Consider the following 112,243-nt stretch of genomic DNA (forward strand, 5'->3'; position numbering starts at 1 on the left):
CTGGTACATCTTGCGGGCCACGTGGAAGAGGCTCGCGCCGCGCATCAGCGTGTTGTCCACGTCGAAGAAGGCTGCTTCGCCCGCGACGGTCGCCGGAGGCTGGAGGGTGGGGTGCGTGACCCGGGCGGCGTCCGGCATGCTCCGAGTCTAGTTCTTCGACTCCTCCCCCCGGCGTGATCTCCCGCCGGTGCTGCTTCCCGCCGCCCGCGCCGCACGGGCGCAGTACCGTGGAGGGATGGAATCCCCCGCGGAGGCGCCCGGTGCCGGCGTCGTACTCCTCACCCGCCCCGGGTGTCATCTCTGCGAGGACGCCCGCGCCGTCGTGCGGCGGGTGACCGCCGACCTGGGTCTGGGCTGGCGCGAGGTGAACGCGGCCGAGGTTCCCGCGCTCGGCGCCCGGTTCGCGGAGGAGCTGCCCGTCCTGTTCATCGACGGGGTGCAGCGGGACTTCTGGTCGATCGACGAGTCGAGGCTGAGGCGGCTGCTGGCCGGCACCTGACAGCCCCGACGGGCGACGGCCGGCCCAGCCCTGCAGCCGCGCTGACGGCCGCCCGCCGTCCGGCTTGGAGGCCCCGCGCCGTCGGCATACAGTGGTGGTACTTCCGCCCCCGACGCCGAGGGACCCCGGAACCGCGGCTCCCGCACCGGGCGCGGCGGTGCTAGCAACGGAGCCGATGACAGTGACACCGCCGGACATGCCAGGCCTTCACCCCGTGGACGATGCGGCGCGCCATATCCCTCCGGCGTCGGTCGCCCGTCTCACCATCTACCTGCGGGCGCTGAATTCCCTGCTCGCCGAGGGCATCGAACGGGTGTCCTCCGAGGAGCTCGCGGATGCCGCCGGAGTGAATTCCCCCAAGCTCCGCAAGGACCTCTCCTACCTCGGGTCCTACGGCACCCGGGGCGTCGGGTACGACGTGCAGTTCCTCAACCGGCAGATCTCGGTGGCCCTCGGGCTGACGCTCGACTGGCGCGTCGCCATCCTCGGCGTGGGCAACCTCGGACGAGCCCTCGCCGGCTATTCGGGGTTCGGCTCGCGGGGCTTCGAGATCGTGGCGCTCTTCGATGCCGACCAGCTGGTCGTCGGCTCCGAGGTGGGCTACCTCCGGGTCAGCGCCGTCGACGACCTCGAGGCGGTGCTGGAACGCACCCGCACCAACATGGCGGTGCTCGCGGTTCCTGCGGGGGTCGCCCAGGAACTGTGTGACCGCCTCGTCGCGGCCGGGATCTCCAGCATCCTCAGCTTCGCGCCCGTGGTGCTGCAGGTGCCACCGCATGTCCAGCTGCGCAAGGTGGACCTGTCCACGGAGCTGCAGATCCTGGCCTACCACGCGCAAAGGGCGCAGGAGCCGGACCTCGGTCCGATCTCCCGCGCCCAGTAGGCAGGGTTACGCGCGACTGCGCGTTCAGTACCCGAGCTTCTGCGGTGCGAAGTACGGCCGCGCGGGCTTGAGGTAGGTCAGGACGACGCCGGCCACGCCCAGCAGCATGACCAGCACGCTGGACACCGTCGAGATCGCGGACGTTTCGGCCACGGGCTGTCCGGCCGATTCCGCGGCGGCGGTGAGTACGGGCGTCAGGAAGAGGATGCCGAGTGTGCCCACCACGTTGAGTGCGGCGAGGACCGTCGCGGTGATGCGCGCCCAGTTCCGGCCCCTGCGGATGAAGACGGCCAGGACCACGTACAGGGCCGCGATGATCACCGAGACGACGAGTCCGACGCCCACCCCGACCGCGGCTCCGGCCATGTCCGGCACATCGGTCGTCAGCAGGGAGACGACGGAGGACAGCAGGTAGACGATGCCCGCGGCGAGGATGAGGTAGTAGGCCCGGTGGACCTCCTTGGGGGCCGGCCCCTTCTCGGCGGGACCCGGTGCGGCCGACGTCGGGTAGGCGTACCCCGGGGGCTGGGCAGCCCGGTTCCCGTCGTCCTGCCCGCCGTACGACGGCTGGCCCTGCGGGGGATAGGGGTTCTGGCCGCTGCTGCCCGATCCCGGAGGATTCCAGGCGGGCCCGTTGTCCTGCCCGTTCGGGTTGTCCTGTGGTGTGCTCATCATCGCGTCCTTCGCTGATCAGTGGTGGTCATCCGCCCGGTGGTGCCCCCATGGACGCGCCCCTCGTGGATGTGGTCACCGTCAGCCTAGATCGTCGGCTCCCGGTGGGGGCGGGACGAAACGCCGACGGCCGGCGTCATCGGGAGGACGACGCCGGCCGTCGGGGCCTGCGGGCGGGCGGTGGCCCCGGGTGGCGGATCAGACCGTGGCGACCGCGGGAGCCACGAAAGCGGCTTCGATGGTGATGGTCACCTTGTCGCCCACGAGGACACCGCCGGCTTCGAGTGCGGCGTTCCAGGTGAGGCCGAAGTCCTTGCGCGAGATGCTCGTGGAGGCGGAGACCCCGGCGCGGGTGGCGCCGAAGGGGTCCACGGCCACGCCGTTGAACTCGGCGTCGAGGACCACGGACTTGGTGATGCCGCGGATGGTCAGGTCACCGTTGATCCTGTACGTCTCGCCGGAGCCCTCGTGGGAGGTGGACACGAAGGTCATCTCGGGGAACTGCTCGACGTCGAAGAAGTCGGCGCCCTTGACGTGGCCGTCGCGGTTCTCGTCACCGGAGGTGAAGGAGGCGGTCCTGATGGTCGCCGAGATGCTCGAGTCCTCGAGGGACGAGCCGACGGTAAGCGCGGCGTCGACGTCCTGGAACGAGCCGCGGACCTTGCTGATGCCGGCGTGGCGGACGCTGAAGCCCACCTCGCTGTGGGAGGGGTCGAAGGACCAGGTGCCGGAGGTGAGGCCTGAGGGGACAGTCATGAAGAGCTCCTGAGAAAGGTGGCGTGCGGATGCTTACAGGGATTAGAAGCATGCATATGCATGTTTTATTCCACAGATCGGTAAAATGTTCAACCAACCCTTGCCCGGATGCCGATTGGCCGTCGCACGCAGCATGCGCGAAACTGGAAGGATGCAGCGATCAACCGTCCACCTGGTGCGCCACGGTGAGGTCCACAACCCCGAGGGAGTCCTCTACGGGCGGCTCCCCGAGTTCCACCTTTCGGATCTGGGCCGTCAGATGGCCGTCCAGATGGCCCGGCACTTCCAGGAGCGGCGCGACGAAGGTGCCGATATCGTGCATCTCGTGGCCTCGCCGCTGGACCGTGCGCAGGAGACCGCCCGGCCGCTGGCGGAGACCCTCGGGCTTCCCGTCTCCACCGACGAGCGCATCATCGAGGCGGAGAACCGCTTCGAAGGGATGTCGGGGATCAAGAGCAGGCTCCGGCAGCCCCGCAACTGGCCCCTCCTCGTCAACCCCCTCCGCCCCTCCTGGGGCGAGCCCTACCGTCGGCAGGTCGAACGCATGATGGCCGGAGTCCATGACGCACGGCGTCTGGCCCTCGAGCTCAGCGCCGACGAAGGTCGGGGCCGCCCCGCGGAGGTCATCCTGGTCAGCCACCAGCTCCCGATCTGGGTGACGAGGCTCGCCGCCGAACACCGCCGGCTCTGGCACGACCCGCGCCAGCGCGAGTGCACGCTCACGTCCGTCACCTCCCTCGACTTCGACGGCGAGACCATCCGGCGCGTGCGCTATGCCGAGCCGTGTGCCGACCTGCTGCCCGAGGCGGCGAATGTCCCCGGCGCATAATAGGATTACTACACGTCGTAGAAATCAACGGAAGAAGCCGTGACCACACCTGCCCGTCCCGCACCGCGCCGTCGCCTGCTCACGCTACGCCTGGCGCTGGCGTTCGCCGTGCCGGTCTCGCTCGCGATGACGTCCTGCGCGGCGGATGACCCCCTGGCGCAGCAGGCCGCCGCGGGAGACGGCAAGAACTACATCGCGGGAGACGGCTCGGTCACCGAATACGCGGCGAGCGACCGGGGAGAGCCCGTCGAGGTCTCCGGCACCCTGTTCGACGGCACCTCCGTTGCGAGTTCCGACTGGGTGGGCCAGGTCACCGTGCTCAACTTCTGGTACGCCTCGTGTGCACCCTGCCGCGAGGAAGCCCCCGATCTCGTCTCGCTGCACGACGACTACGCGCCGCAGGGGGCCGCTTTCTACGGCGTGAACATCCGCGACGAGCAGGCCACGGCAGAAGCCTTCGAACGCAGCTTCGGCATCCCGTACCAGAGCTTCGACGACAAGGACGGCGGCGTCCTGCTGGACATGACGCAGTACGTCCCGCCGCAGGCGGTTCCCACCACGATCGTGCTGGACCGCGAGGGGCGCGTCTCGGCGCGGATCCTCGGACTCGCGGACCGCAGCACGCTCAAGGCCCTGATCTCCGATGCCCTCGCCGAATAGCGCGCCGCGCCGGGCATGCCGATGATGGGGCCGCCGGCCGCGTCGATGCCCCTCGCCGTCGGCAACGCCTTCGCCGACGCCGTCCTGAACGGCTCCATGCTCCTGGCGCTGCCGGTCGCCCTCCTGGCGGGTCTCGTCTCCTTCGTCTCTCCCTGCGTCCTGCCCCTGGTTCCCGGCTATCTCGGGTACGTGACGGGCCTGACCGGCGTCGACCTCGAGCAGCAGAAGAAGGGCCGCATGCTCGCGGGGATCGGCCTGTTCGTCGTCGGGTTCTCGGTGGTCTTCATGGCGTACGGGACACTCTTCGGCCAGCTGGGGGCCTTCCTGCGGGTCTCGCAGGGGTGGCTCCTCCAGGGCCTCGGCGTCGTCGTGATCCTCCTGGGCATCATCTTCATGGGCGGTCTCTCCTGGTTCCAGCGGGAGAGCCGCCTCCATGCGAGGGTCCCGGCCGGGCTCCTCGGTGCACCTCTGCTCGGGGTGACCTTCGGGCTCGGCTGGGCTCCGTGCATCGGGCCCACCCTGGGCGCGGTGCAGCTGCTCGCCATCTCCGGCAACGACGCCACGGCCCTGAAGGGTGCCGTCCTCACGTTCGTCTATTGCCTCGGGCTCGGGCTGCCGTTCCTGCTGATCGCACTCGGCGTGCGGCGCGGTATGGGCGCGCTCGCGTTCTTCCGGAAGCACCGGCTCCTGCTGCAGCGTTCCGGGGGAGGGCTCCTCGTGCTCGTGGGCGTCCTCATGGTCACGGGCGTCTGGAACCTCTGGATCACCCAGCTGCAGGATCTCCTGATCGGCAACGTCGTCCTCCCGATCTGATCGGCGGGCGCGCACGGCACGGAATCGAATCGACTTGATGGAAGGCCCACAGTGAAGCAGGACGTCACACAGGACACGAGGGACAGGCCGGGAGCCTCGACGGCCCGGTCCGACGTCGTCCTGCCCTCCCTCGGGTTCCTCGGAACCCTCCGGTGGGCCTGGACGCAGCTCACGAGCATGCGCACCGCGCTGTTCCTGCTCCTGCTGCTCGCCGTCGCCGCGGTTCCCGGGTCGCTGTTCCCGCAGCGCCCCGCCAACCCTGCCGTCGTCACGCAGTACATCGAGGACAACCCGGACACGGGGCCCGTCCTCGACTGGTTCCAGCTCTTCGACGTCTACTCGTCGGTCTGGTTCTCCGCCATCTACCTCCTGCTCTTCGTCTCGCTCATCGGCTGTGTGATCCCGCGCGCTATCGCCCACTTCAGGGCGGTGCGCTCCACGCCGCCGCGCACACCGAAGCGGCTCTCGCGCCTGCCCGTCCACGGCACGTTCGACGTGCCGGCGGACCAGGCGCACCGGTCGGGGCTCACCCCGACCGCCGCCGCCGAGCAGGCCGCGGCCGTCCTCCGGAAGCGCGGCTACCGCGTGGATGTGCGGGACGCCGACACCGACCATCCCTCGGTCGGTGCCGAACGCGGACTCGCCAAGGAACTCGGCAACCTCGTGTTCCACACCTCCCTCATCGGGGTCCTGGTCTCGGTCGCCGTCGGAGGGCTGTTCGGCTACAACGGCCAGAAGGTCGTCGTCGAGGGTGACAGCTTCGTCAACACCCTGATCGGCTACGACTCCTTCAACCCGGGCTCCAACTTCTCCGACGACCGGCTCGAGCCGTACTCCCTCCGGCTGGACTCCTTCGACGTCCGCTTCGACCGCGACCAGGAGAGCCACTACGGTCAGCCGCTGGACTTCACCGCCGAGGTGACCACGCAGGACGGTCCGGGCGCGGCCGAGGAGTCCCAGGTCCTCAAGGTCAATGCGCCGATCACGATCGGCGGGACGAACGTGTACCTCGTCGGCAACGGCTACGCGCCGGTGGTGACGGTCCGCGACGGCGAGGGCAACATCGCCTCGCAGGGGCCGGTCGTCTCGGTCCCGTCGGACGGCCTCTACACGTCGCTCATCGTCATCAAGGCCCCGGACGCCAAGCCGGACCAGCTCGGGTTCGTGGGATTCTTCCTCCCCACGGCGTTCGTCGACGAGCAGGGGGTGTCCTTCTCGCGGGACCCCGACCCCTTCAACCCCCAGCTCAACCTCAACTCCTACTACGGTGACCTGGGGCTCGACGACGGCACCCCCGAGAACGTGTACGTCCTGGACACCGAGAACCTGACGGAGCTGAACAGCCGCACCAGCGACGACGGCGGGATCGTGCTCGGCGTGGGCCAGAGCTACGACCTGCCCGAGGGCAAGGGCTCGGTCACGTTCGACGGGCTGAAGCGGTACGTGGCCCTCGACATCCACCACGACCCGGGGGAGGTCGGCGCGCTCGTCTTCTCGACCCTCGCGCTGCTCGGCCTGACGGCGTCGCTGTTCATCGGACGCCGCAGGCTCTGGGTCCGCACGGCGGAGCACCCCGACGGCCGCCTCATGGTCGAGTACGGCCTGCTCGCACGCGGCGAGGACCACCGTCTGCCCGCCGAGGGCCAGGCCGTCGAGAAGCTGCTCATGGACCGCTGGTTGGTGCCGGACAGCGGCGCAGGGGAAAATAAGGTGCCGGAGGCCGCGTCGTCGGCAGCGGGCACGGGGCAGTCGCACCACAACTCAAAGGACAACTGATGCCACAACCAGTCAACGCAGAGCTCGGGCAGGTCAGTGAGCTCTTCATGCTGCTGGCCTCCATCGCCTACGTGGCGGCCCTGATCTTCTTCGTGCTCGACCTCGTGCGATCGAGCACGACCATCGGCTCGCTCGAGACCCGGCTCGCCCGGGAGAAGGCCACGCCCGCCCTCGCCGGCATCGGTGCGCGCGGGGGTTCGACGTCGACCGCTGCGCCGACCGGTCCCGCCACCGCCGACGACTCGATGGACTACGGCTCCGGACCGCGGCGGGGCGCGGCGCGCATCGCCGTTGCGCTGACCGTGCTCGCCGCGGTCATCCACGGTGCCGCCGTCATCACCCGCGGCGTCGCCGCGAACCGCGTGCCGTGGGGCAACATGTACGAGTTCTGCACCACGGGTGCGTTCCTGGTCGCAGCCATCTTCCTGGTCACGCTCACCCGCAAGGACCTCCGCTTCGTCGGGTCCTTCGTGGTCGGCCTCGTCGTCGTCATGCTGTGCGCGGCCACCGTCGGTTTCCCCACGCCCGTGGCCCGGCTGATCCCGGCGCTGCAGAGCTACTGGCTGATCGTGCATGTCTCCATCGCGGTGGCCTCCTCCGCGCTGTTCACCATCACCTTCGCGATGTCGGTGCTGCAGCTCCTCCAGTCCTCCCGTGAGGCCAAGCTGCTCGCGGGCAAGGCGGACTCGGCCCGGTTCCTGCGCCTGGTACCGTCCGCGCTGAGCCTCGAGAACCTCGCCTACCGCCTCAACGCCATCGCGTTCGTGGGCTGGACCTTCACCCTCATGGCCGGTGCCATCTGGGCCGAGCAGGCCTGGGGCAGGTACTGGGGCTGGGACACCAAGGAGGTCTGGACCTTCGTGATCTGGACCGTGTACGCCGGCTACCTGCACGCCCGTGCGACGCGCGGCTGGACGGGGACGCGCGCCGCGTGGCTCTCGATCGTCGGCTACCTCTGCATCGTCTTCAACTTCACGATCGTCAACATCTACTTCTCGGGCCTCCACAGCTACTCGGGGGTCTGACGGCCGCTGCTCCGGGGCCTCGGGGCCCGGACACACGAGAGCCCCGCAGCTCCTGCTGCGGGGCTCTCGTGTGTCCGGACGCCGGTCCGTACCCTGGCACTCCGTGCCACCGGTGGGCAGGGCCGGCGGACGGCCGTGCCCGATCATCGCGAGTGCACGGCACTGCGGGTCAGGGCCGGTGTGCTCCCGTGGTGCCCGGTCCGGCGTCGTCGTTGCCGTTGCCGTCGTGCTTGTCGTCCTGTGCCGGCTTGTTCTTCCCGGCGTCGCGGGCCTTCGCCTCGCGCTCCTTCTCCTCCTGCTCGCGGCGTCGCCGCTCCTGCTCGCGGGCCTGCTGCCATCGCTGGGTCTCGAGGTTCTGCAGGAAGGCGGGATCGTCGTCGGGGGCCGTCGGCTGGCGGGGTGCCGGGCGGCGCGGGCCCGGGGGCCGTTCGCTGCGCGGACGGCCGAACAGGAACCACATGCCCGCTCCGATGAGCGGCAGGAGCAGGATGGTGATGAACCACGCGGTCTTCGAGATGCTCCGCACTTCGTGTTTTCGGCTCAGGACGCAGTCGATGAGCGCGTAGATGATGACGGCGACTCCGAGGATCGCGGCGAACAGCAGGAGGCGGGGCATGCGCCAATTGTAGGCGAGTAAACTCGGAGAGTGGCCTTCCTCAAATTCACCGCCCTCCGACTGCTCCTGATCGTCGTCTTCTATGTGGCGTGCGTCCTGCTGGGGCTCGGGCTCTTCCTCTCGGCGGTCGTGGCCGCCGTCCTCGCGTGGTGCGTGACCTACCTGTTCGCCCGGGATCTCAGGGATGCCGCCGCGGCCACCCTGCAGCGCCGCATGGCACCGGGCGCCCCTCCGGTCCGGACGGCCGTCGAGCTCGACGACGCCGCCGCCGAGGACGCACTGGACCCCAATACGCCCGTCAACGCCGATCGAAAGCCCCGCCGCGACGCCGCCTGAGCGAACACGCCCGTCGAGCCGACCGCCCGCCGCACCCTGATGCCGTGTGACCCGCGTGATGCCGAGGGTCGTGGTGGCGCCGTCGTGATCGGGACGACTGCTAGGCGAGGGCCCGCGTGATCACGATGCCCGCCGCGAACAGGATGCTGAACGCCAGGCTGATCAGCCCCGTCTGCTTGAGGACGGGGATCAGGCTCATGCGCTGGGTGCCCGTGAGCATCAGGCGGCTCGGCACGAGGCAGGCCGGGACGAGCAGCAGGACCAGCAGCATCCACGGGTACTCGCCGCTCAGCAACAGCGGCAGCAGGACGGCGGCGGCGAGCATCACCACGTAGCCGACCCGCGCGGCCTTGTCGCCGAGCCTCACGGCCAGGGTCTTCTTCCCCACGGCGGTGTCGGTCGGGATGTCCCGGACGTTGTTGGCCATCAGCAGGGCCGTGGCGATCAGTCCCGTGCTCACTGAGCCGATCCACGCAGCCGCACTGAGCCCACCCGCCTGCGTGAACGTGGTGCCGAGGGTCGCCACCAGTCCGAAGAACACGAAGACGAACACGTCGCCCAGCCCGAGATAGCCGTACGGGTTCTTGCCGCCCGTGTAGCCCCACGCGGCGGCGATGCAGCCCGCGCCGACGAGCAGCAGGAACCACGCCTGCGACAGCACGATCAGGACCAGCCCGGCGAGCACGGCGAGACCGAAGCAGGCGAACGCGGCGAGCTTCACCTGCCGGGGCCGGGCCGCGCCCGACCCCGTCAGGCGCAGCGGACCCACCCGGACGTCGTCCGTGCCGCGGATGCCGTCCGAGTAGTCGTTGGCATAGTTCACGCCGACCTGCAGCAGTACCGAGACGATCAACGCGAGCGTCGCATGGAGGGGCTTGAAGGAACCGAGCCCGACGGCGGCAGCGCTTCCGACGATCACGGGGGCGAAGGCCATCGGCAGGGTGCGGGGGCGGGCTCCTTCGAGCCACTGGGCGGCAGTCGCCACGGGTCAGTCCTTCAGGTCGGGTAGGTGGTGCGGGGTGTCCGTCGAACGCCTAGGCGCGTTCGAGGAGCGTATGGATGGTCCGGCGATCGGGCTTCCCGCCCGGGAGCAGGGGAAGGGCGTCGAGCGTCACGATGGCCTTGGGAACGGCGTGCGCCCCCAGTTCGACGTGGACGGCCTGCCGGATGACGTCGGCGTCGACATCGCCGACGATCGCCGCGGCGACAGCCGTGCCCCACTCCTCGCTGCGGATCCCGAGCACCATGGCCTGTTCGACGCCGGGCAGGGCCTGGATGACGTCGGAGACCCTCGTCGCCGAGACCTTCAGGGCACCGGTGATGATGACGTCGTCGAGCCGGCCGTGCACCGTCACGGAGCCGTCCGTCGCCACTTCTCCGGCGTCGTCGGTCACGAACCAGCGCTGACCGGAATTGAAGACGAACTTCTCCTCGGTGGTCCCTGGTGCGTCGAGATATCCGTCGGCGAGGACCGGGCCGCCGATGCGCAGGCGGCCCTCCACCGAGCGGAGCTCGACGCCGTCCAGCGGCGTCCCGTCGTAGACGCACCCGCCGCAGGTCTCGCTCATGCCGTAGGTCTCGACGATCTTCAGGTCCTGGCTGCGGGCGAGGGACCGCAGGGACGCCCCGGCCGGCGCTCCGCCGAGCAGAATGGCGTCGAAGCGCCGCAGGAGGCGGAGCGTCTCGGCCGACGGGCCGGCCAGCAATCGGTGGAGCTGCGTGGGAACCAGGGAGGTGAACCGTACGCGGTCGGTCAGCTCGGCTGCGGCGTCGGTGAAGGCCTGCGGCGTGAACCCCGCGGAGGTGTCCATGACCCAGGGCTGCGTCCCGGCATACAGGGAGCGTACGAGGACCTGGAAGCCCGCGACGTAGTGCACCGGCAGCGTGAGGAGCCACTGGCCCTCCGCCTTCAGGGCGAACGCGGTGCCCATGGCCGAGGCCGCGAGCGCGTCGACACTGAGCATGGTCTGCTTGGGGGTCCCGGTCGATCCCGAGGTGCTGATGACCGCCGCGATGTCGTCGTTGGGCAGTTCCCCGGAGAACACCTGATCGGGCATCACATGCGGGGCGACGGCTGGACCTTCACCGGCGAGGGCAGCGGCGAGGGGCTTGAGCAGTCCGAGGGCGTCGAAGCCCTCGGGGGTGTGCACGGGGAGGAGTTCCACGCCGCTCCTAAAAGTAGTAGGGGAAGGAGGACCAGTCCGGAGAGCGCTTCTCGAGGAACGCCTCCTTGCCCTCCACCGCCTCATCCGTCATGTAGGCGAGGCGGGTCGCCTCACCTGCGAAGACCTGCTGGCCGGCGAGGCCGTCGTCCGCGAGGTTGAAGGCGAACTTGAGCATTCTGAGGGCCTGCGGGCTCTGGCGGGCGATGTCCGCGGCGTACGCGAGGGCGGTCACCTCGAGTTCCGCATGGTCGACGGCCTCGTTGACCGCGCCCATCTCCACCATGTCCCGCGCGGAATATTCGCGGGCGAGGAAGAAGATCTCCCGCGCCTTCTTCTGGCCGATCTGCCGGGCCAGGAGGGCGGAGCCGTAGCCGGCGTCGAAGCTGCCCACGGTGGCGTCCGTCTGCTTGAACCTGCCGTGCTGCGCCGAGGCGATGGTCAGGTCCGCGACGACGTGCAGGCTGTGCCCACCGCCGGCGGCCCACCCGTTGACGACGGCGATGACCACCTTCGGCATGGTGCGGATCAGCCGTTGCACCTCGAGGATGTGGAGCCGCCCGGCCCGCGCCGGGTCGATCGTCTCCCTCGTCTCGCCCTCCGCGTACCGATAGCCGTCGCGGCCACGGATCCGTTGGTCGCCGCCCGAACAGAACGAGTGGCCGCCGTCGCGCGGGCTGGGCCCGTTGCCCGTGAGCAGGACGGTGGCGACGTCGGGCGTCATGCGGGCGTGGTCGAGGGCCCGGTAGAGCTCGTCGACGGTCCCGGGCCGGAACGCGTTGCGTACCTCGGGGCGGTCGAAGGCGATCCTCACGGTGGGCAGGTCGCGGACGATCCCGCCGTCGGCGTCGCGCTCCACCTGGCGGTGGTACGTGAGGTCCGTGAACTCCTCGAAGCCCGTGACGACCCGCCAGCGGGTGGGGTCGAAGATGTCGGATACCTTGGCGGGGAGCTCTGAAGTCACCCGTCGAGTCTAGCGGCGCGGGCCCGGCCGGGTGCCGCGGCCCTCGCCCGTCAGGCGATGCAGAACTCGTTGCCCTCGGGATCGAGCATGACGTACCAGGCGTGCGGGCCCTGGGAGTGCTGCTCCACGTACCGCGCACCCCGCGCCTCGAGCCGCGCCCGCTGGGCATCGCGGTCGGCGCCGGCCAGGTTGACGTCGAGATGTACGCGATTCTTGGTGATCTTCGGTTCGGGCACCGGCTGGAAGAGGATGCGCTCGCGGCCCGGGCGGCCGACGTCGTCCGCCCGGCAGATGGCGGTGCCGTCCTTCCAGACGCGCGTGCCGTTGTGCGTGATGACGTCCGACTCCCGCGCGTAACCCTCCGCGATCATCCGGTCGAGGAACGCCTCGTCGGTCGGTTCGACGACCCAGTCGAGCGTCTCCGCCCACCAGTCCGCCTGGGCGTGGGGATCCCTGCAGTCGATCGAGACCTGGATGGAGAAAGGCATGACGGAAGGCTAGGACCTCCGGCGCAGGATGGGAAGGGTCGTGGGATCGCACCGCCTCGCGTCGGCGGCCCGGCCTGCGTGCCGGGGGATTGCTACGCTTTCGGCCATGGACGCCGTTCCGCTCTCCGGAAACGACCTCACGGTCGATGCCCCTGCCCCCGGACCGGCGGCACCAGACGCCCCGTGGGAGGGCGCGGTGAACGCACGGGACCTCGGGGGTATCGAAGGATCCATCCAGCCGGGCAGGCTCTACCGGATGGGCCGGAGCGAGTGGCTCACGGAGGCGGGGTGGCGTCAGGCCTGGGAGCAGGGCGTCCGGACCGTCGTCGATCTGCGGCACCCTTCCGAGCTCGGCCGCCGGGGAACGGACCCGCTCGTCGGCCCGCGCGCCGTCGAGCGGTTCGTTCTCCTCAACCTCCCGACGGAGGACCCGTCGGACGAGGAATACATGGCGCTCTGCGGGCCGTATCTCAGCTCGCCGGAGCACTACGACGAGAACCTCAGGCGATGGCCGGAGAAGTTCGCCCGCGTGGCCCGCGCGTTCGTGACGGCTCCCGCCGGGGGAGTGGTGATCCATTGCGCCGCCGGGAGGGACCGTACGGGACTCGTGGTCGCCCTGCTGCTCAGCGCGGCGGGAATAGGGCCCGCGGCGATCAGCGCCGACTACGCGCGGGCCGTCACCGCCATGAATGAGCGGTACCGCGGCCAGGAGACGCCGCGCGAGACGCCGAGGACGGAGGACGAACTCGCGGTGTGGCTCACGCGCGCAGGGAGGCAGCTCGAGGACCTGCTGTCATCGTTCGACGCCGTGCGCTACCTCCGCGACGCCGGCCTGACGGCGACGGAACTCGCCGCCCTGAAGGCACGCCTGACGCACCCGTCCTGGCCCGGCTAGCGCTGGAGCTGCGAGAAGTTCACGGAGCTGCGCACGGCGGGGAAGTAGCCGGACCGGTAGCCCTCGGCAGTAGGGTGCAGGTTGTCGGCGGCGCCGGGCTCGAAGGTGATCCAGGGGTCCGTGGAGCCGAGCCCGTGCCCTTCGAACTTCTGCACCAGGTCCACGAACGTGAAGCCGTGCGCCTCGGCCCGGCTCCTGATCACGGTGTTCACGGCGTCCGTGCCCTCGTTGAATGCGGTCTGCGAGGCGACGGGCAGGAGGACGGGCGTCTCCTCCTCGGGGGAGAAAAGATGCGGATAGCCGGTAACCACCACGGTTGCACAGGGTGCCGCGGAACCGATGGTGCCGTACAGCGCGTCGAGGGCGCGATCGAGCGCCGGCAGGGCCGTGGCGTTCTGGACGGCGATGAACTGCTCGCACTCCGCGGTGGGACGGGTGGCACACACTCCGGCGACCTGCCCGAAGCCCGCATCGTTGCCGCCCGCGGAGACGGTGACGAGGTCCGTGGACGGGGAGAGGGCGCCCGAGGCGACGGCGCGTGCCACCTGCTCCGGCAGGTCCAGGGCGCCGCCGGGCTCCACGGCCACCGTGGCGCCGGCGCAGGTGGCGTCGGCCACCAGATCCACCTGCTTCTTCGTGTCGAGGATCCCGGGCAGCCCGAGGGGCGTCTGGCCGCACGCATTCACGTACGACCCGGCGCCGAACCCCGAGGCGTACGAGTCCCCGAGCGCCACATAGGACAGCGGTGTTGGCGGGGCGGCCGCCACGGGGCCGGCGGTGCCCCCGATCAGGGCTGCCGCGGCAGCCGCGGCGAGGGCGACGAGCCTGGGCCGGATCCCGGTGGAGTGCTGTGCGAGGTTCATGGGCTCACGGTACCGGGGATCGGGCGGTCCAGCAGCAGGTTCGTGATGCGCAGCGTGCACAGGCGCCGACCGGCGTCGTCGGTGATCAGCACCTCGTGCGTGGTGAGGGTCCGGCCGAGGTGGATCGGCGTCGCGGTGACGGTGACGGTGCCGTCCCTCACGCTCCGGTGGTGGGTCGCGGACACATCGACGCCTACCGCCGTCCTGCCGAGGGTGGACGCGTGGATCACGGCAGCCCAGGACCCCACGGCCTCACCCACGGCGAGGGACGCACCGCCGTGGAGGAGCCCGAAGGACTGGCGGTTCCCCTCGACGGGCATGGTCGCGACCACCCGCTCGACCGACTGTTCGACGATGGCGACTCCCATCCGCTCGTCCAGCTCTCCGAGGGTGATGGTCCAGGGCGGTAGGGGTTCATGCGTCACGGCGTGCTGCTCCTGGGTCCGGGTTCGTGGGTCGTCCGCCACTCTAGCGCCGCGCGGCCCCGCCTCCAGCAGCGCTCCCGTTCGACAGCCTCCCCATCATCCTCATCGGCCGGCCGTGGGACACGGCGCCGACACCCCTCACCACGATCACGCAGCCCATGGTCGGGATGGCCGTCCGGGCGGGGACGATGCTCCCCGAGGAGATCGAGGCCCCGGGCTCGCACCCGGAGCCCGTCATCTACTCGACGGAGCTCGTCGAGCGGGCCGGCACCGCCGTCGCGCCCACCGCGTCCGCGGCGAACGCGTAGTCCCAGGCGATGTCGCGCCAGCGCGAATAGCGGCCGCTGGCGCCGCCGTGGCCGCCGTCCATCTCGGTCTTCAGCACGATCGGTTCGGTGCCCGTGGTGGTCTCGCGCAGCTGGGCCACCCACTTCGCGGGCTCCACGTAGAGCACCCGCGTGTCGTTGAAGCTCGTCACCGCGGCGATGCGCGGATAGGGCACGGGGCGCACGCTCTCGTAGGGCGTGTACTCCTTCATGTACCGGTACACCGCCGGGTCCGTGATCGGGTTGCCCCATTCCTCCCACTCGAGCGCGGAGAGCGGCAACTCCGGGTCGAGGATCGTCGTGAGGGCGTCCACGAAGGGCACCTGCGCCACGATCGCCCGGTACTTCTCCGGGGCGAGGTTCGCGACGGCGCCCATGAGCAGCCCTCCCGCGGACCCGCCCATCGCCGCGACCCGGCCGGCGTCCACCCATCCAGAGGTGCCGAGGTAGGTCGTGGCGTCCACGAAGTCCGTGAACGTGTTCTTTTTGGCGAGCTTCTTGCCCTGCTCGTACCAGCTGCGGCCCATCTCGCCGCCGCCGCGGATGTGCGCGACGACGAAGACGATGCCCCGGTCCAGCAGGGAGAGCCGGGCGATGGAGAACGCCGGGTCCATGCTGACCTCGTAGCTGCCGTACGCGTAGATCAGGGCCGGGTTGGACCCGTCCCGGGCGAGGTCCGCGCGGCGGATCACGGACAGCGGGATCAGCGTGCCGTCCGCGGCCGGCGCCCAGTGCCGTTCGGCGACGTAGTCGGCGGGGTCGTAGCCGCCGCGCACCTCGGTCTCCTTCCGCAGCTCCAGCGCGCCGTCCTCCAGCATGTAGTCGTAGACGCGCGGCGGCGTGAGGTAGGAGGTGTAGGAGAGGCGGATGATCGGGGAGTCGAACTCGGCGTTGGCGAGGTTGCTCGTGAACAGCTCCTCGTCGAAGCCGGGTTCCGCCGGCACGCCCTGCGCCGGCGTCCCGAGACCCGCCAGGGGCAGGACCTGCACGCGCTCGATGGTGTCCTTGCGCACCGACAGGACGAGGTGGGTGCGGGTGACGGTGGCACCCTCGACGCGGACGGCGTCGTCGTGCGCGACGACCGTCGTCCACGCCTGCTCGGCGAGCGGTTTGGCGAACTCGCCAGCCGCCACCAGGCTCACCATCGAGTTCTTCGCGTCGCGGTCGTGCGTGAGCAGGTAGTACGGTGCGCCGTCGACGGTCACGGGCTCGGCGTCGTACAGGATGCGCTCGTCGCGGGAGAGCAGCGTGGTCAGCCCCCGCTCCGGCGTGGCGAGGTCCAGGACGCGGTACTCGCTGTACTCGGAGCACCCGATGCTGATGAGCAGCTGCGTGCGGTCCGCGGACACCTCGAAGCCGGTCCACAGGGCCACGTCGTCCTCCTGGAACACGACGTCGTCCTCCTCGACGGGCGTGCCCAGCGTGTGCGCGCGCACCTGGTAGGGGCGCCAGGAGTCGTCGACGACGGTGTAGTAGACCCGCGCGCCGTCCGGGGAGAAGGCCAGGCCGTAGAAGACGTTCGGCACGGCGTCCGGCAGCAGTTCCCCGGTCCCGAGGTTTTTGATGCGCAGCGTGAAGCGCTCGTCGCCGGCGTTGTCCTCGCTGTAGGCGAGCAGCGTGCCGTCCTCGGTGACGGACAGGCCGCCGAGGGAGAAGAACGGCTTGCCCTCGGCGAGTTCGTTGCCGTCGAGCATGATCTGCTCGCCGGGGACAGGCTGCCCGGGGACCACCACGGGCGGCGTCCAGTCGCGGCTGAGATCGCCGGTGTCCTCGGCGGCCACCCGGCACTGGATGCCGTACTGCTTGCCCTCCTCGGTGCGCGAGTAGTACCACCACCCCTTCTTCCGGGCAGGGACGGACAGGTCCGTCTCCTGCGTCCGGTCCCTGATCTCGCCGAAGATGGCCTCGCGCAGCGGCTCCTGGCTGCGGGTGACGGCCTCGGTGTAGGCGTTCTCGCGCTTCAGGTGCTCGATCAGCTCCGGGCTCTCCTTGTCGCGCATCCACTCGTAGTGGTCGACGAACGTGTCCCCGTGGTGGGTGCGCTCGGAGGGCACTTTCCGGGCGGGCGAGGGGAGGGGGATCTCGGTCACGGTGGCGTCAGCGGTCATGGCTTCCATCTTGCCACTGCCGGTCCGCCGCCCCGCCGCCCCGGCCGGTTGACCGTGCTGGGCGGCCGTGCAATTCTGGAGCAGGCCTTTACAGAACGAACGTTCGGTAATTCGTTCGACCGGAGCGGGCCCACCACGACGACGAGGGAGACGAACATGGCCGAGGCTTTCCTGGTGGGTGGTGTCCGCACCCCCGTGGGGCGGTACGGCGGGGCCCTCTCGAGCATCCGCCCGGACGACCTCGCGGCGCTCGTGCTCTCCGCCGTCGTGCAGCGCGCCGGCCTCGACCCGGCCACTGTGGACGAGGTGATCCTCGGCAACGCCAACGGTGCGGGGGAGGAGAACCGCAACGTCGCACGGCTCGCGTCCCTCCTCGCGGGGTTCCCCGACAGCGTGCCCGGCATCACCGTCAACCGGCTCTGCGCCTCGGGTCTGTCGGCCATCATCATGGCGTCCCACATGGTCAGGGCCGGGGCCGCGGACGTCGTCATCGCCGGCGGGGTCGAGTCCATGAGCCGTGCGCCGTGGGTCATGGAGAAGCCCGCGAAGGCGTTCGCGAAGCCCGGCGCCGTCGTGGACACCTCCATCGGATGGCGCTTCACCAACCCGCTGCTCGCCGCCCGCGACAAGGTCACCTACTCGATGCCCGAGACGGCGGAGGAACTGGCGACGCTGGACCGCATCACGCGCGACGACGCCGACGCCTTCGCGCTCCGGTCCCACCAGCGGGCCCTCGCGGCCATCGACGCCGGGCGCTTCTCGGACGAGATCGTCCCCGTGCAGGTGAACCGCGGCAGGACGTCCTTCTCCGTGGACACCGACGAGGGCCCGCGGGCCGACACGACCCTCGAGGTCCTCGCAGGACTCCGTCCCGTGGTCCGCCCGGACGGCATCGTCACCGCCGGCAACTCGAGCTCCCTGAACGACGGCGCCTCCGCCGTCATCGTCGCCTCGGAGGCGGCGATCGAGCGGTACGGGCTGACGCCGCGTGCCCGGATCCTCGACGGCGCCTCCGCGGGCGTCCCGCCGGAGATCATGGGCATCGGCCCGGTGCCGGCCACGCAGAAGGTGCTCGAGCGCACCGGCCTCACCGTCGCGGAGCTCGGCGCCGTCGAGCTCAACGAGGCGTTCGCGACCCAGTCGCTCGCGTGTATCCGCCGACTCGGGCTCGACGAGGAGATCGTGAACCGCGACGGCGGGGCGATCGCGCTCGGCCACCCCCTCGGGTCCTCGGGCGCCCGGATCGCCGTCACCCTGCTCGGCAGGCTCGAGCGCGAACTCGCCGGCCCGTCCCGGCGCCTGGGCCTCGCGACCATGTGCGTCGGCGTCGGTCAGGGCACCGCCCTGCTCGTCGAGGCCGTCTGATGCCGTCGTCGCTGAAGCTCACCGACGCACCCGGCCGCCTCGTCGTCGAACTGCACCGGCCGGAGGCCCGCAACGCGATCGACCGCCGGATGGTCGACGAGCTGCACGCCGTGTGCCAGGACCTCGAGGGGTCCCCGCGCACGCTCATCCTCACCGGGTCCGACGGCGTCTTCGCCTCGGGCGCCGACATCGCCGAGCTGCGCGAGCGCCGCCGCGACGACGCCCTGGCCGGCATCAACTCGACGCTCTTCGCGCGCATCGCCTCACTGCCCGTGCCCGTCATCGCGGCGCTCGACGGGTTCGCGCTCGGCGGAGGCGCCGAACTCGCGTTCGCGGCGGACTTCCGCCTCGGGACGCCGCGCCTGAGGATCGGCAACCCGGAGACCGGCCTCGGGATCCTCCCCGCCGCCGGCGCCACGTGGCGGCTGAAGGAGCTGGTGGGGGAGCCCCTCGCCCTGGAGATCCTGCTCGCCGGGCGCATCCTCTCCGCCGAGGAGGCCCTTGCCGCGCGCCTCATCACGGAGATCCACGCACCCGAGGACCTCCTGCCGGCGGCCCACGCGCTCGCCGACCGCATCGCGCGGCAGGACCCGCTCGCCGTCCGCATCACCAAGAGCGTCTTCCACGCACCCCGGGACGCGCACCCGATGATCGACCAGCTGGCGCAGGCCGTCCTCTTCGAGTCCGACGCGAAGTTCGACCGCATGCAGCGATTCCTCGACCGGAAGAAGGGCTCATGAGCAGCGACCCCACCAGCGACCCCGGCACGCCCACGAGCAGGCCCACCGGCCTCCCCGTGCGGGTCGGCGTCCTCGGCGGCGGCCGGATGGGCGCGGGCATCGCCCACGCGTTCTGCCTCGCCGGGTCGAGCGTCGTCGTCGTCGAACGGGACGACGCCGCCGCGGAGGCCGGCCTCGGCCGCGTCACCCGGGCCCTCGCGAACAGCGTCGGACGAGGGACGACGACGGCCCCGCTCGCCGACCTCGGGGCCAGGATCGCCGTGTCCACGGACTACGCGGACTTCGCCGGATGCGGGCTCGTGGTGGAGGCCGTGCCGGAGGACCCCGCCCTGAAGCGGCAGGCGCTCCGCGCCGTCGAGGACGTGCTCGACGACGGCGCCTGGCTCGCCACGAACACCTCCTCCCTCTCCGTCGACGCACTGGCGGGCGCCCTCCAGCGACCCTTCCGTTTCTGCGGGCTCCACTTCTTCAACCCCGTCCCGGCGTCGGCCCTGATCGAGGTGGTCCTCGGCACGGAGACCTCCGCCGAGCTCGAGGAGGCCGCCCGGTCCTGGGTGGCAGCGCTCGGCAAGACGCCCGTCGTCGTCCGCGATTCCCCCGGGTTCGCGAGCTCGCGGCTCGGCGTGGCCATCGCCCTGGAGGCGATGCGCATGCTCGAGGAGGGCGTCGCGACGGCGGAGGACATCGACGCCGCGATGGTCCTCGGCTACCGGCACCCCGTGGGCCCGCTGCGCACCACGGATCTCGTGGGCCTCGACGTCCGCCTCGGCATCGCCGAGTACCTCGAAGCCACGCTCGGCCCCCGCTTCAGCCCGCCCGCGATCCTCCGCGAGAAGGTGGCACGCGGCGAACTCGGCCGCAAGAGCGGACGGGGCTTCTTCGCCTGGGACGACGCCCCGCCGTCGGCCGCCACCGACCAGAACCCATCCCGGCAGCACCAGTGAAAGGCGAGCGGACCATGACAACCGCCCCGGAACGAGTACAGATCGACGTCGTCCCCAGCTTCCTTGAGGACGGCTGGTGGACCCCCGACCGGACCGCTGCGGAGGGCGACGGCACCGTGGTGCGCGACGCCAGCACCGGCGAGGACCTCGCCCTCGTCAGCACGGCCGGAATCGACACCGCCGCCGCCGTCCGCTTCGCGCGCACCACGGGCCAGACGGCCCTCGGCCGGTTCACCTTCCACGAACGCGCGCTGAAGCTCAAGGAGCTCGCGCAGTACCTGAACGCGCAGCGCGAGCCGCTGTACGAGCTGTCGGCGAAGACCGGCGCCACGAGGGTCGACTCGATGGTGGACATCGACGGCGGGATCGGCGTGCTCTTCACGTTCGGGTCGAAGGGACGCCGCGAGCTGCCGAACTCGCACGTGATCGTGGACGGCCCACCCGAGGTGCTGTCGAAGGACGGATCCTTCCTCGGCACGCACATCCACACGCGCATCCCGGGTGTCGCGGTGCAGATCAACGCGTTCAACTTCCCGGTGTGGGGCATGCTCGAGAAGCTCGCCCCCGCGTTCCTCGCCGGCGTTCCCACGATCGTGAAGCCCGCGACGCCTACCGGGTTCCTGACGGCCGCCGTCGTGAAGCTCATCATCGGCTCCGCCATCCTCCCCGAAGGGTCCCTGCAACTCGTCTCGGGGCCGGCCCGCGACATCCTCGACCACCTCGACTACCGCGACCTCGTGTCCTTCACCGGCTCGGCGTCCACCGCCAATCACCTCAAGTCCCACCCGTCGGTCGAGCGCGGTGGCGTCCGCTTCACGTGCGAGACCGATTCCCTCAACGCCGCCATCCTCGGACCGGACGCCGTGCCGGGCACCCCGGAGTTCGAGGCCTTCATCAAGTCCCTCGTCACCGAGATGACGGTCAAGGCCGGCCAGAAGTGCACGAGCATCCGCCGGTCCATCGTGCCGGAGAACCTGGTCGACGACGTCGTGCGTGCCGCCGGCGACCGCATCCGCGAGCGGGTGACGCTGGGCGACCCACGGGCCGACGGCGTCACCATGGGCGCGCTCGCGTCCCTCGCACAGCTCGAGGGCGTGCAGGACGCCGTCCGCGAACTGCTCGACGGCGGGGCCTCCCTGGCGTTCGGCTCACTGGACGCGCCCGACGTCGTGCTCGCCGACAACACGTCCGGGAAAGCACCCGACGGCGCGTTCATGGCGCCGGTGCTGCTCACCTGGAAGGACGTCGAGGCCGGCGCCCTGCACTCCGTGGAGGCGTTCGGGCCGGTCGCGTCCGTCATCGGGTACGACGACCTCGCGCACGCCGTCCGCCTCGCCGCTCTCGGGTCCGGTTCCCTCGTCGCCACGGTGTGCACCAACGACCCCGCGGTGGCGCAGGAGCTCGTGCTCGGGATCGCCGCGCACCACGGCCGCGTCCTCATCCTCAACCGTGAGGACGCCCGCAGTTCCACGGGCCACGGGTCGCCCGTCCCGCACCTCGTGCACGGAGGGCCCGGGCGCGCGGGCGGCGGCGAGGAACTGGGGGGCATGCGTTCGGTGCTGCACCACATGCAGCGCACCGCCGTGCAGGGCTCGCCGAACATGCTCACGAGCATCACGGGGGAGTGGCACACCGGGGCGGACCGCCGGTTCGACGACACCCACCCGTTCCGGAAGGACCTGGCGACGCTCCGCATCGGGGACGCCGTGAAGTCCGGGCTGCGCCGGGTGGCGCTGGAGGACATCGAGGCCTTCGCGCAGACCACGGGGGACACCTTCTACGCGCACACCGACGAGGAGGCGGCGGCCGCGAACCCGTTCTTCCCCGGGATCGTGGCCCACGGGTACCTGCTGCTGTCCTGGGCCGCAGGCCTGTTCGTGGATGCCGCGCCCGGGCCGGTGCTCGCCAACTACGGCCTGGAGAACCTCCGGTTCATCACGCCGGTCGCCGCGGGGGACTCCATCCGCGTGACCCTGACGGCCAAGCGCATCACGCCGCGCGAGACGGACGAGTACGGGGAGGTCGCGTGGGACGCCGTCCTGCACAACCAGGACGACGAGATCGTGGCGACCTACGACGTCCTGACCCTCGTGCGGAAGTAGTCCGCCACTCGGACGCATTCGCTGCCGCCCACCGACCCGCAGGTCCCGGTGGGCAGCAGCATCCATGCCCACCGGGACCGCGCAGCCCCCGGGTTGTCGTGCCGATATTGCCGCGCGTACGAGCGTCAGGAAGTCGTCCGGTTGCCGCGTCAGCAGGGCATGGGTCACCCGAAGGACCGGGACGCCCCGGGTAGTGAGCAGATTTTAGCGGCGGCGGTCCTCCTCGAACTCCCGGCGGTCGCTGTGGTACTGCCGTCCGTCCGCCTCAATGCCCAGGATGCCGTCGACGTACAGATCGGGCAGGCGATACACGCCGCGGACCGGTCGCAGTACCTGCCCCCGATCCACCGCCTGCCCGAGCCGATAGGGGGTGACGCCGGCCGCGACGAGTGTCTTGCTGCGGGCTACTCCGCCGAGCGTTTCCAGTGCGGTGCGGGGGTCCATGAGGGGACCCTGCCCGCACCCGGACCTCGTGACCGTATGAGGACGGCCTATGTGGACGAGCACAGGGGACGGGACCCTCGCCGTCCTGCCCACCGGGCCCCGGGAGTGAGTGGGCATGACGCGTGATGCCCACCGAGCACCGCCCGTCAGTGGGCAGGACCGTCGCCGCGGAGCGGAACAGGGAGTGGACGCAGGAGCGGCCAGGCGGTCAGCGCCGGTGCAGGCCGTCGAACACCATGTGGATGACGTCGTCGGAGAGCTTCTCGGCGGTCAGGGGCCCGCCCGGTTTGTACCACTCGACGATCGAGTTGATGGTGCCGAAGATCAGGCGCGTGGTGGTCCTCGGGTCGATGTCCTTCCGGATGGACCCCTCGTGTCGCGCGGCATCGACGAGGGCCGCCACCTCCCGGTCGAAGGCCCGGCGGCGCTCCAGCGCCTCACGCTCGATCTCCGTGTTGCCGCGAAGCCGCAGCAGCAGCGTGACGAAGGGGAGCCGCTCGGTCAGGACGGCGACGGTCCCCCGCAGCACGAACTCGAGCCGGGCATCCGCGGGACCGGTGTGCGCCCGCGGATCCTGCAGCACGGCTTCCAGCCCACCCAGCGCATGATCGAGGGCCAGCCGCAGGAGATCCCCCTTGGACGGCACATGGTGGTAGATCGCGGACTTGCTGATGCCGAGTTCCTCCGCGAGCATCCCCATCGACGTCGCTTCGTAGCCGTGCCGGTTGAAGGCCGAGACCGCGACGGCGAGGACCGACTGCTGGTCGTAGCCGGGGCGTCCGCGCCGGGCAGTGGCGGCAGGGCGGGATCCATCGACGGTCATGCGCTCATTTTTGCACGGCGGTCCGGGCGGTCGAGTGGCAGGGGACGAGCGAGGCATCACTCTTAACGGGTGATAGTTAGCTTGCCTAGTAAGTAGTAGGCTTATTACTATCACCTGCTCCACTCTGAAAGGGCGCTCCCCGTGCTAACGACCTCCTGGGATCTCCGCCTGCGGGCACTCATCGCCTTCCGTGACAGCGAGGGCCGTGATCCATCATTCAGAGCATCCACTCCGGGCGAGCACCGCATGGCCATGTGGCTCGACGAACAGCGCAAGGCCGCCCGCGCCGGGCGCCTGACGGCCGCGCATCGTGCGAAACTCTGCGCCGCGGGGGTGCTCTCCGAGGAGCCCGTCGAGCGCGAGCGCACCGGGGCCGCCTGGCTGAAGGTCGAGAGCATCTCCGAGTTCCTCGAGGACGAGGGCCGGCTGCCATCGCTCTCGTCCCCCGCATCCGTCGGGGAGAAGCGGCTCGCCGCCTGGATGAACGCCCAGCTCTCCTCGCGGGCCGTGGAGAACGGACCCGTCCGCGCGCTGCGGGAGATCGTGGCCGGCAGCCAGGGCAGCCGGGACGCGCCGCTGGCCCGGGTCGGCTGACCGCCGCCCTCTGCTGCTCCCCGTCCACGAATCGTGGACCAGGAACACCTTCCGACACCTCGTCGTCCCGGGAACACCGTCCGCGCCGCACAGGCGGGCGCCGTCCCCGGCACGGCCCCGACCGTTGACGGTCCTCGCGCACCCTCCCTATACTGAACGAACGGTCGGTAATTAAACCGGACGTCCAGACGAGCGAGGCAGGCACCATGACGGCGACAGCGATCGACACCCGTGCGGACCACGACGCCGCCGGCGAGAAGGTCTTCAACGACATCATCGCCCGGGACTCCCGGATCGAACCGCGCGACTGGATGCCCGCCGACTACCGCAAGTCGCTGACCCGCCAGATCTCCCAGCATGCGCACTCCGAGATCATCGGCATGCAGCCGGAGGCGAACTGGATCACGCGCGCCCCGTCCCTCAAGCGCAAGGCCGTGCTCATGGCCAAGGTCCAGGATGAGGCCGGCCACGGACTCTACCTGTACTCCGCCGCGGAGACCCTCGGGACCCCGCGCGAGAAGATGACCGAGGACCTGATCGCCGGCAAGGCGCGCTACTCGAGCATCTTCAACTACCCCGTGCTGACCTGGGCGGACATCGGGGCCATCGGCTGGCTCGTGGACGGGGCAGCCATCTGCAACCAGGTGCCCCTCTGCCGTGCCTCCTACGGCCCGTACGGGCGTGCGATGGTCCGCATCTGCAAGGAGGAGTCGTTCCACCAGCGGCAGGGCTTCGAGATCCTGCTCGAACTGGCCAACGGCACCCCCGAGCAGCGCTCCATGGCCCAGGACGCCGTCAACCGCTGGTACGCGCCGTCGCTCATGATGTTCGGCCCGCCGGACGAGGATTCCCCCAATTCGCAGAAGTCCATGGAGTGGAACATCAAGCGCTTCTCCAACGACGAGCTGCGGTCCCGCTTCGTCGGCATGATGGTCGAACAGATCAAGGTCCTCGGACTCGACCTGCCGGACAAGGACGTCCGCTTCGACGAGGGGACCGGCCGGTGGCTGTACGGACCCCTCGACTGGAACGAGTTCAAGGAAGTACTCGCCGGCCGCGGTCCCTGCAACGCGCAGCGCCTGGAGCGACGCCGGGAGGCCCACGAGGAGGGCGCCTGGGTCCGCGACGCCGCCTCGGCCTACGCCGCACGGCAGGCCGCGAAGCCCACGACGACGAAGGCGGCCTAGGTGACCGGCGGATCGACGACGGGCGACGACGGCGCGACGGCGCCGTCGTCGGGCCTCCACGAGGAGCGCGCGGCCTGGCCGCTCTGGGAAGTCTTCGTGCGGTCCTCGCGCGGCCTCTCCCACGTGCATGCGGGGTCGCTCCATGCGCCCGACGCCGAGATGGCCGTCCGCAACGCGCGCGACCTCTACACGCGCCGCAACGAGGGCGTGAGCCTGTGGGTGGTCCCTGCGTCGGCGATCATCACGAGCGATCCCGACGCGAAGGACGCCTTCTTCGAGTCGCCGCAGGGCAAGGACTACCGCCACGCGACGTACTACACGAAGAGCGAGGGAGTGAAGCACCTGTGAGCGAGGCGAACGCCAGTGCCACGCGCATCACGCCGGGAAATGCGCTGCGGCCCGAGGACATCGCCCTCCAGGACGCGAAGCCCGCCGACGCCGTCGCCCGGTACGCACTGGGGCTGGGCGACGACGCCCTGATCCTCGCGCAGCGGCTCGGCTGGTGGATCTCCAGGGCGCCCGAACTCGAGGAGGACGTGGCGCTGGCGAACATCGCGCTCGATGAGATCGGGCATGCCCGGTCCTTCCTGACCTACGCCGGCCGCGCCTGGGACAAGACCGAGGACGACCTCGCCTACTTCCGCCGCGAGCCCGAGTTCCGCTCGGTGCACCTCGTGGAGCAGCCCAACGGGGACTTCGCCCGCACCATCGCCCGGCAGTTCGTCGTCGCGCTCTACCAGTGGGAGCTCTACTCCCGCCTCGTCCACTCGAGCGACCCGACCCTCGCCGCGATCGCCGCGAAGGCCGTCAAGGAGGTGGACTACCACCGGGACCACGCCACCCAGTGGGTCCTGCGCCTCGCGCTCGGGACCGAGGAGTCGCGCCGCAGGATGATCGCCGGCCTCCGGCTCAACTGGCCCTATGTGGAGGAACTGTTCACCGACTACCCGCTCATCGACGAGGTGGGCGATGCCGGGGTGCGCCCGAGCGAGCTCCGCGAGTCCTTCGACAGCGCGGTACGGACGGTCCTCACCGAGGCCGAGCTCGAGGTCCCCGCGGTGCCCGGCGCCGTCGGGGGCGGACGCCTCGGGCGCCACAGCGAGCACCTCGGGTACCTGCTCGCCGAGATGCAGGTCCTCGCCCGCGAGCATCCGGGTGCGTCCTGGTGAGCGTGTCCTGATGGGGTCCCCATGGTGACCGGAGCGGACCTGCGGCCCTCGGCGGCCCCCGACGCCGCGGCCTGGGACGTCGCGGCGACGGTCTGCGACCCGGAGATCCCGGTGCTCACCATCGAGGACCTCGGGGTGCTGCGCGCAGCCCACGTGGCGCCGTCGGGACGGGTCGAGGTCGCGATCACCCCCACCTACTCGGGCTGCCCGGCGATGGATGCCATCCGCGACGACGTCACCTCGGCGCTGCGCGCGGCGGGCTACGACGACGTCGCCGTCCGGCTCGTGCTCGCGCCCGCCTGGACCACCGACTGGCTGAGCGACGACGGCAAGGCGAAGCTCGCCCGGTACGGCATCGCGCCACCCACGGGCAAGGCCGCCGTCGGGCCGGTGCGCATCGGCCTGAGCGTCAAGTGCCCCCAGTGCTCGTCCCTGAACACCCGCGAACTGACCCGCTTCGGGTCCACCTCCTGCAAGGCGCTGTACGTGTGCAACGACTGCAGGGAACCCTTCGACTACTTCAAGGTGCACTGATGGCCGTTGTCCTCGCCCCCTCCACCAAACGGCGGAGTGCCTTCCACACGCTCACCGTGCGCGGCGTCCGCCGGCTGACGGAGGACGCCGTCGAGGTCACCCTCGACGTCCCTCCCCGCCTGCAGGACGCGTTCGGGTACCTCCCCGGGCAGTACGTGGCGCTGCGCACCACGCTCGACGTCGACGGCGTGCCGCGGGAGGTCCGCCGCAGCTACTCGATCTGCGCCGACCCGCGCCCCGGGGAGCTGCGCGTCGCCGTGAAACGCGACCTCGGCGGTGTCTTCTCCACCTGGGTCAACGAGTCCCTGACGGCGGGGGACACCCTCGAGGTCATGAGCCCGCTCGGGCAGTTCACCCCGCGCACGACGCCGGGGGAGCAGCCCGTCTCGTTCGTCGCCGTCGCCGCCGGGTCCGGCATCACCCCGGTGATCGCGATCGCCCGGTCCATGCTCGCCGGCGGCCCGAACGTACGCTTCGACCTCGTCTACGCCAACCGGGCCGCGATGGACGTGATGTTCCTCGAGGAACTCGCCGACCTCAAGGACCGCTACCCCGCCCGCTTCGCGGTGCACCACGTCCTGTCCCGCGAGCAGCGCATCTCGCCCCTGCTCTCGGGCAGGATCGACGCCGAGAAACTCGAGGGCCTGCTCGGCACGGTCATCGCCACCGACCGCGTGGACGAGTGGTTCCTCTGCGGACCGTTCGAGCTCGTCCAGCTCTGCCGGGACTTCCTCACCGAGCGCGGCGTGCCCGCGGAGAAGGTGCGCTTCGAGCTGTTCACGACCGGCGAACCCACCCGGCCGGAGGGCAGCCACGGACGCCCGGTGGTGGCGGCGGACAACGGGGAGAACTACACCATCTCCTTCAACCTGGACGGCCTGCAGGGCTCGGTGCAGAGCCCCACCCACGCCCGCGAGTCGATCCTCAACGCCGCCCTCAGGGTGCGCCCCGACGTGCCGTTCGCGTGCGCCGGCGGGGTGTGCGGGACGTGCCGGGCGAAGCTCGTCCAGGGGACCGTGGCGATGGAGGAGAACTACGCGCTCGAACCCGACGAGGTCGCCGCAGGGTTCGTCCTCACCTGCCAGGCCCACCCCACGAGCGACGCCGTCGCCGTCGACTACGACGCCTGAGAGGCAGCCATGACCATCCCCTCCACCGCGACGCCGTCGGGCAGTGAACCCTCCGCCGGCATGATCCGCCTCAGCATCGACGGCGGGGTCGCCGAGGTGGTGCTGGACGCGCCGTACCGGCTCAACGCCGTCGACGAGCAGGCGCTCGCCGAGCTCGCCGACGCCTACGACGACGCCGCCGCCGGCGTGCGCGACGGCACCGTCCGTGCGCTCGTGCTGCGCGGGGAGGGGCGCGCCTTCTGTGCGGGCCGGGACCTCGGGTCCATCGAACCCGGGGCCGACGACGCCTTCGGGTTCCTCGACGCCACGCTCACCCCGCTGCTGCGGAAGATGGCGGACTTCCCGGCTCCGACCTTCGCGGCGGCGCAGGGCGCGTGCCTCGGCGTCGGCCTGGGCCTGCTGCTCGCGACGGACGTCGTGTACGTCGCGGAGTCCGCGAAGATCGGTTCGCCGTTCGCCGCCCTCGGGCTGGCACTGGACTCCGGCGGGCACTGGCTGTTCACCGAGCGGCTCGGTCCGCACCGGGCCCTGGACCTGATGTACACGGGGGACCTCATGACCGGAGCGGAGGCGGTGGCCGGCGGACTCTTCAGCCGCGCCGTGCCTGCCGGGGAGCTGCTCGAGTTCACCCGGGCGAAGGCTGCGCGGGCGGCGACCGGTCCGCTGCAGGCGCTCGTCGCCTCGAAGCAGCTCGTCGCGCGGATCCGTGACGAGCGGCTCGGACTGTGGCAGGCCGTCAGCGGCGAGAACGACGTCCAGGGTGTGCTCGGGGCATCGGACGACTACCGCGAGGGCCTCGAGGCGTTCCGGGAGAAGCGGGCGCCGCGCTTCGGCGCCTGAGCCCCGGGGTGCGGCCGTCGGCGGCTACCGGGACCCGCGGCGTGTGAGGACCAGGTGCACGACCCCCGACGGGGAGGGGGTCGCCTCGATCCCGAAGCGCTCCTCGAGTCCTTCGAGGCCGTCCCACAGGCGTTCGCCCCTGCCCAGGACGATCGGTACGACGACGACGTGCAGGTGATCGATGAGGTCGGCCTCGAGGAACTGCCGGACCGTGATGGCGCCGCCGCCGATCCGGACGTCCAGGCCGCCGGCCAGGCCGCGGGCCTGTTCCAGTGCGGAGGCGGGCTCGGCGTCGACGAAGTGGAAGGTCGTCCCGCCATCCATCTCGAGGACCGGTCGGGGATGGTGCGTCAGGACCACGACGGGGGTGTGGAAGACAGGGTTCCCGCCCCACCAGCCCTTCCATTCCTCGTCCTCCCAGGGGCCGCGGTGGGGGCCGAACTTGTTCCGCCCCATGATCTCCACCCCGATCCCCGGTCCCCACGCGGCGGCGAAGGCATCGTCGACGCCGGAGGAACCCGGGCCCTCCCCGTGGAGGCCCATCGCGCGGAAGGTGCGGGTCCCGATCGCCCACTCCATGAGCCGTGAGCCCGCATGGCCGAACGGGGCCTCGAGGGTCTGGCCCTCGCCGGTGGCGAAGCCGTCGAGGGAGACGGAGAAGTTGTGGACACGGACGAGGGACATGGGATCTCCTTGTGCAGTGCACGGTCACCGGGTGATGACCATGCTCCACGGCGGGTCAGCGCGTGTCCAGATCCTCGAAGACGAGGAACGTCTGGGTGTCGAGGACGCCCGGCATCGACTGCAGCTGGTCGAAGATGACCCGTCGCAGCCCCACGTTGTCCTCCGCCCGCACCAGGAGGATGACGTCGAAGTCCCCGCCGACCAGTGCGATGTGGTGGATCTCCGGGACGCTGCGCAGCCTGTCGCGGAGCTCGCGCCAGGAGTGCTGCCGCACCTTGAGGGTCACGTAGGCGGAGGACCGGAGGCCGGCCTTGGCCGGGTCGATGATCGCCGTGAACCGCGTCAGCACGCCGTCCTCGGTCAGCTTCGCGATGCGGGAGTAGGCGTGTGCCCGCGAGATGTGCACACGCTCGGCCACCGAGGTCACGGACTGGCGCCCGTCCCGCGTGAGTTCGGCGAGGATCTTCCGATCGACGTCGTCGAGCACTCCGTCCACCACGTGTCCACGCTCCTTCGCGTAATCCAGCTCACACTGCCGATTCGTCCAAAGAATACCGCGCTCGTTGAACGAATATCCACACTTCGCCGACTTCGTGGATACAAAAGATGCCGGCTGGCCATACTGGTCTCACACAGCATCCAGTGCCGGAGCTACCGCTCCGCGCCGAGAATGGAAGGCCGCTGCGGCGGCTGATGATGGAGGCGGAATGAGTACGGCAACGAATGAGGGCCGCAACGGCATGCTGGGCGGTGCATCCGGGGGCGGAGCGCGCGACGGAGGCACGACGCCGGACAGCGCCCTGCTCCCGTCGGTGGAGCCCGTGCAGCTGGTGGACCCGGACGGTCATCACCACACCGACGAGCGTTACCCGCTCCCCGACGGGGAGCGGCTGCTCGACGCCTACGGCCGCCTCATCGCCGGCCGCCGCATCAACGACCAGGCCAACGCCCTCGTCCGCCAGGGCCGGATGGCCGTCTACCCCTCCTCCCACGGCCAGGAGGCCTGCCAGGTCGCCGCCGCCGTGGTCCTCGGTGCCGAGGACTGGCTCTTCCCGACCTATCGGGACACGGTCGCCGTCATCACGCGCGGCGTCGACCCGCTCCAGGTCCTCACGCTGCTCCGCGGCGACTGGCACGGCGGCTACGACCCGCACGAGCACCGCGTCGCCACCCAGGCCACGCCGCTGGCCACGCAACTCCTCCACGCCGTCGGCGTGGCCCATGCCGCCAAGCTGCGCGGCGAGTCGACCGTCGTCCTCGCCATGTGCGGTGACGGCGCGACCAGCGAGGGCGACTTCCACGAGGCCCTGAACTTCGCTGCCGTGTTCCACGTCCCCGTCGTGTTCTTCGTCCAGAACAACGAGTTCGCGATCTCGGTGCCGCTCAGGAGCCAGAGCGTCGCACCGTCCCTCGCCCACAAGGCCATCGGGTACGGCATGCCCGGTGAGCGCGTGGACGGCAACGACCTCGCCGCGCTCCTCGCCGTGCTCGGAAGCGCCGTGGACCGGGCGCGCGACGGTGGCGGCCCCACCCTCGTCGAAGCACACACCTACCGGATGCAGGCGCACACCAACGCGGACGACGCGACGCGCTACCGTTCCGCCGACGACGTCGAGCGCTGGGTGCCGAAGGATCCGATCACCCGCCTGCGCACCTACCTGCGCGCGCTGGACCTGCTGACGGTCGAGTTGGAGCGGGCCCTGGCCGACGAGGCGGACGCGATCGCCGCCGCCATCCGGAAGGGACTCAACACGGAGGTCACAGTGAACCCTGCGGAACTGTTCGAGTACGTGTACACGGAGAAGACGACGCAGCTGCGCGAGCAGGCAGAGCAGCTGCGCGAGGAACTGGCGCGCGACGCCGCCGGCACAGGAACCCCCACGTCAGACACGAAGGCGGACCGACCATGACGCAGACCACGGAGGCACCCACCGGGGGCGTGGCGGACCGGACCGGCGCCGTGCCGGGGGGACGCGTGACGTCCACCTTCGCCAGGGCCCTCAATGCCGCGCTCGCGGACTCGATGGCGGCCGATGCCTCCGTATTGATGTTCGGCGAGGACGTGGGACCGCTCGGCGGCGTCTTCCGCATCACGGACGGCCTGACGGCCCGCTTCGGCGAGGAGCGCTGCTTCGACACCCCCCTCGCGGAGGCCGGCATCATGGGCATGGCCATCGGCATGGCGATGAACGGCATGAGGCCCGTCGTCGAGATGCAGTTCGACGCCTTCGCCTATCCGGCCTTCGAGCAGGTGGTCAGCCACGTCGCGAAGATGCCGAACCGTACGAAGGGCAGGGTCCGCCTGCCCCTCGTCATCCGGATCCCGTACGCCGGCGGGATCGGCGGCGTGGAGCACCACTGTGATTCCTCGGAGGCCTACTACGCGCACACCCCCGGACTCACGGTCCTGGCCCCCGCGACCGTCCGCGACGCCTACTTCATGCTGCGCGAGGCGATCGCGTCCCCGGACCCCGTGGTGTTCCTGGAACCGAAGAAGCTGTACTGGTCCAAGGAGGAGGTGGACCTCGCCGAGCTGCGCAGGACCTTCGAGGCCGGCCAGGCGCCCCGACGCATCGGCAAGGCGGTCGTCGCCCGCCCCGGGACCGATGCGACCCTCATCAGCTACGGCCCGTCCGTGCCGACGGCGCTCGCCGCGGCCGCTGCGGCCGCCGAGGAGGGCCGGTCCATCGAGGTCATCGACCTCCGCTCCATCGTGCCGTTCGACGACGAGACCGTCTGCGCCAGCGTCCGACGGACCGGCCGCGCCGTCGTCGTCGCGGAGGCTCCGGGCTTCGTGTCGGTGGCGTCGGAGATCGTGGCCCGGGTGCAGGAGCGCTGCTTCCATTCCCTCGCCGCCCCCGTGCTCCGCGTGACCGGGTTCGACATCCCGTATCCCTCGCCGAAGCTCGAACATTTCTACCTGCCGAGCGTCGACCGCATCCTCGACGCCGTGGACGACCTGCAGTGGGAGGACTGACATGAGTGCACCCGCCGTCGATTCCGGGCTCCAGGTGTTCGCCCTCCCCGACCTCGGAGAGGGCCTGACCGAGGCCGAGCTGGTGTCCTGGCTCGTCGCCGAGGGCGACCCCGTGGCCGTCGACCAGCCCATCGCGGAGGTCGAGACCGCCAAGTCGGTCGTCGAGGTCCCCTCGCCCTTCGCGGGGACCGTCGCCGTGCTGCACGGCAGGCCCGGTGAAGTGCTCGACGTCGGTGCGCCGTTCCTCTCCGTCCGGCCCGACGGCGGCGGACCTGCGGCCACCTCACCGGCAGTCGCCACTGCAGGTGTCGAAGCCGCCGCGGCGGAGCTCCGCGAGGAGACCGGTGTCCCTGCTGCCGCCACCGGGGACGACGCCGCGGCGGCCGACGGCGGCTCGGGGAACGTGCTGATCGGCTACGGCACTCCGGGTGGTCTCACCGGTGGCCGCACCCGGCCGCGCAAGGGCACGACGGCGGGAGCCGCTACGTCGGCACCGGCGTCCGCTGCGTCCTCGGCTGCTACGGCGGCCGCGGCCCCCGCCGCTCAGACGACGCCGTCGCCCGCGGCCACCGGCACGGCAGCGTCCGACGCCGGCACGGCCCCGCTGTGTGTCTCGCCCCTGGTCCGGAAGCTCGCGCGCGACAACGGCGTGCGGCTCGCCGACCTCCGCGGGTCGGGGGAGAAGGGGCTGATCCTCCGTCGCGACGTGGAGCAGGCGATCGCGGCTCTGGCGTCGTCCGGCCCTGATGTCCCTGAGGGCGCCGTCCCTGCCGACGCCGTCCCCGGTGCCTCCCCCGTGACCCGCGACATGCCGGCCGCCACGGGAGCGGCGGACGCTCCGCTCGATCCGCGGTCCGGTCTCACGGTCCTCGAACGCACCCCCCTGAGGGGAGTCCGGCGGACGATCGCCGATGCGATGACCCGCAGCCGACGCGAGATCCCCGAGGCCACGGTCTGGGTGGACGTCGACGCCACCGCCCTCGTGGAACTGCGGGCGGAGATGAAGCGCAGGACGCCGGACGCGGTGCCCGGCCTGCTGGCCTTCGTGGCGCGGTTCGTCGTGGCGGGTCTGGCCCGCTACCCGGAGCTGAACAGCCGGATCGCGACGGGTGACGACGGCGCCCAGGAGATCGTGCGGGTCGACGGCGTGAACCTCGGGATCGCAGCACAGACGGACCGCGGCCTCGTGGTGCCGGGCATCCGACGGGCCGACACCCTGTCCGCCCGCGGGCTCGACACCGAGATCCGCCGCCTCGCCGCCCTGGCACGTGAGGGCAGGGCCACGCCGTCGGACCTGTCCTCCGGCACCTTCACCCTGAACAACTACGGGGTGTTCGGCGTGGACGGCAGCGCGGCCATCATCAACTACCCGGAATCGGCGATCCTCGGGATGGGCCGGATCATCGACCGCCCGTGGGTCGTGGACGGCGGGCTCGCGGTGCGCAAGGTGACCGAGCTGACGCTCGCCTTCGACCACCGCGTGTGCGACGGCGGAACCGCGGGAGGCTTCCTGCGGTTCGTCGCGGACGCGATGGAGAACCCGGGCGGGATGCTCGCCGACCTGTAGGCGTGGGAGCAGTCCGCCGGGGTCTCCGAGGACCCGGCGGAGTAGACTGAGGGTCCCACGATGAATCAGGTGCATGATGAAAATCCGCCGGAATCACAGGAAGCACGACCAGCAGTCCGCCCGACCGTCCCCGCTCGCGCCGACCGCTCCGGGTGGGCCCGTCCAGGAACCGCCGCACCCGGAGGCGCACGCCCACCGGTCCTTCTTCGACGGGCTCGACAACGCCGCGCGGACCTTCCTCGGCCCGGCGGCTCGCAGTGACGGGGGCACGCCGGTCGTGCACCGCCACGACGCCGCCGAGGATCTGTCCGACAGCGCCCTGCTCTCCATGGAGATCCACACGGACTCCCTCGGGCACCACTATGCGGTGCGGAAGCACCTGCCGGCACAGCCCGCGGCCGCAGAACCGGACGAGCGGGAGCAGCCGCACGAGCTGGAGGGACCCGAAAGGTCCTAGGCGTCTCCGGTCCCGCCCCGTTCGTAGGGCCATGGCCGGTAGCACGACCACGGCCCGGGCAATCCGGTCCCCTGCGCCTCCGGGAGAACCGTAGGGTTGGGGTGGTGATCGAGTCGCCGAACAACGCCCCTGCCCCCTCCGCCGTCGCCCCGTCCGCCATCGTCCGGGACGGCTTCGTCAGCGTCCGCGGCGCCGGCGAGAACAACCTGCGGGGCGTCGACGTCGATGTCCCGCGCGACGCCGTCGTCGCCTTCACCGGGGTCTCGGGGTCGGGCAAGTCCTCGCTGGCGTTCGGCACGATCTACGCCGAGGCGCAGCGCCGCTACCTGGAATCGGTCGCCCCCTACGCGCGGAGGCTCATCCAGCAGGGGCACTCCCCGCACGTCGGCTCGATCACCGGGCTCCCTCCCGCCGTCGCGCTCCAGCAGCGGCGCGGCACGCCGAGCGTGCGCTCGACCGTCGGGACGCTCACCACCCTCTCCAACTCGCTGCGGATGCTCTACTCGCGTGCGGGCACCTACCCGGCGGACGCCGTCGAACGCCTGGAATCCGATGCCTTCTCGCCCAACACCGCCGGCGGAGCGTGTCCGCGGTGCCACGGGCTGGGCATCGCACGGGACGTCACCGAGGACACACTCGTCCCCGACCCCTCCCTGACCATCCGCGAGGGTGCGATCGCCGCGTGGCCGGGCGCCTGGCAGGGCAAGAACCTCCGCGACGTCGTCGGCGAGCTCGGCCACGACATCGACGTCCCCTGGCGGGAGCTGCCGCAGCAGGCGCGGGACTGGCTGCTGTTCACCGAGGAGCAGCCCGTCGTCGAGGTCACGCCCCAGCGGGACCGCGTGGCCAAGCCGTACAAGGGCCGTTTCTGGAGTGCGAAGAGCTACGTCATGCACACCCTCCGCGACTCGAAGAGCCAGCAGATGCGCGATCGCGTGCTGCCCTTCATGGAGTCCGGCCCGTGCGGGGTGTGCGGCGGGAGCGGACTGCGTCCCGAGGCGCTCGCGGTGACCTTCGCCGGACTGTCGATCGCGGAGGCGAACGCCCTGCCCCTGGCGGACCTCGCCGCGCACCTCGAGCCGGCGGCCACGCTGGAGCACGCGGTCGCAGCGCACGGGTCGTGGACCTCGGGGGAGGGCACGGAAGTGTCCGTCACCATCAGTCGCGACCTCGTCCAGCGCCTCCGGGTCCTCGTGGACCTCGGGCTGGGCTACCTGAGCCTGAGCCGCGCCACCCCCACGCTCTCGCCCGGCGAGATGCAGCGACTGCGCATCGCCACGCAGCTCCGGTCCGGTCTGTTCGGCGTCGTCTACGTGCTCGACGAGCCGTCCGCCGGACTGCACCCCGCCGACGTCGAGCCGCTCCTCGCCGTCCTCGCAGCACTCAAGGACGCCGGGAACTCGGTGTTCGTCGTCGAACACAACATGGACGTCGTCCGACGCTCGGACTGGATCGTTGACGTCGGCCCGCTCGCCGGGGAGGGCGGGGGAGAAATCATCTACAGCGGCCCAGCCGGCGGGCTCGTGGACGTCCGGGCCTCCCTCACGGCGCCGTTCCTGGCCCGGACCGCGCCGGCGGCGGCGGTGGACGGCGCCGCCCGGGAACCCTCGGCCTGGCTGCGCCTCGAGGGCATCCGCCGCCACAACCTCCAGGGTCTCGACGCCGCCGTTCCCGTGGGCGTCCTGACCGCGGTGACGGGCGTGTCCGGATCGGGGAAGTCGACGCTCGTCAGCAAGGTCCTCGCCGAAGCGGTCGGGGCGCACGTCCGCGACGACACCCCCGCCGATTTCGAACCGGTCGACGACGGGACGGCCCCCGAGGCAGACACGGGCTCCACGGTGGCGGGCATCGGCGGACTGGAAGCCTTCGACCGCCTGGTCAGCGTGGACCAGAAGCCCATCGGGCGGACACCGCGCTCCAACCTCGCGACCTACACGGGACTGTTCGACGCCGTGCGGAAGGCGTTCGCCGCGACGCCCGCCGCGAGGTCGCGGGGCTTCGGGGCCGGCCGGTTCTCCTTCAACGTGCAGGGTGGACGCTGCGAGACCTGCCAGGGCGAGGGCTTCGTGGCGGTCGAACTCCTGTTCCTGCCCGGGAGCTACGGCCCCTGCCCGGCCTGCGCCGGGTCCCGCTACAACGAGGAGACCCTCGGAGTCACGCTGGACGGCCGCACCATCGCGGACGTCCTCGGGATGACCGTGGACGACGCCGCGTCCGCCCTCCGCGACATTCCGGCCGCGGCCCGCTCGCTCGCCACGCTGCAGGAGGTGGGCCTGGGGTATCTGCGGCTGGGGCAGCCGGCCACGGAGCTCTCCGGGGGAGAGGCCCAGCGCATCAAGCTGGCCACCGAGCTGCAGCGGGCCCGGCGCGGCCATACCCTCTACCTGCTGGACGAGCCGACCACCGGACTGCATCCCGCGGATGTCGTGCTGCTGCTCGCGCAGCTGCGGACACTGGTCGAGGCCGGCAACACGGTCGTCGTCGTCGAACACACGATGGCGGTCGTGGCGGCCGCCGACTGGGTGATCGACCTCGGTCCGGGCGGAGGTTCTGCCGGCGGCAGGATCGTCGCCTCCGGGACACCCGCGCACATCGCGGGGCTCGCGCCCGAGGTGAGCGCGACGGCGCCGTACCTCGCCGAGCACCTCGGAGCCCGGAGCGGGGCCTGACCGGCAACCCGGCCCGTGCTGCGCGGACCTACACCAGTGCCGGCGCGAAGTCGTTCTCGACGGGAGCCCGGGCATCCAGCGACCGCCAGGCCGAGGAGAGGATGCCCACCGCCCGGCGGGTGTCCTCGGGCGGGTAGCTGAAGGGGACGCGGAGGAACCGCTCGAACACCCCGTCCATGCCGAAGCGGGGACCCGCGCCGAGCAGCAGGCCCCGGTCCCGGGCAGCGAGGGCCAGTTGCGAGCTGACGGGCGCCCCCAGATTCACCCACGTGCACAGTCCGCCCGGGACGTGGGGGACGTCCCACGCAGGTAGCGCGTCGTGAAGGAGCCCCTCGAGGTGGCTGCGGCCCTCGGCCAGTTGCCTGGACCGGAGGAGCAGCAGCTCGTCGTACGTGCCCAGCATCTCGAGGGCGATGAGCTGCTCGAGGATCGGCGTCCCGAGGTCCTGCGCATACCGGGACTGGACGAGCCGGAGGATGAGGTCCTCCTCCGCCCGGATCCACCCGATACGCAGTCCGCCCCAGACGGTCTTGCCCATCGATCCGACCAGCACGGCGGGTCCGAAGGCCGCAAGGGGAGGCATGGGATCGGCGTCGATCCGCAGCTCCGCCATCGTCTCGTCCGCGATGACCACCGTGTTCTGCCGTGCCGCCGCCGTCATCAGCCGGTCGCGCTGCGCAGGAGGCATCACCGCTCCGGTGGGGTTGTGGAAGTCCGGCATGACGTAGGCCAGCGTCGGGCGCCCCCGCCGGAACGCCTGCTCGAGGCCGTCGTCGTCCCAGCCGTCGCGGGCATCGACGGCCACCGGCAGGAGGCGTCGGCCTGCGGCGCGCAGGGCCTCGTACGCGTGGGGGTAGCTCGGCGCCTCGACGAGGGCCGAGTCGCTGCGGCCGAGCAGTGCGCGTGCCAGGAGGGAGATGGCGTGCTGTGCTCCGAGGGTGACCATGATCTGCCCGGGTTCGGTGGGGACGCCCCGCGCCGCATACCGGTCGGCGAGGGCCTGCCGCAGGCGGGGCAGGCCGAGCGGATCGTAGCCGCTGCCGTTCAGGTAGGCGGGAAGCTCCTGCGCGGCTCTCGCCGCGGCCTCGCCGACCTGCGGGGCCGCGGGGAGTGCCGCCTTGCTGAGGTCGAGAACCACGCCGGGTCCGCCGTCGTCGTGCGCCGGTACCTCCCGTCCCGGCATGGCGACGACACTGCCCGAGCCGCGCGTGCTCTCCACGTACCCGGCCGACCGCAGCCGTGCATAGGCGGCCGCCACGAGGGTCCTGCTGACGCCGAGCTGCACGGCCAGCTCGCGTTCGGCCGGCAGGCGCGTCCCCAGGGGGATGCGCCCGTCGAGGGTGAGCAGCCGGATGCGGTCGGCCAGGGCCCCGTAGGCTGGGCCCGTGGTGCGCCACGCTCCGAGTTCGGCCGCGAGGCGGCGGGCGGGAAGAACCATCATGAAGCCACCATGGCACGATTGGCATCTTGATGTAAGTCCAATTCCCGGTTGTACTGGGACCATGACGTTCCTCGGCGCCCGGCGCGGGCTGCAGCTCCTGCTCGGCCTCTTCCTCTACGGTTTCTCGCTCGCGATGATGATCAGGGCCACGCTCGGGGTCTCGCCCTGGGACGTCCTGGGGCAGGGCGGCTCCCTCCAGACCGGCATCCCGTTCGGCTTCATGACCAACATCATCGGCCTGATCGTCCTGCTGCTCTGGATCCCGCTCCGACAGCGCCCGGGCATCGGGACCGTCCTGAACGTCCTGCTCGTGGGGCCCAGTGCGGAGATCGGCCTCGCAGTACTCGGAGAGCCGAGCCAGCTGTGGGGGCGGATCCTGCTGTTCACCGGCGGACTGGTGCTGCTGGCGGTGGCCAGCGGCCTCTACATCGGCGCCCGCCTCGGGCCGGGCCCGCGCGACGGCCTCATGACGGGCCTCCATGCCCGCTTCGGGCTGCCGATCTGGCTCGTCCGCACGGCCATCGAGGGGACCGTGCTGCTGCTCGGCTGGCTGCTCGGCGGGTCGGTCGGCCTCGGCACGGTCGCCTTCGCCCTGCTGATCGGACCGTTGATCAACGTCACGCTGCCGATCTTCCGTATGCCCGAGCGAGCCCCTCGGACGCCCGCCGCCGTCACCGTCTGACCGGACGGTCCGGGCCGACCGGCACGCGCCGGACCGGTTGAGCCGCGCCGCCTGACCGGACAGCCGGAACCGGACCGGGCACGCCCCGGACGCGCGGCGCCGGGCACGGACCGGGCACATACCGGCCGGCGGTCGCGCCGTGCAGCCGGGTCGCGTGCCACCGACCTAGACTGGAGCTCCTGCCGTCAGAGAGGACCCCATGACCACCGACGTCCCCAGCGAGAACAGCGGCCCGTGGCGGGAGCTCGGACCGGGCATCCATGTGCTGCGCACTGCGGGTTCCCGGACGAATATCGGGCTCGTCGTCGGCTCCGAGCAGGCGCTGCTCATCGACACGGGGCCAGGACCGATCGGTGCGGCGGAGGTGTACTCGCAGGTGCGGGCAGTCACGGGCCTGCCGCTCGTCGTCGTGAACACCCATGCCCATGCGGACCATTTCTTCGGCAACGACTACTTCGCCGCGCACGGCGTCGAGGAGTTCTGGGCGACGGCGCGGTGCAGCGCCGTCCAGGCCGAGAACGGCGAGGACCAGCGGGCGCCGGTCGCCTCCGTCGAGCCGACCATGGGTGCGGGCGACGGCGAGCACACCCGGATCGTCCCCGCCAACCGGCTCGTGGAAGGCACTCCCGTGGACCTCGACCTGGGAGGCCAGTCCGTGACGCTGTTCCACCTCGGACGCGGTCACACCGACCACGACCTGCTGGTGGGCGCCGGGAACGTGCTCTTCGCGGGGGACCTCGTGGAGGAAGGCGCGGATCCGGTCTTCGAGGACTCGTTCCCCGTGGACTGGGTGCGGACGCTCGGCAAGATGGTGGCCCTCGAGGACCTCTACGACGTGTTCGTGCCCGGTCACGGCGAGCCGGTGGCCGTCGAGGCCGTCGTCACGCAGATGAACACGATGCGCAGCGCCATCCGGGTGACCCGGGTGGCCATGGACGAGGCCTCGGTGGACATGACCAAGGCCATCCCGCTCCTGCCGTACGGCCCGGAGCAGTCCCGGGCACTGCTCATCCGCCTGCGCACCCTCGCGCACTGGAAGTGGCTGGCGCGCAAGCACTGAGGCGGTGTCCTCCTAGGCGCCGAAGACCGTGCGGTCGAGGAAGGCGTTGCGGAACGTGCCCTCGGGATCCAGGCGACGGGCGAGGCGCCGGAAGTCCTCGAAGCGGGGATAGAGCGGGGCCAGCTGGGCGGCGTCGGCCGCGAACAGCTTTCCCCAGTGCGGGCGGGCACCCAAAGGGAGCAGGGCCGCCTCGAGCTCCGGCAGCAGTGCTTCGACCTCGTCCTGCAGCGGCTTCCAGGTGAAGTGGAGGCCGATCCCGTCGCGGCGGTAGTTGCTGCTGAGCCACAGCTCGTCCGCCGCCATGGAGCGCACCTCCGAGACCAGCAGCAGTGGCGCGATCCTCGGCGCCAGGGCGCGCACCGCCTGGATCGCCTCGACGGCGTGCTCACGGCCTACGAGGTACTCCGTCTGCAGCTCCTGCCCGTTGCTGGGAGTGAATGCGAGGCGGAAGTGGGCCAGCCGGTCCGACCACGGTCCGGGGACGCCGAGTTGCTGCGTGCAGTGGTCCGCGGCCACCCCCGGCACCGGATGGTGGGCACGGTCCGCCGGTGAACCGCCGTAGAACGCATCCGGGACGGGGCGGGCCCCGTCGACGCGGCTCTTCAGCCACGCCTGGCCGATGGTGTCGCCCGCCCAGTCCGTGAACAGGCTGACGCTGTACGCGGCGGACGTGGCGGCGTCGTAGTCCGCTAGTACCGCGTCCCACGGGACGTCCGTGAATACGTCCTGGCGCACGTCGAAGGAGGGTTCGATGCGCAGGGTCACGCGGTGGACGACGCCGAGGGCGCCGAGGCCCACGACGGCGCCGTCGAAGTCGTCGTCGCCTGCGGCCAGGACCAGGACGTCGCCGGACGCGGTCACGAGCTCGAGCCCGACGACGGCGGTGGCGAGGTTGCCGTTCGCGTCCCCGGAACCGTGGGTGGCGGTGGCGATGGCGCCTCCGACCGAGATGTGGGGGAGGGAGGCCAGGTTGTGCAGGGCGAAGCCGCGTCGCTGCAGGTGTTCGGCGAGGACTCCGTAGCGCACGCCTGCGCCCACCGTGACGGTGAGGGTGTCCTCGTCGATGTGCACCCCGGGGTCGAGTACGTCCAGGCAGACGAGGGTCCCGGGGCTGTCCGCGATGTCGTTGAAGGAGTGGCGTGAGCCGAGCGCGCGGATGCGGGTGGCCCCCGCGACGGCTCGCTGGAGGTCGGCGAGCGAGGTGGGGTGCAGGATCGTCCCGGCCCGGTACTCGTAGTTGCCCGCCCAGTTGAGCCTGTCGCGTACCTGTTCCTCGAGCATGATGGTCCCTGTCTGGCCGGTGTCGCGGCGGCCGGCGTCGGGGCCGCAGCGGCACGTCGAGAGGCGTGCCCGCCTATCCTACAACGTTGTAGAATCACCACACGCGTGACGTGCAGGGCATCACGACAGGACCCGAGGGAGCGGCATGGCGGCCACACTGAAGGACGTCGCACTGGCAGCCGGCGTTTCGATCAAGACCGTCTCCAACGTCATCAACGACTACGAGCACATCCGCGCCGACACGAAGCAGCGCGTCATGGACGCCATCGCCGACCTCGGCTACAGCCCCAACCTCTCCGCGCGGAGCCTGCGCTCGGGCCGCACCGGGGTGATCGGGCTCGCCGTCCCCGAGCTGTCGCTCAGCTATTTCGCGGAACTGGCCGACTCGACCATCAAGGCTGCGGAACGGCGCGGGCTGAAGGTGCTCATCGAGCAGACCGGGGGCGACCGCTCCCGCGAGCTCGAGATCCTGTCCAGTCCGCGGCTGCAGATGACGGACGGACTGCTGTTCAGCCCGCTCGGCATGTCCAACGAGGACGCCGACCACCTGAACGTCAACTTCCCGCTCGTGCTGCTCGGGGAGCGGATCTTCGGCGGGCCCACCGACCACGTGACCATGAGCAACGTCGACTCCGCCCGCGCCGCGACCGAGCACCTGATCTCGCGGGGCCGGCGCCGTATCGCCGTCGTCGGCGGCCACGAGGGCGAGGTGATCGGATCGGCCGGGCTGCGCCTGCGCGGCTACCGGCAGGCTCTCGACGCGGCAGGCATCCCGTTCGATCCTGACCTCGTCGCGTACACGACACTCTGGCACCGGGCCAACGGCGCCACCTCCATGCGGGAACTGCTCGCCTCCGGCGTCGGATTCGATGCGCTGTTCGGCATGAACGACACCCTCGCGCTGGGTGCGATGCGCGTGCTGCAGGAGGCGGGGCTGCGGATCCCCGACGACGTCGCGGTGATCGGCTTCGACGACCTGGACGAGGGCAGGTACTCGCTGCCGACGCTGTCCACGATCGATCCGGGCAGGGACGAGATCGCGGACACCGCGGTGCGGGTGCTGCAGGAGCGTATCTCGGGACGTCTCGGCGGCGTCCCGCCCCGCGAGTTCGAGGCGCGCTTCCAGGTCATCGAGCGGGAGTCCTCCGCGCTGGCCCGGTCACATTGAGGCCTGTGTGCCTTTTTTCTCGAATGCTTGACACCGGCCCGAGCTACTCTGCATAGTTTCTACATCGTTTACCTACAACGATGTAAATGACGGAACCGACTCTCGCAGATACCCGCCCGATCGGGCGGATCGGCAGGAGGAAGGACCCGGATCAAGGAAGATTCGAGCGGGCTCGGCACCTCGTGCCCCGGCGATCCTCCTCCCTGCAGCACCTGGACCGGCCACCCCGGGCGGACCACGGTGGAATGCCACCGCGAGAGGAAGCAAGAGATATGAAGGCCACATACCTGGCAACGGCGGGCATCGCAGCCGCCGCCGTAGTACTGACCGGCTGCTCCGGAGGAAGCGACAGCGGAGGCGGCTCCGAGGCCGCGTCCTGCACCAACACGATCGTCAATACCGAGGCTCCCCAGGTGACCGTCTGGGCCTGGTACCCGGCGTTCGACCAGGTGGTCGACCAATTCAACAACGCCAACGACGACGTCCAGATCTGCTGGACGAACGCGGGTCAGGGCAACGACGAGTACACGAAGTTCTCCACGTCGATCGAGTCCGGCTCCGGCGCCCCGGATGTCATCCAGCTCGAGTCCGAGGTCCTCTCCAGCTTCACGATCCGCGACGCGCTCGTGGACCTGACGGAGTACGGCGCCGACGAGGTCGAGGACCAGTACGCCGCAGGCGCCTGGGAGGACGCTTCGAGCGGTGACGCCGTCTACGCCATCCCGGTCGATGGCGGACCCATGGGCATGCTGTACCGGCAGGACATCTTCGACACCGCCGGCATCGAGGTGCCCACCACGTGGGAGGAGTTCGAGGCTGCGGCCCGGACGCTCAAGGAATCCGGGAGCGAAGCCGTCATCGCCGACTTCCCGACCAACGGGCGTGCGTTCAACCAGGCACTGTTCGCGCAGGCCGGTTCCGAGCCCTTCGTGTACGACTCCGCGAACCCGCAGGAGATCGGCATCAAGGTCAACGACGAGGGCGCCAAGAAGGTGCTCGACTACTGGGACGGCCTCGTCAAGGACGGCCTCGTCGCGACCGACGACGCCTTCACCGCCGACTACAACACCAAGCTCGTCGACGGCTCCTACGCCGTCTACCTCGCGGCGGCCTGGGGCCCCGGGTACCTGCAGGGCCTGTCCGACGCCGATCCCGAGGCGATCTGGCGTGCAGCTCCGCTGCCGCAGTGGGACGCAGCGAACCCCGTCCAGGTGAACTGGGGTGGTTCCACCTTCGCCGTGACCGAACAGGCCGGGGACAAGGAGCTGGCAGCCAAGGTGGCCATGGGCATCTTCGGCAACGAGGAAGGCATGAACCTCGGTGTGGACGCGGGGGCGCTCTTCCCGTCCTATGCACCGGTTCTCGAGTCCGACGAGTTCGCCACCAAGGAGTACGAGTTCTTCGGCGGACAGCAGATCAATCAGGACGTGTTCCTCGATGCTGCGGCCGGCTACGAGGGAGCCACCTTCAGCCCGTTCCAGAACTACGCGTACGACCAGCTCACCGAGCAGATCTACGCGATGGTGCAGGGCGAGAAGGACTCGGGCCAGGCGCTCGACGATCTCCAGGCATCGCTCGAGCAGTACGCGACCGAGCAGGGCTTCACCCTGAAGTAGTCAGCCGGGAAGGTGCCCGCGTCCCGCGCGGGCACCTTCCCGCCCGGTCCTTCCCGGACCCACCCACCGTGACATCCGCCAGCCCGAGAAGGACTTTCCATGGCTACGACTACCGCGCCGACGTCGTCCCAGAGCGCCGAGGCATTACAGCAGGGTAAGCACCGCCCCGACCGGAACCACCGGCGCAGGCAGCGATGGGGCTGGCTCTTCGTCGCACCTTTCGCCCTGATCTTCCTGAGCTTCCTCATCCTGCCGCTGCTCTTCGCGTTCAGGATGAGCCTGTTCACCAACACGCTCGCGAGCGGGACCGACTTCGTGGGTGTCGACAACTACGTGAAGGCGTTCACCGACCCGATCTTCCTCAGCGGACTCGGTACCGTCGCGAAGTTCGCCCTCATCATGATCCCCGCGCAGATGATCGTGGCCCTCCTCGCTGCGCTCGTCCTCGACAACCTCGCTACCTGGGCCTCGAAATTCTCCCGGCTGATGATCTTCGTGCCCTACGCGGTGCCGGTGGTCATCGGTGCCCTGATGTGGGGCTTCCTCTACAGCCCCCGCTTCGGCCCGGCAGCGGACCTCTTCAACCTCGTCGGACTCGCAGCGCCCGAGTTCCTCTCGCAGGACAACATCTTCGGCAGCCTCGTGAACATCGTGACGTGGCAGTGGGCCGGCTACTACATGATCATCATCTACGCCGCCCTCCGCGGCATCGATCCGGGAATCTACGAGGCCGCGGTGCTCGACGGCGCCACCGACCGCCAGATCGCCTGGCGGATCAAGATCCCGATGATCTCCTCGTCCCTGGTCATGGTGGTCATCTTCGCCCTGATCGGCACCCTGCAGTTCTTCACCGAACCGCAGGTCCTGAGGGGAGTGGCGCAGGGCGCCATCCCGGTGTCCTACACGCCGAACATGTATGCGTTCTCGCTGGCCTTCTCCTACAGCCAGTTCAACTACGCCTCCGCGATCTCCTTCGCGCTCGGGATCGTGGTCTTCGTCTTCTCCTTCATCTTCCTCTTCCTGACCCGCAAGCAGAGCGGACTGAAATAAGCCATGGCACTCGTCACAGACACCCCACACCGGCAGGGCGGCCAGAAGGCCCGCAGTTCGGCATCGCGGAACCGGGCCCGCAACGGCGGCCCACGCATCGGCTCGCACATCTTCCTGCTCATCCTGGTCATCTACTTCATCACCCCCCTCTGGTGGCTGACGGTCGCGAGCACCAAGGACACCGCCGGATTGTTCGGAGGAAGCGGCGGACCGCTCTGGTTCGACGACGAGTTCCACTTCGTCAGCAACATCCAGGGCCTGTTCGAACGCCAGGACGGCATCTACTGGCGCTGGCTCGGCAACTCCTTCCTGTACGCGATCTCGGGAGGGGTGGGAGCGACGATCCTCGCCGTCCTCGCGGGGTACGGTTTCGCCAAGTACGACTTCCGCGGCCGCGGAGCCTTCTTCGGGATCCTCCTCGGAGCGGTCATGGTGCCACTCACCGCGCTGGTCATCCCCACGTTCGTGCTCCTGAGCTCGGTGGGCCTGGTGAACACCATCTGGGCCGTCATCCTGCCGTCCCTGCTCAGCCCCTTCGGCGTCTACCTCATGAGGGTCTTCGCCCAGGAAGCCGTGCCGGACGAGTTGCTCGACGCCGCCAGGATCGACGGTGCGGGGGAGCTCCGCACCTTCTTCCAGATCGCCCTGCCGCTGCTGCGGCCGGCCATCGTCACCGTCCTCCTCCTATCCGTCGTCGGGACCTGGAACAATTTCTTCCTGCCGCTGGCGGTCCTCAGCGACCCGCTGCTGCTCCCCGTCACGGTCGGGCTGAACGGCTGGCAGGCGCTCTCGAACGCCGGCAGCGGCGGTGAGGCGCTGTGGAACCTGATCACCACGGGTGCCTTCATCTCGATCATCCCGCTGATCATCGCCTTCCTGTCCCTCCAGAAGTACTGGCAGGGCGGGCTGTCGCTGGGCTCGCTCAAGTAGCCCGCACGCCTCTCCACGCCACGACACCCACCAGAGAAAGCAGCCCCATGCAGAACGCACGCCTCACGCTGGACCCCCACTTCGCAGTCGGGCCCATCAACCGCAACATCTTCGGCGGCTTCGTCGAACATCTCGGCCGCCACGTCTACGACGGCATCCACGAGCCCGGGCATGCCACGGCCGACGACGAGGGCTTCCGGCAGGACGTCATCGACCTGGTCCGCGAGATGGGTGTCTCGACCATCCGGTACCCCGGAGGCAATTTCGTCTCGGGGTTCCGGTGGGAGGACAGCGTGGGGCCCCGTGAGGAGCGCCCCACGCGGCTGGACCTGGCCTGGCATTCGACCGAGACCAACCAGGTGGGCCTGCACGAATTCGCATCCTGGCTGCGGAAGGTCGACAGCGATCTCATGCTCGCCGTGAACCTCGGCACCCGCGGCACCCTCGAGGCCCTGGAACTCCTCGAGTACTCCAACCTGCCCAAGGGCACCGCCCTCGCCGACCAGCGCATGGCCAACGGCCGGCCCGATCCGTTCGCCGTCAGGATCTGGTGCCTCGGCAACGAGATGGACGGCCCCTGGCAGCTCGGCCACCGCTCCGCCGAGGACTACGGCAAGCTCGCGTCCCGCACGGCGAAGGCGATGCGGCAGCTCGACCCGTCCATCGAACTCGTGGCCTGCGGCTCCTCCAGCGCGCACATGCCCACCTTCGGCGAGTGGGAGCGCGTGGTCCTCTCGCACACGTACGACGACGTCGACTACATCTCCTGCCACGCCTACTACGAGGAGAAGGGCGGCGACCTCGGCTCCTTCCTCGCGTCCGCCGTCGACATGGACCACTTCATCGAGTCCGTCGTCGCGACCGCCGACCACGTGAAGGCAGTCCGCGGCAGTACGAAGACCATCAACATCTCCTTCGACGAGTGGAACGTCTGGTACATCAGCCGCTTCGAGAACGTCGACAAGATCGAGGGACTCGACAACTGGCCCGTCGCCCCGCGCCTGCTGGAGGACTGTTACTCGGTGGCGGACGCCGTCGTGTTCGGCAATCTGATGATCTCGCTGCTGAAGCACGCGGACCGCGTCACCTCCGCATCGCTGGCACAGCTCGTCAACGTGATCGCCCCGATCATGACCGAGCCCGGCGGTCCCGCGTGGCGCCAGACGACCTTCTTCCCGTTCTCCATCACCTCGAAGCTGGCGCGGGGCTCGGTCCTCGAGCTCAAGCTCGACGCCGGTACGTATGAGACCGGCGAGTACGGCGTCGTGCCCCTCGTGGACGCCGTGGCCACGCACGACGACGCGACGGGCGCCACCGCCGTGTTCCTCGTCAACCGGTCGCAGACCGAGGAGACGACCGTGACCATCGATGTCGCGGCGCTCCCCGGAATCACCGGGGTGACCGCGGAGTCGCTGTACGATACGGACGTATATGCCAGGAACACTCTCGAGGAGCCCGACCGCGTGACCATGAGACCGAACACCTCCGCCAAGCTCGACGGCGGCGCCGTCACCATCACGCTCCCGCCCGTCTCCTGGACGGCCGTAACCCTCGCATGAACCGCCAGTCTCCCATCGAATACCGGATCGAGGGTGGCGGGTACACGGCCGTCGTCCTCGGGCTCGGCGCAGCCGTCCGCGAACTCACCCATGACGGCCGTCCGCTCGTGGTCGGGTTCGGTGCACAGGAGGCGATGCCCAACTTCCGCGGCGCCTTCGTCGCCCCGTGGCCGAACCGCATCGAGGACGGTCGGTACGCGTTCGACGGCGCCGACTACGAGCTGCCGATCAACGAGCCCGAGCGCGGCGCGGCCCTCCACGGGCTCGTCTTCGACGTCCCCTGGTCGCTCGTGGAGCACACCGGGTCCTCCGTCACGCTCGCGTGTGCCATCGAGCCGGTCGCGGCCTACCCCTTCGAGGTGGCCCTCGAAGTGCGCTTCAGCGTCAGCGGTGGGGGCTTCAGGACGGACGTCACGGCCGTCAACACCGGTGGTCGGCGCGCGCCCTACGGCGTCTGCCCGCACCCGTATCTCGTCGCCGGGCCGTCGCCCCTCGACGCCTGGGTGCTCGAACTTCCCGCGGCCACGGTCCTGACGGTCACGCCCGACCGGCTGTTGCCCGTGGCGAAGGAGGCCGTCGCCGGGACGCCGTTCGACTTCCGGACGGCCCACACGCTCGGCGACGTGCAGATCGACCACGCGTTCACCGACCTGGAGCGCGACGCCGCCGGCCGTGCCATGGTGCGGGTCACCGACCCGACCCACGGCACCGGGACGGCCATGGTGTGGGACGGGAGCTGCCCGTGGGTCCAGATCCACACGGCGGACCTGCCGCTGAAGCCGGAGAGCACGCGCCTCGGTCTCGCCGTCGAACCCATGACCTGCCCGCCGGATGCCTTCAACACGGGCGAGGACCTGATCGTCCTCGAGCCCGGGGAGACCCACCGGACGGGCTGGACCATCTCGGCCCTGTAGGACCGGCGGAGGTCCTGCTGCGCCCTCTCGCCGCCGCGGGGAACTCTGGTCCCGTCCGGCGTTCGCGGGTACGGTACCCCCAGGCACGGTGAGGAGGCCCGGCATGGACGACCAGGACATCCTGTCCACCATCCGCTCCCTCGTGGAGGAGGAGCACCGGCTCCGGCAGAACGCCGCCACCAGCGTCCGGGGCCACGAGAACGAGGGACGCCTGCGCCGCATCGAGGAGAGCCTGGACCAGTGCTGGGACCTGCTGCGGCAGCGCCGGGCCAAGAAGGAGTACGGCGAGAACCCCGATGGGGCGTCCGTCCGCCCGGTCAGCCAGGTGGAGGGCTACTGGCCCCGGTCGAGGGGCCGGTCCTAGGGCTGCGGGAAGGCAGCCTCGGCCGTGCCCATCGCCCACGCGCGCGGCGTGCTCTGACGCCGGGCATCGGCGGCGGCCCGGGAGGGCCGCCGATCAGTGCAGGATGCGTTGGTACAGCAGGTGGTCCTGCCAGGACCCGGCGATGCGGAGGTAGGACGGCGCCGTCCCGATGAGCGTGAATCCGGCCCGTCGCAGGACGGTCGTCGACGTGGTGTTGTGCGGCAGGACGGACGCCTGGACGCGATGCAGTCCCAGCTCGTCCCGGGCGTGCCGCAGCACGTCCTGCAGGGCCGTCGAGCAGACGCCCCGACCCTGCATCCTTCCGGCTACCCAGTAGCCGACATGGGTGCTGAGGAACGGACCGCGGACGATGCCGGAGAGGGTCATCGTGCCGATGATCCGCTCCTCCGCCGCCAGGACCCACGGCTCACCCGAGGCCAGGCTTTCGTTCCCACTCAAGAGTCGAGCGGGCCGGCGGAAATCGACCGACGATCGAGAGTCCGATTCTCTTCGCGGTGAGAGGCGAAGCGCGTACAAGCAGGCACGTCGGCAGGATGTAAAGACAGTTCGGGCCTCACGCCGACCCGCTGGCCCGGAGAGCTGCTGGAGCCGGCGCCTGAGGCAACTGGTAGGACTACATATCGCAGCCACCCGGCCCGGTAGAGTACTTTGTCCACTGTTCCCAACTTAGCCGTTCAGACCATAATGTGCGGACACGGCCTGATGCCCAGGCAGTATTCGGTAGTTGGGCCTGACGAGAAATAAATCACCTGCTATATGCAGGCATGGATCCGTGAATCAAGTAAATCTTCTTATGTTGAGCGCAGGTTGTCGCATGTGTCTGCAACCACGCCGCCAGTACCTTGATTCGCGTCATCTCGGACTTGACCGCTTTGCCAGCTCATCTCGGAAAATCTCAGTGACCTCGAGGCGCATCAGGTGATTACGCGGTCGAAGCTGTTCCAAAAGGAGTTTGAAAATGCTTCTTAAGCTCGCAACATCTTGCATCGTCGCACTAATGGCCCTCACCGGCCTGGTGGGAGGGGCCGCACCTGCGGCTGCCGTTGGCGAAGCCGTCTACTGCGTCAACACGCCTGAGGGACGTCAAGCGCAGGAAGGGATTCCCGTCTACATTTTTATCAACACTGTGGACGGTTGGACTGTCATCGACGTGATACAGACCGGAAATAACGGGTGTATGAGTCTGATAGTCCCACCTGCTTATCGGAACTATTGGCTAGTCGCCGGAGTTGCAGGGTGGAACAGCGACACAGGACACTGGCGGTGGGTTCAGGGCATTTCCGATCCTGCTGCACCGGGAGATCAGGCCCACTCCTCTTTCATTAGACTGCAGTGCGTCCAGTACTGCTGACGCCAGGTTCTTCAGACGCTTACGGTCGCTAACTCTTACCGGCCGCCGCACCGGTACGGCCCATCCCCATCTCAAGTGGCGGTACGGCCGACCCTGCATCGGCGTGCTGGAGGAACCGTTGACTCCTGACCTGTCTCAAATCGTTCCGCAAATCGACTCCCGCGTTTATGCTTTCTGGGAACCAAGCATCCGCAGCTCGTCCGGAAGGGAACATCCACGACATCCAAGACATCTAGGACATTCAGGACAACAAGGGCTGAAGGAACCTGCCACCACGAGGACCACTTCAGGCGGGCTTTCGTCGGTTCTGCAACTGGCCGACATCCTGGTCTGGATGCCCTGATCAGACCTACTTGATGATCTGGCACGATGCTTCTCCCCAAATCTGCCTCGAGGGCGATCCTGCTTCAAAGAAGCGTCCCGATGAGCAGGCGCTCATCGGGACGCTCTGTTCGCTGATGACTCTGGTTGGTTGTGCTGCCGCCTACTCTTGAGCTTCGTCATAGGCATCAATGATGGACTGGGTGAAGCGTACCTACGAGCTGGGGTTGTGCCCGTTGTCCTGCGCTGATCGGCGAATCTGCTGGGTGTCTTCCCGCTTGCACCGGTTCCTGGACGCCCCCGACGTCGAAGGCTGCTGGCCCTTCCGTCCATTGTCCCTGCGGGCCTTGTCTACGTACTCGGCGAGCACTGAGCGGAGTTTCTCCGCGTTGTCCGTGGTCAGGTCGATCTCGTACTCGGTGCCATCGGCCCCGAAACGGACGGTTTCCTGGGCGATCTCCCCAGTAAGGTCATTGACTAGTTCGACCTGTACGCGCTGTGCCATTGTCTGCTTAGTCCTAGAATTGTCGACGTAAATTTCTGAACCCTAGCTGGTTTTCTGCCAGCTCATGTTAAGGCACATACAAAGTCTTGTGGGGGTAGGTCATGGGTGCGGGGGAGTAGGCCCGTCAGTGGATGTTTCCGTGGATGCGTCGTCGGGACGGGGGTAACGGACTTGAGCCATACCCAGCCCTCCCAATGGATGTGGATGAGGGGTTCGGGGAAGCGGATCTTCACGGCGGTCCTAATGTAGGGGGTGGAGTGGGCCTGAATGCGGAAGGCTGCATGCTGACCATCTCGTGCCGTGATCAAAATTTAAAGGATAATATGCAGCCGGTGTGATGATTCTCTACTTTATACCTGCCCGTGCAAACATAACTTGGGGGGGGGGCGGTCATGAAGGGCGCATCAAAGACCAAGCCATGAAGATCAGGGGTGGTACAACTTGGGTTAGCGTGGCCAAGGGAATGGAAATCGATGTTATATGCTAGCAAAAAATCGAACGCATGCGGATGTTGCTCAAGAGTTGATCAATCACGGCATGCTTTCTAAGAAATATGATGATGAAACCCTCTATGGGGTTTACACTCAGTTGCAGAGGGTCGAAAGCGAGCTTGGATGCGTTGCTGGTGATCGGAAGATACGGCACATTAAAGGTAAGCCAACTCAAGTCTTTCATCCGGAGAGGCTTATACATGGTGGTGCGATAAAAGCGTTGCAGCTCGCATTCCAGAGATAATGGGCAACACACATTCAGATGACATGGTGAATGAACGCGTTGCGGCCATTAAAGCCTGGGTGCACGCTCACCAGCATGTAGATGTCAACGGTCACCCAGCGGGCTTCCCCTTAAATCAGTAGTTACCCGGCTGTTAAGTGACGATCAACGAAGATCCAGATTACTTTGGCAACTGTAGAACGCGCGAAAAATCGTTCGCATCAATCGCACAACCCAAGGCGGCGAGTTCGATAGACTTAGATGCATGCTTGTTCCGGAAAAATTTGTCACCGGAAGAGGCGTTCGGATTGCTTCTACCAGTAGACATAGCAGCTTCTTCCCTCGTCAACATTGCCGACAAACTGTACGCCACCCTGGGTGCCAACTATAAGGGAGAAAATTTGGTAATATCCGCTGTGATACACCGGAATATTCATCGTGTTGTTGACATACCAGGAACCCCAGCTTGTGACGCTCTGTCCAAAAACATTATAACTAGAGTAGAAGTCATGAACATCGTACTGGTACCATCTGGTTCCGTCCCAACGCGAAATATAAGCTTTCCATAGAACCTGTTCTGTGCCAGCGGTAGCCCAGATCCTAGGCGGGCTGACAGATAACTTGTCATCGTATTTCTCGCACACCAAGCTGTGTGGACCCTCGATTCTCGAGGCGGCGGAAGCTGGTTCAGCTATAGCCGCTGAAAGCAGGACGATTAGGAGGGACAAGACGACAGCAAATCGGCGCATCATTGGTGTCTTGATTTTCGTGCTCATTTTGAGCTCCTCGCATAACGTAAGCGAAAGTGAGATGTGAGCCAGTATCGACAGTTGAAGCTTTGGCGTCATCTGTGAATTGATCGGCTGTGCCGCACCCACCCCAGGGGTGCAGTGAAGGGTGGCATCGCTACACGCCTAATGCTCCCCCCGCAACCTCGCATCGGTCAACCACTCGCAGAAGACGGCACTTTACGCCCGCTTACAGAACCCTCGGCCTGTACTTCGCAACTTACGAAGACGCCTCCGCTGCAGTCATGGCAGAGCTCGCCGCCGGACTCCTCGGTTAATTCACCACCACCGATACAGCCCTCATCGGCCTGTTCTCCGACATCGAGAATCACCAAGTACGCAGCACGCGGCGGATTGCTCCTAGTTTTGGGGAACGAATAGGAGACAATGGCGGATAGAACCCATAATATCGGCGGTCGCCAGAGAAATTGTCACTCGTCCATCAACAAGTGGACGTGGACTGGACCAGTCCGCCGGGCTGGCCTTACTAACCGTTAATCACCTCAGCCATTGTAAATAGGCGTAGCCGGGAGATACTGATTGCAGCCGCGCAGCCCGTAGGTGTAGCCGTAGTTGACAGCCGCGGTCCGCTCAGCAAGAGTTCCATGGCTGCGATTCGGGCCCTCTGCCGCTGCTATTAGTTGCAATAATTGACCGATGTCGCCGAGGTCGTCTGGGTACTCCAAGTAGCCGGACAGTTCTGCGTAGTAGACCCAAGCACCTGCGATGCAATCAGCCTGGTTCTCCCTTTGAACGCTTTCTTGGGAAGTTTGCCAAGGAGGGACACCCATAATTCGTTGGATATGGTGGCCCCACTCATGAGCGTATGCAACAGCGGGACCCGCATCACCAGCGCGCGTATAGAATTCCCATAGCTTGTCCTGACCTGTGTAGATTGCCAAGTCAGCTCCGCAGTAGAAGTAGGAATTGCTGTTATATATAGTCGGCGTCAGCCCATCTTCCGAACAGGGCGCTCGTCCTGTTTCGCCGTTGGCTATGTAGTAAAAGGATTTAGGTCGGTTCTCGGCGCCGTACAGCTCATCAAACATTGGTGCGATAAGCGCAATAATCTGGTTCAGGTAGGTGGGCATGTCGGCATAGGTGTAACAGCCTTCAAGGGTTCCGCCAGAGCAAAGAAGTAACTGCTTGTCTGCAGCCAGTTCTTGTGCGGGCACGGGGGCGAGAACGGAGATCTCCTCAATGGCTGATTGAAAACCCCACGGTCCACCAACTTCGGCGTCCTCTGCGAGTATGACGTCTGCCTGCGGTGTCGGGGGATCCTCAGCTGAAGCCCTACCCGTGGGTGGGGATGGAGGTGGGAGCGGGGGTGCCGGCGTCGTTGTCGAGGGAGCCGTCGCTAGCGCCTGCGTGATCGATTCGGTTTGAGTCGCAGTTGTCGGCTCCAGATTCGAAGTCGCTGCTTCGGGGTTGGTGGCGCAGGACGTTAAAACGAGTGCAGCAGAAGCCAGAAAGATGACAGTGGCTGGGTTCCGATTCATAGCAGGTCCTCAGGACGGGTTGAGACCTGTGGGATGCTTGCTGTCCCCAAGTCCCTAGGATAGATCCGCAATCCCGTATTCGGTACCCTGCGTGTCTTCGTCGGGCCGTCCGCACCCCAATCCGCCAAATGAGAAGCAACCTCATCAACAACGCCACGCCATGTAGCCCCCGCTACCGTATTTCTGTGTCTATGTCTCGCTGCGCGTGCGAGGATCCAATCCCGCGCGGCCCTGCTCGAGCAGTGACGGCACCTAACGGAGTCAACTCCAAGCGGATGGCTTTGAGCCCTACCTTCGGAGTGCCACGTGCACGCAGACTCCCCTCGTTGTGTAATGCTCTACCGGCTCCAGCAAGCCCTGGTGTTTAGCAAGACTTAAATGACCTGAACTTTGCCCCGTCGCCGCGCTGACCATTTGACATCGTCCACCCACCTACCAGCTCCAGCCCTGAGGTGACTGCGCCGCAAGAGAACGCGACGGACGGTTCTGCCACATGCGTAGTTCCACACTCGCCTAACGGACCACGCGTGGCGAAAAGTACGGTTGCGTGGCGGTCGAAGTGGTCATTCCACCAGGACGACATTCCCCCGTTTGCCTGGGCCTCCAGCCACTGCTCGTACAGGCCGCGGAACCTGTCGACGGCTTCCGGATGCTTCCATCACTGAGCGCGCCAGTACTGGTTCTGCGACCGGTTCACCGATTCGAGCATCGCGGCCAGACCCTCCACCCAGTCCACCAACTCCTCCGGCGTGAAGGTAAAGCCCTCTCCCCCGTCGTCGTAACTGTTAGGTCCATTGGTGGTTGCGGCATCATGTAGGGCTCGGTCATGAGAGGTTCCCTGCCTTGGCTGTGTTGATGCGTTTGACCGTGGGACCAATACGGGCGTTGATGGGCTTGTCTCGAAACGAGGGGATGGTGCGCGCGATGGTTCCTCCGGCGTTGGAGGGTTTCACCCATGCCCTGTTGGTGGGGAGTTCGGAGAGCTGAGCGACGGACATGATGTCCCGTCGCTGGGTCTGGACGGACCGGGAGGATCCGTTCCTCAAGGTGGAGGAGCTGCGGACCTTTGCGTCATACTGGCCAATCGTCTTCGAGAGTGTTTCGAGGAATGCGGTGTTAACTTACCCTCCGCCGTAGACCTTGATCGCGGCCGCTGACCAGAGGGTGTCCCACCCGTTGCGCTCGAGGATAGCTATCCTCGCCCGCGGGTTTGGAAGTACGCGCTGACGACGATGCCCACGGACCCGAACAAGGAATACCACTCGGCAACTGCTTGAGTTTGATGTCGGTGCCCGCGGCCCGGCCTTCGAGCCGCCGGGCAATCTGCTCCGCCTGGCCCGCCTCGGTGAAGAAGCCGTCCTCCCGCAGGGGCTCCCACGGCGCGAGGTGCTCCCGGTTGTCCCGGTACGCCTGTGCGAGTGCGGCCGCGTCCGTCGCCCTCAAGGGGCGCAGGCTCACGCCTGACGGCAAGGTGGGTGGGTGCACCGGCAACTGTAGCCCGCGGTGCCCGGTGCCGCCGGTCAGGGCGGGAGAGCGGCGGAAAGGAGGACGCATGGACGGGACCTGGACCATCCGTGAGGCGACGCCCACGGACGCGGCCGACTTCGCGCACATCCAGATCGATGCCTGGCGGGTGGCCTACCGTGGAATCCTGCCGACGGACTACCTCGCGCGGCTGGACCACGGGCGCCTCACCACGGCCGGGGAAGAGCGGCTGGGCAGAGCGGGACCGCCGTGCGTCAGCTGGCTCTCTGCGCGGACGGCAGCGTCGTCGGCTGGTCCGGCTTCGGGGCGCCACGGGACGACATCGGTGACGGCCCGGGCGAGCTGCACGCCGTCACTGTGGACCCCGCCTACTGGTCCCGTGGCCTCGGCTCCTTCCTGTTCAGCCGCTCGGTCCAGGACCTGGCCGACATGGGCTGCGACCGCGCGCACCTGTAGGTGGCCGACAGCAACTCCCGGGTCCTTGCGTTCTACCGGCGGCACGGGTGGGCGCGCGACGGCACCAGCAACGATGACGACCGGTCCACCCCGCCCCTGCATGGACTCCGGGTGGTGTCGGAGCCGTTCACCCGATGGGGATACCGGCCCTTCCGGCCTCTTCTCCGCGCTGCCAGACTGTCCCCATGGCCGGAGCCCCTGATGCCCGTATCGACGACTACATCGCCGCGCTGCCCAGCTGGCAGCAGGAGATCTGCCGCACCGTCCGCCGCGTGGTGCACGAGGCCGATCCGGACGTCGAGGAGACGATCAAGCGCACCCGCCAGCCCTACTTCGTGCTCCAGGGCAACGTGTGTGCCCTCCTCGCCGCCAGGGACCACGTCAACGTCTTTCTCTACGACGGCGGCCTCGCGCCCGATCCGCACGGCATCATCACGGGTGGCCACGGCAATGTGACCGGACGGACGATCGCTCTCCACGAGGATCGTCCCGTGAACGAGGACGCACTCCGGGAGATCTTCCGGGCCATCATCGCGGACAACCGCGCCGGTGGTTGGCGCAGCATCACCAAGCGTGCAAACCTAGGCGGATGAGCCCGCTCCAGGACCTCCCGACCACCACCGGCCCCCTCTCGGCCTACGTGGCGCGACCCGACGGACCGGTGCGGGGCGGCCTCGTCCTCATCCACGAGGTGTGGGGGCTCGTCTCCCACACCCGCGATGTCGCGGACCGGTTCGCCCGCGAAGGCTACGTCGTCGTCGCCCCTGATCTCCTGGCCGATCACGGCATCGCGGAGGAGGACGGCGCGCGGCTCGGCGAGGCCCTCATGGGGCCGGACGAGGAGACGCGCAACGAGGCACAGCCGACCTTCCGCGCCCTTCTCGCACCGCTGCGGGATCCCGCGTTCGGGGCGCTCACCACGGAGCGCGTCCGGGCGTGCTTCACCTTCCTGCACGACGACGGCGAGGTGGCAGGACGCGTGGGCATCACCGGGTTCTGCTTCGGCGGGACCTACAGCTTCTCGCTCGCCGTCCACGAGCCGCGTCTGCTCGCCTGCGTGCCGTTCTACGGTCACGCGGACTTCTCCGGCGAGGAGCTGTCCCGCATCACGGCGCCCGTCCTCGCCTTCTACGGGGAGGAGGACGAGGGCCTGATCACCGGCCTGCCCGCACTCGAGACGGCGATGGCGGAGGCGGGCGTCGACTTCACCGCCGCGGTGTACCCGGGGGCAGGGCACGCGTTCTTCAACGACTCGAACCGCTTCGCCTACCGCCCCGAAGCGGCCCAGGACGCATGGGGCCGGACCCTGGACTTCCTCGCCCGGTACGTTGCCTGATCCGCAGGGCCCCGGCCGTCACCCTCGGGGTGAGGCACCACCCCACCTCCGGCCCGGGTACCTCGGGCTGGTGTTCCTCGGCGGCATGGGCGGGACCCTCGCGCGGTTCGGGCTGTCCGAGGTCCTCCCGAGCCCTGCGGGTCTGCCGGTCGGGATCTTCCTGATCAACATCGCGGGAGCGTTCGCCCTCGGTCTGCTCCTCGAGGCCCTGGCACGCCGGGGACCCGATGCGGGCCGGCGCCGGGGGCTGCGGCTCCTCCTCGGCACCGGATTCCTCGGCGGCTTCACCACCTACAGCGCGCTCGCCGTCGACTCCGCGCTCCTTGTGGGCGGCGGACGGGTTGCGGCGGGACTGGGGTACCTCGCGGTGTCCGTCCTCGTGGGGCTCGGGGCGACGGTGCTCGGGATCGCGGCGGGCAGCCTGGTCCGCCGTCGGTCGTCAGGTCTCGCCGGAGGACGGGCGTGAGCGTCGCCGTGGTGCTCGCGCTCGGCGTCGCGGGCGGGGTGGGCGCGGTGGCACGCTTCGTGCTCGACGGCGTCATCCGGGCCCCACTCCGGGGCGTGGTCCCCATCGGGACCATGACCGTCAATATCACCGGTTCATTCCTGCTCGGTCTCCTCACCGCGCTCGGGATGATCAGTGTCCTCACGCCCGAGTGGATCCTGATCTGCGGCGGCGGCTTCCTCGGCGGCTACACCACCTTCAGCACGGCGAGCAGCGAAACGGTCCGTCTGCTGCAGGCGGACCGCATCGGCGCCGCAGTGCTCGCAGGAGCGGGCACGGCACTGGCGGCGCTCGCGGCAGCCGCGTCGGGTCTGTGGGTAGGTTTCCTCGTGGCCGGACTGGGCGGGAGCTGAAGTCCGTCGGCGGGCGCGGCCGAAGCGGACAGGCAGGCAGGACCGAAGGGCCGGCGCCAGGATGGCGCAGTGACCGCGGCGCTCGCAGTCCGTCGGCCGGAGCGAGCCCGGGTCATGCCGCCTTCGTCATACGGCCCAGTCATGCGGCCCGGGTCATGCCGCCCCGGATCATTCGGCCGGGTCATGCCGCCCTCGTCATCCAGCACCCGTATCCGTCAGGTCGGAAACGGGTGGCTGGTGGGTCGGGATGTCCGCAGGTGTAGCGGCGAGTTCGCCGCGAACTGTACGCCCTGCCTGCCAGTACAGATTCCTTCGGGGGTTGCCGGTTCGTCGTCGATGAGCCGGCGGGGTGAACCACGGGATGCCACCACGCGATTCGACGGTCCACGGGTCCTCATGGATGACGTGGTGGTGACGCGAGCACAGCAGCACCCCGTTGTCGACGCTGGTCACGCCACCCTGCGACCACGGTGTCAGGTGGTGTGCCTCACACCAGCTGGCCGGAATGGAGCAGTCCGGGAACGCGCACCCCTTGTCCCGGGCGACGAGCGCTCGCCGGAGATGTGGTGGGAACAGGCGTTGCGCACGTCCCACGTCGAGCACCTGCCCGTCGCCGCCCAGGACCAACGGCATGATGTCCGCGTCACAGGCCAGCCTCCTGATGGTCCGCGCATCGACCTGTCCGGAGAAGACGGCATCGCCGGCCCGGTCGGTCTCGCCGATCAGGTCCTGGTAGTCGATGGTCACCATCACCTGCGGACGATGCCCACCCGTCGCGGGCAGGCCGCCGGTCGACAAGGCGATCCTGCAGGCCGAGACCAGACCGTCGAGGAGTTGCTGCGCCCGGGTCGGATCACCGCGATCGACCGGCGGCTCCTGCGAAGCGGGTGCTGACCCGGGAGCCGACTCCCGTGCTGACCCGGGTGCTTGCCGGTCTGTCACCTCAAGTACTACGCCGCCGACCGGGTGTTCGGCATGCCCCGAGGATCCTCTCGGGTTGGCGGCTGCATTCATGACGGTTGCGAGCTGTTCGAACTGCTCGTCCGTGGCGCCGATCTCCAGGACCTGCAATCCATGGCGTCGTCCCTTGAGGAAGACGCCCTGACGCGCCCGAAGCACCTTCTCCGTGGGTTCCTGCCCGTTCTGGTCCAGCACTGATTCCCAGCGGCGCGCCAGGACGCGGAGGATGTCCTCGTCGGACTCGACCGCCTGCCGGGTGAGGTGCTGCTCCATCGACGCAAGCTGATCCGGCGTCGCGAAGGACTGCACCCGCTCGATCGCCTGCGCCACGACGGTGGCGGCACGCCCGCTGATGACGAAGGAGTTCACGGCTTCCCCCAGCACTTCCAGCCGGGGAGGGAGCGGGTTCCCGGTGGGTGACAAGCTCGGCAGCACGACCGCCGCCAGATGCAGACGACGTCTCGCCTCGGTACGGCTGATGCCCAGCGTCTCCCGGAGGAAATCCGCACAGTTCCTGAAGCCATGACCGGCATCGCCGGATGAACTGGATGAACTGGATGAGCTCGTTGAACTGGCCGAGCTGGATGACGTGGCCCCAGGGTCCTGCGCCACCGACGCAGCTTCTGCAGGAGCGGATGCGCCGGGGCCGACCTCTGCCGAGAAGAGGCCATGGTGATCCGCCACCCGGGCGGCGAGGACCTGCAGGTGATCGACGACCTTCGACACCTGCTCCACATCGACGACGAACCGGAGGGCGTCCTGCCGTGACAGGAGGTGGTGGTACTGGGCCAGGCCGAGCGCACAGTCGCTGAGGACGGTACGAGCCTCCTCCAGGGAGGATCCCGGCCGGGGGGAGCGGGTGATCGATGTGATGGCCATGGCTCGATATTATCGAACGCGTGTTCGAATAATCGAGGCGGGGGTGCCATTGTGGAGGGATAGTGGGACCCTGATCTCCATCGGACCCCACACGGTGCACACCGGGGTACGGGTGGTGATCGCTACGTGATGCGTCGCGCCTCTCGGGGCGTGTCGATCACCAGGTGACGGACGCCGTCGACGGTGAGGATCTGACGATCGCCCTGGTCCGTGAGACAGAGCAGCACCGCCCTGCACGTAGGGCAGCGCAGCACCATGCCGGGCGCATTCGTGTAGAGCAGCGCAGCGGCCAGCGGGCCGGACGAGCCACAGCCCGCGCACCTGCACTCCGCGCTCGTGAGGTCGGAGACGAACTGGTCGAGCGCCCCGGCGAGGGCGTTGCCGTCGAGGTGGTCCTGGTCGGGGTGGTACTGCTCCAAGCTGTCCATGGCAGTCCTTTCCTAGCCGCCGTACCGCTCCGTGCGGATGCGGCCGGCGTCGTGCCCGTCCTCGACGAGCCACGCGGCAACGGCCTCGACGAAGCCCGTCGAGCCGCAGATGTAGACGGCCGGAGCCTCGTCCGGCGGAAAGCAGGACGCCGTGACGGCCTCGTGCGTGAGGCGGCCGGCCGCCCGGCCGTCGGGTGCCTCGCGTGAGTAGGCGATGTCGATCGTCACCTGCGGATCCTCCTGCCCGAGCACGGCGAGCTCACCCCGGTAGAAGACATGGTCGGGGCTGCGCACCGAGTAGAGCAGTCGCGCCGGTGCGATCGCCCGGGCCTCGGCGTGCGAGCGGAGCATCGCCATGAGCGGGACGACGCCCGAGCCTCCGGCGATCAGCTGCAGCGGACCGCCGAGGTCCGGCGTCCAGGTGAACCAGCCGCCCACCGGGCCGCGGACCTCCAGCCGGTCGCCCACCGACAGGACGCCGACGAGGAAGGGAGAGACCTCGCCGTCGTCGAGCTCCTCGACCGTCAGTTCCAGCTCGCGGGGCGGCACCCAGGCCGCCACGGAGTACGAGCGCACGGCCTGGTAGCCGTCCTCGGCGGTGAGCCGCAGGTCCACGTGCTGGCCGGGCACGCCGGTGACGACGTCGGGGAAGCGGAGCCTCACGGTCCGCGCGCGGGGGGTCTCGGGGCGAACCGCGCTGACCTCGACGTCCTGCCACGTCCGCCTCACCAGTAGCGTTCCTCGCGCCACGGGTCCCCGTACATGTTGTAGCCGTTGCTCTCCCAGAAACCGGGCAGGTCCTGGTCCATCAGGCGTATCCCGCTGACCCACTTGGCGCTCTTCCAGAAGTACAGGTGCGGGACCAGCAGCCTCGCGGGGCCGCCGTGGGCGGGCGGGAGGGGCTCGCCGTCGAACTCGTGGACGATCCACGCCTTGCCGTCGAGGAGGTCGTCCAGCGGGAGGTTCGTCGTGTAGCCGCCGTAGGAGTGCACCATCGCGTACCCGGCCTCGGACTCCACATCCTCGAACAGGGTGTCGAGGGAGACGCCACGCCAGCTGGTCCCGAGCTTCGACCAGCGCGTCACGCAGTGGATGTCGGTGGTGATGTCCTCCTGGGGGAGTGCCTGCAGCTGCTCCCACGTCCACTGGTGCATCGTGCGCGGACCTTCGGCGATCTGCAGGGTCCAGTCGGCGAGGACGACGTGGGGCGTGGGACCCGCGGACAGCACGGGGAAACCATCGGTGAGGTACTGGCCGGGCGGGAGGTTCGCGTCCCGGTTCTGTCGCCTGCCGGTGAAGCCTGAGGTAGGTATAGCCATGCGATACTCCCGCCGGGGTAGGGCGCGCCGGGTCGATGGTACGACAAAGTAGTGCACCTGCCCGATGCTGTCCAGACCAGGACGACGGGCGGTCGCCCTGCCCACTAGTGTGGAAGGGTGCCCCAGGAAACCTTCGACCTCCGTGCGATCGCAGTGGGGGCCTACGGCCCGTCGCTCCTGTACGGGGTCGCCACGGGCGCCATCCTCCCGGTCATCGCGCTGACCGCGCGCGATCTCGGTGCGGACGTCGCGACGGCGGCCCTCGTCATCACGCTCTCCGGCATCGGGTCCCTGGTCACCAATGTCCCGGCGACGCTGATCGCCACGCGGTTCGGCGAACGCAAGGCCCTCGTGGGAGCGGCGCTCTGGTGCGCGGCGGCCATGTTCTTCGCGCTCGCGGCCCCGACGCTGCCCGTCTTCGCGGCCGCCGTCTTCATGGTGGGCATGGCGGGCGCGGTGTTCGGGCTCGCGCGCCAGAGCTACCTCACCGAGGCCGTGCCCGCGTACTTCCGCGCCCGCGCGCTGTCCACGCTCGGGGGCGTCACGCGCATCGGGGTCTTCGCGGGGCCCTTCGCGGCGGCCCTCGCCATGAGCGCCCTCGGGCTCGACGGCGCCTACTGGGTGGGCGGGGTGGCGAGCCTCGCCGCGGCGGCCCTGAGCTGGCGTGTCCCCGAACTCGACGGCCCTGGGCGGATCGCGATGACGGCCCGGACGCCGATCGAGGCCGTACTGGCTCCGCCGACGGTGCGATCCATGATGCGCAGCCACGCCCGGATCTTCCTCACCGTCGGGATCGGGGTCCTGCTGATCGCGGCGGTACGGGCCACCCGGCAGGCGGTCCTGCCGCTGTGGGCCGAGAACATCGGCCTGGACGCTTCGGCGACGGCGCTGATCTACGGACTGTCGGGCGCGATCGACATGCTGATCTTCTACCCGTCCGGCAAGGTCATGGACGTCCGGGGCCGCCGGTGGATCGCGGTCCCCTGCATGCTCATCATGGGCGTCGCGCTCACGCTCCTGCCGCTCACCGGGGACGCGACCGGACTGCTCCTGGTGGCCCTGCTCATCGGGTTCGGGAACGGCATCGGCTCGGGCATCGTCATGACGCTCGGCGCGGACTTCTCACCCTCGCCCGGCCGTCCGCAGTTCCTCGGTATCTGGCGCCTGTTCACGGACGTGGGGACCATGACCGGCCCCGGGTTGCTCGCCCTCGTGACCGCCCTGGCCACCCTGTCGGCCGGCATCTGGGCGACGGCCGTCCTCGGCTTCCTCGGGGCCGGGGTCCTCTCGTACTGGATCCCGCGGGCGGCCCCTGGGTCGGCCGCACCCGTGCGTTCCCGGCGCTGACCCGCGGCGTCAGGGCGTCCGGGTCCTGCCGCATCGAGCGATGCCTCCCGGTGCAGCAGGGCCGGGAGGGGGACTGTTCGACCATGCCCACCCGCCGTCGTCGTGCAGTGGGAGGAGTCGCGGTGCCGCCGGCCTCAGCGCCGCGCCCTGCGGGCGATCGCCCGCGCCGCCAGCGCCGCCCCCGCCGTCGCGGCCACCCAGGGGCCGGCGACGACGATCGGGTCAATCCACAGGTGGTTGACGTCCACGCGTTTCCTGCCGACGCGCGACGCGATCCCGTGCCGCCGCCGCTCCGCGAGGATGCCCGTCTCGGTGACCGGGTTGTCCGGGCGCAGCGAGGCGAACGACCTCAGATGCGCACCCCAGGCGTCCACACGGTCGCCGGCCAGAAGGATGAGCCAGTGGGCGGCCCGCCCCTCGCCGTACCGGTAGGCGTACCGCCGGATGCTCCCCGAGACGCCGTGCAGCGGCGCGCTCGTCCCGAAGACCGGTGTCAGCTGTCCGTGCTCGATCGAGCGTTCACGGCCCTCCCGGCCCTGCTGCTCCTCCGGGTAGTCCCAGTGGGCACCGGTGCCGGCCGGATCGAACACCTCCCGCGGATAGGAGGGCCGGTCCTTCGGGTCCAAATCCGCGCCCCAGCCCGGGATCCTCGCCCGGAGGGCCTCGGCGCTGGGGATGTCGGTGGGCTTGTTCGCGACGTAGGGGGTGGACGGCGTCGATGAGGACATGGGGGTCTCCTAGCTGGGGTCCGCGATGATGAGCGGTTTGATGCATCCGTCGAGCTTCGCCGAGAACATGTGGTATCCCTCGGCGATGTGCTCCAGGGGGATCCGGTGCGTGACGATGTCATTGGGTTTGAGGTAGCCGTTCCGGATGTGCTCGAACAGGCGCGGCCACTGCCGCTTCACCGGCGTCTGGTTCATGCGCAGGGTCAGGCCCTTGTTGAGCGCGTCCCCGAACTTCACGGCGCTGAAGATCGGGCCGTAGGCTCCGACGACGGACACCGTGCCCCCTTTGCGCACGGAGTCGATGGCCCAGTTCAGGGCCACGGGGGAGCCGCCCTGCAGCTTGAGCTTGGTCCCCGTGACCTGCTGGAGGAAGCTGCCGTCCGCCTCCGCACCCACGGCGTCGATCACGACGTCGGCGCCGAGGTAGTCCGTGGTCCTCTTCATCTCCACGATGATGTCGTCGTACTCCGCGAAGTTGAAGGTCTCGGCCTGCGCGAAGACGCGTGCTTTCTCCAGGCGGTACTCGAGGTGGTCGATGACGATCACCCTCCCGGCACCCATGAGCCATGCGGACTTGGCGGCGAACAGCCCGACGGGTCCTGCGCCGAACACCACCACGGTGTCACCCTCGACGATGTCGCCGAGCTGCGCTCCGAAGTACCCGGTGGCCAGGGCGTCCGTGAGCAGCACCGCGTCCTCGCTGTCCATCCAGTCGGGGATGATCGTCGGTCCGACGTCGGCGAACGGCACGCGCACGAACTCGGCCTGGCCTCCGTCGTACCCGCCCGTGGTGTGCGAGTAGCCGTAGATGCCGCCCACCGCCGTGGCATTCGGATTGACGTTGTGGCAGTTGGAGAACAGCCCACGGGCGCAGTAGTAGCAGGACCCGCAGTAGACGTTGAACGGCACCATCACGCGGTCGCCGCGCGTGAGGTTCTGCACCGAAGAGCCCACCTCCTCGACGACGCCGATGAACTCGTGGCCGAACGTGTGGCCGATCCGCGTGTCCGGCATGAGGCCGTGGTACAGGTGCAGGTCCGAGCCGCAGATCGCGGCCGTGGTCACCCGGATGATGGCGTCGTTCGGGTGCTGGATCGTCGGCATCGGCTTCTCCTCGACCCGGATCTTGTACGGGCCGCGGTACACCATGGCTCTCATCGGACGTCTCCCTCGTCGCTGGTCCGGCCAGCGTTGCACCACCGCTGCGGCGGGGCAACGCTCGGCGGACCCACCGAAAAGGACGTGCGCGGCGGCGGCGGGGGTGTTAGTGGGCGGTGCGTGCGGGGGCGGACACGCGGGCCTGCGCTGAGAAGAACCACCCGGCGGCGCCCGCGAGGGTGAAGCCGACACCGATGATCCAGGTGAGCCCCCACCAGAAGAACAGCGGAATGTCGGCGGTGCCCGGTTCGGGGGCCGGACCGAGGGCCAGCACGGAGAGGTAGAGCACCATGGACAGCGCCAGGCCACCGATCCCCAGCACCCAGCACGCCACCAGCCAGCCGCGCCAGGAGGCCCAGTGTGCGTTGTAGCCGTGCCAGCTGTTCCAGTGGTCGCCGGTCCGCATGATGATCAGGCCGCCGATGAGCGTCCAGGTCCCGACGGCGAGGAGCGCGGCGACGACGTCCGCCGGGCGGTGCCAGAGGTTGAAGAACGTGGCCGCGCCCGCCAGGACGGAATAGGACCCGCCGGCGGCCGCGGCGAACGGCCGCCACCGCGGGGTCACGATGATGAAGACGGCGGCCGCCGCCGAGGCTGCGAGCGTCGTATGCCCGGAGGGTAATGAATTGAAGGCGAGTGTCGCCACGCCCCGGTCCGGGCGGTCGAACACGATGTTCTTGAGCAGCTGCGTGGTCAGGTTCGCGGCGAGGATGACGCCGACGGCGGTCACCGCGGCCGCGACCCGCCGACGCACCACGGCCACGAACAGGATGGCGGCGGCAGCGACGACCACCGAGACGAGCGGCAGGGTGTCGAGGAACTGCAGGAACGGGAGCTGCGTGTCGGGCGCGGCGACGTCGGCCTCGCGCCAGGCGGATTCGTCCGCGAACTGGCCCCTGGTGGTCCGGACGAAGGCCCAGTAGGTCCAGCCGAGCGCCGAGGCGCAGAAGACCGCGGCCAGCACGAACAACAGCGGCGAGCGTGCTGCCCGCGCCGATCCGGTGGAGGTTCGCTGGGACGTCATCCCGTCCATCGTTCCACACGATGCGTCCGGCTCCGTCACCGTCCCGTGACCTCCGAGGAGGCCGGCAGCTCCCGTAGCCTGAGGGCGTGCACACCTCGGACCCGCCCCTGCCGGACGCCCTTCCCCTACCGGCCCTCGAGGAGGTGGCCGCGTCCGCGCGGATCGTCTCGGTGCCCATGCGCGTGAAGTTCCGCGGCGTCCTCGTCCGGGAGGCCCTGCTGGTCCGGGGGCCGGCCGGTTGGGGGGAGTTCTGCCCGTTCCTGGAGTACGACGACACCGAATCCGCCCCGTGGCTCGCAGGCGCCCTCGAAGCGGCCTGGCACGGCTTCCCGGACCCGGTGCGGTCCGCGGTCCCGGTGAACGCGACGGTGCCGGCCGTCGGTGCCGCCGATGTCGAGGGGGTGCTGGCCCGCTTCGGGGACGTCGGCGCGGTCAAGGTGAAGGTGGCCGAGCGGGGGCAGTCACTCGCCGACGACGTCGCCCGGGTCGCCGAGGTGCGCCGCCTCCTTCCCGGGGCCGGCATCAAGATCGACGCCAACGGCGGCTGGGACGTGGGCGGGGCGCTCCGGGCCCTCGACGCCCTCGGCCGGTTCGGCCTGCAGTACGTGGAGCAGCCGGTGGCGGACATCCCCGGGCTCCGCACGGTCCGGCTCGAACTGCGCCGCCGGGGGGAGACGGTCCTCGTCGCGGCCGACGAGAGCGTGCGGCGCCAGGACGATCCGCTCCGGGTGGCCCGCGAGGACGCCGCCGACGTCCTCGTCATCAAGGCTCCGCCGCTCGGCGGCGTGCGGCGGGCCCTGGACATCATCGACCGTGCCGGGCTGCCCGCCGTCGTCAGCTCCGCCCTCGACACCTCCGTGGGCATCCGCGCCGGGGTGGCCCTCGCCGCCGCGCTCCCGGCACTCCCGTACGCGTGCGGCCTCGCCACGGTCTCGCTCATGGCCGGCGATGTCACCGATACCTCCCTCGTCCCCGAGCACGGGTCCCTCCCGGTGCGGGACGTCGAGGTCTCCCAGGAGCGGCTGGAACGCTACGCGGCCGGCGAGGACCGGCGGCGCTGGTGGCTGGACCGCCTGGCACGGTGCCACGGGGTGCTCGCCGCGGGCCGGCAGCGCTGATGCCTGTTCCGGTCCCGTTCACCGGCGGTTCACCGGCGGGCACCGCGGCTGTTCAGCTGCCCTCGACAGGGTGAGGTGGAACACTGCTCATCCTGTCGAGAGGTACCCCCATGACTGACACCGCGCGCCGCCTGCTGCCCATGCTCGGCCACACCAAGGGAAAGCGCAGCGCCGTCACGTGCGCCCTGAAGTGTGACAACGCCTGCGCCGACGCCGTCTGCAACACGTCGGGCAACAACTACTTCCGCGACATCGTCTCGCGCGAATTCTCGCGCCGCAGCGCTCTCGGCGCGGGAGCGGCAGGTGCCCTCACGCTCCTCGTCGCGGGCCAGACCGGTGCGGGCTCAGCACAGGCCGCCCCCGGCGGCGCGAGGGCGAACGCACTGGCCTTCAACGCCATCGCGCCCGTGGACGCGCTGGTCGACGACATGACCGTGCCGCAGGGCTACGGCTGGAAGCCCGTCATCCGGTGGGGCGATCCGCTCTTCCGCACGTCACCGGACTTCGACGCGAACAACCAGACCGCCGCCGCGCAGGCGCTGCAGTTCGGCTACAACTGCGACTACACCGACGTCCTCGAGATCGCCGGGAGCAAGGGCCGCCGTGCGGTGCTGTTCGCCAATCACGAGTACACGAACGAGAACATCATGGTGCCCCCGACGACGCCCGCGGCTGAGGTCCGCGGCATCGGCAAGGCGGCCCACGGAGTGTCCGTCGTCGAACTCGAGCGCAGGAACAGGAACAAGCCATGGTCCTATGTCCAGGGCGCCCCGCTCAACCGGCGCTACCTGACCACCACCCCCTATGAGGTGACCGGCCCGGCCGCCGGATCGGACCTGCTGAAGACCAAGGACGACCCGGCAGGCCGCACCATCCTCGGCACCCTCGGCAACTGCGCCGGTGGCACCACGCCGTGGGGCACCATCCTCTCCGGCGAGGAGAACTTCAACGGCTACTTCGTGGCTGCCGGCACCAGCGACGGCGACCGCCGTTACGGCATCACCAGCAAGCCGACGGCGCGCGGCTGGGAGATCGACGAGCCGCGCTGGGACACCCGCAACGCAGGCTACGAGAACGAGAAGCACCGCTTCGGCTACATCGTGGAGGTCGACCCGTTCGATCCCACGTCGACGCCGAGGAAGCACTCCGCGCTGGGACGCTTCAAGCACGAGGGCGCGAACGTGACCGTCGCCGCCGACGGGCGCGTCGTCGCCTACATGGGCGACGACGAGCGCTTCGACTACCTGTACAAGTTCGTGTCCACGAAGAAGGTCCAGCCGGGCACCAGCCCTGCTGCGCGCAGGGCCAACATGACGCTGCTGAGCGAGGGCTCGCTGTACGTCGCCCGCTTCCAGGGCAACTCCGTGGCCGAGATCAACGGCACCGGCACGCTCCCGTCCGATGGCGCGTTCGACGGCGTGGGCGAGTGGCTGCCGCTGCTCGTCGACAACACGTCCGTGGTCGCGGGCATGACCGCTGCCGAGGTGTCCGTCTTCACGCGGATCGCCGCGGACAAGATGGGCGCCACCAAGATGGACCGGTGCGAGGACGTCGAGCCGAACCCGCGGACCGGCAAGGTGTACGTGGCGTGCACCAACAACACGAACCGCGGCGTCGGTACCAGCGCCGTCGCCGATGAGGCCAACCCCCGCACCGCGAATCGTGACGGGCACGTCGTCGAGCTCACGGAAACGGGCGGCAATGCCACCGGCACGCGCTTCACGTGGAACCTGCTGCTGGTCTGCGGTGATCCGGCCCGGAACCCCACCACCTACTTCGCGGGCTACCCGACGGACAAGGTCTCCCCCATCTCCTGCCCCGACAACGTGGCCTTCGATTCGGCGGGCAACCTGTGGATCTCGACGGACGGCCAGCCGAGCGCCATCGGCTTCGCCGACGGCCTGTTCAAGGTGGGACTCGAGGGTGCCGAGCGCGGCCGCGTGCAGCAGTTCCTCGCCGTCCCCCGCGACGCCGAGACCTGCGGCCCCATCATCCACGACCAGGACGGCACCGTCTTCGTGGCGGTGCAGCACCCCGGCGAGGACGGCAGCTGGGAGGCGCAGGCGTCGCTCTTCCCCGACTACGTGCCCCTGGGCGGCAGCCCCCGCAAGGGCGACGCCGCGCTGCCGCGCCCGTCGGTCGTCCAGGTCTACAAGGCGTCCGAGGGTCGCCGCGACGAGGACCACTCGGGCCGGGGGCGCGGACGGCAGCCCGGCAAGCCACGCCCCAAGGGCAACCCGAACGAGACCCGGGGCGGCCGTGACGCCAAGTAGGCACTGACACCCCGACGCGACCCCACCCCCGGGTGGGGTCGCGTCACCGTCGGGGTGGAAGGATGGAACGGTGACACACGTGGGCGACACAGAGACCGGACCAACAGCGACACCCCTCGACTCCGCGACCTCGGCCGCGCGTGCCGTCCGGGCCCTCGTGGCCGGCGGCGTGAGGGACGTCGTCATCGCCCCCGGGTCCCGCAGCGCCCCCCTCGCCTACGCCCTGTCCGCTGCGGAGGACGCCGGGCTCGTCCGGCTGCACGTGCGGATCGACGAGCGGTCCGGCGCCTTCACCGCCCTGGGGCTCGCGCTCGGCGCCCAGCGCCCGGCAGCGGTGGTCACGACGTCGGGCACGGCCGTGGGCGAACTCCTGCCCGCGGTCATGGAGGCGAACCACGCCGCCGTGCCCCTGGTGGTCGTCTCCGCCGACCGGCCCGGCGAGCTGCGCGGCACCGGCGCCAACCAGACCACGGTGCAGCCGGGCCTGTTCGGCGTGCATGTACGCGCGGGCGTGGACGTCGGAGCGGGGGAGGACCCGACCGGCGCCATCGGGGATGCCCTGCGCGCTGCCGTGGGTCGTCCTGCGGACGGCCCGGCCGCCCGGCCGCCCGGTCCCGTGCACCTGAACCTCGCCTTCCGCGATCCGCTGGTGCCCGGGGACCACCCGGAGGAGCCCGCACCCGATGTCCGTTCCGATGTCGCCCCCGGCACCGCCGGCACGGTCGCTCGGGAGGAGCCGCGCGAGGAGACAGGGCCGGTGGCCCCCCAGCAGCCCGGCAGCAGGACCGTCGTCGTCGCCGGTCACGGCGCGGGGGAGCTCGCCGCGGTGTTCGCCGCGCACCTCGACCTCCCGCTGCTCGCGGAGCCGTCCTCCAACGCGCGGTTCGGCAGCAGCGCCGTCGCCCCGTACCGGCTGCTCCTGGAGCATCTCGGCCCCGCCATCACACGCGTGGTGGTCTTCGGGCGCCCCACGCTGTCCCGCCCGGTCACGGCGCTGCTGGCCCGGGCCGACGTCGAGCACGCGCTGTACCTGCCCGTGCCCGCCGCCTGGTTCGAGGAGGGCCGGCGTCCCGAGCGCATCATCGACTCCCTGCCTGAACTGCTCGCGTTCGCCGGGCGCGGTGAGGAGGGTTGGCTGCGGTCGTGGCGGGAGGCCGGGGCTGCGGCCGAGGCCCGCCTCCAGTCGCTGCTGGCGGACGAGCGGTCCATGACCGGGCTGCACGTGGCCGACGCCGTCTGGGAGCACACGGACGGCAACCTGGTGCTCGGCTCGTCCAATCCGATCCGGGACGTGGACCTCGTCGCCGCGACGGACTGGCATCCGCTGGAGGTCTTCGCGAACCGCGGGCTCGCCGGGATCGACGGCACGATCTCGACGGCGACCGGCGTGGCCCTCGCGGCGGGCATCCCCACGCGCGCCCTCCTGGGGGACCTCACCTTCCTGCACGACGTCGGGGGGCTGCTGCTCGGCAGCGGCGAACCGCAGCCCGACCTGCAGCTCGTGGTCCTCAACGACGGCGGGGGCGGGATCTTCGGGCTGCTCGAGCACGGAGCCCCGAGGACGACGGCGCGCTACGGCCCCGCCGTCGAGCGACTGTTCGGGACGCCGCACACCGTGGACCTCGCCGCGCTCGCCGCCGCCTACGGGCTGCGCTACGAGCGGGCGACGACGCTGCAGGAGCTGGATACGGCGATGGAGCGGCCCATCAGGGGCCGCTCCATCCTGGAGGTCCGGGCGGAGCGCTCGACGCTCCGGGACCTCCACGCGCGCGTCCGCCGGGCGGTGGCGTCCGCGGTGCGTCCCGCCTAGAGCACCTTCGAGAGGAAGAGCTTCGTGCGCTCGTGCTGCGGGTTCCCGAGCACGTCCTCGGGCTTGCCCTGCTCCACGACGACGCCGCCGTCCATGAAGACCACGCGGTCGCCGACCTCCCGGGCGAAGCCCATCTCGTGCGTGACCACCATCATGGTCATGCCCTCCCTGGCCAGCTGCTTCATGACCTCGAGGACGTCACCGACGAGCTCGGGGTCCAGGGCGCTGGTGGGCTCGTCGAACAGCATCATGTCGGGGTCCATCGACAGGGCGCGGGCGATGGCGACGCGCTGCTGCTGGCCGCCGGAGAGCTGCGCGGGGAAGGCATCGGCCTTCTCCGCGAGGCCCACCTTGGCGAGGTTCCGGTGGGCCACCTCGATCGCCTCGGCCTTGCCGCGCTTCTTGGCGCGCTGCTGGGCGAGGGTGAGGTTCTTCAGGACGCTCAGGTGCGGGAAGAGGTTGAACTGCTGGAAGACCATGCCGATGCGCGTGCGCACGGCGTCGAGGTCCGTCTCGCTGTCCGTGATGTCCACGCCCTCCACCATGACCGTGCCGGTGGTGGGCTCCTCGAGCCGGTTGACGCAGCGCAGCAGGGTGGACTTGCCCGAGCCGGAGGGCCCGATGACGCAGACCACCTCGCCGTGGTCCACGTGGAAGTCGATGCCCTTGAGCACCTCGTTGGTGCCGAAGTTCTTGCACAGGGCGCGGACCTCGATGGCGGGGGCCGCCGTCGAACGCGCGGCGGCCGATGCTGGATGTGCCACCGGAATCACCGGCCTCTCTTGTTGTGTCGTTCGAGCTTCGCCACGAGCTGGGTGAGCGGCAGCGTGATCACCAGGTACAGCAGCGCGGCGACCACGAGGGGTGTCGCGTTGGCCTGGCTGGTGAGGGCGTCCCGCGAGAACGTGGTCAGTTCGCGGTCGCCGATAGCCATGCCCGCGATGAAGAGGAGCGAAGTGTCCTTGATGAGGATGACCAGCTCGTTCGTCAGCGGGGGCGTGATGATGCGGAAGGCCTGGGGGAGGATCACGGTCAGCATGGTCCACGGCCCGTTCATGCCGAGGGAGCGCGCCGCCTCGACCTGCCCCTTGGGGACGGCCTCGATGCCGGCCCGGATGGTCTCGGCGATGTAGGCGGACGAGACGATGATGAGGGCGATCAGTCCCGCACCGGCATTGCCGCCGGGCGCCCGCCACTGGAAGGCGATGGGGATGGCGTACGCGAACCCGAAGATGACCAGCAGCGCCGGGAGACCGCGGAACAGCTCGATGTAGCCGGTCGCGAACCAGCGGTACGGCAGCACAGGGGAGAGTTTCATGAGAGCCAGCAGCAGGCCGAGCAGCAGGCCTCCGACGAAGGCGATGGCCGTGTAGACGACCGTGTTCTTCGCCGCGATCGTGACGATCTCGGGGAAGACTCCCATGGCCACGTCGAGGTTGAAGAAGTACGCCCGGATCGTCGCCCAGTCGGCGGCGAGGAGCACGAAGACGACGACGGCGGCGAAGACCGCGTAGAGGACGCCTTGGGTGAGGCGTCTGCGGGTTGAACGTTTCACGCGGGGATCTACCTTCCTTCGGGAGGTGGCACCCGTACGGCCCCGGAGTCGTCGGACATCCGGGGCCGCACGGGCAGGGCTGGGCTACTCCGCGAAGTAGGAGTCGTAGATTTCCTGGTACTTGCCGTTCTCACGCAGCGAGGCCAGCTGTTCGTTGACGGCGGCCACGAGTTCCTCGCTGCCGGTCTTGGCCATGATGAAGCCGTACTGCTCGTCGGTCGGCAGTTCCTCGGCGATCGTGAACGCGCCGTCCTCGGTGTGGCCGATGTTCACCGGGAGATCCTGCAGCAGGGCGTCGACGTTCCCGGCCTGGATGGCGGCGAACATCTCGGCGTCCGAGGGGAACTGGACCAGTTCCGCCTCGGGTGCGTTCTCCGCGGCGTAGGTGGCACCGGTGGTGCCCTGCTGGACGCCCACCTGCTTGCCGGCGAGGTCGTCGATCGAGGCGATGTCCGAGTCGGTCGGCACGAGGACGGACTGCAGGGAGTCGTAGTACGGGTCCGAGAACGCCAGGTTCGCCTTGCGCTCCTCGGTGATGGTGACGGCGCTGGCGCCGATGTCGCACTGGCGGGAGCCCAGGACGGCGCCGCTCTGGAGGCCGTCGAAACCGACGTCCTGCACGGAGAGCTCAAGGTCCATGCCCGCGGCGATCTCCTTCATCAGGTCCATGTCGAAGCCGGTGTACTCGCCGTTCTCCTCGAACTCGAAGGGCGGGTAGGGGATGTCCGAGCATACGGTGAGCGAACCTTCGGAGACGAGGTTCAGGCCGCTCGCCTCCTCGGACCCGGCGTCGTCGGAGCCTCCGCCACAGGCGCTCAGCGCGAGTGCGCCGGCGGCCATGGCGGCCAGCAGTGCTGATTTCTTGGAAAGCATGGGTACCTCACTTGGGCGGACGGGGGTGGAACGGGGGACGGTCCTGCTGATTCTAGCCTCAAGGAGAGGTGCATCACAGGCGACAGGGGTTGCCCATCGGTAATCCGGGTCCTGTCATCGGGACAGGCCGAGGGCTTCGATCATCGGCCGGAACTTGCTCCACGTCTCCGCGAGCTCGGCCTCCGGCTGCGAACCCTCGACGATCCCGCACCCCGCGTAGAGCCGCACGCGCGTGGGCGTCTCGACGACGGCGCCGCGGAGGGCGATGCCCCACTCGCCGTTGCCCCCGGCGTCGATCCAGCCCACCGGCCCGGCGTACGGACCGCGCTGCAGGTGCTCGAGTTCGCGGATGAGCGCTCCGGCGACCGTCGTGGGGGTGCCGCAGACCGCGGCCGTGGGATGGAGCGCCTGGACGAGGGCCAGCGACGTCGGCACCCGGCCGTCGTCGTCCGCGGCGAGCTGCGCCGTGACGTCCGAGGCGAGGTGCCACACGTTGGGCAGCTGCAGCACGAACGGCTCGCTGTGGGAGGTCATGGAACTCGTGAACGGCTGGAGGGTCTCGGTGAGCGAGTCGATCGCGATCTGGTGCTCGTGGAGCTGCTTCTCGGACCCCGCGAGGACGCGGTCGGCGTAGCCGGGGTCGCCGGCCGGGGCGTCGGCCCGGTCCAGGGTCCCGGCGAGCACGCGGGCGCGGGCCGTGTTGTTCTCCACCTTGATGAGCATCTCCGGCGTCGACCCGATCAGGCCGTCGACGGCGTACGTCCAGCAGTCCTCGTACCGCACCGCGAGCTCGCGCAGCACCTGCGCCGTCGCGACGGGCGTCTCGAGGTGCGCGACGACGTCCCGCGCCAGCACGAGCTTGCTCAGCTCGCCGGCCTGCACGTGCTTCACGCCCTCGGCGACCGCACGCTGGTACTGGTCCTCGCTGAGCACGCCCGGGCCCAGGCGGTCGCCGGGGCCTGGCGAACGCCCGGCGTCGGGCTCCATGAGGTAGGCGGCGAGAGCCGCTTCCGCCGCCTCCGCGCTCAGCTCGGCCTCGGCGTCGTCGGTGATGAGGGTCAGCCAGGCCCGGCCCTCGCTGCAGCCCACCACCACCGCAGGGACGATCAGGCGCGATTCGTGCGGCGAGGTCTTGGAGAAGGCGAAGGAGCCGAAGGCGATGAGGCCGCTGCCCGGGACGCCGAGATCGTCCAGCACCTCCGCGCCGGCGAGTTCGCGGCGCCACCACTCCTGGGCCTGCGTGAAGCGGTCCGGGCCGGTGACCGTGAACCGGGCGGTCTCACCGTAGGCCACGAGTCCGCCTCCGCGGCGGATCCAGGTGTGGGCGTCGTTGCGGACCACGTACTCGAGCAGACCCGTCCGCGGGTCCATGTCCGCCTGCGCCACGGTGATGCTGCGGAGTCCGCGGGACTGTCCGGGCGCAGGGGGCAGCGCAGTGAGGGACGGAGTGCTCATGATGCCTCAAGCGTACTCCGCGGCGTGGCGCCGCATTCGTGCGGGGCCGTGAGGTTCGGCACGTCGGGAGGACGCCGGTCGGGCGATCGGAGTTTCTTTGAGATAATGAGCGGGTGAATCGTGCATCGCTGGAGAAGCGGCCTGACGAAGTAGCAGCCATGTTCGACGACGTGGCGCCCAAGTACGACGTCGTCAACGACGTCCTGTCGATGGGGCAGACGCGCCGATGGCGCCGCATCGTCGTGGACGCCGTCGGCGCGGAGCGGGGGCAACGCGTCCTGGACCTCGCTGCCGGCACCGGCACGTCGAGCGAGCCGTACGCGGACGCGGGCATCGACGTCGTGGCCTGCGACTTCTCGCTCGGCATGCTGAAGGTGGGCAAGCGACGCCGCCCGGACATCGACTTCGTGGCGGGGGACGCCATCAACCTGCCCTTCGCGGACAACTCCTTCGACGCATGCACCATCTCCTTCGGCCTGCGCAACGTGAACGAGCCGAAGAAGGCACTCGCCGAGATGCTGCGCGTCACGCGGCCGGGTGGACGCCTGGTCGTCGCGGAGTTCTCCCAGCCCACCGTCGCGCTCTGGCGCACCACCTACACCGAGTACCTCATGCGCGCACTTCCCGCGATCGCCCGCAAGGTCAGCTCCAACCCGGACGCCTACGTGTACCTCGCCGAGTCCATCCGGGCCTGGCCCGACCAGGACCGGCTGGCCGCCTGGATCGGTGACAGCGGCTGGGGCGACGTCGAGTACCGGAACCTCAACGGCGGCATCGTCGCCGTGCACCGTGCCACGAAGGCGCCCGCAGCACCGGGCGAGGAACCGCTCCTGCCGGGCCAGGTGCGGTTGCGCCGCCGGACGTCGGCGGTCCACTAGATGTCGGTCCTCATCGTCGGGGCCGGCCCTGCCGGTTCCACCGCCGCCTACTACCTCGCGAGCGCCGGGATCGAGGTGACGGTCCTCGAGAAGACGTTCTTCCCCCGGGAGAAGGTCTGCGGCGACGGCCTGACACCCCGCGCCACGCGGGAACTGCAGCTGCTCGGCCTGCCGCACGACGAGAGCGAGGGCTGGCGCCGCAATCGCGGCCTCCGCCTGATCGCCGGCAAGCGCACCGTCGAGGTGCCCTGGCCCGAGCTCAGCGACTTCCCCGACTACGGCCTGGTCCGCACGCGCCTCGGCTTCGACGAGGCCCTGGCCCGGCATGCCCGCTCCGCCGGCGCCACGATCCTCGAGGGCCACTCCGTGTCCTCCGCCGTCCGCGACGACGCCGGACGCGTCACGGGCGTCACCGTGAACCTGCTCGACGCCGACGGCCGCAGGACCGGCGGGACCCGCACCTTCACGGCCGATGTCGTCCTCGCCGCCGACGGCAATTCGACGCGGACCGCCGTCAGCCTCGGCATGCAGAAGCGCGACGACCGTCCGCTCGGCGTCGCCGTCCGTACCTACTTCACCAGCCCCCGCACGGACGACGACTGGATGGAGGGCTGGCTCGAGCTGCCCGACGCCAGCGGCAGGCCCCTGCCCGGGTACGGCTGGGTCTTCGGCGTCGGCGACGGCACCTCCAACGTGGGCCTCGGCATCCTGAACTCCTCCGCCGAGTTCGGCAAGCTGGACTACAAGCAGGTGCTGCGGGACTGGACCGCGGGCATGCCCGCCGAGTGGGGGTTCACGCCGTCGAACATGGTGGGCGGGATCCGTGGCGCGGCGCTGCCCATGGGCTTCAACCGGACTCCGCACTACAGCCCCGGGCTCCTGCTCCTCGGCGATGCCGGCGGCATGGTGTCGCCGTTCAACGGTGAGGGCATCTCCTACGCGATGGAGTCCGCCCGGTACGCCGCGGAGTTCATCGAGCGGGCGCAGGGCGTGGGCTCGCCGCTCGGCCGCGACCAGGTCATGTCCGGGTACGCGCCCTACGTGCGTGAGCAGTGGGGGAGCCACTTCACGCTCGGCCGCATCTTCGCGCAGCTGATCGGCAAGCCCGCCGTCATGTCGCTGGCCCTCCGCACCGGCATGCCCGTCCCCCTCCTCATGCGGTTCGTGGTGCGCATGCTCGCCAACCTCACGGACGCCGGCGGCCGGGGCTTCGAGGACCGCGTCATCCACCTGCTCGAGTCGCTGGTGCCCCCCACCTCCAACCAGCCGTCCCTGACCGGTCACCTGCGTGCGCAAAGCGCCGCCTCACTTGGTTAGTCTTAGACCGTGACACAATCCTTCGACTCCGGGTGGGCCAGCGCGGGCGTGACCAGCGCGCTGGACACGGCGGACACCCCCGGCGACGCCGTGCGCCTGCCTCCCGGGTTCGCCCTCATCGCCGAGGACCCGGAGCTCGGACCGTCCGTGTCGTCCTGCCTCGCCGAGGTGGAGAAGCAGCTCCGCAGCGCCATCGCCCACTCGGACCCGCTGGCCGACGCGACGAGCCGTCACCTCGTGGAGGCCGGTGGCAAGCGTATCCGGCCGCTCCTGACCATCCTCGCCTCGCACCTCGGCAACCCCGCGCGGGCCAAGGTGGTCCAGGCCGCCGTCGTCGTCGAACTGACGCACCTCGCCACGCTCTACCACGACGACGTCATGGACTCCGCCCCCTACCGCCGAGGCGCCCCGACCGCGCACGAGGTGTGGGGCAACTCCGTCGCCATCCTCACGGGGGACCTCATCTTCGCCCGGGCGTCGATCCTCGTCTCCGAACTCGGCGGTGAGGCCCTCGGCATCCAGGCGCGCACCTTCGAACGTCTCTGCCTCGGCCAGCTCCACGAGACCGTGGGCCCGCGCGACGGCCAGGACGCCCTCGAGCACTACCTCTCGGTGATCGCGGACAAGACCGGCTCCCTCGTGGCCGCCTCCGGGCAGCTCGGCGCCCTCTTCGCGGACACCCCGCGGGAGGTCATCGACGTCATGGTCTCCTACGGGGAGAAGGTCGGCGTCGCGTTCCAGCTGGCGGACGACGTCATCGACGTGACGGGCCGCAAGGTGACGTCGGGCAAGGCTCCCGGCACCGACCTCCGCGAAGGCGTCCCCACCCTCCCGGTCATCCTGCTGCGCCGCGCCGCGGCCGCGGGCGACCGGTCGGCCGCCGACGTCGTCGCGCTCGTCGACGGCGACCTGTCCTCCGACGACGCCCTCGCCGCCGCCGTCACCGCCGTGCGCGAGCACCCGCAGACCCAGGAGGCGTGGGCCGTGGCCCAGCAGTGGGCTGACGAGGCCGTGACCGCGCTGGAACCGCTCCCGGACAGCGTGGTCAAGCACGCGCTGGCGAGCTTCGCGCAGGCCGTGGTCAGCCGGGACGTCTAGCCACCGCCGTCGTTCCCCGCATCGCCGACTCCCGCCGTGGTTCAGCGGGGCAGGAAGGCCCTCAGCTCGTCGGCTTTCCGCGCCCTGATCTCCGGGTCCACGATCGGCCGCTTCGGGGTGAAGTAGAAGCCGTCGTCGTGCCAGCGCGGCAGGACGTGCTGGTGGTAGTGCCACACGTGCTGGCTGCCGGCCGGCTCGTTGTGCTGCCGGGTCGAGACGCCGTCGGGCTCCCAGGCGAGCTTGATGGCGATCGCGATGTCGCGCGTCAGCGTCATGATGCGGGCGGCGGCGTCATCCGGCAGTTCGTACAGCAGTTCGACGTGCTCACGCGGGGTGATCAGGACGTGGCCGGGGTTGGGGTCGAAGCCGTGCGAGGCGATGAACGCGAGTGCGAGGTCGTCGGCGTAGATGACGTCGCCCGGACGGCAGAGGTTCCTCGGGTTGCCGAGGTCCCCTCGCGCGAGATCGCAGAACGGGCACCGGTACCCCTCCGGCGCGTGGTGGGCGAACGGCATCAGTCCTCGTCGTCCTCCTCGAAGACCCACTCGAACAGGTCGAGCACGTATTCGCTGAAGGTGCCCTCCTCGCTCTGCCATTCGCCGCGGACGTTGTTGCGCCGCCAGACGATGGGGTCGGGGACGTCCAGCTGGTCCGCCCGCATGCCCCAGGTGTACTCCTCGTCCTCGTCCTCGAGGAACAGCAGGAAGCCGTCCTCGATCTCGAGTTCGTCGGGATCCCAGAAGAAGTGGAACGCCTCCATGATGTCCTCGGTGGCACCCACGGCACGGTAGAAGTCGCGCAGGGCCAGGGGCAGGTCGAAGTCCTTGCCCTCGAGCATCTCGGCCAGCTCGTCGTCGGACAGGCCGTCCTCCTCGGCCCACTCGTCCTCGAAGTACTGGGGCACCAGGGCGCGGAATTTGTCGGAAAACAGCTCAGTCACAAGTACTCCAGGAGTGGGGTTGGGGATACCCCCATCCTAGCGGCCGCGTCCGACGCCCGGGCTACCTCTGCGCGTCCCGCGTCCGCGCGGCGAGCGGCGCGTGCCAGCCGTAGCGCCAGGCGAGGACCCGCAGGGAGAACACGAGCGAGGCGGCGAGCGTCCCCGTGACGAGCGTGAAGGTCCCGGTCAGGTAGAGCACGGTGACGACGACGGCGCCCAGCATGGCGGGGAGCGCATAGATGTCCCGTGGGTCGAAGAGCTGCGGGACCTCGTTCGCGACGACGTCGCGCAGCAGGCCGCCGCCGACCGCGGTGGTGACGCCCAGCAGGGCGGCGGAGACCGGGTGCAGGCCGGCATCGAGCGCCTTGAGGGTGCCGGTGATGCAGAACAGGGCCAGCCCGCCGGCGTCGAAGACGACCAGGACGCGCATGCCGCGTTCCACGCCGGAGAACACGAAGTACACGAGCACGGTGGCGAGCAGTGGGGGCACCAGGTAGGCGGGATTCGTGAAGGCTGCGGGCGGGACGTTGATGATCAGGTCCCGGGCCACCCCGCCGCCGAGCGAGGCCAGGGACGCGAGCAGGAGCGACCCCACGAGGTCGAAGCCCTTGCGGGCCGCCAGCAGGGATCCGGAGACGGCGAAGAAGAACACGCCGAGGAGGTCGGCGCCGAGCGCCACGTGTGAAGCGGTATCCATCTCATCCTTCGGCGTTCCGGCGGGGGCGCCCGCGGGGCCCGGGGGACGGGCGCCAGGAGGGCCCATCCAGCATGACAGACGGGCCGGGCCGGCCCGGCACTAGGCTGGGCCCATGACGAGCACGGACGCGGGCGGCACGACGACGACGGAGCCGAGGGCGAAGGACGGCTCACGCGCGATGCGCGTGGCGGCCCGGCTGATCGGCCTCCTGCCGACGAAGAGGAACCTGGACGGCACCGACTGGGTGAACGCGAAGTACCCGGGCCGCAGCTACCCGGCGGCGGCCGCCATCCCGTGGACGCTGAAACAGACACACACCATCCAGGAGAAGCGGATCGACGGCATCAGGACCATCACGGTCCGCCCGCTGCTCGGCGCGACCCGCTCGCACATCATCTACACGCACGGCGGGATCTACATCAACGAGCTGGCCCGGCCGCACTGGTGGATCATCGCCGAACTGACGAAGCGGACCGGCGCCGCCGTCACGGTGCCCCTGTACAGGCTGGCACCCGAGAGCAGCTACCGGGAGGCCTTCCCGTACCTCGTGTCCGTGTTCCGCGACGTCCTGACGACGTCGGCGCCCGAGGACGTCACGCTGATGGGCGACTCGGCGGGCGGCGCGCTCGCCGTCGCACAGACCTGGGCGTTCCGGGACGCCGGGCTTCCCGCGCCCGGTCGTGTCGTCGCCTTCTCGCCCTGGCTCGACGTCACCGCCACCAACCCCGACATCCCGGCCTACGACGCCGTCGATCCGATGCTCTCCGTGGCGGGCGGCGTGCAGGCGGGGCTGTGGTGGGCGGACGGCGACGACCCCCGGACGCCGCTGGTCAGCCCTGCCTGCGCACCGGACGATCTGCTGGCGGCCCTGCCGCGCACGCGGATCTACCAGGGCACGCGCGACGTCTGCATGGCGGACGCGGCGGTCTTCCGGGACCGTGCGGTCGCGGCCGGTGCCGCCGTCGAGATGAAGGTCCACCCCGGCGGCTTCCACGTGTTCCCGGCGTTCCCGCGCCTCCCGGAGTCCCGGGAGGTCTATGCGGACATCGCCGCGTTCCTCGGCAGGCCGGCCCTCCCGTGACAGGCCCCCCGAATCCTGAGTCCCGGGAGAGCGGCTGCCGACGGGTCAGCCCTGGCCGGAGTCCCGGGACAGGACCCAGACGTTGGTGTCGCCCTCACGCTCCACCGTCACGGTGGTGACGAGGGCGCGGATCATCGAGAGCCCGCGCCCGGACTCGTCGTAGTCCTCCAGCAGCGCGTCGTCGTCCGGACCGGGGAGGTCGGAGGGTCCCGCGAGGTCGGGCACAGGGTCCAGCGGCGCGGCCCCGATCTCGCTGATGACGGCGCGGAGCCTCTCGACGGCGACGGTGAGCTCGACGCCGAGGAGGAGGGTGGCGCCCTCCGTGGGGACGCCGTGCTGGACGACGTTGCTCGCAGCCTCGATCACCGCGGTGGTGAAGGCCATCTGGTCCGGCGCCGGCACGAAGGCGGCGTCCAGCCACAACTGCTCCAGGAGGACGTGCAGGTCCTCGATGGCCTGCTCCGCCGCGGGTTCCTCGAGGGTGCGCCGTGCCAGGATGTCAGTCATTGCCGAAGGCTTCGCCGGCGGTTGCATGGGGCGTGAGCACCCGGTTCATGCTGGTGAGTTCGAGCACCATGGTGACCTGCGGCTGGACGGCGGCGATCCGCAGGTCGCCGCCGGACTGCCGGGCCAGCTTCAGGCAGCCGATGAGCGCGCCGAGGCCCGAGGAGTCCATGAAGCTGGTGTCCGCCAGGTTCACGACGATCCGCTTCCCGCCCCCGTTGACCACCTCGTCCACGACCTTGCGCAGCTTCGGTGCCGCGACCATGTTCAGGCGTCCGTTCGCCGCGACCTCGGTGTAATGGCCTTTGTCCTGGACCGTGAATTCCATCTGCTCTTCCCTCTTCCGCTGCCTGTCGGCATGTGCTGGATCTCGTGAATCGTCGCGCGCGTCGGGCGCGATCCGGGTCCTGCCGGCCCGGTTCCGGCCGGGAGCGTCAGCCCCGCGCGTGGCGCAGGATGACGACCGTGACGTCGTCGGCGACCTCGGGGACGTCCGCCAGACCCAGCAGCACCGCGCAGGCCTCCTCGGCGCCCGCCGCCGCGGAGACCACGCCGGCCACCGCCTCCGTGAACTGGTCGACCGTCTCGTAGATGTCGAGCAGGCCGTCGCTCACGATCGCGAGCGAATCGCCGGGCTCGAGGCGCAGGGTGGCGGCGGGCCAGACCTGGTCCGGCCACGCACCGACGGGCGGCCCCGCCGAGGGCAGGCGGGTCACGGTGCCGTCCGCCGCGACGTGCAGTGCGAGGCCGTGCCCGGCGTCGACGTAGCCGACGACGCCGCTGGCGGCATCGAGGCGGCCGTGGAACAGCGTGACGAAGGAGCTGGTGTGGTCGAGGTCGGCCTCCGTGGCCCGCGCCGCCGTCGCGAACGCGGTCTCGAGGCTCGGCTGGGACGCGACGGAGCGCATGATCGCGCGGACGGTCGCCGCGACCAACGCCGCGCCCATGCCCTTGCCCATGGCATCGGCGACGGTGAAGTGCAGACCGTCCGGCGTCGGGTACCAGTCGTAGAAGTCACCGCCGACGCTCCTCGACGGCCTGAAGCGCCCGGCCAGTTCGAAGTCGTCGAGGACGAGGCGGTCGCGGGGGAGCAGGTTCTGCTGCACCTCGGCGGCACGCCGGCGTTCGTCCGCGTTCGCGACGTCGACGGCGGACTGGTGGCTCTGGCGGCGGAACAGCGAGTTGATGCGGGCCACCAGCTCCCGGGGGCTGAAGGGCTTGCTGATGTATTCGTCGGCGCCCGTCTCGAGGCCTGTGAGGCGTTCGATCTCGTCGGTGCGGGCCGTGATCATGAGGATGTAGGCGTCGGAGAAGGTGCGGACCTCGCGGCAGATCTCCACGCCGTCGCCGTCGGGCAGGTTGAGGTCAAGGGTGATGAGATCGGCACCCGCGCGTGCCAGGCGCAGCCCCTCGCGCGCGGTCGCGGCTTCGGTGACCTCGAAGCCCTCGCGCTTCAGGATCTGGACGAGCAGGCCCCGAATATCGACGTCGTCCTCGACAACGAGGGCACGGCGGATCTCCGGGGCGACAGTCATGGTCCTCATTAAACGCTACGGTGCGCGGCCTTCCGGACGCGGCACACGGCTTCGCCCGAATCACCGGGTTGTTGCGGCGAACTTGAGGCGATCTTGAGGGGTCGACCGTCTTTCACGCCCCGGAATCACGGGGCTGCCGCGTTATTCTTTCGCTGCGGGCGGGAATCGCCCCGTTCATTCCGACGGACGAGTTCGACGAGCACCAGGGGGCGCGGCCATCAGATGGACAGAGTGCTCTCCTACCTGACGCTCGACACGAGGCAGTTCCACGAACTCACGCTGCGGTCACGCGTGATCCTCAGCCAGCTGCCCCTCTCGCTCACGGTCCTGCTGATCCTCGTCGGAGGCCTGCTCTTCCATCCGGACCTCTTCACCAGCCGGTCCTTCATGATCGGTCTCTGGTTGCAGGCCGTGCTGCTCGCGCTGTGCGTCCTCGTGCCGTGGGACCGGCTCCCGTACGCCGCCTTCCTCGTGATCCCGCTGCTCGACTTCGTCCCGATCGGCTTCATGCGTTACGGGGCAGGCACGGTCATCACCGGGGTGGGTCTGCTCACCGTGTTCCCCATCATCTGGCTCGCCGCGTCCGGCCTGTATCCGCGGGCCCTCCTCGCCGCAGGTTTCCTCGCCTCGCTGGGCATCGTCTGGGCGCCGGTCTTCGTCACGGACGTCGAGGTCACGTCGCAGTCACTGACGCAGTCCTTCCTCCTGCCCTTCATCATGCTCGCCATCGGCGTGACGATCCGCGTGATGACCGCGAGCATGATGGCGCAGCAGGCCGTCGTGGAGGAGAAGGACCGCGCCCTGCGGGTGCTGCTCGAGGAGAGTGCGCGCCGCGAACGGCTGCTGGACACCGTGGTCAACAGCGTGGACATCGGTGTGACCGCCGTCGACGAGGCCGGGCGGACGGTCCTCGCCAACCGCAAGCTGGATCAGTTCCGCGCGCTCGCCGGCGGGACCGGTGAGTCCGACGAGGCGGCCCTGCGGATCTTCCAGCAGGACGGCGAGACGGATCTGCCGGCGGCCCGACGGCCGACACGGCGCGCGGCGGAGGGCCATGTGTTCTCCGACTACCTCCTCTGGTGGGGCGAGCGACCGGGACAGCGGGTGCTCTCGGCGTCGTCCCGGCTGATGACCAACCAGGCCGGGGACCGCGAGGGGTCCGTGGTGACGTTCAACGACGTCACGGAACTCGTCACCGCCCTGAACGCGAAGGACGAGTTCGTGGCGACCGTCTCGCACGAGCTGCGGACCCCGCTGACCGCGATCCGGGGCTACCTCGAACTGCTGCTGGGGACGCCGGACCTCGACCCCGAGGTCGCCTCCGGCCTCGAGGTGGTGTCACGGAACTCCGAGCGGCTGCACAAGCTCGTGGTGGACCTGCTCTCCACCGCGGAGGGGTCCCCGGAGATCAGCCCGGTGCCCACGGACTTCTCCGACCTCGTCGGCCGGCGCGTGTCCACGGCCGAGCAGGGCAACACGAACCCGCTGGTGCGTTTCGAGGACCTCACCGATCCGGGGCTCGTCGCGCTCTGCGACGCCTCCCGGATCGGCCAGGTGCTGGACAACCTGCTCTCGAATGCGATCAAGTACTCCCCGGCCGGTGGACGCGTGACCATCCGCGCCCGCGAGGTCGAGGGCGAGGTGGAGTGCAGCGTGACCGACCAGGGCAGCGGTATGACGGCGGAGGAGCAGAAGGGCGTCTTCTCCAAGTTCTTCCGGACCGCAGGAGCCCGCAATGCGGCGATCCCGGGGGTGGGCCTCGGGCTCGCCATCTCCCAGGCGATCGTCCAACGCCATGGCGGGACCATCACCTGCCGGAGCGTCGTCGGCGAAGGGTCCACCTTCGCGTTCCGCCTCCCGCTCGCCCGCGCGGACCAGGTCCAGGAACTGCAGGCGCAGGGACTCTAGCGTCCGGGCAGGCCGACCGCAGGCCCGTCAGCACGGTGCAGGATCCGGGTGCCGGACCCGGGAACCCGGTCAGGCGGACCCGAGATCCACGGTCGCCGTGATGCCGCCGCCGGGTGTCTCCGTGAGGCTGATCGAACCTCCGTGCGCCGCGGCGATGCGTGCGCACGTCGCCAGGCCGATCCCGCTGCCGGCCGGATCGCCGTCACGGTGCAGCCGCACCAGGGGTTCCAGGACCCGCTGCCGGTCCGCCGGGTCGATGCCCTTGCCGTGGTCGACGACGCGCAGCACCTGCGTCTCACCGACGCTCGCGATCACCTCGACGCGCGGGGGACACCCGGGCGTCGAGTACTTGATGCCGTTCGCCACCAGGTTCTGCAGCAGCGCGGTGACCTGCGCCTGATCGACCGTCAGCTCGGCGTCCTGCACGGTCACCACGGCGTCGCAGGCGCTGCTGAGCGGCAGGACGTCCTGCAGCACGGCGTTCATCATCGTGTTCAGGCGGACCGCCCGGCGATTGATGGTCCCGCCGATGCGGGAGAACTCGAGGACCTCCTCCACCGTGGACAGCATGCGGCTGGCGCTGCCCCGGATGATGCTGAAGTAGCGCGCCGCCGGTCCGGCGGGTGCGACGTCGTCGTCCTGTTCGCTGAGCTCGGTGTAGCCGAGGATCGCCGTCAGCGGGTTCTTGAGATCATGGCTGACGCGCGCCGCGAATCCTGCGAGGTCCTCGTTGCTGCGCCGCACCACCTCGAGGGCCTCGACGAGCTGACGTGTCTTGAACTGCAGTTCGAGGACCTCCACGACCTGCCGTGCGAGGATCTCCAGCCCTTCCCGCTGTTCCGCCTGGAACGCCCGGACCGTCGGCGAGAACACGCAGAGGGTGCCGAGGGCCGCCCCGCGCCCGGTCACGAGCGGGACGGACGCATAGGAGCGCACGTGGGCGATGCCGCCGTTGACGAAGGGGTTGTCGGCGAACCGCGGGTCGAGGGAGGCGTCCGACAGGGCGGTGATCGCCCCGCTGGTGAAGACCTTGGAGCACATCGAGTCGTCGCGCGAGCACACCGCGGCGTCCACTCCGACGGCGGCGATCTGGTGCTGCTGGTCCGCGGTGATGATGTTGATGACGCCGGCGTCCATGCCGCTCACCCGCACCGCGAGCTTGACGAGGTTGAGCAGTTTAGGCGGTGTCTCGTAATCGGGCTTCTCCACGGGCTTCCCGCCGGCCTCGCCGTAGGGAAGCCGGTATTCCTGCAGGACCGCCTGGCGGGCGAGCTCCTGGAGGTCGACCTCGTCGGTAGAAAGCAGAGTCACGAATACCCCCGAAGAACAGTGAGACCGGTGTGCGTGCGTCAACTATCGCACGGCCGTGGGCCGGCGAGCGGGATGGTGCCGTGGCAGGGGTGGATCGCGTCAGCCCAGGGCCCGGACGCGCAGGGCCAGGTACAGGTGCACGCGGTCCGCGGTGACCGCCGGATCGTAGCCCGTGAGCGCCACGACCTGCTGGAGCCGGTAGCGGATGGTGTTGCGGTGCAGGTCGAGGTCCGCGGCGACGGCGGCCACCGAGCCGTCGAGGTCGAGGTAGCGCTGCAGCGTGGTCAGCAGTCCCGCGCCGTGCGCGCTGTCGAAGGCCTCGAGCGGCCGGAGGGTCTCCGCGGCGAGGTCGGCGAGCGGCACGTCCGCGCTGGCCATCAGCAGCGACGTCAGGCTCAGGCGGTCGGCGAAGTTGAGGGGCTGGCCCCGCTGGAGCGCCTCGCGTGCCTCGAAGTAGCTCCACCGCAGGCCGTTCGGCTGCGCGTAGGTGCCGCCCACACCGACCCGCGCCGTCAGCCCGGCGCCGTGCAGGTAGCGGCTCAGCTCGGCGGGGTCGGGCGCCCCGGCGGGGAGGACGAGCACGAGGCGGTCGTCGACGAGCCCCGTGGCGGCGCCGTTCCAGCCGTCGGGCAGCGGGAGGGTCCGCAGTGCGCGTCGCTGACCGGAGGCGACGTCGACGATCAGCACGCTGTGCCGGAGCGTCGTATCGATACCCGAACTGGCGAGCCGGGCCGCCGCCTCGGTGCCGGCGAGCGCGCCGCGCACCACGTCCTCGAGCAACTGGCCCGACGCCGCGCGGGCGCCGGTCCGGTTCCTGGCCTGGTTGCTGAGCTCGACCGAGATCAGGCTCTGCGCGTAGTCGACGACGGCGGTCCGGGCGTAGGGCTCGGCGATGGCGAGAGTGCAGCGGTCCTTGAGGCCGGTGGCGATCGGCAGCCGATGCCACGTCCTGGGATCCGGTGCCACCGCGTGGGACCGGGGGGCGGCTGCGCCGCCGGGGGTGCGGGCAGCCGGGCCCGCGGCACGTGCGATGCACGCGCCGTACTGGAACAGCGCGACGTCGGTGCCGAGCATCCGGGCGAGTTCGCCGAGGAGTGCGGCGAGGCCTCCCGCGCCGAGCAGCGCCGAGGCCAGGACGGCGTGCCCCTCGAGGAGGTCCTCGAGCCCGGCGTAGTGATCGGCGGACAGGGCGTCGGCCACCCTCTTGCCGATGGCGATGAACGGGACCTCGTACGGGACGCGGAACGCGGGGAGGCCGACGGCGTCCGCCTCCGCGAGCAGGGCAGCGGGGATCCTCCGATGGGTGAGCCCCACGCCGAACCCGATGGCCAGGGCCCCGGCGTCGTGTGTCCGCCGGACGAAGGCCCGCTGGGCGGCGCCGGTCTTCAGCCGCACGCCCGTCGTGAGCACCACCTCGGCCCCGCCGAGGAACGGCCGCGGGTCCTCGAGTTCGGTCACGGCGACCCACTGGATGGGCTGGGCGGGCGGTTCCGAGCCGCCCTCCACGACCAGGCCCAGGGCGGGATCGGACAGCAGGTCGGCGAGGGTGATGGCCATGGGTCCAGCGTAGGGGGCGTTGTGCCCCTGCACGTACGCAAGCGGCAAGCGCTGTGCAGATAGCTCTGGCACGCCCCGTGGTGCCCCGGTAGCGTCATGTCGATACCCCGTGGCCGGTCGTACCCGTACGCGCCGCCGACTCCCTCCTCGTGAAAGGCACTGCAGCGTGGCCGAGACCCTTCAGAACTACATCGACGGAGCGTTCGTCACGCCCGCCGGGACCGAGCTCCTCGACATCGTCAACCCGACCAACGGCGAGGTGGTCGCGCAGTCGCCCGTCTCCACCACCGCGGATGTCGACGACGCCATGCGCGCCGCAGCGCGTGCCTTCACCACCTGGAAGCGGACCACGCCGAGCCAGCGCCAGCTCATGCTGCTGAAGCTCGCGGACGCCGTCGAGGCCGCCAGTGACGAGCTCGTCGAGGCACAGCACCGCAACACGGGCCAGGTGCGCGCGATGATCGCCGCCGAGGAGGTGGCCGTCGGCGCCGACCAGCTGCGGTTCTTCGCCGGCGCCGCGCGGCTCATGGAGGGCAAGTCCGCGGGCGAGTACATGGAGGGCCACACCTCCTACGTGCGCCGCGAGCCCATCGGCGTCGTCGCCCAGGTGGCGCCGTGGAACTACCCGTTCCTCATGGCCATCTGGAAGATCGGCCCCGCCCTCGCCGCGGGCAACACGGTGGTCCTGAAGCCGAGCGACACCACCCCGGAATCGACCCTCGTCCTCGCACGCCTCACGCAGGGCATCCTGCCCGACGGCGTCCTGAACGTGGTGCTCGGCACGGGCGAGACCGGCGCCGCCATGACGGAGCACCCCGTGCCCGGCCTGGTGTCCATCACGGGATCCGTACGCGCCGGCATCGCGGTCGCGACCAGCGCCGCGAAGGGCCTCAAGCGGGCCCACCTGGAGCTCGGCGGCAAGGCTCCCGCCGTCGTCTTCGCGGACGCCGACCTCAGGAAGAGCGCCGAGGCCATCGCCGAGTTCGCGTTCTTCAACGCAGGCCAGGACTGCACGGCCATCACCAGGGTCCTCGTGCAGGAACAGGCGCACGACGAGTTCGTCGCCGCCATGGTCGCGCACACGGCCACCCTGACGACCGGCAGCGCGGAGGACTCGGAGAACTACTTCGGGCCGCTGAACAACATCAACCACTTCAACGCCGTGAACGCGGTCATCGACGCGCTGCCCGCCCACTGCAGCATCGCGACCGGCGGCAAGCGCGCCGGGGACAAGGGCTACTTCTTCGAGCCGACGATCGTCACGGGCGCCCGGCAGGACGACTCCGTGGTGCAGCAGGAGACGTTCGGGCCCGTCGTGACGGTGCAGACGTTCGCCACCGAGGAGGAGGCGATCGAGCTCGCCAACGGCGTGGACTACGCGCTGGCCTCCAGCGTCTGGACCTCGAACCACGGCACCGCGATGCGCGTGTCCCGCGACCTCGACTTCGGGGCCGTCTGGATCAACACGCACATCATGCTGACCGCCGAGATGCCCCACGGCGGCTTCAAGCACTCCGGCTACGGCAAGGACCTCTCCATGTACGGCGTGGAGGATTACACCCGCATCAAGCACGTCATGAGCGTGCTGGACGTCTGACAGTCCCCTTCTGGATAGGAACCCCCTGATGACCATCGCAACCACCCCCGGCGCCGTCGCGCCGACCTTCCGGATCGAGCAGAAGCGCCGCATCAACGGCGACTTCCCGGGCCCGAAATCCACCGAGCTGGCCGCGCGCCGCTCCGCCGTCGTCGCCAAGGGCGTCGCCTCGGGCGTACCCGTGTACGCGGCGGACGCCGACGGCGGGATCATCCAGGACGTCGACGGCAACTCCTTCATCGACCTCGGCTCCGGCATCGCCGTGACGAGCGTCGGCGCGTCGGACCCCGCGGTGGTCGCCGCGGTCAGGGAGCAGGTGGGGCACTTCACGCACACGTGCTTCATGGTGACGCCCTACGAGGGCTACATCGCCGTCGCGGAGCAGCTCGCCGAGCTGACGCCGGGCGATTTCGAGAAGCGGACTGTCCTGTTCAACTCCGGCGCCGAAGCGGTCGAGAACGCGGTCAAGGTGGCGCGGCTGGCCACCGGCCGCGACGCCGTCGTCGCGTTCGACCACGCCTACCACGGGCGCACCAACCTGACGATGGCCCTGACGGCCAAGTCCATGCCGTACAAGGCGAACTTCGGCCCCTTCGCGCCCGAGATCTACCGCGTCCCCATGAGCTACCCGTTCCGCGAGGAGAACCCGTCCATCACGGGCCCCGAGGCGGCGCAGCGCGCCATCACCATGATCGAGAAGCAGATCGGCGCGCAGTCCGTCGCCGCGATCATCATCGAACCCGTGCAGGGTGAGGGTGGCTTCATCGTGCCCGCCGAGGGCTTCCTCCCCGCGCTCGCGGAGTGGGCCGAGGCCAACGGCGTGGTGTTCATCGCCGACGAGGTGCAGTCCGGGTTCTGCCGCACCGGCGAATGGTTCGCCGTGAACCACGAGGGCGTGGTGCCCGACATCGTCACGATGGCCAAGGGCATCGCCGGCGGCATGCCGCTCTCGGCCATCACGGGGCGCGCGGACCTGCTCGACGCCGTGCACGCCGGCGGGCTCGGCGGCACCTACGGCGGCAACCCGGTCGCCTGCGCGGCGGCACTGGCCGCGATCGGCACCATGAAGGAGCACGACCTCGCCGGTCGCGCCCGCAGCATCGAGGCCAGGGTCTCCGAGCGCATCGCCGCCCTGCAGACCGAGCTCGGCGAGCGGAGCATCATCGGGGAACTCCGAGGACGCGGCGCCATGCTGGCCATCGAGTTCGTGGAACCGGGCGGCAGGACACCCAATGCCGAAGCCACGAAGGCGATCGCCGCCCAGTGCCTTCGTGAGGGCGTCATCATCCTCACCTGCGGTACCTACGGCAACGTGGTCCGCCTGCTGCCGCCGCTCGTCATCACCGACGAGCTCCTCGAGGACGGCCTCGACGTCCTCGAGGCCGCCATCCGCGCGGTCAGCGCCGGCTGACCCCCGACACACGACGAAGGCCCTGCAGCAGTCCGTGCTGCAGGGCCTTCGTCGTGGTCCGGGGAGGTCACCCGACCGGGATGAGGGCCTGGAAGTGGGGGTTCTCGGTCAGGAAGGCCTGGGCATGCTCGCAGTAGGGGACGGGCGCGAGGCGGCGCCGGTGGGCGTTCAGGAGCGCCTTGCGGACCAGGACGGCCTCGAGGCCGGACCGGTCATGGTCGGATCCCACGACGGTCTGCAGCAGGCGCAGGCGGCCGGCCCGCAGATCGTACTTCACGTAGCCGACCATGACGCCGTCATGGAACAGCTCGAAGCGCGAGGCCGCCGGATTGTCGCGGAACTTCTCGCGGAGCTGCTCGGTCTCCGCGCGCTCGCTGGCACGGGACTCGCGGTCGGTGATCGCCTCGACGACCGCCTCGTAGTCGTCCAGCACGCCATAGGGCGGGAAATCGGCATCGAGCGCCCGGTAGAGCTCGTTGCACAGGATGCGCAGCTCCCGGGTGGAGACCGACGAGAGGTCGCGGGGGACCTCCGGGGTCTCGGTGTCGGGCGCCTCCCGGGCCGCGCGATCGACGACGTCGGCATCGGACGAGGGGCCGTGAGCGGCGCGCGCGGCCGGCAGGGAATCGGGGCTCGGGGGGAGGGGTGCAACGGACATGGGAAACCTCTGAGGATCTGTGGGTGGCTCGGCCGTTGCTTGACCTGTCACGTACCGTAACAGCCCGCGGGGGATCCGTAAAGCTAACCTCCCTAGCAATCCGTGTCCCGAGGAAGTGGCCGGGGTGTCGGTCCGATCCGGCGGCCCCTCGCGGGACGGGAGGGTCAGGAGGAATGGGCGGCCAGCTGCTGGCGGAGACCCGCGATCATGGCGTCGAGCCCGGCCCGGAAGGCGGCATCCGCGGCCCGTCCGGCTCCCGCCGCCTCCGAGGCGCTGCGCACCGCGGACGTGAACACCGGGAACTCCTCCGCGAGCGTGCCGGAGTCGAAGATGTCGCCGGGCGCGGCGACGTCGAGCGCCGAGCCGTAGATGAAGGACTCGAGGGCCACGATCGCGGGCACGATGCGGTCCTCGGGCCAGCCCGCCGCAGCGAAGCCGCGAGCCACCTCCTCGTACATGCGCAGCGTCTCCGCGGCATCGGTCACCGGCAGGACGGCGATCACCGGGACCAGAGGGGCATGCCGCGCGAAGACCTCGCGGTAGGACCAGGCCCACTGCCGTACCGCCTCATCCCAGGGCTCCAGGGCGAACGCGCCGAAGTCCACCATGGTCATGACGTGGTCCTGGACCCAGCGGAGCACCTCCTGCTTCGACGCGGCGTGGTTGTAGAGGGCGGAGGGCGCCACCCGGAGCCGGCGCGCCAGGGCTGACATCGTCAGGCCCTCGTAGCCCTCCGCGGCGATGAGGTCGAGCGCCGCCGCCGTGATGCGGTCCCTGGACAGGACGCTGCGGGGCGGCCGCCCGGCGCGCCGGGGGGTCGGTAGTGCTGAGGTCATCGATCCTGCTCCCTGTTCCGATGGCATCAACCCTACGGGCGGACCCTTCCCTCCGGGTGGCCATGTAACTATAGTGGGCCCAATAATGAATACCATTCATTTTGTGGCCTGCGCCATGCAGCACCAGGAGGATCACGTGAACACCATCGAACGCGACGTCGTCATCATCGGAGCAGGACCCTCGGGCCTCACCGCCGCACGCGAGCTGAGGAGAGCCGGGCACTCGGTCGCCGTGCTCGAGGCGCGGGACCGCGTCGGCGGACGCACCCACACGGACGTCATCGACGGCGCCGTCCTCGAGGTCGGGGGGCAGTGGGTGTCGCCGGACCAGACCGCGCTCATCGACCTCCTCCACGAGCTGGGCCTGAAGACCTTCTCCCGGTACCGGGAGGGCGACTCCGTGTACATCGGCCCGGACGGGGAACCGATCCGCTACAGCGGGGAGATGTTCCCGGTCAGCGACTACACGCGCGAGGAGATGGAGCGCCTCATCGTGATCCTCGACCGGCTCGTCGACGAGGCCGGGCCCGAGGCGCCGTGGAACCACCCGGACGCCCGCGCCCTCGACACCATCTCCTTCCACCACTGGCTCCGGCAGCAGTCCGACGACGAGGAGGCCTGTGACAACATCGGCCTCTTCATCGCGGGTGGCATGCTGACGAAGCCGGCGCACTCGTTCTCCACCCTGCAGGCGATCCTCATGGCGGCGACCGCCGGGTCCTTCTCGAACCTGGTGGACGAGGACTTCATCCTCGACAAGCGCGTGGTCGGCGGCATGCAGTCCGTGTCGGAGCGCATGGCGGCCGAGCTGGGGGAGGACGTCATCCTCTCGAGCCCCGTGCGCACGCTCCGCTGGAGCGGCATGGAGGGCCCCGACACCACCGAGGGTGTCACGGTGGTCTCGGACACGACGACGGTGCGGGCGCGGTACGCCGTCGTCGCCGTCCCTCCCAATCTCTACTCGCGCATCAGTTACGACCCGCCGCTGCCCCGCCGCCAGCACCAGATGCACCAGCACCAGTCGCTCGGTTTGGTGATCAAGGTGCACGCCGTCTACACCACCCCGTTCTGGCGCGAGGAGGGGCTCTCGGGGACGGGTTTCAGTGCGGGGTCGATCGTCCAGGAGGTCTACGACAACACGAACTTCGAGGACCCCCGCGGTACCCTCGTGGGCTTCGTCTCCGACGAGAAGGCCGACGCCATGTTCGAGCTGCCCCCGCACGAGCGTCGCGAGCGCATCCTCTCCGCGATCGCGAACTTCCTCGGCCCGAAGGCGCTCGAGCCGGAGGTGTACTACGAGTCGGACTGGGCGGCGGAGGAGTGGACGCGCGGCGCGTACGCCTCGAGCTACGACCTCGGCGGGCTGCACCGGTACGGCCGGGACCAGCGCACGCCCGTGGGCCCCATCCACTGGTCCTGCTCCGACATCGCGGCCGAGGGCTACCAGCACGTCGACGGCGCCGTCCGGATGGGCCGGCACACCGCGGCCGAACTCCATCGCGTCCTGTCCACCGGCGTGCAGGCCGCCGCGACCGGTCGGGGGGCATGACCATGCGCTACATCGTGGGATACACCGCCGATGAGCGCGGGCACGACGCCGTCTGCCTCGCCGTCGCCCTCGCGCGCCGCCAGGGCGCGAGCCTCGACCTCGTCCTCGTCACCCCCCAGCATTCCCCCTACGCAGGGATCCACCAGCGGGGCAAGGGCTTCGAGAGCCTCCTGACCGACCAGCTGCAGGAGTGGATGGACCAGGGCCTCGCGCTCGTGCCGGACGACGTCCCGGCGCGTGGCGTGATCGTGCGGGCGGAATCCAACGCCGAGGGCCTCATCCGGGCGGCGGAGGACAACGAGGCGTCCCTGATCGTGATCGGGGCCAGCTCCCGCGGCCTCGCCAACCGGTTCAGCATCGGCAACGTGGCCCGGAGCCTCCTCCACGCCTCACCCGTCCCGGTGGCCCTGGCGCCCAAGTCCTACCGCCGCACCGATCCCGTCACCCGCATGACCTGCGCGGTCGGCAACAGGGCGGGAGCGGACGACGTCGTCTCGGTCGCGGTGGCCTCGGCGCAGCGCCGCGGCCTCCCGCTGCGCCTCGTATCCCTCGTCGCACTCGATGCAGGGCACTCGGACCCGGAGGGCATGGAGGACTCGGCGAACCGCCGGCTCGGGGAGGCCGCGTCCGCCCTCGCCGCCGGCGGGCGGGTGAGCGTCGAGACGGCGCACGGCTCCTCCATCGAGGAGGCCATCGAGGCCCTGGCCTGGGACGAGGGAGAGGTGCTGCTCGTCGGGTCCAGCCGCCTCGCGCAGCACATGCGCATCTTCCTCGGCTCCACGGCGAACAAGATCCTGCGTACGCTGACCATCCCCATGGTCGTCGTCCCGCGTACGTACTCAACACCCGGTACCACCACCGGCCCGGGTTCCCACACCACAGAGGCGGACGTATGAGTATCGAGGAGACAACACGGGAAGGAACAGGGCTCAGCAGGAAGGGCCTTGACGACGGAACCGTCGGACTGCTGGGCGCCGTCGTCATCGGGGTGTCCTGCGTGGCCCCCGCGTACACGCTGACCGCGGCCCTCGGGCCCACGGTCGCCGAGGTCGGGGTCAACCTGCCGGCCATCTTCCTGGTCGGCTTCATCCCCATGCTGCTCGTGGCCCTCGGCTACCGGGAGCTCAACAGCGCCATGCCCGACTCCGGCACCACCTTCACGTGGGCCACCCGTGCGTTCGGGCCGTGGGTCGGCTGGATGGGCGGGTGGGGACTCATCGCCGCCACCGTGATCGTGCTCTCCAACCTGGCCGCGGTCGCCGTCGACTTCTTCTACCTGATGCTCGCGCAGGTCCTCGACAACCCGGGCATCGCCGACCTCACGCTCAACCTGCCGGTGAACATCGCGACGACGCTCGTCTTCATCGCGCTCGCCTGCTACGTCTCCTACCGCGGGATGGAGACCACCAAGGCGGTCCAGTACGTGCTGGTGACCTTCCAGGTCGTCGTCCTCGCCTGGTTCGCGATCGCGGCGTTCGTCCACGTCGCCAACGGCACCGCCTTCGACGCCACGCCGATCAGCGCGGAGTGGTTCAACCCGTTCGCCGTCGGCTCGTTCTCCGCCTTCGCCGCGGGCGTCTCGCTGTCCATCTTCATCTACTGGGGCTGGGACGTGACGCTCACGATGAACGAGGAGACCAGGAACCCGGAGAAGACCCCGGGCCGCGCCGGCGCCCTCACCGTCGTCGTCATCGTGGTCATCTACCTCACCGTCGCCCTCGCGACCCTCTCCTTCGCGGGCGTCGGGGAGGGTGAACTCGGAGCGGGCAACCCGGACAACCAGGAGAGCATCTTCGCTGCGCTGGCCGGTCCCGTGATGGGTCCGTTCGCCATCCTGATGTCGATCGCCGTCCTCAGCTCCTCGGCCGCATCACTCCAGTCCACGTTCGTCTCCCCGGCCCGCACCCTGCTCGCCATGGGCCACTACAAGGCCCTGCCGAAGGGGTACGGCCGCATCAGCCCGCAGCACAAGTCGCCGAGCTACGCCACGATCGCCGCAGCGATCGCCGCCGCCGGCTTCTACGTGTTCACGCGGCTGGTCTCCGAGAACGCACTCTGGGACACCATCACGGCGCTCGGCATGATGATCTGCTTCTACTACGGCATCACCGCCCTCGCCTGCGTCTGGTACTTCCGGGCCCAGGCTTTCAGCAGCGCCAGGAACGTGCTGTTCCGCTTCCTCGCGCCGCTGCTCGGCGGGGTCATCCTGCTGGTCATGTTCTTCAAGACCGCCAACGACTCCATGGATCCTGCCTACGGCTCCGGGTCCGAACTGTTCGGGGTCGGCATGGTGTTCATCCTCGGAATCGGCGTGATCCTGCTCGGTGCCGTGCTCATGCTCATCTGGTGGCGGATCAACCCGGCGTTCTTCCGCCAGGAGGTGATCGTCCGGGGATCGGCTCCGAGGCCGTAGCGGGACGGACGGGGGCGCTGCGCTAGAGTGGACCGACTCCGCGGCGCTCCCGAAGGCCGCACCGCCTTCGCCCCGATCGAGGAAGAGGAACCGCCGTGCGCTACGTCGTTGGCTATACCGGGAATGACCGCGGGCAGGACGCCCTCGAACTGGCCACGTCGCTTGCCCTCACACAGGGGGCGGCCATCGACCTGGTCACCGTCCTCGACTGGCCCCAGGACGGCAGCATGGCACCCGGCGGCCAACGCGCGCAGGACGCCCTCGACCACGCGGCCGCCGGCGTGCCCGACGGCGTCGAGGTCGCCACGCACGTGCGTCTCGCCGACTCGTTCGCGCAGGGGCTCCTCGAGGTCGCGGCCGACGTAGACGCCGGACTGATCGTCGTCGGGGCGTCCAGCAACGGCCTCCTGCGGCGCTTCACCGTCGGCAGCGTCGCGAATGCCGTGCTCCACAGCTCCACCGTCCCGGTGGCGCTCGCCCCCCGCGGCTACCGGCACCGGTCCGCCTTCACCCGGATGACGAGCGCGGTCGGCACCCGCGCCGGGGCGGACGGCGTGCTCGAGGTCGCCGTCGAGTCCGCGGCACGGCGAGGCCTCCCGCTGCGGCTGATCTCGCTCGTCGCCCTGGACGTCCACGAGGCGTCCGACTCCGGCGAGGCCATCAACAAGGCCCACCAGCATGCCCACTCGGTGCTGGCGCGCGCCGTCGAGCAGTTGCCAGCAGGCCACGAGGCCTCGATCGCCGTCGCCCACGGCCGGACGATCGAGCAGGCCATCGACGAGATCGAGTGGGATCCCGGAGAGCTCGTGATCGTCGGATCGAGCCGTCTCGCCCAGCGCCGGCAGATCTTCCTCGGCACCACCGCCAACCAGATGCTGCGTGCCCTGCCGGTGCCCATGGTCGTGGTGCCACGGGACTGGGCGCGCGCACCGCGCTGATCCCCGCCGCGCCGATCCACGCCGCGCCGATCCCCGCCGTCGTCCCGCCTGCGACGTCATGACACGTAATGCTGCGGATTCAGGGGCGGAACGGGTTCCCTCCGGCCTACGATGCGGCGATGGAAGGACTCCACGACCGCGCGGGTGCCGGCTCGGTCCCCGCCGATCCGTGCGAGGACGGACGCCATGCCGCGCTCGACGCCGTCGAGGACACGGCCGCCTCGATGTGCCGCAGCGAGCAGCGGGTCTGCTGGGCGCTCGCCCGCGGGATCGACCCGGCGATGGAACCCGCGGCCTACAGCCTGCTGTGCGCCGTGCGCCTGGCCGGTTCCTGCCGGGTGAGCGACCTCGCGGTGACGCTCGGCATGAGCGCGTCGGCGGTGAGCGGGCACGTCGCTGCGCTGCAGCGGCTCGGGCTGGTGGAGCGTGGTGCGACCCGCGATGACGAGCGGTCCCACCCAGTCCACCTGACGCCCGAGGGCCTCCGGCGCATCGACGAAGCACGCGCCGACCGGCGTCGGAGCTTCCGGCGGCAGCTCGCGGGATGGAGCAGGACCGACGTCGTCGACCTCGCGGCTCTCCTGACGCGCTTCAACGCGGCGTATCTCGGTCGAGGGGACGGACCGCCCGCCTGACACGCTGTGCGTGGTCCGGCCGGCCGGCTCAGTACCGGATGGTCCTCACCAGCGCGATGATGCGGTCGATCGTCGCGGGGTCGGTCTCCGCGGGCAGCGCGCCCGTGCCGGTGAGGGACGCGTTGAAGTAGATGCCGTCGCCCAGCAGCATCACGAGGTGCACCATGTCCTCGTGTCCCATGGCCTCCATCAGGACCTCGAACCACAGCGTCCGGCACTGCGCCAGCAGTTCGTTCGCCTCCGGGTGTGAACCCTGCGCCAGCCGTGTCACCGCCACGTTGCACCGCTCCAGGGGACTGCGGACGTCGAGCGAACTCGTGACGTAGTAGGTGGCCGCCGTCGCCGGGTCCGCGCGCATGATCGCCACGTCCTCGGCCACGAGGAGGCGGAGGCGGTCGAACAGCGCGGCCGCCAGTTCGTCCTTCGACCGGAAGTGGTAGGTGAGGCCGCCCTTGGACACCCCCGCCCTCAGGGCGATCGCATCGAGGGTCGCGGCCCGTTCCCCGTCCGTGAGGAGGATGTCCTCGTAGGCGTCGATCAGGCGCTGGGCGGTCGTCGGAGGCGTGGCCATGATCCGCAGTCTAGGACCCTTCTCAGAAAACCGACTGGTCGGTATAGTGACGTCAGCCACGACGCGTGGCGTCGGTTTCTTCCAGAGACGAGGCCCTCATGAATTCGATCCCGTCCCCCACGAGGGACCCCGGCGGGGGAGCGGTGCGGCCCGGCAAGGGCCTGGCGGCCGGGACGCTGGGGCTCTGGGCGTCCGTGGTCATCGGCCTGGCGTCGACGGCACCCGTGTACTCCCTGGTGGCCACCCTCGGCTTCGTGGTCCTCGCCGTCGGCGCCCAGACGCCGATCGCATTCATCCTCGCGTTCATCCCGATGCTGTTCGTCGCCTTCGCCTATCGGGAGCTGAACCAGGCCGTCCCCGACTGCGGGACCTCCTTCACCTGGGCCACCAAGGCGTTCGGTCCCTGGCTGGGCTGGATGGCCGGCTGGGGCGTCGCCGTCGCCGGCATCGTCGTCCTGGCCAATCTCGCACAGATCAGCGGCCTCTATCTCTGGCTGCTCGTGGGGGACGGATCCCTGGCCGGGAACCCGCTGCTGGTGACGATCACGGGTGTCGTCTTCATCGCCCTCATGACGTTCGTGAGCTACCGAGGGGTCGAGATCGGGGCCAGGCTGCAGAACGTGCTGCTCGGCATCCAGTACCTGGCGCTGGCCCTCTTCGTGGTCGTGGCTCTCGTCTCGGTGGGACGCGGGACCGCGGAGAACGCCACACCCGTGTCCCTCGAGTGGTTCAACCCCTTCGCCTTCGAGAGCGTCGAAGGCTTCACCGAGTCCATCCTCCTGGCCCTGTTCATCTACTGGGGCTGGGATGCATGCCTGGCCCTCAACGAGGAGACCAAGGACCCGCGCCGCATCCCCGGTCTCGCGGCCCTCATCTCCACGGTCCTGCTGCTCATCACCTACGTGGGTGTCAGCGTCGCGGCGATGATGTACGCCGGTGTGGGGGAGGAGGGGATCGGCCTCGGGAACGAGGCCAACTCCGAGGACGTGTTCCTGGCGCTCAAGGACGCCGTGCTGGGTCCGTGGGCGTGGCTGCTGGTCGTGGCGGTCCTCGTGTCCGCGGTCTCCTCGACCCAGACGACCATCCTTCCCACCGCCCGCGGCACCCTCTCCATGGCCGTCTACCGCGCCCTGCCGGCCCGGTTCGGCACGGTGCACCCCCGCTTCAGGACCCCCTCGTTCTCGACCCTGGTGATGGGGATCTCCGCGATCGCCTACTACGTGGTCATGACCATCATCAGCGAGAACATCCTGGCCGACTCCATCCTCTCGCTCGGCCTGGCCATCGCCTTCTACTACGCGATCACCGGCTACGCCTGCGTCTGGTACTTCCGGCGCGAGCTGTTCACCTCACGGCACAACGTGATCTTCCGGTTCCTGTTGCCGCTGCTCGGTGCGCTGATGCTGACGGCCGCGTTCGTCAGGTCCGCCATGGACATGGCCGACGTCGACTACGGCTACAGCGTGCTGCTGGGCATCGGCGGGACCTTCGTGACCGGCATCGGCTCACTCGCGCTGGGACTCGTCCTCATGATGCTCTGGCGGGCCCGGTCCGGCTCGCTCCCCTTCTTCCGCGGGGAGAGCCTCGACGAGGACACCCCGGTCCTGGTGCCGGACTCCCCGGACACCCGCAGGCGTTCGATCGACGGAGGTCTGTCCTGATGCGCATACTCATCGTCGGGGCCGGCGGAGTCGGCTCCGCCGCCGCCCGGATCGCGGTCCGCCGGTCCTTCTTCGACCTGCTGGTGGTCGCCGACCACGATCCCGCCCGACCCCGGCGCCTCGTCGAGGAGTTGGGGGACCCCCGGCTCCTCGCGGCACAGGTCGACGCCTCGTCCGCGGACGCCGTGGCTGCCGTCGTGCGCGCGCACAGGATCACCCACGTGCTGAACGCCGTGGACCCGCGCTTCGTGATGCCGGTGTTCAACGGCTGTTTCGACGCCGGCGCCACCTACCTGGACATGGCGATGAGCCTCTCCGTACGGCATCCCGACCAGCCGTACGAGAAGACGGGGGTCATGCTCGGCGACGAGCAGTTCGAGGCGGCCGGGCGCTGGTCGGCTGCGGGGCGGCTCGCGCTGGTGGGGATCGGCGTGGAACCGGGGCTGTCGGACGTCTTCGCCCGGTACGCCGAGGACGAGCTGTTCTCCTCCATCGACGAACTCGGGGTCCGCGACGGCGCCAACCTGACCGTGGAGGGATACGACTTCGCGCCGTCGTTCTCCATCTGGACCACCATCGAGGAGTGCCTGAACCCGCCGGTGGTCTTCGAACGGGACCGTGGCTGGTACACGACCGAACCGTTCAGCGCGCCGGAGGTGTTCCACTTCCCGGAGGGGATCGGCCCCGTGGAGTGCGTGAACGTGGAGCACGAGGAGGTGATCCTGATGCCCCGCTGGACCGATGCCAGGAAGGTGACCTTCAAGTACGGCCTCGGCGAGGAGTTCATCGGGGTCCTGCGGACCCTGCACAAACTGGGCCTGGACTCCACCGAGCCGGTCTCCGTGAAAGGCGTGGCCGTGGCGCCCCGGGACGTCGTCGCCGCGGTGCTCCCGGACCCGGCCACGCTGGGCGACCGGATGAAGGGTAAGACCTGCGCCGGGCTCCTCGTCACGGGCGTGGGCAAGGACGGGGCGCCGCGCTCGGTGTACCTCTACCACGTGGTGGACAACGAGTGGACCATGGCGCAGTACAACTCGCAGGCGGTGGTGTGGCAGACCGCCGTCAACCCGGTGATAGCCCTCGAACTGCTGGCCGCGGGGACCTGGCGGGGTTCGGGGGTCCTCGGGCCGGAAGCGTTCGACGCGCAACCCTTCCTGGACCTGCTCGCCGCGGACGCGCCGCTGGGCTACGGATCGCCCTGGGGGATGGAGGAACGCTGACCCTGGGACGCGGTCCTGCGTCCGGCGTCAGACGGCGGTCGCGGCGGGTTCCTGCACCTGCGCGGACCTCGGCTGGCGGCGCACGGTCCGGAGCATGTCGACGGTGAGGAGGATGAGCCCCACCCACACCAGGCTGAAGCCGATCCACCGCTCGAACGGCATCTCCTCGTGCAGGACGAGGAGCGCGAGCAGGAACTGCAGCACGGGCGCGAGGTACTGGAGCAGTCCGATGGTGGTCAGTGGCAGACGGCGCGCTGCCGCGCCGAAGAAGATGAGGGGGACGGCGGTGATGACACCCGAGGCAGCCATGATCCAGAAGTGCCCCGCGCCCTCGGTGGTCAGGGTCGCGGCGCCCGTCGACCCGAGCCACAGCATGACGGCGAGGGCGATCGGCGCCAGGACCGCCGTCTCGATGCTGAGGCTGGAGATCGCGTCCACCCGGGACCCCACCTTCTTCTTCGCGAATCCGTAGAGGCCGAAGGAGAAGGCCAGCGTGAGGGCGATCCACGGCACCGCGCCGTACCCGATCGCCAGCACGATCACGGCGAGGATGCCCATGCCGATCGCCGTCCACTGCAGCGGACGCAGTTTCTCGCGCAGCACCACGACGCCCAGCAGGACCGAGACGATGGGATTGATGAAGTACCCGAGGGAGGCCTCGATCGCCTGCCCGGTGGTGACCCCATAGGTGTAGACCAGCCAGTTGACCGCGATCAGCAGTGCGGCGATGGTCAGGGTCCCCACGATCCGCGGCGTGCGCAGGGCCGTCAGGACAGGCCGCCACGAGCGCAGCGCCGTGAGGAGCAGGGCGCAGAAGACCAGCGACCAGAGCACACGGTTGGCCACGATCTCGACGGGACCGGCGGGCGCCAGGACGAGGAAGTACAGCGGCAGCAGCCCCCACAGCCCGTACGCGCCGATCCCGAAGAGGATTCCCGTGGAGTTCTCGCTCCGTGCCGGCCTCGGTGTCTTCCCGCGTGTTGCAGTCACGAGGGCGTGAACGGGGCCCGCAAGGCCTTTATTCCCCTGCCCGGCCGATCCGGTACGCATCCGGGAACGAATGCCGGGGGAGATGCGCGCCACTGTTTTCGTCGGCGCAGCCCTGCGGCATTTAGAATAAGGAACTGTGCGCTTATTCGCACCGCGGTAACCATCGGGAGCATTCCACCGGGAAGAAGGCTAATCAGTGTCTACCTCAGCTGCGGCACGGCCGCTGCGGGTCGCGATCATCGGCGCCGGTCCGGCGGGCGTCTACGCTGCCGACATCCTGACGAAGTCGAACGAGGTCCAGGGGGGCGACTTCGCCGTCAGCATCGACCTCTTCGACCAGTACCCGGCACCCTATGGCCTGATCCGCTACGGGGTCGCCCCGGATCACCCGCGCATCAAGGGCATCGTCAATGCTCTCCACAAGGTGCTGGACCGCGGTGACATCCGTTTCCTCGGGAACGTGAACTACGGCCGGGACCTCACCCTCTCCGATTTCCGGCGCTTCTACGACGCCGTCATCTTCGCGACCGGGGCCATCAGGGACGCGGACCTGGACATCCCCGGCATCGGGCTCGAGGGCTCCTTCGGCGGTGCCGACTTCGTGTCCTGGTACGACGGGCATCCCGATGTGAGCCGGGACTGGCCGCTCGAGGCCCGCGAGATCGCCGTGATCGGCAACGGGAACGTGGCGCTCGACGTCGCACGCATCCTGTCCAAGCACGCCGACGACCTCCTCTCCACCGAGATCCCGGACAACGTCTACCAGGGGCTCAAGGCCTCGCCCGTGACCGACGTCCACGTCTTCGGCCGTCGCGGACCCGCGCAGGTGAAGTTCACGCCCCTGGAGCTGCGGGAGCTCTCGCACTCCCGCGACGTCGACATCGTCCTCTACCCCGAGGACTTCGACTTCGACGCCGGTTCGGAGGCGCAGATCGCATCGAACAACCAGACGAAGACCATGGTGAAGACGCTGACCAACTGGCTGGTCGAGGACGAGCCGACCGGCGCCTCCCGCCGCCTCCACCTGCACTTCCTCCACTCGCCGATCGAGGTCCACGATTCTCCCGAGACCCCGGGCAGGGTTGCGGGGATGCGGTTCGAGCGCACGGAACTGACCGGGGACGGCAGTGTCCGCGGGACCGGGGAGATCATCGACTACCCCGTCCAGGCCGTCTACCGTGCCATCGGCTACTTCGGGTCTGAACTTCCCGAGGTGGGCTTCGACGAGAAGCGCGGCGTCATCCCCAACGAGGGCGGACGCGTCATCGACGAGGACGGCACGCCCGTGCCCGGCATCTACGCCACCGGCTGGATCAAGCGGGGTCCCGTGGGCCTGATCGGCCACACCAAGGGAGACGCGCTCGAAACCATCGGCTACCTCCTCGAGGACCGGCTGAATCTCCCGCCGGCCGAGGACGGCTCCGAGGACGCGATCATCGAACTCCTCGAGGCGCGCGGCGTCCGGTACACCACCTGGGAGGGGTGGCTGAAACTGGACGCCCACGAGATGAAGCTGGGCGCCAACTTCGTCAACACCTCGGGCAACGCCGAGCTCGTCCGGGAGCGCGTGAAACTCGTGCCCCGCGAGGACATGGTGGCCATTTCCCGCGGTGAGTAGTCCGGCTACACTGTGACCTGTCCCACGCCATCCCTGGGACTGGTCACGAAGCGGAGTGCCGATGTCGCCGTCCCGTTCACTAGCCGAAGCCGAGCTCTCCTCCGATGCGCTGCAGCGAAGAGCCTTCGCAGCACACGAAACGCTGGGGCAGGGCACGGGAATAGACGGTGACCTCCGCGGCGTCGTCCGCGAATCCTGGCGCAGGTCCCTCGGTTTCCTCCGTGATCCCGCCGCTGCCGAGGCCCGCCTGTTCTGCTCCGAGGAGGAGCTCGAGTCCTACCGCCAGGGCCATCCCCTGGCGGCCGTCATGCCCGTCATCCACCGCCTGCTCGTCCAGCCGAGCCTGGAAGCGGGGATGCTGGTGGCTGTCGGCGACGAGAACGGACGGCTTCTCTGGGTGGACGGGGATCGCGAGCTGCGCCGCAGCGCGGAGGGCATGCTCTTCGTCCCCGGAGCGGACTGGTCGGAATCGACCGTCGGGACGAGCGCTCCCGGGACGGCGCTCGCCCTCGACCGCAGCGTGCAGATCGCCGGGGCGGAGCACTTCAGTCGCAAGGCCCATCCGTGGAGCTGCACGGCGGTGCCGGTGCACGACCCCGACTCCAGGACGGTGCTCGGCGTCGTCGACATCACGGGCACCGACGATGCCGTCGCCACCCACACGCTGGCGCTCGTCGAAGCCGCGGTGGCGGCTGCCGAGGCGCAGCTGAGCATCCACCGGCTGCAGGACCGGTTGCCGCGCACGAAGCGACGCCGGCAGGGGCGTGGCCAGGCGGCGCTCTACCGGAACAGCCTGCAGATCCTGGGGATAGACCACGGGGTGGTCCACACCGGCGGCGCCTCGCTCGAGTTGAGCCTCCGCCATGCCGAGTTGCTGACCATCCTCGCCCTGCACCCGGAAGGACTCACCGCGGACCAGCTGGCGACCATGGCCTACCCGGAGGAGGCGTCCGGGACGACGGTCCGGGCGGAGATCCTGCGGCTGCGGAAGGTCCTGGCGCAGTACGGGGACGCCACGGTGCCACAGTCCCGCCCCTACCGGCTGCCGGGACAGCTGGTCGTCGATGCGGTGCAGGTCCTGAGCTACCTTCATCGCGGCGCGCACCGCATGGCACTCGGCATCTACCGCGGGCCGGTCCTTCCTCGGTCTCAGGCCCCCGCGATCGTGAGACTGCGCAACGAGGTGTCAGTCCTCCTGCGGGACGCAGTGCTCAACGACGGCGCACCGGAGACCGTGCTCCAGTACCTCGCCCTCGCGGAGGCGGAGTACGACGCGGAGGCGTGGCAGCTTGCCCTGCGCGTCCTCCCGCCGCGCTCCCCACGGCGGGCTGCGGTGGTGGCGCATGTGGAATGGCTCGACGCCGAGCTGACGGCACCCTCGACGTCCTCCTCAATTTCTCCTAAAGTTTGTTAGCCAATCGCAATAATCCGTCGTTGTACGGGCAGGGGCCGGGTTAGCGTTATGCCTGGTGGCTGATGATTCCGCCGGACAACATTTCCCGGCGGCTGCACTGAAGCAGCAGACGGGCAAGGGGGGATACGCATGACGCAGTCCGCAAGGCACCCGGCCGGGCCGGTCCGGAGCGCCCGAACATCGCGCACCACCATGCATGCCAGTGTGGCGATCGTGGTCTGCTTCGTCGGCTTCCAGGGATTCGTGCCGCCGTCGGAAGAGGCCGCCTCCACGATCTCCTCCGGGCCTTCGTCCGCTTCGACGCTCGCCCGGTCCGGGCACGACGCACTGTCGCCGACGGGCCTCGTGGGCCCGTCGCTGCTGATGCCCCTTGAGGCGCTCGACCCCCTCAAGTCCTTCAATCCCCTGGTTGCCCGTGATCCCGGGCGGTCACCGCTCGGCGTTCCGCCGGCCATCGGCGCTGAACCTGCCGTCCCCGAGGTCCTGATGACGTCCGCCGTGCGGCGACCGACGGCGGGCACCCTCTTCGCGCCCCTCGACGCTCTCGTGCCCAGTTCCTCCTTCGGTCACCGCACCAGCCCCATCTCCGGCGAGGCCGGCGAGTTCCACACCGGTCAGGACTACGCGGCTCCCTGCGGCGCGCCGGTCTACGCGGCAGACGCCGGCACGGTGCGAGCTGTGGGCTGGCACCCGTGGGGTGGCGGCAACCGCGTCGAGATCGACCACGGAAACGGCCTGATCACGAGCTACAACCACCTGCAGGGCATCTCCGTGCAGAAGGGGGACGCCGTCAACGGCGGGGACACGATCGCCGAGGTCGGGTCCACGGGATCCTCGACCGGCTGCCATCTGCACTTCGAGACGATCCTCGACGGCGAGCATGCGGATCCGGTCGAATGGAGGATGGCCCCCACGCACCACGGAAAGCGCGCCGGGATGTTCAGGGACTACAACCCCGAGGGCAGTGCCGCGACGAGCATCCCGGCGTGGGCACAGTTCATCACCCGGCCCGACCAGTCCGTGCACGGTGATCATCCGTTCGTCGCGGCCCCGTGGGGCGGCAACGCCGTAGTCCATGCGGGCCATGCGCCTGGGGCATCCGGTGGCTCCGCGACGGGACGCGTCACGCCCGCTCCGCGTCCCGACCTCCCGTCAGGGTCGTCGGGCATCAGGCCCGCGCCCGTGGTCAAGCCTGCCGACAAGCCGGCCGAGAAGCCGGTCGACAAGCCCGTCGACAAGCCCGCGGAGAAGCCCGCCGAGAAGCCTGCGGAGAAGCCGGTCGACAAGCCCGCGGAGAAGCCGGCCGAGAAGCCGGTCGACAAGCCTGCGGAGAAGCCGGTCGACAAGCCCGCCGACAAGCCTGCCGAGAAGCCGATCGACAAGCCCGCCGAAAAGCCTGCGGAAAAGCCGGCCGAGGAGACGACCGACAAGCCCGCCGAGAAGCCGACCGAGGAGACGACCGACAAGCCCGCCGAGAAGCCTGCTGAGAAGCCGATCGACGAGCCCGCCGAAAAGCCTGCGGAGAAGCCGGCCGAGAAGCCCGCTGAGAAGCCAGCTGACAAGCCTGCGGAGAAGCCGGTCGAGGAGACGACCGACAAGCCCGCCGAGAAGCCGGCCGAGGAGACGGCCGAGAAGCCTGCCGAGGAGCCGGTCGACGAGCCCGCCCCGGCGCCTGCTCCTGCCCCGGCCCCTGCCCCGGCCCCTGCCCCGGCGCCTGCCCCGGCCCCGGAAGCACCAGCCCCGGCGCCTGCTCCTGCCCCAGCGCCGGAGCCTGCCCCGGCCCCTGCCCCGGCGCCAGCCCCTGCTCCGGCGCCGGCCCCGGAAGCACCGTGCGAGGCGGATCCGTCGACGCCGGAGACGCCCGCCGGAACGACGGAACCAGTGGCGGAAGCGACCCCGGTCGAGGGCGCCGAAACCGATCCGTCGTGCGAGGACCCGAACGCGCCCGCCGAGCCCGGCCCCGCTCCGACCCCGGCCGGCGTCGATCCTGCTGCACCGGCCGGGCCGGCGAAGGACGAGGCTGCGCCCGCAGTCGGAGAGGGCTGACGCACGGAGCAGTGATCCGACGGAGCGTCGCCGCCCCGCGGAGCTCGTGCAACGTCGATGCAACCTTCGCGCTCCTACTGTGTGCTCCAGGGACGACGACGTCCTGCACCCGAGGAATTCAAGGAGTTCGACGATGACTGTTTACGCCCAGCCTGGCCAGGATGGATCGAAGGTCAGTTTCAAGCCGCGGTACGAGAACTGGATCGGTGGTGAGTGGGTTTCCCCCATCAAGGGCCAGTATTTCGAGAACATCTCCCCGGTGACGGGCAAGGCTTTCTGCGAGGTGGCGCGCGGCACCGCCGAGGACATCGAACTGGCGCTGGACGCAGCCCACAAGGCCGCCCCGTCCTGGGGCAAGACCTCCGCCGCGGACCGGGCGCTGGTGCTGAACCGCATCGCGGATCGCATGGAGGAGAACCTCGAGATGCTCGCGGTGGCCGATACCTGGGACAACGGCAAGCCGGTCCGGGAGACCCTCGCCGCCGACATCCCCCTCGCGATCGACCACTTCCGGTACTTCGCCGCCGCCATCCGGGCCCAGGAGGGTGCCCTGTCCCAGCTGGACGAGGACATGACGGCCTACCACTATCGCGAGCCGCTCGGCGTCGTCGGGCAGATCATCCCCTGGAACTTCCCGATCCTCATGGCGACGTGGAAGCTGGCCCCGGCGATCGCCGCAGGCAACGCCGTCGTGCTCAAGCCCGCGGAGCAGACGCCGTCGTCGATCCTCGTCCTCATGGAACTGATCAGCGACATCCTGCCCGCTGGTGTCATCAACGTCGTGAACGGCTTCGGCGTGGAGGCCGGCAAGCCGCTCGCCTCGAGCAAGCGCATCCGCAAGATCGCCTTCACCGGCGAGACGACCACGGGCCGACTGATCAGCCAGTACGCGAGCCAGAACCTGATCCCCGTCACGCTCGAGCTCGGCGGCAAGAGCCCGAACATCTTCTTCTCGGACGTCGCCGACAGCAACGACGCGTTCTACGACAAGGCGCTCGAGGGCTTCGCACTCTTCGCGCTGAACCAGGGTGAGGTCTGCACCTGCCCCTCCCGCGCACTCGTGCAGGGTTCCATCTACGACTCCTTCATGGCGGACGCGATCGCCCGTGTCGAGAAGATGGTGCAGGGCAATCCGCTGGACACCGACACGCAGGTCGGGGCACAGGCCTCCAACGACCAGCTCGAGAAGATCCTGTCCTACATGGACATCGGCCGGCAGGAGGGCGCCAAGGTCCTCACCGGCGGCGAACGGAACATCCTCGGCGGCGATCTCGCCGAGGGCTACTACGTGAAGCCCACCGTGTTCGAGGGCACCAACAGCATGCGGGTGTTCCAGGAGGAGATCTTCGGCCCCGTGGTCTCGGTGACGCGATTCGACGACTACGCGGAGGCCCTGGAGATCGCCAACGACACCCTCTACGGTCTCGGTGCGGGCGTCTGGTCGCGGAACGGGAACGTGGCATACCGGGCAGGGCGCGAAATCCAGGCCGGGCGCGTGTGGGTGAACAACTACCACGCCTACCCCGCGGGAGCGGCGTTCGGCGGCTACAAGTCCTCGGGCATCGGCCGCGAGAACCACGCCATGATGCTCGATCACTACCAGCAGACCAAGAACCTGCTGGTCAGCTACTCCGAGTCCAAGCTCGGGTTCTTCTAGGAGACGCCGTGACCGTCGAGGCTTCGGTGACGATCCCGGGGGAGACCATCTCGCGGGTGGCGCTGACCGGCGCCGCCGTCGAACTGCTGGACAAGCTGTGGCTCATCCACGGGCCGCTGATGTTCCACCAGTCCGGCGGGTGCTGCGACGGCTCGTCGCCGATGTGCTATCCGGCGGGCGAGTTCATCACGGCGGAGGCGGACGTGCTGCTCGGCGTCCTGGACATCTCGGCGGGACCTCGTGCGGACGCCGGGGGCGAGCCGCGGCTCATCGAGTTCTGGATGTCGCGGGAGCAGTTCGAGTACTGGCGCCACACGCACCTGACGGTCGACGTCGTCCAGGGCCGGGGGAGCGGCTTCTCCGTCGAGGCCCCGGAGGGCAAGAGGTTCCTGATCCGCTCCCGACTGATGGGCTAAGGGGAGGACGGACGGGGCCCGGTGCGTGTCTTGCGCCGGGCCCCGTCCCATGACCGGTCGGCCCTGGTTCAGGGATGACTGCGGTGGGCGGGGTCCACGGCGAGGACGATGCCGAGGAGGTCCGTGAGGGCATGCCCGAGCTTCGGGTCCACGAGTTCGTAACGCGAGCGCCGCCCCTCGGGGACCGACACCACGAGGCCGCACCCCCGCAGGCAGGAGAGGTGGTTGGACAGGCTCTGGCGGCTGACGCCGAGCAGTCCGGCCAGTTCGGTGGGATAGGCCGGCGCATCCCGCAAGGCCACGAGGATCCGCACGCGCGTCGGATCGGACAGGGCGGTGCCCACGCGTTCCAGGACCGACGTCGAGGTCAGGGTCTGCAGCATCAGTGCGTCAGCTCCGTCTCGTGGCGCATGTGTCCCAGCGGCTCGATCTGGAAGGTGCAGTGGTCGATGCTGACATCGAAATGCCGTGCCACGCACTCCTGGAGCTGGTCCAGCACGGCGTGCGCGGAGCCGTCCCGGTAGCAGTCGTCATCGACGACGATGTGCGCGGTGAGGACCGGCAGGCCGGTGGCGATCTGCGTGATGTGCAGGTCGTGGACGTCGCGGACGTGGGGCAGGCGCGCGATATGGCTGCGGACCTCCTCGAGGTCGATACCGGCGGGGGTGGATTCGAGCAGCACGTCGATGGTCTCGCGCAGCAGCTTCAGGGTCCGCGGGATGATCAGCGCGCCGATGAGCATTGCCACGACGGCGTCCGCCCGCATCCACCCCGTCAGCGTGATGATCACGGCGGCCACGATGACGGCCACCGACCCGAGGGCGTCGTTGAGGACTTCGAGGAACGCCGCCCTCAGGTTGAAGCTGGCGGTCCGGTGCCGCGCCAGCAGCCCGAGCGCAGCGAGATTGCCGAGGAGGCCGATCACCCCGAAGACGATCATCTCCGGAGCCGCGACGTCCGTCGGCGTGATGAGGCGCCGCACCCCCTCGACCAGGACGTAGGTTCCGACAGCGAGGAGGAACGCGGCCTGCAGCAGGGCGGCGATGACCTCCGCCCGGCGGAAGCCCCACGAGCGTCGCGCCGACGCCGGCCGGACCGAGAGCGTGGCGGCGCCGAGCGCCATGGCCAGGCCTGCGGCGTCCGTCAGGACGTGCACGGAGTCGAAGAGGAGGGCCAGGCTGCCTGTCCACAGGGCGCCGACGATCTGGAGGAGGAAGACGCCGAGCGTGATGGCGAGCGCGCCGGCCAGCGGGCCGCGCCGGCCGGCGCTCGCCGGTGCGTGGTGGGTACCCATGCCCCGATAGTACATCCGTCCGTGAACCTTGGGGCGAGCGGGTCGCCGGCTGATCCGGAGGGACGGGCGGCTACCGGTCGACGCCGGACATGTCCTCGTAGCGGTCTCCGACGGGGGCGGCCACACCGTCCAGCTGCGCGAGCTGCTCGGGGGTGAGCGTCAGGGCGTCCGCCGCGACGTTCTCCTCCAGGTAGCGCACCTGCTTGGTTCCCGGGATCGGGGCGATGTCCGTGCCCTGGGCGAGGAGCCAGGCGAGGGCCACCTGCCCCGGCGTCGCCTCGAGCTGCCGCGCGACGTCGTCCACCTGCTCGACGATCCGGATGTTGGTCTGCAGGTTCTCGCCGGCGAAACGCGGATTGTTGCGGCGGAAATCCGACTCGTCGAGCTGGTCCACCGAGCGGATGGTACCGGTCAGGAAGCCGCGGCCGAGCGGCGAGTAGGGGACGAAGCCGATCCCGAGCTCGCGGACGAGCGGGAGGATCTCGCGCTCCGGCTCCCTGCTCCATAGGGAGTACTCGGTCTGGAGCGCCGTCACCGGGTGGACGGCGTGCGCCCTGCGGATCGTGGCGGGTGCCGCCTCGGACAGCCCGATGTGCCGGATCTTGCCCTCCTGGACGAGTGAGGCAAGGGCGCCCATGGTGTCCTCGACCGGCACCGAGGGGTCCATGCGGTGCTGGTAGTAGAGGTCGATGTGGTCGGTCTGCAGCCGCTTCAGCGACCCCTCGACCGCGAGGCGCACGTTCTCCGGACTGCCGTCGAGCCCCATGGCGTCACCCGCCGCATGGCGGATGGTGCCGAACTTCGTGGCCAGCACGACGTCGTCGCGCCTGGTCCTGAACGCCCGG

The 112,243-nt window shown here is 69.7% G+C and carries 109 protein-coding genes and 2 pseudogenes (2 of these 111 running past the window's edge); 62 read left to right on the forward strand and 49 right to left on the reverse strand.

The window, feature by feature from the left end; all coding sequences use genetic code 11:
• Window positions 1–138 carry the beginning of an HAD family hydrolase gene (locus AC4D2E_RS00755; protein ID WP_490910050.1) on the reverse strand. 675 nt of this gene lie to the left of the window's left edge, so the window shows 138 of its 813 coding nt (coding positions 1–138); its start codon is at window positions 136–138; its stop codon lies beyond the left edge, outside the window.
• 97 nt (window positions 139–235) lie between these two features.
• Here AC4D2E_RS00755 and AC4D2E_RS00760 point away from each other — a divergent pair, with 97 nt between their 5' ends.
• Window positions 236–499: a glutaredoxin family protein gene (locus AC4D2E_RS00760; protein WP_490951386.1), complete on the forward strand. Its 264-nt coding sequence runs from the start codon at window positions 236–238 to the stop codon at window positions 497–499.
• Between the two features lie 196 nt (window positions 500–695).
• Window positions 696–1,382, forward strand: coding sequence for a redox-sensing transcriptional repressor Rex (locus AC4D2E_RS00765; protein ID WP_258069899.1), 687 nt, complete (start codon window positions 696–698; stop codon window positions 1,380–1,382).
• A gap of 24 nt (window positions 1,383–1,406) precedes the next feature.
• Here AC4D2E_RS00765 and AC4D2E_RS00770 read toward each other — a convergent pair whose 3' ends face one another.
• Both AC4D2E_RS00770 and AC4D2E_RS00775 read right to left on the reverse strand, forming a co-directional pair.
• Window positions 1,407–2,054, reverse strand: a complete 648-nt coding sequence (locus tag AC4D2E_RS00770; protein WP_490951387.1) for a hypothetical protein — start codon at window positions 2,052–2,054, stop codon at window positions 1,407–1,409.
• 198 nt (window positions 2,055–2,252) lie between these two features.
• Window positions 2,253–2,810, reverse strand: coding sequence for a YceI family protein (locus tag AC4D2E_RS00775; RefSeq protein ID WP_104168060.1), 558 nt, complete (start codon window positions 2,808–2,810; stop codon window positions 2,253–2,255).
• Window positions 2,811–2,961: 151 nt separating this feature from the next.
• Here AC4D2E_RS00775 and AC4D2E_RS00780 point away from each other — a divergent pair, with 151 nt between their 5' ends.
• From AC4D2E_RS00780 to ccsB, 5 genes are read left to right on the forward strand one after another with little or no spacing between them, the layout of a single operon-like run.
• Window positions 2,962–3,639, forward strand: a complete 678-nt coding sequence (locus tag AC4D2E_RS00780) for a histidine phosphatase family protein (protein ID WP_490951388.1) — start codon at window positions 2,962–2,964, stop codon at window positions 3,637–3,639.
• Between the two features lie 39 nt (window positions 3,640–3,678).
• Window positions 3,679–4,299 carry a TlpA family protein disulfide reductase gene (locus AC4D2E_RS00785; protein ID WP_490951389.1) on the forward strand — a complete coding sequence of 207 codons (621 nt, stop codon included), beginning with the start codon at window positions 3,679–3,681 and terminating at the stop codon, window positions 4,297–4,299.
• Between the two features lie 21 nt (window positions 4,300–4,320).
• Window positions 4,321–5,112 carry a cytochrome c biogenesis CcdA family protein gene (locus tag AC4D2E_RS00790; RefSeq protein ID WP_490951390.1) on the forward strand — a complete coding sequence of 264 codons (792 nt, stop codon included), beginning with the start codon at window positions 4,321–4,323 and terminating at the stop codon, window positions 5,110–5,112.
• A 51-nt stretch (window positions 5,113–5,163) separates the two neighbouring features.
• The gene (gene resB, locus AC4D2E_RS00795) at window positions 5,164–6,888 is read left to right on the forward strand and encodes a cytochrome c biogenesis protein ResB (RefSeq protein WP_490951391.1); all 1,725 of its coding nucleotides are present in this window, start codon (window positions 5,164–5,166) and stop codon (window positions 6,886–6,888) included.
• The gene (gene ccsB / locus AC4D2E_RS00800) at window positions 6,888–7,913 is read left to right on the forward strand and encodes a c-type cytochrome biogenesis protein CcsB (RefSeq protein ID WP_490951392.1); all 1,026 of its coding nucleotides are present in this window, start codon (window positions 6,888–6,890) and stop codon (window positions 7,911–7,913) included. Before resB ends, ccsB begins: the two co-directional genes overlap by 1 nt.
• Window positions 7,914–8,082: 169 nt before the next feature.
• Here ccsB and AC4D2E_RS00805 read toward each other — a convergent pair whose 3' ends face one another.
• Complete coding sequence (locus AC4D2E_RS00805) at window positions 8,083–8,529, reverse strand: PLD nuclease N-terminal domain-containing protein (RefSeq protein ID WP_490951393.1); 447 nt, start codon at window positions 8,527–8,529, stop codon at window positions 8,083–8,085.
• Window positions 8,530–8,559: 30 nt separating this feature from the next.
• On the opposite strand from AC4D2E_RS00805, the gene AC4D2E_RS00810 reads away from it, so the two are divergent.
• Window positions 8,560–8,865, forward strand: a complete 306-nt coding sequence (locus tag AC4D2E_RS00810) for a DUF4229 domain-containing protein (protein ID WP_490910042.1) — start codon at window positions 8,560–8,562, stop codon at window positions 8,863–8,865.
• Window positions 8,866–8,965: 100 nt separating this feature from the next.
• On the opposite strand, the gene AC4D2E_RS00815 is transcribed toward AC4D2E_RS00810, so the two are convergent.
• Genes AC4D2E_RS00815 through AC4D2E_RS00830 form a run of 4 tightly spaced genes read right to left on the reverse strand, consistent with a single transcriptional unit; the run spans window position 8,966 to window position 12,479 of the window.
• Complete coding sequence (locus tag AC4D2E_RS00815; protein ID WP_490951394.1) at window positions 8,966–9,850, reverse strand: 1,4-dihydroxy-2-naphthoate polyprenyltransferase; 885 nt, start codon at window positions 9,848–9,850, stop codon at window positions 8,966–8,968.
• A 49-nt stretch (window positions 9,851–9,899) separates the two neighbouring features.
• A complete protein-coding gene (locus AC4D2E_RS00820; protein ID WP_490951395.1) occupies window positions 9,900–11,030 on the reverse strand; it encodes an AMP-binding protein in 1,131 nt (376 codons plus the stop codon).
• 7 nt (window positions 11,031–11,037) lie between these two features.
• Window positions 11,038–11,991, reverse strand: coding sequence for a 1,4-dihydroxy-2-naphthoyl-CoA synthase (locus tag AC4D2E_RS00825; RefSeq protein WP_104168067.1), 954 nt, complete (start codon window positions 11,989–11,991; stop codon window positions 11,038–11,040).
• A gap of 50 nt (window positions 11,992–12,041) precedes the next feature.
• Complete coding sequence (locus tag AC4D2E_RS00830) at window positions 12,042–12,479, reverse strand: VOC family protein (protein ID WP_490910039.1); 438 nt, start codon at window positions 12,477–12,479, stop codon at window positions 12,042–12,044.
• Window positions 12,480–12,585: 106 nt separating this feature from the next.
• Here AC4D2E_RS00830 and AC4D2E_RS00835 point away from each other — a divergent pair, with 106 nt between their 5' ends.
• Window positions 12,586–13,374 (forward strand): tyrosine-protein phosphatase, encoded by a 789-nt coding sequence (locus AC4D2E_RS00835; RefSeq protein ID WP_490951396.1) that lies wholly within the window; start codon window positions 12,586–12,588, stop codon window positions 13,372–13,374.
• On the opposite strand, the gene AC4D2E_RS00840 is transcribed toward AC4D2E_RS00835, so the two are convergent.
• From AC4D2E_RS00840 to AC4D2E_RS00850, 3 genes are all read right to left on the reverse strand, one after another.
• Window positions 13,371–14,237: an SGNH/GDSL hydrolase family protein gene (locus tag AC4D2E_RS00840; protein WP_490951397.1), complete on the reverse strand. Its 867-nt coding sequence runs from the start codon at window positions 14,235–14,237 to the stop codon at window positions 13,371–13,373. The two genes, AC4D2E_RS00835 and AC4D2E_RS00840, sit on opposite strands and share 4 nt — an antisense overlap.
• The gene (locus tag AC4D2E_RS00845) at window positions 14,234–14,605 is read right to left on the reverse strand and encodes a hotdog fold thioesterase (protein WP_258069934.1); all 372 of its coding nucleotides are present in this window, start codon (window positions 14,603–14,605) and stop codon (window positions 14,234–14,236) included. The genes AC4D2E_RS00840 and AC4D2E_RS00845 overlap by 4 nt, the downstream gene beginning before the upstream one ends.
• A gap of 295 nt (window positions 14,606–14,900) precedes the next feature.
• Entirely contained in the window at window positions 14,901–17,096 is a 2,196-nt protein-coding gene (locus AC4D2E_RS00850; RefSeq protein WP_490951398.1) for a S9 family peptidase, read from the reverse strand.
• Window positions 17,097–17,252: 156 nt separating this feature from the next.
• Here AC4D2E_RS00850 and AC4D2E_RS00855 point away from each other — a divergent pair, with 156 nt between their 5' ends.
• Genes AC4D2E_RS00855 through paaZ form a run of 4 tightly spaced genes read left to right on the forward strand, consistent with a single transcriptional unit; the run spans window position 17,253 to window position 22,247 of the window.
• Window positions 17,253–18,461 (forward strand): thiolase family protein, encoded by a 1,209-nt coding sequence (locus tag AC4D2E_RS00855; RefSeq protein WP_490951399.1) that lies wholly within the window; start codon window positions 17,253–17,255, stop codon window positions 18,459–18,461.
• Window positions 18,461–19,201 (forward strand): enoyl-CoA hydratase/isomerase family protein, encoded by a 741-nt coding sequence (locus tag AC4D2E_RS00860; RefSeq protein WP_490951400.1) that lies wholly within the window; start codon window positions 18,461–18,463, stop codon window positions 19,199–19,201. Before AC4D2E_RS00855 ends, AC4D2E_RS00860 begins: the two co-directional genes overlap by 1 nt.
• Window positions 19,198–20,145, forward strand: a complete 948-nt coding sequence (locus AC4D2E_RS00865) for a 3-hydroxyacyl-CoA dehydrogenase family protein (RefSeq protein WP_490951401.1) — start codon at window positions 19,198–19,200, stop codon at window positions 20,143–20,145. The genes AC4D2E_RS00860 and AC4D2E_RS00865 overlap by 4 nt, the downstream gene beginning before the upstream one ends.
• A gap of 14 nt (window positions 20,146–20,159) precedes the next feature.
• Complete coding sequence (paaZ, locus tag AC4D2E_RS00870; RefSeq protein WP_104168076.1) at window positions 20,160–22,247, forward strand: phenylacetic acid degradation bifunctional protein PaaZ; 2,088 nt, start codon at window positions 20,160–20,162, stop codon at window positions 22,245–22,247.
• A 204-nt stretch (window positions 22,248–22,451) separates the two neighbouring features.
• On the opposite strand, the gene AC4D2E_RS00875 is transcribed toward paaZ, so the two are convergent.
• On the reverse strand, window positions 22,452–22,691 hold the full coding sequence (locus AC4D2E_RS00875) for a type IV toxin-antitoxin system AbiEi family antitoxin domain-containing protein (RefSeq protein WP_490951402.1): 240 nt from the start codon (window positions 22,689–22,691) through the stop codon (window positions 22,452–22,454).
• 208 nt (window positions 22,692–22,899) lie between these two features.
• Window positions 22,900–23,637, reverse strand: a complete 738-nt coding sequence (locus AC4D2E_RS00880) for a TetR/AcrR family transcriptional regulator (protein ID WP_490951403.1) — start codon at window positions 23,635–23,637, stop codon at window positions 22,900–22,902.
• An 18-nt stretch (window positions 23,638–23,655) separates the two neighbouring features.
• Between AC4D2E_RS00880 and AC4D2E_RS00885 the strand changes: the two genes are divergently transcribed.
• From AC4D2E_RS00885 to AC4D2E_RS00915, 7 genes are all read left to right on the forward strand, one after another.
• On the forward strand, window positions 23,656–24,108 hold the full coding sequence (locus AC4D2E_RS00885; RefSeq protein WP_146067467.1) for a helicase associated domain-containing protein: 453 nt from the start codon (window positions 23,656–23,658) through the stop codon (window positions 24,106–24,108).
• 206 nt (window positions 24,109–24,314) lie between these two features.
• Window positions 24,315–25,295, forward strand: coding sequence for a 1,2-phenylacetyl-CoA epoxidase subunit PaaA (gene paaA / locus AC4D2E_RS00890; RefSeq protein ID WP_490951404.1), 981 nt, complete (start codon window positions 24,315–24,317; stop codon window positions 25,293–25,295).
• On the forward strand, window positions 25,296–25,643 hold the full coding sequence (paaB, locus tag AC4D2E_RS00895; protein ID WP_104168081.1) for a 1,2-phenylacetyl-CoA epoxidase subunit PaaB: 348 nt from the start codon (window positions 25,296–25,298) through the stop codon (window positions 25,641–25,643).
• The gene (gene paaC / locus AC4D2E_RS00900) at window positions 25,640–26,464 is read left to right on the forward strand and encodes a 1,2-phenylacetyl-CoA epoxidase subunit PaaC (protein WP_490951405.1); all 825 of its coding nucleotides are present in this window, start codon (window positions 25,640–25,642) and stop codon (window positions 26,462–26,464) included. The genes paaB and paaC overlap by 4 nt, the downstream gene beginning before the upstream one ends.
• Before the next feature lie 21 nt (window positions 26,465–26,485).
• Window positions 26,486–26,998, forward strand: coding sequence for a 1,2-phenylacetyl-CoA epoxidase subunit PaaD (gene paaD / locus AC4D2E_RS00905; RefSeq protein WP_490951406.1), 513 nt, complete (start codon window positions 26,486–26,488; stop codon window positions 26,996–26,998).
• Complete coding sequence (paaE, locus tag AC4D2E_RS00910; RefSeq protein ID WP_104168084.1) at window positions 26,998–28,128, forward strand: 1,2-phenylacetyl-CoA epoxidase subunit PaaE; 1,131 nt, start codon at window positions 26,998–27,000, stop codon at window positions 28,126–28,128. The genes paaD and paaE overlap by 1 nt, the downstream gene beginning before the upstream one ends.
• A gap of 60 nt (window positions 28,129–28,188) precedes the next feature.
• A complete protein-coding gene (locus AC4D2E_RS00915) occupies window positions 28,189–28,968 on the forward strand; it encodes an enoyl-CoA hydratase/isomerase family protein (RefSeq protein ID WP_490952303.1) in 780 nt (259 codons plus the stop codon).
• 24 nt (window positions 28,969–28,992) lie between these two features.
• Here AC4D2E_RS00915 and AC4D2E_RS00920 read toward each other — a convergent pair whose 3' ends face one another.
• Together AC4D2E_RS00920 and AC4D2E_RS00925 are read right to left on the reverse strand one after the other, a co-directional pair.
• A complete protein-coding gene (locus AC4D2E_RS00920) occupies window positions 28,993–29,652 on the reverse strand; it encodes a dihydrofolate reductase family protein (protein ID WP_490951407.1) in 660 nt (219 codons plus the stop codon).
• Window positions 29,653–29,707: 55 nt separating this feature from the next.
• Window positions 29,708–30,151, reverse strand: coding sequence for an Lrp/AsnC family transcriptional regulator (locus tag AC4D2E_RS00925; protein WP_043441957.1), 444 nt, complete (start codon window positions 30,149–30,151; stop codon window positions 29,708–29,710).
• Between the two features lie 241 nt (window positions 30,152–30,392).
• Between AC4D2E_RS00925 and pdhA the strand changes: the two genes are divergently transcribed.
• The 5 genes from pdhA to AC4D2E_RS00950 all read left to right on the forward strand — a co-directional run bounded on the left by pdhA (window position 30,393) and on the right by AC4D2E_RS00950 (window position 37,322).
• Entirely contained in the window at window positions 30,393–31,562 is a 1,170-nt protein-coding gene (pdhA, locus tag AC4D2E_RS00930) for a pyruvate dehydrogenase (acetyl-transferring) E1 component subunit alpha (protein ID WP_490952304.1), read from the forward strand.
• Window positions 31,559–32,629 (forward strand): alpha-ketoacid dehydrogenase subunit beta, encoded by a 1,071-nt coding sequence (locus AC4D2E_RS00935; RefSeq protein ID WP_490951408.1) that lies wholly within the window; start codon window positions 31,559–31,561, stop codon window positions 32,627–32,629. Before pdhA ends, AC4D2E_RS00935 begins: the two co-directional genes overlap by 4 nt.
• A gap of 1 nt (window position 32,630) precedes the next feature.
• The gene (locus tag AC4D2E_RS00940) at window positions 32,631–34,196 is read left to right on the forward strand and encodes a dihydrolipoamide acetyltransferase family protein (protein WP_490951409.1); all 1,566 of its coding nucleotides are present in this window, start codon (window positions 32,631–32,633) and stop codon (window positions 34,194–34,196) included.
• Between the two features lie 73 nt (window positions 34,197–34,269).
• The gene (locus tag AC4D2E_RS00945) at window positions 34,270–34,653 is read left to right on the forward strand and encodes a hypothetical protein (RefSeq protein ID WP_490951410.1); all 384 of its coding nucleotides are present in this window, start codon (window positions 34,270–34,272) and stop codon (window positions 34,651–34,653) included.
• A gap of 107 nt (window positions 34,654–34,760) precedes the next feature.
• A complete protein-coding gene (locus tag AC4D2E_RS00950; RefSeq protein ID WP_490952305.1) occupies window positions 34,761–37,322 on the forward strand; it encodes an excinuclease ABC subunit UvrA in 2,562 nt (853 codons plus the stop codon).
• A 28-nt stretch (window positions 37,323–37,350) separates the two neighbouring features.
• Here the strand turns inward: AC4D2E_RS00950 and yczR are convergent, their stop codons facing one another.
• Window positions 37,351–38,763, reverse strand: coding sequence for a MocR-like transcription factor YczR (gene yczR / locus AC4D2E_RS00955; RefSeq protein ID WP_490910025.1), 1,413 nt, complete (start codon window positions 38,761–38,763; stop codon window positions 37,351–37,353).
• Between the two features lie 61 nt (window positions 38,764–38,824).
• Between yczR and yczE the strand changes: the two genes are divergently transcribed.
• On the forward strand, window positions 38,825–39,445 hold the full coding sequence (gene yczE, locus AC4D2E_RS00960) for a membrane protein YczE (protein ID WP_104168091.1): 621 nt from the start codon (window positions 38,825–38,827) through the stop codon (window positions 39,443–39,445).
• Between the two features lie 199 nt (window positions 39,446–39,644).
• The gene (locus AC4D2E_RS00965) at window positions 39,645–40,505 is read left to right on the forward strand and encodes an MBL fold metallo-hydrolase (RefSeq protein WP_490951411.1); all 861 of its coding nucleotides are present in this window, start codon (window positions 39,645–39,647) and stop codon (window positions 40,503–40,505) included.
• Between the two features lie 12 nt (window positions 40,506–40,517).
• Here the strand turns inward: AC4D2E_RS00965 and AC4D2E_RS00970 are convergent, their stop codons facing one another.
• Window positions 40,518–41,786, reverse strand: a complete 1,269-nt coding sequence (locus AC4D2E_RS00970) for an FAD-binding protein (RefSeq protein ID WP_104168093.1) — start codon at window positions 41,784–41,786, stop codon at window positions 40,518–40,520.
• A 145-nt stretch (window positions 41,787–41,931) separates the two neighbouring features.
• Between AC4D2E_RS00970 and AC4D2E_RS00975 the strand changes: the two genes are divergently transcribed.
• The 7 genes from AC4D2E_RS00975 to AC4D2E_RS01005 all read left to right on the forward strand — a co-directional run bounded on the left by AC4D2E_RS00975 (window position 41,932) and on the right by AC4D2E_RS01005 (window position 49,387).
• A complete protein-coding gene (locus AC4D2E_RS00975; RefSeq protein WP_490951412.1) occupies window positions 41,932–42,954 on the forward strand; it encodes a LacI family DNA-binding transcriptional regulator in 1,023 nt (340 codons plus the stop codon).
• A gap of 272 nt (window positions 42,955–43,226) precedes the next feature.
• Window positions 43,227–44,570: an ABC transporter substrate-binding protein gene (locus AC4D2E_RS00980; RefSeq protein WP_490951413.1), complete on the forward strand. Its 1,344-nt coding sequence runs from the start codon at window positions 43,227–43,229 to the stop codon at window positions 44,568–44,570.
• 99 nt (window positions 44,571–44,669) lie between these two features.
• A complete protein-coding gene (locus tag AC4D2E_RS00985) occupies window positions 44,670–45,620 on the forward strand; it encodes a carbohydrate ABC transporter permease (RefSeq protein ID WP_490951414.1) in 951 nt (316 codons plus the stop codon).
• A 3-nt stretch (window positions 45,621–45,623) separates the two neighbouring features.
• Window positions 45,624–46,550 carry a carbohydrate ABC transporter permease gene (locus AC4D2E_RS00990; RefSeq protein ID WP_104168096.1) on the forward strand — a complete coding sequence of 309 codons (927 nt, stop codon included), beginning with the start codon at window positions 45,624–45,626 and terminating at the stop codon, window positions 46,548–46,550.
• A 47-nt stretch (window positions 46,551–46,597) separates the two neighbouring features.
• Window positions 46,598–48,109, forward strand: a complete 1,512-nt coding sequence (gene arfA, locus AC4D2E_RS00995) for an arabinosylfuranosidase ArfA (RefSeq protein ID WP_490951415.1) — start codon at window positions 46,598–46,600, stop codon at window positions 48,107–48,109.
• A complete protein-coding gene (locus tag AC4D2E_RS01000; RefSeq protein WP_490951416.1) occupies window positions 48,106–49,023 on the forward strand; it encodes an aldose 1-epimerase family protein in 918 nt (305 codons plus the stop codon). Before arfA ends, AC4D2E_RS01000 begins: the two co-directional genes overlap by 4 nt.
• A gap of 103 nt (window positions 49,024–49,126) precedes the next feature.
• The gene (locus AC4D2E_RS01005) at window positions 49,127–49,387 is read left to right on the forward strand and encodes a DUF2630 family protein (protein ID WP_104168099.1); all 261 of its coding nucleotides are present in this window, start codon (window positions 49,127–49,129) and stop codon (window positions 49,385–49,387) included.
• Between the two features lie 93 nt (window positions 49,388–49,480).
• On the opposite strand, the gene AC4D2E_RS01010 is transcribed toward AC4D2E_RS01005, so the two are convergent.
• The 6 genes and pseudogenes from AC4D2E_RS01010 to AC4D2E_RS01035 form a co-directional block, all read right to left on the reverse strand.
• Window positions 49,481–49,846 (reverse strand): GNAT family N-acetyltransferase, encoded by a 366-nt coding sequence (locus AC4D2E_RS01010; RefSeq protein WP_490951417.1) that lies wholly within the window; start codon window positions 49,844–49,846, stop codon window positions 49,481–49,483.
• Between the two features lie 1,448 nt (window positions 49,847–51,294).
• Window positions 51,295–51,585, reverse strand: coding sequence for a histone-like nucleoid-structuring protein Lsr2 (locus AC4D2E_RS01015; RefSeq protein WP_490951418.1), 291 nt, complete (start codon window positions 51,583–51,585; stop codon window positions 51,295–51,297).
• Between the two features lie 1,028 nt (window positions 51,586–52,613).
• Complete coding sequence (locus AC4D2E_RS01020; RefSeq protein WP_490951419.1) at window positions 52,614–53,075, reverse strand: hypothetical protein; 462 nt, start codon at window positions 53,073–53,075, stop codon at window positions 52,614–52,616.
• 515 nt (window positions 53,076–53,590) lie between these two features.
• Entirely contained in the window at window positions 53,591–54,262 is a 672-nt protein-coding gene (locus tag AC4D2E_RS01025; protein ID WP_490951420.1) for a neutral zinc metallopeptidase, read from the reverse strand.
• A 688-nt stretch (window positions 54,263–54,950) separates the two neighbouring features.
• A pseudogene (locus AC4D2E_RS01030) lies at window positions 54,951–55,232 on the reverse strand (DUF4913 domain-containing protein); the annotation flags it as partial.
• A 178-nt stretch (window positions 55,233–55,410) separates the two neighbouring features.
• A pseudogene (locus AC4D2E_RS01035) lies at window positions 55,411–55,689 on the reverse strand (hypothetical protein); the annotation flags it as partial.
• Window positions 55,690–56,320: 631 nt separating this feature from the next.
• On the opposite strand from AC4D2E_RS01035, the gene AC4D2E_RS01040 reads away from it, so the two are divergent.
• The 5 genes from AC4D2E_RS01040 (at window position 56,321) to crcB (ending at window position 58,721) form a co-directional block, all read left to right on the forward strand.
• Window positions 56,321–56,527, forward strand: a complete 207-nt coding sequence (locus AC4D2E_RS01040; RefSeq protein ID WP_490951421.1) for a GNAT family N-acetyltransferase — start codon at window positions 56,321–56,323, stop codon at window positions 56,525–56,527.
• A 185-nt stretch (window positions 56,528–56,712) separates the two neighbouring features.
• Complete coding sequence (locus AC4D2E_RS01045) at window positions 56,713–57,120, forward strand: DUF1801 domain-containing protein (RefSeq protein ID WP_490951422.1); 408 nt, start codon at window positions 56,713–56,715, stop codon at window positions 57,118–57,120.
• Window positions 57,117–57,863, forward strand: coding sequence for a dienelactone hydrolase family protein (locus tag AC4D2E_RS01050; RefSeq protein ID WP_490951423.1), 747 nt, complete (start codon window positions 57,117–57,119; stop codon window positions 57,861–57,863). The genes AC4D2E_RS01045 and AC4D2E_RS01050 overlap by 4 nt, the downstream gene beginning before the upstream one ends.
• Window positions 57,856–58,329, forward strand: coding sequence for a fluoride efflux transporter FluC (locus tag AC4D2E_RS01055; RefSeq protein ID WP_490951424.1), 474 nt, complete (start codon window positions 57,856–57,858; stop codon window positions 58,327–58,329). Before AC4D2E_RS01050 ends, AC4D2E_RS01055 begins: the two co-directional genes overlap by 8 nt.
• Window positions 58,326–58,721 carry a fluoride efflux transporter CrcB gene (gene crcB, locus AC4D2E_RS01060; RefSeq protein ID WP_490951425.1) on the forward strand — a complete coding sequence of 132 codons (396 nt, stop codon included), beginning with the start codon at window positions 58,326–58,328 and terminating at the stop codon, window positions 58,719–58,721. The genes AC4D2E_RS01055 and crcB overlap by 4 nt, the downstream gene beginning before the upstream one ends.
• A 195-nt stretch (window positions 58,722–58,916) precedes the next feature.
• Here the strand turns inward: crcB and AC4D2E_RS01065 are convergent, their stop codons facing one another.
• The 4 genes from AC4D2E_RS01065 to AC4D2E_RS01080 all read right to left on the reverse strand — a co-directional run bounded on the left by AC4D2E_RS01065 (window position 58,917) and on the right by AC4D2E_RS01080 (window position 62,307).
• Window positions 58,917–60,560: an HNH endonuclease signature motif containing protein gene (locus tag AC4D2E_RS01065; protein WP_490951426.1), complete on the reverse strand. Its 1,644-nt coding sequence runs from the start codon at window positions 60,558–60,560 to the stop codon at window positions 58,917–58,919.
• A gap of 122 nt (window positions 60,561–60,682) precedes the next feature.
• Entirely contained in the window at window positions 60,683–60,988 is a 306-nt protein-coding gene (locus AC4D2E_RS01070) for a DUF6510 family protein (RefSeq protein ID WP_490951427.1), read from the reverse strand.
• A gap of 12 nt (window positions 60,989–61,000) precedes the next feature.
• Window positions 61,001–61,717, reverse strand: a complete 717-nt coding sequence (locus AC4D2E_RS01075; RefSeq protein ID WP_490951428.1) for an FAD-binding oxidoreductase — start codon at window positions 61,715–61,717, stop codon at window positions 61,001–61,003.
• Window positions 61,714–62,307, reverse strand: a complete 594-nt coding sequence (locus tag AC4D2E_RS01080) for a sulfite oxidase-like oxidoreductase (RefSeq protein ID WP_490951429.1) — start codon at window positions 62,305–62,307, stop codon at window positions 61,714–61,716. The genes AC4D2E_RS01075 and AC4D2E_RS01080 overlap by 4 nt, the downstream gene beginning before the upstream one ends.
• A gap of 117 nt (window positions 62,308–62,424) precedes the next feature.
• On the opposite strand from AC4D2E_RS01080, the gene AC4D2E_RS01085 reads away from it, so the two are divergent.
• The gene (locus tag AC4D2E_RS01085; protein ID WP_490951430.1) at window positions 62,425–63,654 is read left to right on the forward strand and encodes an MFS transporter; all 1,230 of its coding nucleotides are present in this window, start codon (window positions 62,425–62,427) and stop codon (window positions 63,652–63,654) included.
• A 134-nt stretch (window positions 63,655–63,788) separates the two neighbouring features.
• On the opposite strand, the gene AC4D2E_RS01090 is transcribed toward AC4D2E_RS01085, so the two are convergent.
• The 3 genes from AC4D2E_RS01090 to AC4D2E_RS01100 all read right to left on the reverse strand — a co-directional run bounded on the left by AC4D2E_RS01090 (window position 63,789) and on the right by AC4D2E_RS01100 (window position 66,564).
• Entirely contained in the window at window positions 63,789–64,382 is a 594-nt protein-coding gene (locus tag AC4D2E_RS01090) for a hypothetical protein (RefSeq protein ID WP_490951431.1), read from the reverse strand.
• A gap of 9 nt (window positions 64,383–64,391) precedes the next feature.
• Entirely contained in the window at window positions 64,392–65,540 is a 1,149-nt protein-coding gene (locus AC4D2E_RS01095) for a zinc-dependent alcohol dehydrogenase (RefSeq protein WP_490951432.1), read from the reverse strand.
• 106 nt (window positions 65,541–65,646) lie between these two features.
• On the reverse strand, window positions 65,647–66,564 hold the full coding sequence (locus AC4D2E_RS01100; RefSeq protein ID WP_490951433.1) for a phosphatase PAP2 family protein: 918 nt from the start codon (window positions 66,562–66,564) through the stop codon (window positions 65,647–65,649).
• 176 nt (window positions 66,565–66,740) lie between these two features.
• Between AC4D2E_RS01100 and AC4D2E_RS01105 the strand changes: the two genes are divergently transcribed.
• The 3 genes from AC4D2E_RS01105 to menD all read left to right on the forward strand — a co-directional run bounded on the left by AC4D2E_RS01105 (window position 66,741) and on the right by menD (window position 71,765).
• On the forward strand, window positions 66,741–67,682 hold the full coding sequence (locus AC4D2E_RS01105; protein WP_490952306.1) for an o-succinylbenzoate synthase: 942 nt from the start codon (window positions 66,741–66,743) through the stop codon (window positions 67,680–67,682).
• A 110-nt stretch (window positions 67,683–67,792) separates the two neighbouring features.
• Window positions 67,793–69,955: a PhoX family protein gene (locus AC4D2E_RS01110; protein WP_490951434.1), complete on the forward strand. Its 2,163-nt coding sequence runs from the start codon at window positions 67,793–67,795 to the stop codon at window positions 69,953–69,955.
• 70 nt (window positions 69,956–70,025) lie between these two features.
• Window positions 70,026–71,765, forward strand: coding sequence for a 2-succinyl-5-enolpyruvyl-6-hydroxy-3-cyclohexene-1-carboxylic-acid synthase (gene menD, locus AC4D2E_RS01115; RefSeq protein ID WP_490951435.1), 1,740 nt, complete (start codon window positions 70,026–70,028; stop codon window positions 71,763–71,765).
• Here menD and AC4D2E_RS01120 read toward each other — a convergent pair.
• From AC4D2E_RS01120 to AC4D2E_RS01135, 4 genes are all read right to left on the reverse strand, one after another.
• A complete protein-coding gene (locus tag AC4D2E_RS01120; RefSeq protein ID WP_104168261.1) occupies window positions 71,762–72,529 on the reverse strand; it encodes an amino acid ABC transporter ATP-binding protein in 768 nt (255 codons plus the stop codon). The two genes, menD and AC4D2E_RS01120, sit on opposite strands and share 4 nt — an antisense overlap.
• 5 nt (window positions 72,530–72,534) lie before the next feature.
• Window positions 72,535–73,320, reverse strand: a complete 786-nt coding sequence (locus AC4D2E_RS01125; RefSeq protein WP_104168114.1) for an amino acid ABC transporter permease — start codon at window positions 73,318–73,320, stop codon at window positions 72,535–72,537.
• Window positions 73,321–73,404: 84 nt separating this feature from the next.
• The gene (locus tag AC4D2E_RS01130) at window positions 73,405–74,193 is read right to left on the reverse strand and encodes a basic amino acid ABC transporter substrate-binding protein (protein WP_490951436.1); all 789 of its coding nucleotides are present in this window, start codon (window positions 74,191–74,193) and stop codon (window positions 73,405–73,407) included.
• A gap of 114 nt (window positions 74,194–74,307) precedes the next feature.
• Entirely contained in the window at window positions 74,308–75,648 is a 1,341-nt protein-coding gene (locus tag AC4D2E_RS01135; protein WP_490951437.1) for an isochorismate synthase, read from the reverse strand.
• A gap of 113 nt (window positions 75,649–75,761) precedes the next feature.
• Here AC4D2E_RS01135 and AC4D2E_RS01140 point away from each other — a divergent pair, with 113 nt between their 5' ends.
• From AC4D2E_RS01140 to AC4D2E_RS01150, 3 genes are read left to right on the forward strand one after another with little or no spacing between them, the layout of a single operon-like run.
• Window positions 75,762–76,526, forward strand: coding sequence for a demethylmenaquinone methyltransferase (locus tag AC4D2E_RS01140; protein ID WP_490951438.1), 765 nt, complete (start codon window positions 75,762–75,764; stop codon window positions 76,524–76,526).
• Window positions 76,527–77,843 carry a geranylgeranyl reductase family protein gene (locus AC4D2E_RS01145; RefSeq protein WP_104168118.1) on the forward strand — a complete coding sequence of 439 codons (1,317 nt, stop codon included), beginning with the start codon at window positions 76,527–76,529 and terminating at the stop codon, window positions 77,841–77,843.
• Window positions 77,844–77,852: 9 nt separating this feature from the next.
• Window positions 77,853–78,941, forward strand: a complete 1,089-nt coding sequence (locus AC4D2E_RS01150) for a polyprenyl synthetase family protein (protein WP_490951439.1) — start codon at window positions 77,853–77,855, stop codon at window positions 78,939–78,941.
• 41 nt (window positions 78,942–78,982) lie between these two features.
• Here AC4D2E_RS01150 and AC4D2E_RS01155 read toward each other — a convergent pair whose 3' ends face one another.
• From AC4D2E_RS01155 to AC4D2E_RS01165, 3 genes are all read right to left on the reverse strand, one after another.
• Window positions 78,983–79,456, reverse strand: coding sequence for an HIT family protein (locus AC4D2E_RS01155; RefSeq protein ID WP_490951440.1), 474 nt, complete (start codon window positions 79,454–79,456; stop codon window positions 78,983–78,985).
• On the reverse strand, window positions 79,456–79,881 hold the full coding sequence (locus AC4D2E_RS01160; RefSeq protein ID WP_104168121.1) for a hypothetical protein: 426 nt from the start codon (window positions 79,879–79,881) through the stop codon (window positions 79,456–79,458). The genes AC4D2E_RS01155 and AC4D2E_RS01160 overlap by 1 nt, the downstream gene beginning before the upstream one ends.
• Window positions 79,882–79,942: 61 nt before the next feature.
• Window positions 79,943–80,578, reverse strand: a complete 636-nt coding sequence (locus tag AC4D2E_RS01165; protein WP_104168122.1) for a trimeric intracellular cation channel family protein — start codon at window positions 80,576–80,578, stop codon at window positions 79,943–79,945.
• 112 nt (window positions 80,579–80,690) lie between these two features.
• On the opposite strand from AC4D2E_RS01165, the gene AC4D2E_RS01170 reads away from it, so the two are divergent.
• Entirely contained in the window at window positions 80,691–81,659 is a 969-nt protein-coding gene (locus AC4D2E_RS01170) for an alpha/beta hydrolase (RefSeq protein ID WP_490951441.1), read from the forward strand.
• Between the two features lie 45 nt (window positions 81,660–81,704).
• Here the strand turns inward: AC4D2E_RS01170 and AC4D2E_RS01175 are convergent, their stop codons facing one another.
• The 3 genes from AC4D2E_RS01175 to AC4D2E_RS01185 form a co-directional block, all read right to left on the reverse strand.
• Window positions 81,705–82,166: an ATP-binding protein gene (locus AC4D2E_RS01175; RefSeq protein ID WP_104168124.1), complete on the reverse strand. Its 462-nt coding sequence runs from the start codon at window positions 82,164–82,166 to the stop codon at window positions 81,705–81,707.
• A complete protein-coding gene (locus AC4D2E_RS01180) occupies window positions 82,159–82,491 on the reverse strand; it encodes an STAS domain-containing protein (RefSeq protein ID WP_104168125.1) in 333 nt (110 codons plus the stop codon). Before AC4D2E_RS01180 ends, AC4D2E_RS01175 begins: the two co-directional genes overlap by 8 nt.
• Before the next feature lie 106 nt (window positions 82,492–82,597).
• Entirely contained in the window at window positions 82,598–83,698 is a 1,101-nt protein-coding gene (locus AC4D2E_RS01185) for a PP2C family protein-serine/threonine phosphatase (protein ID WP_490951442.1), read from the reverse strand.
• Window positions 83,699–83,920: 222 nt separating this feature from the next.
• Between AC4D2E_RS01185 and AC4D2E_RS01190 the strand changes: the two genes are divergently transcribed.
• Window positions 83,921–85,606, forward strand: coding sequence for a sensor histidine kinase (locus AC4D2E_RS01190; protein ID WP_104168127.1), 1,686 nt, complete (start codon window positions 83,921–83,923; stop codon window positions 85,604–85,606).
• A 69-nt stretch (window positions 85,607–85,675) separates the two neighbouring features.
• Here AC4D2E_RS01190 and AC4D2E_RS01195 read toward each other — a convergent pair whose 3' ends face one another.
• Both AC4D2E_RS01195 and AC4D2E_RS01200 read right to left on the reverse strand, forming a co-directional pair.
• On the reverse strand, window positions 85,676–86,917 hold the full coding sequence (locus AC4D2E_RS01195) for a GAF domain-containing sensor histidine kinase (protein WP_490951443.1): 1,242 nt from the start codon (window positions 86,915–86,917) through the stop codon (window positions 85,676–85,678).
• A 99-nt stretch (window positions 86,918–87,016) separates the two neighbouring features.
• Window positions 87,017–88,474 (reverse strand): PucR family transcriptional regulator, encoded by a 1,458-nt coding sequence (locus AC4D2E_RS01200; RefSeq protein ID WP_490951444.1) that lies wholly within the window; start codon window positions 88,472–88,474, stop codon window positions 87,017–87,019.
• 166 nt (window positions 88,475–88,640) lie between these two features.
• Between AC4D2E_RS01200 and AC4D2E_RS01205 the strand changes: the two genes are divergently transcribed.
• Both AC4D2E_RS01205 and gabT read left to right on the forward strand, forming a co-directional pair.
• Complete coding sequence (locus tag AC4D2E_RS01205; protein ID WP_104168130.1) at window positions 88,641–90,071, forward strand: gamma-aminobutyraldehyde dehydrogenase; 1,431 nt, start codon at window positions 88,641–88,643, stop codon at window positions 90,069–90,071.
• Between the two features lie 28 nt (window positions 90,072–90,099).
• Window positions 90,100–91,482, forward strand: coding sequence for a 4-aminobutyrate--2-oxoglutarate transaminase (gene gabT / locus AC4D2E_RS01210; protein ID WP_490951445.1), 1,383 nt, complete (start codon window positions 90,100–90,102; stop codon window positions 91,480–91,482).
• Between the two features lie 67 nt (window positions 91,483–91,549).
• On the opposite strand, the gene AC4D2E_RS01215 is transcribed toward gabT, so the two are convergent.
• Window positions 91,550–92,140: a GNAT family N-acetyltransferase gene (locus tag AC4D2E_RS01215; RefSeq protein WP_490951446.1), complete on the reverse strand. Its 591-nt coding sequence runs from the start codon at window positions 92,138–92,140 to the stop codon at window positions 91,550–91,552.
• 164 nt (window positions 92,141–92,304) lie between these two features.
• The gene (locus AC4D2E_RS01220; RefSeq protein WP_258069906.1) at window positions 92,305–92,976 is read right to left on the reverse strand and encodes a TetR/AcrR family transcriptional regulator; all 672 of its coding nucleotides are present in this window, start codon (window positions 92,974–92,976) and stop codon (window positions 92,305–92,307) included.
• A 115-nt stretch (window positions 92,977–93,091) separates the two neighbouring features.
• Between AC4D2E_RS01220 and AC4D2E_RS01225 the strand changes: the two genes are divergently transcribed.
• The 5 genes from AC4D2E_RS01225 (at window position 93,092) to AC4D2E_RS01245 (ending at window position 98,511) form a co-directional block, all read left to right on the forward strand.
• Entirely contained in the window at window positions 93,092–94,525 is a 1,434-nt protein-coding gene (locus AC4D2E_RS01225) for a flavin monoamine oxidase family protein (protein ID WP_490951447.1), read from the forward strand.
• Window positions 94,522–95,421, forward strand: coding sequence for a universal stress protein (locus tag AC4D2E_RS01230; protein ID WP_490951448.1), 900 nt, complete (start codon window positions 94,522–94,524; stop codon window positions 95,419–95,421). Before AC4D2E_RS01225 ends, AC4D2E_RS01230 begins: the two co-directional genes overlap by 4 nt.
• On the forward strand, window positions 95,418–96,938 hold the full coding sequence (locus tag AC4D2E_RS01235; protein ID WP_490909986.1) for an APC family permease: 1,521 nt from the start codon (window positions 95,418–95,420) through the stop codon (window positions 96,936–96,938). Before AC4D2E_RS01230 ends, AC4D2E_RS01235 begins: the two co-directional genes overlap by 4 nt.
• A 95-nt stretch (window positions 96,939–97,033) precedes the next feature.
• Complete coding sequence (locus AC4D2E_RS01240) at window positions 97,034–97,876, forward strand: universal stress protein (RefSeq protein ID WP_104168136.1); 843 nt, start codon at window positions 97,034–97,036, stop codon at window positions 97,874–97,876.
• A gap of 119 nt (window positions 97,877–97,995) precedes the next feature.
• Window positions 97,996–98,511, forward strand: coding sequence for a MarR family winged helix-turn-helix transcriptional regulator (locus AC4D2E_RS01245; RefSeq protein ID WP_490951449.1), 516 nt, complete (start codon window positions 97,996–97,998; stop codon window positions 98,509–98,511).
• 28 nt (window positions 98,512–98,539) lie between these two features.
• Here the strand turns inward: AC4D2E_RS01245 and AC4D2E_RS01250 are convergent, their stop codons facing one another.
• On the reverse strand, window positions 98,540–99,082 hold the full coding sequence (locus tag AC4D2E_RS01250; RefSeq protein WP_104168138.1) for a TetR/AcrR family transcriptional regulator: 543 nt from the start codon (window positions 99,080–99,082) through the stop codon (window positions 98,540–98,542).
• Between the two features lie 98 nt (window positions 99,083–99,180).
• Here AC4D2E_RS01250 and AC4D2E_RS01255 point away from each other — a divergent pair, with 98 nt between their 5' ends.
• Together AC4D2E_RS01255 and AC4D2E_RS01260 are read left to right on the forward strand one after the other, a co-directional pair.
• Window positions 99,181–100,743, forward strand: coding sequence for an APC family permease (locus AC4D2E_RS01255; RefSeq protein WP_490909984.1), 1,563 nt, complete (start codon window positions 99,181–99,183; stop codon window positions 100,741–100,743).
• Complete coding sequence (locus tag AC4D2E_RS01260) at window positions 100,743–101,963, forward strand: saccharopine dehydrogenase family protein (protein ID WP_490951450.1); 1,221 nt, start codon at window positions 100,743–100,745, stop codon at window positions 101,961–101,963. Before AC4D2E_RS01255 ends, AC4D2E_RS01260 begins: the two co-directional genes overlap by 1 nt.
• Before the next feature lie 27 nt (window positions 101,964–101,990).
• Here AC4D2E_RS01260 and rarD read toward each other — a convergent pair whose 3' ends face one another.
• Window positions 101,991–102,953 (reverse strand): EamA family transporter RarD, encoded by a 963-nt coding sequence (gene rarD, locus AC4D2E_RS01265; protein WP_490909982.1) that lies wholly within the window; start codon window positions 102,951–102,953, stop codon window positions 101,991–101,993.
• A gap of 196 nt (window positions 102,954–103,149) precedes the next feature.
• Between rarD and AC4D2E_RS01270 the strand changes: the two genes are divergently transcribed.
• The 5 genes from AC4D2E_RS01270 (at window position 103,150) to AC4D2E_RS01290 (ending at window position 110,104) form a co-directional block, all read left to right on the forward strand.
• Window positions 103,150–104,571 (forward strand): FAD-dependent oxidoreductase, encoded by a 1,422-nt coding sequence (locus tag AC4D2E_RS01270; RefSeq protein ID WP_490951451.1) that lies wholly within the window; start codon window positions 103,150–103,152, stop codon window positions 104,569–104,571.
• 61 nt (window positions 104,572–104,632) lie between these two features.
• Window positions 104,633–105,985: a GAF domain-containing protein gene (locus AC4D2E_RS01275; protein ID WP_104168142.1), complete on the forward strand. Its 1,353-nt coding sequence runs from the start codon at window positions 104,633–104,635 to the stop codon at window positions 105,983–105,985.
• Window positions 105,986–106,114: 129 nt separating this feature from the next.
• Window positions 106,115–108,031: a M23 family metallopeptidase gene (locus AC4D2E_RS01280; RefSeq protein WP_490951452.1), complete on the forward strand. Its 1,917-nt coding sequence runs from the start codon at window positions 106,115–106,117 to the stop codon at window positions 108,029–108,031.
• A 133-nt stretch (window positions 108,032–108,164) separates the two neighbouring features.
• Window positions 108,165–109,688, forward strand: coding sequence for an acetaldehyde dehydrogenase ExaC (gene exaC / locus AC4D2E_RS01285; RefSeq protein WP_104166535.1), 1,524 nt, complete (start codon window positions 108,165–108,167; stop codon window positions 109,686–109,688).
• Between the two features lie 8 nt (window positions 109,689–109,696).
• Window positions 109,697–110,104, forward strand: a complete 408-nt coding sequence (locus AC4D2E_RS01290) for a DUF779 domain-containing protein (RefSeq protein ID WP_104166533.1) — start codon at window positions 109,697–109,699, stop codon at window positions 110,102–110,104.
• 68 nt (window positions 110,105–110,172) lie between these two features.
• Here the strand turns inward: AC4D2E_RS01290 and AC4D2E_RS01295 are convergent, their stop codons facing one another.
• The 3 genes from AC4D2E_RS01295 to AC4D2E_RS01305 all read right to left on the reverse strand — a co-directional run.
• Window positions 110,173–110,484 carry an ArsR/SmtB family transcription factor gene (locus AC4D2E_RS01295; protein ID WP_490910530.1) on the reverse strand — a complete coding sequence of 104 codons (312 nt, stop codon included), beginning with the start codon at window positions 110,482–110,484 and terminating at the stop codon, window positions 110,173–110,175.
• A 2-nt stretch (window positions 110,485–110,486) separates the two neighbouring features.
• Complete coding sequence (locus AC4D2E_RS01300; RefSeq protein ID WP_490909979.1) at window positions 110,487–111,398, reverse strand: cation diffusion facilitator family transporter; 912 nt, start codon at window positions 111,396–111,398, stop codon at window positions 110,487–110,489.
• 70 nt (window positions 111,399–111,468) lie between these two features.
• Window positions 111,469–112,243, reverse strand: partial view of an aldo/keto reductase gene (locus AC4D2E_RS01305; RefSeq protein ID WP_490951453.1) — the 3' portion only. 209 nt of this gene lie beyond the right edge of the window; 775 of the gene's 984 nt are visible here — the last part of the coding sequence; its start codon lies off the right edge, out of view — the gene reads right to left on this strand; the stop codon is at window positions 111,469–111,471.

Source organism: Arthrobacter sp. TJ-265 (genome assembly GCF_058269135.1).

Coding starts and splice junctions, on each gene's coding strand:
- AC4D2E_RS00760 (WP_490951386.1), top strand. CDS start 236: ATGGAATCCCCCGCGGAGGCGCCCGGTGCCGGCGTCGTACTCCTCACC.
- AC4D2E_RS00765 (WP_258069899.1), top strand. CDS start 696: ATGCCAGGCCTTCACCCCGTGGACGATGCGGCGCGCCATATCCCTCCG.
- AC4D2E_RS00770 (WP_490951387.1), bottom strand. CDS start 2,054: ATGAGCACACCACAGGACAACCCGAACGGGCAGGACAACGGGCCCGCC.
- AC4D2E_RS00775 (WP_104168060.1), bottom strand. CDS start 2,810: ATGACTGTCCCCTCAGGCCTCACCTCCGGCACCTGGTCCTTCGACCCC.
- AC4D2E_RS00780 (WP_490951388.1), top strand. CDS start 2,962: ATGCAGCGATCAACCGTCCACCTGGTGCGCCACGGTGAGGTCCACAAC.
- AC4D2E_RS00790 (WP_490951390.1), top strand. CDS start 4,321: ATGATGGGGCCGCCGGCCGCGTCGATGCCCCTCGCCGTCGGCAACGCC.
- ccsB (WP_490951392.1), top strand. CDS start 6,888: ATGCCACAACCAGTCAACGCAGAGCTCGGGCAGGTCAGTGAGCTCTTC.
- AC4D2E_RS00805 (WP_490951393.1), bottom strand. CDS start 8,529: ATGCCCCGCCTCCTGCTGTTCGCCGCGATCCTCGGAGTCGCCGTCATC.
- AC4D2E_RS00830 (WP_490910039.1), bottom strand. CDS start 12,479: ATGCCTTTCTCCATCCAGGTCTCGATCGACTGCAGGGATCCCCACGCC.
- AC4D2E_RS00835 (WP_490951396.1), top strand. CDS start 12,586: ATGGACGCCGTTCCGCTCTCCGGAAACGACCTCACGGTCGATGCCCCT.
- AC4D2E_RS00840 (WP_490951397.1), bottom strand. CDS start 14,237: ATGAACCTCGCACAGCACTCCACCGGGATCCGGCCCAGGCTCGTCGCC.
- AC4D2E_RS00845 (WP_258069934.1), bottom strand. CDS start 14,605: ATGGGAGTCGCCATCGTCGAACAGTCGGTCGAGCGGGTGGTCGCGACC.
- AC4D2E_RS00850 (WP_490951398.1), bottom strand. CDS start 17,096: ATGACCGCTGACGCCACCGTGACCGAGATCCCCCTCCCCTCGCCCGCC.
- AC4D2E_RS00855 (WP_490951399.1), top strand. CDS start 17,253: ATGGCCGAGGCTTTCCTGGTGGGTGGTGTCCGCACCCCCGTGGGGCGG.
- AC4D2E_RS00860 (WP_490951400.1), top strand. CDS start 18,461: ATGCCGTCGTCGCTGAAGCTCACCGACGCACCCGGCCGCCTCGTCGTC.
- AC4D2E_RS00865 (WP_490951401.1), top strand. CDS start 19,198: ATGAGCAGCGACCCCACCAGCGACCCCGGCACGCCCACGAGCAGGCCC.
- paaZ (WP_104168076.1), top strand. CDS start 20,160: ATGACAACCGCCCCGGAACGAGTACAGATCGACGTCGTCCCCAGCTTC.
- AC4D2E_RS00875 (WP_490951402.1), bottom strand. CDS start 22,691: ATGGACCCCCGCACCGCACTGGAAACGCTCGGCGGAGTAGCCCGCAGC.
- paaA (WP_490951404.1), top strand. CDS start 24,315: ATGACGGCGACAGCGATCGACACCCGTGCGGACCACGACGCCGCCGGC.
- paaD (WP_490951406.1), top strand. CDS start 26,486: ATGGTGACCGGAGCGGACCTGCGGCCCTCGGCGGCCCCCGACGCCGCG.
- paaE (WP_104168084.1), top strand. CDS start 26,998: ATGGCCGTTGTCCTCGCCCCCTCCACCAAACGGCGGAGTGCCTTCCAC.
- AC4D2E_RS00915 (WP_490952303.1), top strand. CDS start 28,189: ATGATCCGCCTCAGCATCGACGGCGGGGTCGCCGAGGTGGTGCTGGAC.
- AC4D2E_RS00920 (WP_490951407.1), bottom strand. CDS start 29,652: ATGTCCCTCGTCCGTGTCCACAACTTCTCCGTCTCCCTCGACGGCTTC.
- pdhA (WP_490952304.1), top strand. CDS start 30,393: ATGCTGGGCGGTGCATCCGGGGGCGGAGCGCGCGACGGAGGCACGACG.
- AC4D2E_RS00935 (WP_490951408.1), top strand. CDS start 31,559: ATGACGCAGACCACGGAGGCACCCACCGGGGGCGTGGCGGACCGGACC.
- AC4D2E_RS00940 (WP_490951409.1), top strand. CDS start 32,631: ATGAGTGCACCCGCCGTCGATTCCGGGCTCCAGGTGTTCGCCCTCCCC.
- AC4D2E_RS00945 (WP_490951410.1), top strand. CDS start 34,270: ATGATGAAAATCCGCCGGAATCACAGGAAGCACGACCAGCAGTCCGCC.
- yczR (WP_490910025.1), bottom strand. CDS start 38,763: ATGATGGTTCTTCCCGCCCGCCGCCTCGCGGCCGAACTCGGAGCGTGG.
- yczE (WP_104168091.1), top strand. CDS start 38,825: ATGACGTTCCTCGGCGCCCGGCGCGGGCTGCAGCTCCTGCTCGGCCTC.
- AC4D2E_RS00965 (WP_490951411.1), top strand. CDS start 39,645: ATGACCACCGACGTCCCCAGCGAGAACAGCGGCCCGTGGCGGGAGCTC.
- AC4D2E_RS00970 (WP_104168093.1), bottom strand. CDS start 41,786: ATGCTCGAGGAACAGGTACGCGACAGGCTCAACTGGGCGGGCAACTAC.
- AC4D2E_RS00975 (WP_490951412.1), top strand. CDS start 41,932: ATGGCGGCCACACTGAAGGACGTCGCACTGGCAGCCGGCGTTTCGATC.
- AC4D2E_RS00980 (WP_490951413.1), top strand. CDS start 43,227: ATGAAGGCCACATACCTGGCAACGGCGGGCATCGCAGCCGCCGCCGTA.
- AC4D2E_RS00985 (WP_490951414.1), top strand. CDS start 44,670: ATGGCTACGACTACCGCGCCGACGTCGTCCCAGAGCGCCGAGGCATTA.
- AC4D2E_RS00990 (WP_104168096.1), top strand. CDS start 45,624: ATGGCACTCGTCACAGACACCCCACACCGGCAGGGCGGCCAGAAGGCC.
- arfA (WP_490951415.1), top strand. CDS start 46,598: ATGCAGAACGCACGCCTCACGCTGGACCCCCACTTCGCAGTCGGGCCC.
- AC4D2E_RS01000 (WP_490951416.1), top strand. CDS start 48,106: ATGAACCGCCAGTCTCCCATCGAATACCGGATCGAGGGTGGCGGGTAC.
- AC4D2E_RS01005 (WP_104168099.1), top strand. CDS start 49,127: ATGGACGACCAGGACATCCTGTCCACCATCCGCTCCCTCGTGGAGGAG.
- AC4D2E_RS01015 (WP_490951418.1), bottom strand. CDS start 51,585: ATGGCACAGCGCGTACAGGTCGAACTAGTCAATGACCTTACTGGGGAG.
- AC4D2E_RS01020 (WP_490951419.1), bottom strand. CDS start 53,075: ATGAGCACGAAAATCAAGACACCAATGATGCGCCGATTTGCTGTCGTC.
- AC4D2E_RS01045 (WP_490951422.1), top strand. CDS start 56,713: ATGGCCGGAGCCCCTGATGCCCGTATCGACGACTACATCGCCGCGCTG.
- AC4D2E_RS01050 (WP_490951423.1), top strand. CDS start 57,117: ATGAGCCCGCTCCAGGACCTCCCGACCACCACCGGCCCCCTCTCGGCC.
- AC4D2E_RS01065 (WP_490951426.1), bottom strand. CDS start 60,560: ATGGCCATCACATCGATCACCCGCTCCCCCCGGCCGGGATCCTCCCTG.
- AC4D2E_RS01070 (WP_490951427.1), bottom strand. CDS start 60,988: ATGGACAGCTTGGAGCAGTACCACCCCGACCAGGACCACCTCGACGGC.
- AC4D2E_RS01080 (WP_490951429.1), bottom strand. CDS start 62,307: ATGGCTATACCTACCTCAGGCTTCACCGGCAGGCGACAGAACCGGGAC.
- AC4D2E_RS01090 (WP_490951431.1), bottom strand. CDS start 64,382: ATGTCCTCATCGACGCCGTCCACCCCCTACGTCGCGAACAAGCCCACC.
- AC4D2E_RS01095 (WP_490951432.1), bottom strand. CDS start 65,540: ATGAGAGCCATGGTGTACCGCGGCCCGTACAAGATCCGGGTCGAGGAG.
- AC4D2E_RS01100 (WP_490951433.1), bottom strand. CDS start 66,564: ATGACGTCCCAGCGAACCTCCACCGGATCGGCGCGGGCAGCACGCTCG.
- AC4D2E_RS01105 (WP_490952306.1), top strand. CDS start 66,741: ATGCGCGTGAAGTTCCGCGGCGTCCTCGTCCGGGAGGCCCTGCTGGTC.
- AC4D2E_RS01110 (WP_490951434.1), top strand. CDS start 67,793: ATGACTGACACCGCGCGCCGCCTGCTGCCCATGCTCGGCCACACCAAG.
- AC4D2E_RS01130 (WP_490951436.1), bottom strand. CDS start 74,193: ATGCTTTCCAAGAAATCAGCACTGCTGGCCGCCATGGCCGCCGGCGCA.
- AC4D2E_RS01135 (WP_490951437.1), bottom strand. CDS start 75,648: ATGAGCACTCCGTCCCTCACTGCGCTGCCCCCTGCGCCCGGACAGTCC.
- AC4D2E_RS01145 (WP_104168118.1), top strand. CDS start 76,527: ATGTCGGTCCTCATCGTCGGGGCCGGCCCTGCCGGTTCCACCGCCGCC.
- AC4D2E_RS01155 (WP_490951440.1), bottom strand. CDS start 79,456: ATGCCGTTCGCCCACCACGCGCCGGAGGGGTACCGGTGCCCGTTCTGC.
- AC4D2E_RS01165 (WP_104168122.1), bottom strand. CDS start 80,578: ATGGATACCGCTTCACACGTGGCGCTCGGCGCCGACCTCCTCGGCGTG.
- AC4D2E_RS01170 (WP_490951441.1), top strand. CDS start 80,691: ATGACGAGCACGGACGCGGGCGGCACGACGACGACGGAGCCGAGGGCG.
- AC4D2E_RS01175 (WP_104168124.1), bottom strand. CDS start 82,166: ATGACTGACATCCTGGCACGGCGCACCCTCGAGGAACCCGCGGCGGAG.
- AC4D2E_RS01180 (WP_104168125.1), bottom strand. CDS start 82,491: ATGGAATTCACGGTCCAGGACAAAGGCCATTACACCGAGGTCGCGGCG.
- AC4D2E_RS01185 (WP_490951442.1), bottom strand. CDS start 83,698: ATGACTGTCGCCCCGGAGATCCGCCGTGCCCTCGTTGTCGAGGACGAC.
- AC4D2E_RS01190 (WP_104168127.1), top strand. CDS start 83,921: ATGGACAGAGTGCTCTCCTACCTGACGCTCGACACGAGGCAGTTCCAC.
- AC4D2E_RS01200 (WP_490951444.1), bottom strand. CDS start 88,474: ATGGCCATCACCCTCGCCGACCTGCTGTCCGATCCCGCCCTGGGCCTG.
- gabT (WP_490951445.1), top strand. CDS start 90,100: ATGACCATCGCAACCACCCCCGGCGCCGTCGCGCCGACCTTCCGGATC.
- AC4D2E_RS01215 (WP_490951446.1), bottom strand. CDS start 92,140: ATGTCCGTTGCACCCCTCCCCCCGAGCCCCGATTCCCTGCCGGCCGCG.
- AC4D2E_RS01220 (WP_258069906.1), bottom strand. CDS start 92,976: ATGACCTCAGCACTACCGACCCCCCGGCGCGCCGGGCGGCCGCCCCGC.
- AC4D2E_RS01225 (WP_490951447.1), top strand. CDS start 93,092: ATGCAGCACCAGGAGGATCACGTGAACACCATCGAACGCGACGTCGTC.
- AC4D2E_RS01230 (WP_490951448.1), top strand. CDS start 94,522: ATGACCATGCGCTACATCGTGGGATACACCGCCGATGAGCGCGGGCAC.
- AC4D2E_RS01235 (WP_490909986.1), top strand. CDS start 95,418: ATGAGTATCGAGGAGACAACACGGGAAGGAACAGGGCTCAGCAGGAAG.
- AC4D2E_RS01245 (WP_490951449.1), top strand. CDS start 97,996: ATGGAAGGACTCCACGACCGCGCGGGTGCCGGCTCGGTCCCCGCCGAT.
- AC4D2E_RS01250 (WP_104168138.1), bottom strand. CDS start 99,082: ATGGCCACGCCTCCGACGACCGCCCAGCGCCTGATCGACGCCTACGAG.
- AC4D2E_RS01255 (WP_490909984.1), top strand. CDS start 99,181: ATGAATTCGATCCCGTCCCCCACGAGGGACCCCGGCGGGGGAGCGGTG.
- AC4D2E_RS01260 (WP_490951450.1), top strand. CDS start 100,743: ATGCGCATACTCATCGTCGGGGCCGGCGGAGTCGGCTCCGCCGCCGCC.
- AC4D2E_RS01275 (WP_104168142.1), top strand. CDS start 104,633: ATGTCGCCGTCCCGTTCACTAGCCGAAGCCGAGCTCTCCTCCGATGCG.
- AC4D2E_RS01280 (WP_490951452.1), top strand. CDS start 106,115: ATGACGCAGTCCGCAAGGCACCCGGCCGGGCCGGTCCGGAGCGCCCGA.
- exaC (WP_104166535.1), top strand. CDS start 108,165: ATGACTGTTTACGCCCAGCCTGGCCAGGATGGATCGAAGGTCAGTTTC.
- AC4D2E_RS01300 (WP_490909979.1), bottom strand. CDS start 111,398: ATGGGTACCCACCACGCACCGGCGAGCGCCGGCCGGCGCGGCCCGCTG.